This is a genomic window from Pseudocitrobacter sp. CD920760 (assembly GCF_057782505.1).
On record NZ_CM173490.1, the window covers coordinates 1900591 to 2013823 of the forward strand.

General features: G+C 52.3%; 118 protein-coding genes, 2 tRNA genes and 3 pseudogenes (1 of these 123 cut by a window edge). 87 read left to right on the forward strand and 36 right to left on the reverse strand.

Annotation, left to right across the window (positions count from 1 at the left end; all coding sequences use genetic code 11):
* Positions 1 to 129: 129 nt before the first annotated feature.
* The 9 genes from AC1MKH_RS08625 to AC1MKH_RS08665 form a co-directional block, all read right to left on the reverse strand.
* Positions 130 to 270: a hypothetical protein gene (locus tag AC1MKH_RS08625; RefSeq protein WP_327621794.1), complete on the reverse strand. Its 141-nt coding sequence runs from the start codon at positions 268 to 270 to the stop codon at positions 130 to 132.
* Positions 270 to 1022 carry a DUF551 domain-containing protein gene (locus tag AC1MKH_RS08630; RefSeq protein ID WP_327621793.1) on the reverse strand — a complete coding sequence of 251 codons (753 nt, stop codon included), beginning with the start codon at positions 1020 to 1022 and terminating at the stop codon, positions 270 to 272. The genes AC1MKH_RS08625 and AC1MKH_RS08630 overlap by 1 nt, the downstream gene beginning before the upstream one ends.
* Before the next feature lie 281 nt (positions 1023 to 1303).
* The gene (locus AC1MKH_RS08635) at positions 1304 to 1609 is read right to left on the reverse strand and encodes a hypothetical protein (RefSeq protein ID WP_327621791.1); all 306 of its coding nucleotides are present in this window, start codon (positions 1607 to 1609) and stop codon (positions 1304 to 1306) included.
* A complete protein-coding gene (locus AC1MKH_RS08640) occupies positions 1602 to 2237 on the reverse strand; it encodes an ead/Ea22-like family protein (RefSeq protein WP_327621790.1) in 636 nt (211 codons plus the stop codon). Before AC1MKH_RS08640 ends, AC1MKH_RS08635 begins: the two co-directional genes overlap by 8 nt.
* The gene (locus AC1MKH_RS08645) at positions 2234 to 2503 is read right to left on the reverse strand and encodes an antitoxin (RefSeq protein ID WP_327621789.1); all 270 of its coding nucleotides are present in this window, start codon (positions 2501 to 2503) and stop codon (positions 2234 to 2236) included. Before AC1MKH_RS08645 ends, AC1MKH_RS08640 begins: the two co-directional genes overlap by 4 nt.
* Complete coding sequence (locus AC1MKH_RS08650) at positions 2500 to 3186, reverse strand: hypothetical protein (RefSeq protein ID WP_327621788.1); 687 nt, start codon at positions 3184 to 3186, stop codon at positions 2500 to 2502. Before AC1MKH_RS08650 ends, AC1MKH_RS08645 begins: the two co-directional genes overlap by 4 nt.
* On the reverse strand, positions 3183 to 4007 hold the full coding sequence (locus AC1MKH_RS08655) for a ParB/RepB/Spo0J family partition protein (protein ID WP_327621787.1): 825 nt from the start codon (positions 4005 to 4007) through the stop codon (positions 3183 to 3185). The genes AC1MKH_RS08650 and AC1MKH_RS08655 overlap by 4 nt, the downstream gene beginning before the upstream one ends.
* The gene (locus AC1MKH_RS08660) at positions 4007 to 4303 is read right to left on the reverse strand and encodes a hypothetical protein (RefSeq protein ID WP_327621786.1); all 297 of its coding nucleotides are present in this window, start codon (positions 4301 to 4303) and stop codon (positions 4007 to 4009) included. The genes AC1MKH_RS08655 and AC1MKH_RS08660 overlap by 1 nt, the downstream gene beginning before the upstream one ends.
* A gap of 319 nt (positions 4304 to 4622) precedes the next feature.
* Positions 4623 to 4698, reverse strand: a tRNA-Arg gene (locus tag AC1MKH_RS08665).
* Between the two features lie 261 nt (positions 4699 to 4959).
* Between AC1MKH_RS08665 and AC1MKH_RS08670 the strand changes: the two genes are divergently transcribed.
* Positions 4960 to 5841, forward strand: a complete 882-nt coding sequence (locus AC1MKH_RS08670) for a BRCT domain-containing protein (RefSeq protein ID WP_276224637.1) — start codon at positions 4960 to 4962, stop codon at positions 5839 to 5841.
* On the opposite strand, the gene AC1MKH_RS08675 is transcribed toward AC1MKH_RS08670, so the two are convergent.
* Positions 5833 to 6519 (reverse strand): XRE family transcriptional regulator, encoded by a 687-nt coding sequence (locus AC1MKH_RS08675; RefSeq protein ID WP_276224640.1) that lies wholly within the window; start codon positions 6517 to 6519, stop codon positions 5833 to 5835. The two genes, AC1MKH_RS08670 and AC1MKH_RS08675, sit on opposite strands and share 9 nt — an antisense overlap.
* Before the next feature lie 135 nt (positions 6520 to 6654).
* Here AC1MKH_RS08675 and AC1MKH_RS08680 point away from each other — a divergent pair, with 135 nt between their 5' ends.
* The 39 genes and pseudogenes from AC1MKH_RS08680 to AC1MKH_RS08870 all read left to right on the forward strand — a co-directional run bounded on the left by AC1MKH_RS08680 (position 6655) and on the right by AC1MKH_RS08870 (position 34122).
* The gene (locus AC1MKH_RS08680) at positions 6655 to 6897 is read left to right on the forward strand and encodes a transcriptional regulator (RefSeq protein WP_276224642.1); all 243 of its coding nucleotides are present in this window, start codon (positions 6655 to 6657) and stop codon (positions 6895 to 6897) included.
* 25 nt (positions 6898 to 6922) lie between these two features.
* Positions 6923 to 7393, forward strand: coding sequence for a YmfL family putative regulatory protein (locus tag AC1MKH_RS08685; protein WP_137496056.1), 471 nt, complete (start codon positions 6923 to 6925; stop codon positions 7391 to 7393).
* Positions 7394 to 7633: 240 nt separating this feature from the next.
* Positions 7634 to 7813 (forward strand): DUF4222 domain-containing protein, encoded by a 180-nt coding sequence (locus tag AC1MKH_RS08690; protein WP_276224645.1) that lies wholly within the window; start codon positions 7634 to 7636, stop codon positions 7811 to 7813.
* Entirely contained in the window at positions 7803 to 8726 is a 924-nt protein-coding gene (locus AC1MKH_RS08695) for a conserved phage C-terminal domain-containing protein (RefSeq protein WP_276224648.1), read from the forward strand. The genes AC1MKH_RS08690 and AC1MKH_RS08695 overlap by 11 nt, the downstream gene beginning before the upstream one ends.
* Complete coding sequence (locus AC1MKH_RS08700; protein WP_276224650.1) at positions 8723 to 9205, forward strand: PerC family transcriptional regulator; 483 nt, start codon at positions 8723 to 8725, stop codon at positions 9203 to 9205. The genes AC1MKH_RS08695 and AC1MKH_RS08700 overlap by 4 nt, the downstream gene beginning before the upstream one ends.
* Positions 9202 to 9870, forward strand: coding sequence for an MT-A70 family methyltransferase (locus AC1MKH_RS08705; protein ID WP_276224652.1), 669 nt, complete (start codon positions 9202 to 9204; stop codon positions 9868 to 9870). Before AC1MKH_RS08700 ends, AC1MKH_RS08705 begins: the two co-directional genes overlap by 4 nt.
* Positions 9857 to 10075 (forward strand): hypothetical protein, encoded by a 219-nt coding sequence (locus tag AC1MKH_RS08710; protein ID WP_276224654.1) that lies wholly within the window; start codon positions 9857 to 9859, stop codon positions 10073 to 10075. Before AC1MKH_RS08705 ends, AC1MKH_RS08710 begins: the two co-directional genes overlap by 14 nt.
* Position 10076: 1 nt before the next feature.
* On the forward strand, positions 10077 to 10397 hold the full coding sequence (locus AC1MKH_RS08715; RefSeq protein ID WP_276224656.1) for a LexA family protein: 321 nt from the start codon (positions 10077 to 10079) through the stop codon (positions 10395 to 10397).
* Positions 10394 to 10792: a RusA family crossover junction endodeoxyribonuclease gene (locus tag AC1MKH_RS08720; protein WP_248884274.1), complete on the forward strand. Its 399-nt coding sequence runs from the start codon at positions 10394 to 10396 to the stop codon at positions 10790 to 10792. The genes AC1MKH_RS08715 and AC1MKH_RS08720 overlap by 4 nt, the downstream gene beginning before the upstream one ends.
* A gap of 76 nt (positions 10793 to 10868) precedes the next feature.
* Positions 10869 to 11669, forward strand: a complete 801-nt coding sequence (locus AC1MKH_RS08725) for a KilA-N domain-containing protein (RefSeq protein ID WP_276224658.1) — start codon at positions 10869 to 10871, stop codon at positions 11667 to 11669.
* Between the two features lie 7 nt (positions 11670 to 11676).
* Complete coding sequence (locus AC1MKH_RS08730) at positions 11677 to 12666, forward strand: DUF968 domain-containing protein (RefSeq protein ID WP_327621785.1); 990 nt, start codon at positions 11677 to 11679, stop codon at positions 12664 to 12666.
* Positions 12667 to 12678: 12 nt separating this feature from the next.
* The gene (locus AC1MKH_RS08735) at positions 12679 to 13512 is read left to right on the forward strand and encodes an antitermination protein (RefSeq protein WP_327621784.1); all 834 of its coding nucleotides are present in this window, start codon (positions 12679 to 12681) and stop codon (positions 13510 to 13512) included.
* A 206-nt stretch (positions 13513 to 13718) separates the two neighbouring features.
* Positions 13719 to 14114 carry a phage holin family protein gene (locus AC1MKH_RS08740; protein WP_327621783.1) on the forward strand — a complete coding sequence of 132 codons (396 nt, stop codon included), beginning with the start codon at positions 13719 to 13721 and terminating at the stop codon, positions 14112 to 14114.
* Entirely contained in the window at positions 14101 to 14382 is a 282-nt protein-coding gene (locus tag AC1MKH_RS08745) for a phage holin family protein (RefSeq protein ID WP_040080225.1), read from the forward strand. Before AC1MKH_RS08740 ends, AC1MKH_RS08745 begins: the two co-directional genes overlap by 14 nt.
* Entirely contained in the window at positions 14382 to 14993 is a 612-nt protein-coding gene (locus AC1MKH_RS08750) for a glycoside hydrolase family 19 protein (RefSeq protein ID WP_327621782.1), read from the forward strand. Before AC1MKH_RS08745 ends, AC1MKH_RS08750 begins: the two co-directional genes overlap by 1 nt.
* Positions 14990 to 15268, forward strand: coding sequence for a hypothetical protein (locus AC1MKH_RS08755; protein ID WP_327621781.1), 279 nt, complete (start codon positions 14990 to 14992; stop codon positions 15266 to 15268). The genes AC1MKH_RS08750 and AC1MKH_RS08755 overlap by 4 nt, the downstream gene beginning before the upstream one ends.
* Positions 15219 to 15410, forward strand: a complete 192-nt coding sequence (locus AC1MKH_RS08760) for a hypothetical protein (RefSeq protein ID WP_327621780.1) — start codon at positions 15219 to 15221, stop codon at positions 15408 to 15410. Before AC1MKH_RS08755 ends, AC1MKH_RS08760 begins: the two co-directional genes overlap by 50 nt.
* 168 nt (positions 15411 to 15578) lie before the next feature.
* Complete coding sequence (locus AC1MKH_RS08765) at positions 15579 to 16100, forward strand: KilA-N domain-containing protein (protein WP_327621779.1); 522 nt, start codon at positions 15579 to 15581, stop codon at positions 16098 to 16100.
* Positions 16101 to 16372: 272 nt separating this feature from the next.
* Complete coding sequence (locus tag AC1MKH_RS08770; protein ID WP_327621778.1) at positions 16373 to 17443, forward strand: hypothetical protein; 1071 nt, start codon at positions 16373 to 16375, stop codon at positions 17441 to 17443.
* A gap of 178 nt (positions 17444 to 17621) precedes the next feature.
* Entirely contained in the window at positions 17622 to 18110 is a 489-nt protein-coding gene (locus AC1MKH_RS08775; protein WP_113858075.1) for a DUF1441 family protein, read from the forward strand.
* Positions 18110 to 20218 carry a phage terminase large subunit family protein gene (locus AC1MKH_RS08780; RefSeq protein WP_327621777.1) on the forward strand — a complete coding sequence of 703 codons (2109 nt, stop codon included), beginning with the start codon at positions 18110 to 18112 and terminating at the stop codon, positions 20216 to 20218. Before AC1MKH_RS08775 ends, AC1MKH_RS08780 begins: the two co-directional genes overlap by 1 nt.
* Positions 20215 to 20430, forward strand: a complete 216-nt coding sequence (locus tag AC1MKH_RS08785; RefSeq protein WP_001704123.1) for a DUF6148 family protein — start codon at positions 20215 to 20217, stop codon at positions 20428 to 20430. Before AC1MKH_RS08780 ends, AC1MKH_RS08785 begins: the two co-directional genes overlap by 4 nt.
* Positions 20427 to 21926 (forward strand): phage portal protein, encoded by a 1500-nt coding sequence (locus tag AC1MKH_RS08790; protein WP_045347928.1) that lies wholly within the window; start codon positions 20427 to 20429, stop codon positions 21924 to 21926. Before AC1MKH_RS08785 ends, AC1MKH_RS08790 begins: the two co-directional genes overlap by 4 nt.
* Positions 21853 to 23886 (forward strand): ClpP-like prohead protease/major capsid protein fusion protein, encoded by a 2034-nt coding sequence (locus AC1MKH_RS08795; RefSeq protein WP_346429873.1) that lies wholly within the window; start codon positions 21853 to 21855, stop codon positions 23884 to 23886. Before AC1MKH_RS08790 ends, AC1MKH_RS08795 begins: the two co-directional genes overlap by 74 nt.
* An 82-nt stretch (positions 23887 to 23968) precedes the next feature.
* Positions 23969 to 24295, forward strand: a complete 327-nt coding sequence (locus AC1MKH_RS08800) for a DUF2190 family protein (RefSeq protein ID WP_048965324.1) — start codon at positions 23969 to 23971, stop codon at positions 24293 to 24295.
* Positions 24296 to 24320: 25 nt separating this feature from the next.
* Positions 24321 to 24563, forward strand: coding sequence for a DNA breaking-rejoining protein (locus tag AC1MKH_RS08805; protein WP_230852446.1), 243 nt, complete (start codon positions 24321 to 24323; stop codon positions 24561 to 24563).
* A 9-nt stretch (positions 24564 to 24572) separates the two neighbouring features.
* Positions 24573 to 25151, forward strand: coding sequence for a phage tail protein (locus tag AC1MKH_RS08810; RefSeq protein WP_276224669.1), 579 nt, complete (start codon positions 24573 to 24575; stop codon positions 25149 to 25151).
* The gene (locus tag AC1MKH_RS08815) at positions 25148 to 25549 is read left to right on the forward strand and encodes a phage minor tail U family protein (protein ID WP_001704117.1); all 402 of its coding nucleotides are present in this window, start codon (positions 25148 to 25150) and stop codon (positions 25547 to 25549) included. Before AC1MKH_RS08810 ends, AC1MKH_RS08815 begins: the two co-directional genes overlap by 4 nt.
* A gap of 9 nt (positions 25550 to 25558) precedes the next feature.
* A complete protein-coding gene (locus AC1MKH_RS08820; RefSeq protein WP_001704116.1) occupies positions 25559 to 26302 on the forward strand; it encodes a phage tail protein in 744 nt (247 codons plus the stop codon).
* Positions 26303 to 26312: 10 nt separating this feature from the next.
* Entirely contained in the window at positions 26313 to 26744 is a 432-nt protein-coding gene (gpG, locus tag AC1MKH_RS08825) for a phage tail assembly chaperone G (RefSeq protein WP_113858058.1), read from the forward strand.
* Positions 26745 to 26752: 8 nt separating this feature from the next.
* Positions 26753 to 27058: pseudogene (locus AC1MKH_RS08830) on the forward strand (phage tail assembly protein T); the annotation flags it as partial.
* Positions 27051 to 30191: a phage tail tape measure protein gene (locus tag AC1MKH_RS08835; RefSeq protein WP_327621776.1), complete on the forward strand. Its 3141-nt coding sequence runs from the start codon at positions 27051 to 27053 to the stop codon at positions 30189 to 30191. The pseudogene AC1MKH_RS08830 and the gene AC1MKH_RS08835, both read left to right, overlap by 8 nt.
* Positions 30192 to 30194: 3 nt before the next feature.
* On the forward strand, positions 30195 to 30542 hold the full coding sequence (locus tag AC1MKH_RS08840; protein ID WP_276224672.1) for a phage tail protein: 348 nt from the start codon (positions 30195 to 30197) through the stop codon (positions 30540 to 30542).
* A complete protein-coding gene (locus AC1MKH_RS08845) occupies positions 30539 to 31294 on the forward strand; it encodes a phage minor tail protein L (RefSeq protein ID WP_276224673.1) in 756 nt (251 codons plus the stop codon). The genes AC1MKH_RS08840 and AC1MKH_RS08845 overlap by 4 nt, the downstream gene beginning before the upstream one ends.
* A gap of 1 nt (position 31295) precedes the next feature.
* Positions 31296 to 32006 carry a C40 family peptidase gene (locus AC1MKH_RS08850; protein ID WP_276224674.1) on the forward strand — a complete coding sequence of 237 codons (711 nt, stop codon included), beginning with the start codon at positions 31296 to 31298 and terminating at the stop codon, positions 32004 to 32006.
* A gap of 165 nt (positions 32007 to 32171) precedes the next feature.
* Positions 32172 to 32681, forward strand: a complete 510-nt coding sequence (locus tag AC1MKH_RS08855) for a KilA-N domain-containing protein (RefSeq protein WP_008323346.1) — start codon at positions 32172 to 32174, stop codon at positions 32679 to 32681.
* A gap of 88 nt (positions 32682 to 32769) precedes the next feature.
* Positions 32770 to 33183, forward strand: coding sequence for a hypothetical protein (locus AC1MKH_RS08860; RefSeq protein WP_024262609.1), 414 nt, complete (start codon positions 32770 to 32772; stop codon positions 33181 to 33183).
* A 58-nt stretch (positions 33184 to 33241) separates the two neighbouring features.
* On the forward strand, positions 33242 to 33832 hold the full coding sequence (locus AC1MKH_RS08865) for a tail assembly protein (RefSeq protein WP_202823034.1): 591 nt from the start codon (positions 33242 to 33244) through the stop codon (positions 33830 to 33832).
* A gap of 32 nt (positions 33833 to 33864) precedes the next feature.
* Positions 33865 to 34122 (forward strand): hypothetical protein, encoded by a 258-nt coding sequence (locus tag AC1MKH_RS08870; RefSeq protein ID WP_327621775.1) that lies wholly within the window; start codon positions 33865 to 33867, stop codon positions 34120 to 34122.
* A gap of 13 nt (positions 34123 to 34135) precedes the next feature.
* Here AC1MKH_RS08870 and AC1MKH_RS08875 read toward each other — a convergent pair whose 3' ends face one another.
* Entirely contained in the window at positions 34136 to 34363 is a 228-nt protein-coding gene (locus tag AC1MKH_RS08875) for a hypothetical protein (RefSeq protein WP_327621774.1), read from the reverse strand.
* 166 nt (positions 34364 to 34529) lie between these two features.
* Between AC1MKH_RS08875 and AC1MKH_RS08880 the strand changes: the two genes are divergently transcribed.
* The 6 genes and pseudogenes from AC1MKH_RS08880 (at position 34530) to yccX (ending at position 41523) form a co-directional block, all read left to right on the forward strand.
* Complete coding sequence (locus AC1MKH_RS08880; protein ID WP_327621773.1) at positions 34530 to 37970, forward strand: TipJ family phage tail tip protein; 3441 nt, start codon at positions 34530 to 34532, stop codon at positions 37968 to 37970.
* A gap of 10 nt (positions 37971 to 37980) precedes the next feature.
* Positions 37981 to 38280 carry a hypothetical protein gene (locus tag AC1MKH_RS08885; protein WP_147251875.1) on the forward strand — a complete coding sequence of 100 codons (300 nt, stop codon included), beginning with the start codon at positions 37981 to 37983 and terminating at the stop codon, positions 38278 to 38280.
* Positions 38277 to 38918, forward strand: a complete 642-nt coding sequence (locus tag AC1MKH_RS08890; protein ID WP_327621772.1) for a hypothetical protein — start codon at positions 38277 to 38279, stop codon at positions 38916 to 38918. Before AC1MKH_RS08885 ends, AC1MKH_RS08890 begins: the two co-directional genes overlap by 4 nt.
* A gap of 72 nt (positions 38919 to 38990) precedes the next feature.
* Positions 38991 to 40268: a phage tail fiber protein gene (locus tag AC1MKH_RS08895; RefSeq protein ID WP_488452000.1), complete on the forward strand. Its 1278-nt coding sequence runs from the start codon at positions 38991 to 38993 to the stop codon at positions 40266 to 40268.
* A gap of 472 nt (positions 40269 to 40740) precedes the next feature.
* Positions 40741 to 40821: pseudogene (locus tag AC1MKH_RS08900) on the forward strand (HumD family translesion DNA polymerase); the annotation flags it as partial.
* Positions 40822 to 41241: 420 nt separating this feature from the next.
* Positions 41242 to 41523, forward strand: a complete 282-nt coding sequence (yccX, locus tag AC1MKH_RS08905) for an acylphosphatase (protein WP_276220347.1) — start codon at positions 41242 to 41244, stop codon at positions 41521 to 41523.
* On the opposite strand, the gene tusE is transcribed toward yccX, so the two are convergent.
* Together tusE and yccA are read right to left on the reverse strand one after the other, a co-directional pair.
* The gene (gene tusE / locus AC1MKH_RS08910) at positions 41520 to 41849 is read right to left on the reverse strand and encodes a sulfurtransferase TusE (protein WP_015965040.1); all 330 of its coding nucleotides are present in this window, start codon (positions 41847 to 41849) and stop codon (positions 41520 to 41522) included. The two genes, yccX and tusE, sit on opposite strands and share 4 nt — an antisense overlap.
* 86 nt (positions 41850 to 41935) lie before the next feature.
* Positions 41936 to 42595: an FtsH protease modulator YccA gene (gene yccA, locus AC1MKH_RS08915; protein WP_015965039.1), complete on the reverse strand. Its 660-nt coding sequence runs from the start codon at positions 42593 to 42595 to the stop codon at positions 41936 to 41938.
* Between the two features lie 237 nt (positions 42596 to 42832).
* Here yccA and AC1MKH_RS08920 point away from each other — a divergent pair, with 237 nt between their 5' ends.
* Positions 42833 to 44419 (forward strand): ABC transporter substrate-binding protein, encoded by a 1587-nt coding sequence (locus AC1MKH_RS08920; RefSeq protein ID WP_442961904.1) that lies wholly within the window; start codon positions 42833 to 42835, stop codon positions 44417 to 44419.
* Positions 44420 to 44563: 144 nt separating this feature from the next.
* Positions 44564 to 44651, forward strand: a tRNA-Ser gene (locus AC1MKH_RS08925).
* Positions 44652 to 44793: 142 nt separating this feature from the next.
* On the opposite strand, the pseudogene AC1MKH_RS08930 reads toward AC1MKH_RS08925, so the two are convergent.
* Positions 44794 to 44940: pseudogene (locus AC1MKH_RS08930) on the reverse strand (DUF4942 domain-containing protein); the annotation flags it as partial.
* Between the two features lie 205 nt (positions 44941 to 45145).
* Between AC1MKH_RS08930 and AC1MKH_RS08935 the strand changes: the two are divergent.
* The gene (locus tag AC1MKH_RS08935; RefSeq protein WP_276220345.1) at positions 45146 to 45445 is read left to right on the forward strand and encodes a DUF2502 domain-containing protein; all 300 of its coding nucleotides are present in this window, start codon (positions 45146 to 45148) and stop codon (positions 45443 to 45445) included.
* 477 nt (positions 45446 to 45922) lie between these two features.
* On the opposite strand, the gene AC1MKH_RS08940 is transcribed toward AC1MKH_RS08935, so the two are convergent.
* From AC1MKH_RS08940 to dhaK, 4 genes are all read right to left on the reverse strand, one after another.
* Complete coding sequence (locus AC1MKH_RS08940) at positions 45923 to 47581, reverse strand: glycerone kinase (protein ID WP_276220344.1); 1659 nt, start codon at positions 47579 to 47581, stop codon at positions 45923 to 45925.
* A 76-nt stretch (positions 47582 to 47657) separates the two neighbouring features.
* On the reverse strand, positions 47658 to 49085 hold the full coding sequence (gene dhaM / locus AC1MKH_RS08945) for a dihydroxyacetone kinase phosphoryl donor subunit DhaM (protein WP_276220343.1): 1428 nt from the start codon (positions 49083 to 49085) through the stop codon (positions 47658 to 47660).
* A 16-nt stretch (positions 49086 to 49101) separates the two neighbouring features.
* Positions 49102 to 49734, reverse strand: coding sequence for a dihydroxyacetone kinase subunit DhaL (gene dhaL / locus AC1MKH_RS08950; protein ID WP_276220342.1), 633 nt, complete (start codon positions 49732 to 49734; stop codon positions 49102 to 49104).
* 11 nt (positions 49735 to 49745) lie between these two features.
* Entirely contained in the window at positions 49746 to 50816 is a 1071-nt protein-coding gene (gene dhaK / locus AC1MKH_RS08955) for a dihydroxyacetone kinase subunit DhaK (RefSeq protein ID WP_276220341.1), read from the reverse strand.
* Between the two features lie 596 nt (positions 50817 to 51412).
* On the opposite strand from dhaK, the gene AC1MKH_RS08960 reads away from it, so the two are divergent.
* Positions 51413 to 52513 (forward strand): glycerol dehydrogenase, encoded by a 1101-nt coding sequence (locus AC1MKH_RS08960; protein ID WP_049273380.1) that lies wholly within the window; start codon positions 51413 to 51415, stop codon positions 52511 to 52513.
* A gap of 139 nt (positions 52514 to 52652) precedes the next feature.
* A complete protein-coding gene (gene dhaR, locus AC1MKH_RS08965; RefSeq protein WP_276220340.1) occupies positions 52653 to 54578 on the forward strand; it encodes a dihydroxyacetone kinase operon transcriptional regulator DhaR in 1926 nt (641 codons plus the stop codon).
* Here the strand turns inward: dhaR and AC1MKH_RS08970 are convergent.
* The 4 genes from AC1MKH_RS08970 to AC1MKH_RS08985 all read right to left on the reverse strand — a co-directional run bounded on the left by AC1MKH_RS08970 (position 54556) and on the right by AC1MKH_RS08985 (position 57170).
* On the reverse strand, positions 54556 to 55104 hold the full coding sequence (locus AC1MKH_RS08970) for a cob(I)yrinic acid a,c-diamide adenosyltransferase (RefSeq protein ID WP_276220339.1): 549 nt from the start codon (positions 55102 to 55104) through the stop codon (positions 54556 to 54558). The two genes, dhaR and AC1MKH_RS08970, sit on opposite strands and share 23 nt — an antisense overlap.
* Before the next feature lies 1 nt (position 55105).
* Positions 55106 to 55471, reverse strand: a complete 366-nt coding sequence (locus AC1MKH_RS08975) for a glycerol dehydratase reactivase beta/small subunit family protein (RefSeq protein WP_276220338.1) — start codon at positions 55469 to 55471, stop codon at positions 55106 to 55108.
* 69 nt (positions 55472 to 55540) lie between these two features.
* On the reverse strand, positions 55541 to 56704 hold the full coding sequence (gene dhaT / locus AC1MKH_RS08980) for a 1,3-propanediol dehydrogenase (RefSeq protein ID WP_004098891.1): 1164 nt from the start codon (positions 56702 to 56704) through the stop codon (positions 55541 to 55543).
* Between the two features lie 37 nt (positions 56705 to 56741).
* Positions 56742 to 57170, reverse strand: coding sequence for a GlcG/HbpS family heme-binding protein (locus AC1MKH_RS08985; RefSeq protein ID WP_276220337.1), 429 nt, complete (start codon positions 57168 to 57170; stop codon positions 56742 to 56744).
* A gap of 393 nt (positions 57171 to 57563) precedes the next feature.
* On the opposite strand from AC1MKH_RS08985, the gene AC1MKH_RS08990 reads away from it, so the two are divergent.
* From AC1MKH_RS08990 to AC1MKH_RS09090, 21 genes are all read left to right on the forward strand, one after another.
* Positions 57564 to 59231, forward strand: a complete 1668-nt coding sequence (locus AC1MKH_RS08990; RefSeq protein ID WP_276220336.1) for a propanediol/glycerol family dehydratase large subunit — start codon at positions 57564 to 57566, stop codon at positions 59229 to 59231.
* Between the two features lie 13 nt (positions 59232 to 59244).
* A complete protein-coding gene (locus AC1MKH_RS08995; RefSeq protein WP_004098897.1) occupies positions 59245 to 59835 on the forward strand; it encodes a propanediol/glycerol family dehydratase medium subunit in 591 nt (196 codons plus the stop codon).
* Positions 59832 to 60263 (forward strand): diol dehydratase small subunit, encoded by a 432-nt coding sequence (locus tag AC1MKH_RS09000; protein WP_442961901.1) that lies wholly within the window; start codon positions 59832 to 59834, stop codon positions 60261 to 60263. The genes AC1MKH_RS08995 and AC1MKH_RS09000 overlap by 4 nt, the downstream gene beginning before the upstream one ends.
* Positions 60264 to 60275: 12 nt before the next feature.
* Entirely contained in the window at positions 60276 to 62123 is a 1848-nt protein-coding gene (locus AC1MKH_RS09005) for a diol dehydratase reactivase subunit alpha (protein ID WP_276220335.1), read from the forward strand.
* Positions 62124 to 62549: 426 nt separating this feature from the next.
* Positions 62550 to 65786 (forward strand): peroxidase family protein, encoded by a 3237-nt coding sequence (locus tag AC1MKH_RS09010; protein ID WP_276220334.1) that lies wholly within the window; start codon positions 62550 to 62552, stop codon positions 65784 to 65786.
* A gap of 289 nt (positions 65787 to 66075) precedes the next feature.
* Positions 66076 to 67053 (forward strand): DUF1852 domain-containing protein, encoded by a 978-nt coding sequence (locus tag AC1MKH_RS09015; RefSeq protein WP_276220333.1) that lies wholly within the window; start codon positions 66076 to 66078, stop codon positions 67051 to 67053.
* A gap of 27 nt (positions 67054 to 67080) precedes the next feature.
* Positions 67081 to 68112, forward strand: a complete 1032-nt coding sequence (locus AC1MKH_RS09020) for a methionine synthase (RefSeq protein WP_327621848.1) — start codon at positions 67081 to 67083, stop codon at positions 68110 to 68112.
* Positions 68113 to 68670: 558 nt separating this feature from the next.
* Positions 68671 to 69084, forward strand: a complete 414-nt coding sequence (locus AC1MKH_RS09025) for a DoxX family protein (protein ID WP_015965035.1) — start codon at positions 68671 to 68673, stop codon at positions 69082 to 69084.
* A gap of 181 nt (positions 69085 to 69265) precedes the next feature.
* Positions 69266 to 70003 carry a gluconate 2-dehydrogenase subunit 3 family protein gene (locus AC1MKH_RS09030; RefSeq protein WP_276220331.1) on the forward strand — a complete coding sequence of 246 codons (738 nt, stop codon included), beginning with the start codon at positions 69266 to 69268 and terminating at the stop codon, positions 70001 to 70003.
* A 2-nt stretch (positions 70004 to 70005) separates the two neighbouring features.
* Positions 70006 to 71790, forward strand: coding sequence for a GMC family oxidoreductase (locus tag AC1MKH_RS09035; protein ID WP_276220330.1), 1785 nt, complete (start codon positions 70006 to 70008; stop codon positions 71788 to 71790).
* An 11-nt stretch (positions 71791 to 71801) separates the two neighbouring features.
* The gene (locus tag AC1MKH_RS09040; RefSeq protein WP_276220329.1) at positions 71802 to 73130 is read left to right on the forward strand and encodes a c-type cytochrome; all 1329 of its coding nucleotides are present in this window, start codon (positions 71802 to 71804) and stop codon (positions 73128 to 73130) included.
* Positions 73131 to 73171: 41 nt separating this feature from the next.
* The gene (gene ccmA, locus AC1MKH_RS09045) at positions 73172 to 73795 is read left to right on the forward strand and encodes a cytochrome c biogenesis heme-transporting ATPase CcmA (protein WP_276220328.1); all 624 of its coding nucleotides are present in this window, start codon (positions 73172 to 73174) and stop codon (positions 73793 to 73795) included.
* On the forward strand, positions 73792 to 74448 hold the full coding sequence (ccmB, locus tag AC1MKH_RS09050; RefSeq protein WP_231827785.1) for a heme exporter protein CcmB: 657 nt from the start codon (positions 73792 to 73794) through the stop codon (positions 74446 to 74448). Before ccmA ends, ccmB begins: the two co-directional genes overlap by 4 nt.
* A 31-nt stretch (positions 74449 to 74479) precedes the next feature.
* Complete coding sequence (locus tag AC1MKH_RS09055) at positions 74480 to 75217, forward strand: heme ABC transporter permease (protein WP_276220327.1); 738 nt, start codon at positions 74480 to 74482, stop codon at positions 75215 to 75217.
* Positions 75214 to 75447 (forward strand): heme exporter protein CcmD, encoded by a 234-nt coding sequence (ccmD, locus tag AC1MKH_RS09060; protein ID WP_276220326.1) that lies wholly within the window; start codon positions 75214 to 75216, stop codon positions 75445 to 75447. The genes AC1MKH_RS09055 and ccmD overlap by 4 nt, the downstream gene beginning before the upstream one ends.
* Positions 75431 to 75898, forward strand: coding sequence for a cytochrome c maturation protein CcmE (gene ccmE / locus AC1MKH_RS09065; protein WP_276220325.1), 468 nt, complete (start codon positions 75431 to 75433; stop codon positions 75896 to 75898). The genes ccmD and ccmE overlap by 17 nt, the downstream gene beginning before the upstream one ends.
* Entirely contained in the window at positions 75895 to 77856 is a 1962-nt protein-coding gene (locus AC1MKH_RS09070; protein WP_276220324.1) for a heme lyase CcmF/NrfE family subunit, read from the forward strand. The genes ccmE and AC1MKH_RS09070 overlap by 4 nt, the downstream gene beginning before the upstream one ends.
* The gene (locus AC1MKH_RS09075) at positions 77846 to 78403 is read left to right on the forward strand and encodes a DsbE family thiol:disulfide interchange protein (protein WP_276220323.1); all 558 of its coding nucleotides are present in this window, start codon (positions 77846 to 77848) and stop codon (positions 78401 to 78403) included. Before AC1MKH_RS09070 ends, AC1MKH_RS09075 begins: the two co-directional genes overlap by 11 nt.
* On the forward strand, positions 78400 to 78858 hold the full coding sequence (locus tag AC1MKH_RS09080; protein ID WP_276220322.1) for a cytochrome c-type biogenesis protein: 459 nt from the start codon (positions 78400 to 78402) through the stop codon (positions 78856 to 78858). The genes AC1MKH_RS09075 and AC1MKH_RS09080 overlap by 4 nt, the downstream gene beginning before the upstream one ends.
* Positions 78855 to 79658: a c-type cytochrome biogenesis protein CcmI gene (ccmI, locus tag AC1MKH_RS09085; RefSeq protein WP_276220321.1), complete on the forward strand. Its 804-nt coding sequence runs from the start codon at positions 78855 to 78857 to the stop codon at positions 79656 to 79658. The genes AC1MKH_RS09080 and ccmI overlap by 4 nt, the downstream gene beginning before the upstream one ends.
* An 84-nt stretch (positions 79659 to 79742) precedes the next feature.
* A complete protein-coding gene (locus tag AC1MKH_RS09090; RefSeq protein ID WP_276220320.1) occupies positions 79743 to 80651 on the forward strand; it encodes a LysR family transcriptional regulator in 909 nt (302 codons plus the stop codon).
* 21 nt (positions 80652 to 80672) lie between these two features.
* Here AC1MKH_RS09090 and AC1MKH_RS09095 read toward each other — a convergent pair whose 3' ends face one another.
* Together AC1MKH_RS09095 and AC1MKH_RS09100 are read right to left on the reverse strand one after the other, a co-directional pair.
* Positions 80673 to 81827, reverse strand: coding sequence for an MFS transporter (locus AC1MKH_RS09095; RefSeq protein ID WP_276220319.1), 1155 nt, complete (start codon positions 81825 to 81827; stop codon positions 80673 to 80675).
* Positions 81828 to 81907: 80 nt separating this feature from the next.
* Complete coding sequence (locus AC1MKH_RS09100; RefSeq protein WP_276220318.1) at positions 81908 to 82510, reverse strand: TetR/AcrR family transcriptional regulator; 603 nt, start codon at positions 82508 to 82510, stop codon at positions 81908 to 81910.
* 349 nt (positions 82511 to 82859) lie between these two features.
* Here AC1MKH_RS09100 and uraH point away from each other — a divergent pair, with 349 nt between their 5' ends.
* The gene (gene uraH, locus AC1MKH_RS09105; protein ID WP_276220317.1) at positions 82860 to 83261 is read left to right on the forward strand and encodes a hydroxyisourate hydrolase; all 402 of its coding nucleotides are present in this window, start codon (positions 82860 to 82862) and stop codon (positions 83259 to 83261) included.
* A gap of 139 nt (positions 83262 to 83400) precedes the next feature.
* On the opposite strand, the gene AC1MKH_RS09110 is transcribed toward uraH, so the two are convergent.
* Positions 83401 to 84189, reverse strand: a complete 789-nt coding sequence (locus AC1MKH_RS09110) for an AraC family transcriptional regulator (RefSeq protein WP_276220316.1) — start codon at positions 84187 to 84189, stop codon at positions 83401 to 83403.
* 116 nt (positions 84190 to 84305) lie between these two features.
* Here AC1MKH_RS09110 and AC1MKH_RS09115 point away from each other — a divergent pair, with 116 nt between their 5' ends.
* On the forward strand, positions 84306 to 85337 hold the full coding sequence (locus AC1MKH_RS09115) for an HlyD family secretion protein (RefSeq protein WP_276220358.1): 1032 nt from the start codon (positions 84306 to 84308) through the stop codon (positions 85335 to 85337).
* Positions 85337 to 86854 (forward strand): DHA2 family efflux MFS transporter permease subunit, encoded by a 1518-nt coding sequence (locus AC1MKH_RS09120; RefSeq protein ID WP_202212812.1) that lies wholly within the window; start codon positions 85337 to 85339, stop codon positions 86852 to 86854. Before AC1MKH_RS09115 ends, AC1MKH_RS09120 begins: the two co-directional genes overlap by 1 nt.
* Before the next feature lie 234 nt (positions 86855 to 87088).
* Here the strand turns inward: AC1MKH_RS09120 and AC1MKH_RS09125 are convergent, their stop codons facing one another.
* Complete coding sequence (locus tag AC1MKH_RS09125) at positions 87089 to 88198, reverse strand: AI-2E family transporter (protein WP_276220315.1); 1110 nt, start codon at positions 88196 to 88198, stop codon at positions 87089 to 87091.
* Positions 88199 to 88364: 166 nt separating this feature from the next.
* On the opposite strand from AC1MKH_RS09125, the gene AC1MKH_RS09130 reads away from it, so the two are divergent.
* Positions 88365 to 89273 (forward strand): LysR family transcriptional regulator, encoded by a 909-nt coding sequence (locus AC1MKH_RS09130; protein WP_276220314.1) that lies wholly within the window; start codon positions 88365 to 88367, stop codon positions 89271 to 89273.
* Between the two features lie 5 nt (positions 89274 to 89278).
* Here AC1MKH_RS09130 and csiR read toward each other — a convergent pair whose 3' ends face one another.
* The 8 genes from csiR to AC1MKH_RS09170 form a co-directional block, all read right to left on the reverse strand.
* Positions 89279 to 89956: a DNA-binding transcriptional regulator CsiR gene (csiR, locus tag AC1MKH_RS09135; protein WP_276220313.1), complete on the reverse strand. Its 678-nt coding sequence runs from the start codon at positions 89954 to 89956 to the stop codon at positions 89279 to 89281.
* A gap of 46 nt (positions 89957 to 90002) precedes the next feature.
* Positions 90003 to 91403 (reverse strand): GABA permease, encoded by a 1401-nt coding sequence (gene gabP, locus AC1MKH_RS09140; RefSeq protein ID WP_276220312.1) that lies wholly within the window; start codon positions 91401 to 91403, stop codon positions 90003 to 90005.
* A gap of 237 nt (positions 91404 to 91640) precedes the next feature.
* The gene (gene gabT, locus AC1MKH_RS09145; protein WP_276220311.1) at positions 91641 to 92921 is read right to left on the reverse strand and encodes a 4-aminobutyrate--2-oxoglutarate transaminase; all 1281 of its coding nucleotides are present in this window, start codon (positions 92919 to 92921) and stop codon (positions 91641 to 91643) included.
* Between the two features lie 13 nt (positions 92922 to 92934).
* Positions 92935 to 94383 (reverse strand): NADP-dependent succinate-semialdehyde dehydrogenase, encoded by a 1449-nt coding sequence (gene gabD, locus AC1MKH_RS09150; protein WP_088128690.1) that lies wholly within the window; start codon positions 94381 to 94383, stop codon positions 92935 to 92937.
* Between the two features lie 22 nt (positions 94384 to 94405).
* Positions 94406 to 95674: an L-2-hydroxyglutarate oxidase gene (gene lhgO / locus AC1MKH_RS09155; RefSeq protein ID WP_276220310.1), complete on the reverse strand. Its 1269-nt coding sequence runs from the start codon at positions 95672 to 95674 to the stop codon at positions 94406 to 94408.
* Between the two features lie 19 nt (positions 95675 to 95693).
* Positions 95694 to 96671, reverse strand: a complete 978-nt coding sequence (gene glaH, locus AC1MKH_RS09160; RefSeq protein WP_089574310.1) for a glutarate dioxygenase GlaH — start codon at positions 96669 to 96671, stop codon at positions 95694 to 95696.
* 205 nt (positions 96672 to 96876) lie between these two features.
* Complete coding sequence (locus AC1MKH_RS09165) at positions 96877 to 97623, reverse strand: SAM-dependent methyltransferase (RefSeq protein WP_276220309.1); 747 nt, start codon at positions 97621 to 97623, stop codon at positions 96877 to 96879.
* 15 nt (positions 97624 to 97638) lie between these two features.
* Positions 97639 to 97896: a YjhX family toxin gene (locus tag AC1MKH_RS09170; RefSeq protein ID WP_276220308.1), complete on the reverse strand. Its 258-nt coding sequence runs from the start codon at positions 97894 to 97896 to the stop codon at positions 97639 to 97641.
* A gap of 1026 nt (positions 97897 to 98922) precedes the next feature.
* Here AC1MKH_RS09170 and AC1MKH_RS09175 point away from each other — a divergent pair.
* From AC1MKH_RS09175 to AC1MKH_RS09195, 5 genes are all read left to right on the forward strand, one after another.
* A complete protein-coding gene (locus AC1MKH_RS09175) occupies positions 98923 to 99213 on the forward strand; it encodes a hypothetical protein (protein ID WP_276220307.1) in 291 nt (96 codons plus the stop codon).
* A gap of 56 nt (positions 99214 to 99269) precedes the next feature.
* Complete coding sequence (locus AC1MKH_RS09180) at positions 99270 to 99602, forward strand: hypothetical protein (protein ID WP_144052250.1); 333 nt, start codon at positions 99270 to 99272, stop codon at positions 99600 to 99602.
* Between the two features lie 929 nt (positions 99603 to 100531).
* Positions 100532 to 104509: an autotransporter outer membrane beta-barrel domain-containing protein gene (locus AC1MKH_RS09185; protein WP_276220306.1), complete on the forward strand. Its 3978-nt coding sequence runs from the start codon at positions 100532 to 100534 to the stop codon at positions 104507 to 104509.
* A gap of 167 nt (positions 104510 to 104676) precedes the next feature.
* Entirely contained in the window at positions 104677 to 105354 is a 678-nt protein-coding gene (locus AC1MKH_RS09190; protein WP_276220305.1) for a hypothetical protein, read from the forward strand.
* A gap of 22 nt (positions 105355 to 105376) precedes the next feature.
* Positions 105377 to 106678, forward strand: coding sequence for an HNH endonuclease signature motif containing protein (locus AC1MKH_RS09195; RefSeq protein WP_276220304.1), 1302 nt, complete (start codon positions 105377 to 105379; stop codon positions 106676 to 106678).
* Between the two features lie 165 nt (positions 106679 to 106843).
* Here AC1MKH_RS09195 and AC1MKH_RS09200 read toward each other — a convergent pair whose 3' ends face one another.
* Entirely contained in the window at positions 106844 to 107758 is a 915-nt protein-coding gene (locus AC1MKH_RS09200) for a LysR family transcriptional regulator (protein WP_327621849.1), read from the reverse strand.
* A 100-nt stretch (positions 107759 to 107858) separates the two neighbouring features.
* Between AC1MKH_RS09200 and AC1MKH_RS09205 the strand changes: the two genes are divergently transcribed.
* Positions 107859 to 108773, forward strand: a complete 915-nt coding sequence (locus AC1MKH_RS09205; RefSeq protein ID WP_276220302.1) for a DMT family transporter — start codon at positions 107859 to 107861, stop codon at positions 108771 to 108773.
* A gap of 150 nt (positions 108774 to 108923) precedes the next feature.
* On the opposite strand, the gene AC1MKH_RS09210 is transcribed toward AC1MKH_RS09205, so the two are convergent.
* The gene (locus AC1MKH_RS09210) at positions 108924 to 109406 is read right to left on the reverse strand and encodes a glutathione peroxidase (RefSeq protein WP_276220301.1); all 483 of its coding nucleotides are present in this window, start codon (positions 109404 to 109406) and stop codon (positions 108924 to 108926) included.
* A gap of 214 nt (positions 109407 to 109620) precedes the next feature.
* Between AC1MKH_RS09210 and AC1MKH_RS09215 the strand changes: the two genes are divergently transcribed.
* The 5 genes from AC1MKH_RS09215 to brnQ form a co-directional block, all read left to right on the forward strand.
* Positions 109621 to 110319 (forward strand): RluA family pseudouridine synthase, encoded by a 699-nt coding sequence (locus tag AC1MKH_RS09215; RefSeq protein WP_276220300.1) that lies wholly within the window; start codon positions 109621 to 109623, stop codon positions 110317 to 110319.
* Positions 110320 to 110431: 112 nt separating this feature from the next.
* Complete coding sequence (locus AC1MKH_RS09220; RefSeq protein WP_276220299.1) at positions 110432 to 110809, forward strand: RidA family protein; 378 nt, start codon at positions 110432 to 110434, stop codon at positions 110807 to 110809.
* Entirely contained in the window at positions 110794 to 111435 is a 642-nt protein-coding gene (locus AC1MKH_RS09225) for a helix-turn-helix transcriptional regulator (RefSeq protein WP_276220298.1), read from the forward strand. The genes AC1MKH_RS09220 and AC1MKH_RS09225 overlap by 16 nt, the downstream gene beginning before the upstream one ends.
* Positions 111422 to 112228: a PhzF family phenazine biosynthesis protein gene (locus AC1MKH_RS09230; RefSeq protein ID WP_276220357.1), complete on the forward strand. Its 807-nt coding sequence runs from the start codon at positions 111422 to 111424 to the stop codon at positions 112226 to 112228. Before AC1MKH_RS09225 ends, AC1MKH_RS09230 begins: the two co-directional genes overlap by 14 nt.
* A gap of 145 nt (positions 112229 to 112373) precedes the next feature.
* Positions 112374 to 113233, forward strand: the 5' portion of a protein-coding gene (brnQ, locus tag AC1MKH_RS09235; RefSeq protein ID WP_276220297.1) for a branched-chain amino acid transport system II carrier protein. Its footprint extends 304 nt past the window's final position; 860 of the gene's 1164 nt are visible here — the first part of the coding sequence; its start codon is at positions 112374 to 112376; the stop codon falls past the right edge of the window.

Genomic DNA, 113233 nt, shown 5'->3' on the forward strand with positions numbered 1-113233 from the left:
ACATCAGCTTTAAGGCGGCGCGTACGCCGCTGTTTTAGTTTGCTCACCATATGCCATAACCTGTCATCGAAATTAACTGGCACACAGCGAACATCACTACAGTGATGACAACCACTTTTACTGGAGGCATCACTCATCCTCCTCTTCGCTTTCTTCCAGCGCATCACGGAACGCCACAGCAATGACCTTGCCGCCAAACACTTCCATGCGGGCATGTACTGGAGGCTCTTTGTCATCTTCGAACTCAACGACGAATGTCATTTTAGACATCAATTCCCCTCCTGCTGCGGTGCTGCTGGCAGCGGCATCCAGTGGGTTGGCTTGCAGTAGCAATCAAAGCCGTGTCCGTGTGCTGACCCGCCAACGTACGTTGCCATCTTGATTAATGGATCATTACTTTCCGGCGCGTCTGGACGGTACGCCAACACTTGTTCCCCTGCGGAAGGCATCCGCTCACTGCACTTAACCCAACCATCCGGAATCACCGGAGAGTTGCGCCGGAATGCCAGCAGTTCTCGATAAGCATTCGACTGAGGGTTATTGCCGTGGGCCATCATTTCAAGGTCATCGTTGGTGAATGAGTTTGGCGGCAACTTGTAAGCAGTCCTTACAAGTTCGACCATATCGCGCTCATTCTCGGAATGGTTGAGCATGGCGGCGCGGCAGTCTGCAATTCCCTGTTTAGCTTTGTGCCATGCTTCATGGTCACGGTCTGAAATCCGCAGAACTTCTTCCATTGCTGCTAGAATTCCGTCCGGCACTACTGGCGGTGCGGCGTAGAGTGAAATCAGGTCTGGCGCAGGATTTCTCCACATCCATTCTCTCCGAGCATCTCCAGCCAGAAAGTTTCGGAGTGCCTGCGGGTCTGCATACGCTACAGGCTCGGCGTCCATTGCCGCCCTCGCGATATTCGCTATCTCCAAATCCATCAGCGCAACGCTGCACTCAGGGTGCTTAAGTGCAGTTTCTTTCTGCGTTTCAATACGCGCAATTAACTGCTCTTTTGTGGTTGGGGTTGTCATAAACCGCGCTCCTTTCTCGTTAGCGCTCCAACTGCCGCGGAAACCCCGTCAGGTGTCAAATTAACGCTGTAATAAAGACCATCAAACTTCTGGCATGAGCGGTTACACCAATCCACAAGACCTTCGCGAAACAGAACTGGGAGAGATGGGCTGTTAACACGATGAGAGCCTTTATCCTGCTCGCCTTTATCCATATCACCTCGCATGAAATATCTGGTGCCGTTGTTCATCCGACGCAACGTATAGACTTGCGCATCTGTTAATCGGAGTTGTCTGCTCATCTATTCACCCTCCACGGCTACGCCAACGAGAGCGGTTACTTCCCCTTGCTGACGGTTGGAACGGCACACCAGCGCCCAAAAATTCATATCGCAAATCAGTGCTACGCGCATTTCCGCCGTAAAGCGACAGCCGAGCTTGTTTGACTTGCCGACTGAGCGCCGACGCTTTCGCGTTAACTTGCGTACGTGCGCCGCATTAACCTCAACCTGGCGCTGCCTTGAGGCGTAAACACCCTTTGCGGGTATTTTCCTCGCCTGCTGCTGGTAGGCAGTTAACAGGTCATGTACATCTGATGATTTAGCCATTGTTTTTCTCCTTCTGGCTATACGCCGCCATGCATTGTTCGAAACCAGCCTGATTATCCGTTTGACCAAGACTGAAACCATGCTGAAGACCATGACGGAAGGCGTTATCCTGCAATTTGTCAGCGGTTTCGAGCTTCGCCTCCAGATGCTCGATGTACAGCTTTAACACCTCAGCGCGATGCTTGCCCCACGGTTTAACCACATCAAAACGCTTATCCGTCTGCACCCATTCGGTTTTATCGAGCCATTCAGTGAATGCGACTTTGAATTGTTCCAGTTCTGCGATGCGCTTCTCTGCTTCCCGCAATCTGTCATGCAGGCTGTTGCTTTCCCGACATAGCCGAGCTTTGATTTGAACGTCCTGAGCAATCTGCTTATCTCTGGCTTCCAGCGCCTCTACCAGCGCCAGCACGTTAGCGGGGTTAGCCAGGGCGATGAATATTCCGTTTAATTCAGTCTGTTTTTGAGTGAAATCACCACTATCCATATAAGTGATCGAACCTTGAGAATCATCACTTCCATAATCGTATTCAATGCTGGTATTGCTCGGAAGATATACCCACTCTCCTGGAGTCGCTTTCAGCGCCGCAGCTTTCATACGCTGCGCCAGTTCTGTTGTCATGCTCATGCTGCATCCTCCAGACCAATTAGCTCGGCAATCTGCGCCAGCGTGCCTTCGCTTTCGACAACCGGCTTATCCATCCAGTCAAACGAAATCAGTTTGTTGCCCTCGATAACTCCGATGTTGAAATCGTCGCTTTCACGCAACTTAAATCCGTGTTTAATAGCCAGATCGCGCTTATCAAATTTGACGCAGTCAGAGGTGTATTCAATTCCTCCACCAGTTTCGTTGCACCACAGGTACTGCAGAATAACTATGTATGACTTGCTCATTCTGCTTTCCCCTCGCGCAGTTGCTCGATGGCTTCAGCCAATTTCCCCTGGATCACTTCAAGGCCTGCGACACTGCTGCTGGTGATGACAAACACTGAATCAACCTCTTCCGCCGTTTTGCTTTTGGTCCACTCATAATGAGTTCCCACACCACCAGTTTTCTCTCGAACCGGCGCGAAATTGATCCCTGCGTCACCGTTTTCGAATGTGACCGAGCCAACCATCACATCACCGTTACCGAAATGGGCATGGATGCTGCCGTGCTGGAATGAGAATCCGCGTTTGTCTGCAAACTTCTCAACACCCCGCACTTCCGCCTCACGCAGGATGCTGTCTGTTGCCGGGGTTTCGATGTTCGCCATCACCAACGGAATACCGCGCCACTTCTTCGCTTCTGCCGGGTCAGTGATAACTTCATCGCTCGTTCGGACATACCAGGCTTTAGGCTCTTGCTGCTTAAGTGCCACATTCTCAGCCACCAGTTGCTTCAAATGGTCCTGCAAATCGACGCCATCAGGACAGTTCGTCACTTCACGCACTTTCTCAAGCGTTGAGTGTGCTGCTGTTAGTTCTCCAGCCTGTCCGAGTTTGCGCACCAGATATTCAGCGGTGGTCTCGTTTACCCTCATGTCACCTGGCAAGCATTTGCCGCGCAGGAAACCTTCCATCTCAAATACGTTCATGCTGCTTTGCTCCTGTTGGCTGAGATAGCTTTCTGTTCGTCGATAATTGACAGCGCTTCTGCCAGCGCAAGGCCATCAAGTTTCATAACGCCTTCATCGTCGATGTCAGCAAGGGCCATAAGCTCAACCAGGCGACGTGCTTTCTTCACGCTTATCTCAGGTGCGATAACGCTGCGGGTTACCTTTTTCTTACCTGCGGCAGCGGCAACAGCCTTGTCTTGCTCCAGAACCTTTCCGGCGTTCTCGCCATGCTCTTTTACGCGGTCAACAGCAACATCAACGGAAACTTCGCCAGCCTTCACTACCTGTTTTACGTCGTAGTTAGCAGAACTGAGCGTCAGCAGCTTCTCTACTGTCGGAATGGATTTATTAACCAGCTTTGCGATTTCGCTGGTGGTCTGGTTAAAAGCCGTGGCCAGTTCCTGAACAACAGCAGCTTGTTCAATAGGAGAGAGCGGTAACTGGTTATTACTGGTCATGATGCGCGCCAGGCGCTGCATATCATCACCAGAGAACTGCATGATATGAATACGGTCAACTGGTTTTCCGGCGGCGCCACAGCGCTCATAGCAACGACGACGGCGGTGTCCTTCAACAACCCATACACCGCCTTCATCACGTGCGATGACTTCAATTGGCGGTACCGGGCCACCATTCATCAGGTAGGTAAACAGCTCATCGTCAGCCTGGCGGGTGCGTTCATCATCCTCGCGCTTGTTAAAACCTTCACGAACATGGATATCAGCCAGGCTAATGAACATCCCGCTATCAGAGCGGCGAATAACGCCGGACTTAATCATTTGCTTTATTGAGTTGGCCATCACGCAGCTTCCCCGCAGACCATGTTTTTAACCCAAACCTGCACATCAATTTCGTCAGGGCTGAAGGTGATTTCGCGAATCTTCTCGATGGTGTTCAGCGCTGCGGTGCGTTCTTCGCATGCCTGGCGAGTAGCAGCCATGGAAGCGCCGAGACGCGCGGCGTCATGGTTAATCAGTTTCGCTGTATCTTCTGGCAGGTATTTAGCGGCCTGGCGCATGGCATTAATCAGCTGATCGGTAGTGAGTCGAGCTGGTAACTCCTGCGCGGTTTTATTGTTGTTGAGCTGTGTTTTCACTGTTAGTTCTCCGTATATCTGCGCTCTGCACAACGCTGAATTTTGGTTGCACGAATCCCTCGCCAGAAGGCGAATAAAAATGGTGGTTTCGTTTCAGTAAATGCCCCGTCCTGAGGCACTTAATGAAGCGGGCGACTGCCATCGCCGGTCAGTTCTCCACACAGCTGGAAGCGCACTCATGAGTTTGAATTTAACGACACCGCCTGTTAAGAGAACGGTGAGTGCGCTTTCATGTTGTGTAAAAAGGGCGGTACCGGACTTCATGGGATGGTATTGGTACCGCCAAGACTACACACAGCTACATCTCTTCACTGAGATATGGTGAGGCATACAGGATTCGAACCTGTGACCTACGGCTTAGAAGGCCGCTGCTCTATCCACTGAGCTAATGCCACAACGGTAAGAGCATTTGTCGAGGACTCTTGCGAACCCGGAGACTCGATCACCTACAAATGCTCTTGCCTGTTGTGTCCTCGAAAAAGATGGCTGTCACAAAGTGAGGGAAGTGACAGCCATTACAGGATACCGAGGCTTCACTATCACCAACAACAACTTTAAGGTGTAATTTAGTTGTGATTTCACCATGTGTCAACAACTTTATGTGGTTTGATTGAGATGAATTTGAATGCAACGATGTGTAAAAAAAAGGAGGCTGTATGGAAGACAAGCTTTATGTTTTTAACTACACACAAAACAGAAATAAATTATTTGCTAATTTGATAAGCATCATTGATGGGATCCTTGCTGATGGCACTGTCCGTGATGAAGAGGTTCTTTATCTTGATACATGGCTTCTTGAAGCCAATCAAACGATAAGAAATGGAGTTATCAAAAGCTTGAGTTCGCGTGTCTCACAAATCCTTGCAGATGGGGTGATCACTGAGGACGAAAGAAATGAACTAAAGCAGCAACTAAATGCTATCCAGAACGAAATCTTGGATATTCCAGACGTCGATTTCTTTTCTACTGAATCAGATCTCCATCTTTTAAGTGGTCTTTGCAAAGGATTGATTTCGGATAGGACATTGTCAGAGGAAGAAATCAGGTATCTTGACTGGTGGCTTACCCAAAACGGGGCGCTCAAGAATAATTACCCAGGAAAAGATCTGTACGTCATGGTGAAGGATATCTTGAGTGATGGAGAAATAACTCTTGAAGAAAGCGACATGCTTCACAAGGCGCTTGTCGATTTCACCGGATGCGATCTAGAAAGCGGTGTAGTGGATGGCTTATCAACAAAACTTCCCATAAATTCCGATGTTGTTGTAGAAGTCAATGGAAGGACATTCTGTCTGACAGGAGTTTTTCTCGCGGGTAAGAGAAGCCAAGTAGAAGACTTAGTTAAGCGTAACGGCGGGGTAATCTCAAAGGGTGTAACTAAAAAAGTAGACTACTTAGTTATTGGGACCCTCTCCTCCAGAGACTGGAAGTTTTCCAGCCACGGAAGAAAAATAGAAAAAGCAGTATCTTACAGAGAAGAAGAGTCAGTTGATTTGAGTATCGTTTCTGAGGATATGCTGTTTAACGCATTACCATGATCTGGACGACCAAAATACCCTACCAATAACGTGTATACGCGCTTTGCGTTCATTAAAGTTGAGTACTTCATCAGGGTACTCTTCTTTATTGAAACTTCGTAACATCAAGCCCCCATCAGGCTGATTGATTAGAACCTTGACTCTTAGTAGAACCCCATCACGAAGAGCGTATAAGTCTCCATCACGAATGGGTTTCGACTGAGACATGTCAACTGCAACATGATCGCCATTATTCAAAACAGGAAGCAAACTATTACCCCAGATTTTGACTATTCTGGCATTTGACGGGCTCACTCCAGCCTTCCTCAAATCAGCTCTTCTTAGAGGAAACGAATCAACTATAGACTCCACAATTTCAGCCTCGCATCCATTACCCGCTGATAGTTCAATGTCGAGCACAGGTATGTCGGCAAAAATCATGGGATCTAACTTTGCCTCTTCGAGTTCTTCGACGACATAGTTAGAAATTGAACCATTTTCTTCAACGCCTAGTTGTAACCATTTTTGTGAAACCCCAAGAACATTAGCTATTTCTTTGATTTTCCTTGGCTGTAGAGTTTCACCGTTCTCAATCTTGGCAACAGATTGTTGTGACAAACCTATCATCTCAGCCAATTGAGCTTGGCTGAAGCCTTTCTTTTCGCGAGCGATTTTTAACCTTTCTGCAAGAGTATCCACAACTTCCCCCTCTAATTAAGACGAGATTACAACTTTATGTTTTAGCTTTCCAACACCTAAAAGTTGTTGTATAAGTTGTAATAGTTGTATAATTCGACTTGTCACAACTTTATCAATTTACATAGGAGAATAATCATGACACCTGAGCAGTTGGCTCTTTCAGAAGCCATCAATGCTGCTGGCGGGCAATCAGAGTTAGCCAGGAAGCTCTCGTTAACTTCTGGCAAACAGATTAAACAACAGCAGGTATGGAACTGGTTGCATCGCGAGAAGCGGCCTCCGATCAAACAGTCTCAATTCATTGAGACTGTTACGGGAGTAGCGAAGGAGAAACTTCGTCCTGATGTTTTCCAAAAGTCTACAGATACAGCAGCTTAAACATAACTACCAAAGGAAAAACAAGATGGTAGAGCAGACCCTGAAAGAAGTAGTGAAAGCGATGTGCAAAGCATATCCCGGTGGCCGTGAGGCTATGGCTGGTGCATTGGGCATGTCAGTAACTCAGTTCAATAACAACCTGTATGAGAAAAACGGCTGTCGTTTCTTTGAGGTAACAGAGCTGGAAGCGATGGAAGACATTTCCAACACATCGCTGGTGGCTGATTACTTCGCTAAGCGTCGTGGTGCTTTGCTGGTGGACAGGCCACTTCTGGAAGATCTGGACCGCGTTGATTTATTCAGTCGAGCAATGCGCACATCTGCGGCGCGTGGGCAGGTTGACCAAATCATTGAGCAGGCTCTGGAAGATGGGGTCATCGAGCAGCATGAAGCAGAAGAAATTATGGAACATCACCGCCGCCATCTGGCAGCGCGTGAGGAAGAGATTCAGGCAATCATCACTCTTTTCGGACGTAAGAAAAGCCAAAAAAAGTGACGCCAGCGAGTGTGCAGCTCCTGGCGTCGTGGCGTGTCGTTATCAAGTGGAGAACTAACGCATGAACAGTGTAAACCGATTCAGACCAGTTAAGCAATTCAGATGCCCACCGCTGGTGGGGCGTGATGCCCCGTTCGGCTATGTGGGAATAGTACGTTCGGCGGACGGAAGCCACAACTACCAGTGTGGTTCAGAGATGGTAGAGGCGTTTGCTCAGATGAATGAGAAGGGGCGTGAAGAGTGGCTGAAGTTGACCGGCGATTCAGAGACCACCGTGGAATCGAAGTCAGGGTTATCCGTTGGGAGCCCGAGACTGGACGCGTTATATACCTTCGCCAAGGGTACGATCATGAGTGCTTCAGCCCTCTTGAACAATTCCAGCGTAAGTTTACAGAGTTAAGGGACGATCATGAGCAGTAAATTACATGGGCTGGTATGGGAATGTGACATTCAGCCAATATCAAGAAAGGCAGTGATCGCCCGTCTCGCTGATTTCAGTAGTGATGAAGGGTATTGCTGGCCAGCCGTGGACACCATCCGTCGTCAAGTAGGGGCAAAGAGTAAAAATACGGTTACTACAGCCATTAAAGAGCTCGAAAAAGAAGGATGGATCACCGTCATGCCCCGCAAAGCTGGTGGACGAGATTTATCAAATGGATATCAGTTGAATGTTGAGAAAATTGAATCGGAAGCAAATCTTTGCCGTCAACTAACAAAGCAAGCTAGAGAATCAAGAAGTTTAAAATTTAACCCCTCAAATATTAACCCCTCAAAATCTGACGACTCAAAATCTGAGGAGTCAAAAAAAGTAATTTTAGGGGGTCAAAATTTGGAAGGGGAGGGGTCAACGGTTGACCCCGATCCGTCATTAAAACCAACTACTGATCCATCAGTTAAAAATAAAACCCCTTGTCCGGTTCCTTCGAAACCTGACGACGCCGATTCTGATCCTGCTGTTCAGGTTCTTGACCATTTCAACCAGGTCACCGGGTCCGATTACGGGCGTGGTGGTCGTAACAAAACCACGCTGGGGTATATCAGTGGTCGTCTCGCTGAAGATTACACCGCCGAGGATTTAAAACTGGTGGTGGATTATCTCAACGCCAAGTGGGCCGATGATTCGAAGATGAGTGACTACCTGCGCCCTAAAACGCTTTTCGGCGCTGAGAACTGCGCGGAGTACTTCGAGAAGGCCAAGAAGTGGCGCAAGAGCGGTAGCCCGAAATGTGTCAACGGGCGCTGGGTCAAAGAGTCTGATCCGGTCCCTGTTACTCGCGAATCCTACGATAACGTTGATTACGCACTGCCTGAGAACGCGGGGTTCCGTCAATGAATATCAAAAATAAAATCCTGACATTCCTGTCTGACCATGAATACGCCATCACAGCAGAAATCGCTGAGTGTTACCCAGAGTGCCGAGCCACATCCGTGCAGCGTGAAGCACTGAAGTTGCACGCCGATGGGATACTTGGTCGATTCAAGCATGAAGATCACGGTGTATATGCCTACTACCTGATTGAAAAGGGCGCGCCATCCTGCGCCGCCCCTGTAATTTATATCTCGTCTCTGGTCAGTGAGGATGAAGCTGCAACGCTCGCCGAACAGGCCGAAGAACTCCAACAGGCAGGTAAATACCAACGTGCCGCGACGTTGTGGCTGAAAGCATTCGATACCAGCTCTGATGAAAATGCCAGGAAGAGTTTCCTGAAAAAGCGTCAACAGTGTCTTGCTTCATCAAGATATCTTCGCGCCACACAAAAAGGTTCTGAGGAATGGTTTCTGGCAGGGCGTTTTGCTGGAGGTGCTCTGTGAACTACGAACTTATTTACGCCGATCCGCCCTGGTTATACGACAACACAGCCAGCAACGGTGCAGCAGAAAACCACTATGGAACGATGAAGCTCATCGACATTAAACGCCTTCCAGTGTGGGAGCTTTCTGCTGAAAACGCGGTGTTGGCCATGTGGTACACCGGGACGCATACCCGCGAGGCAATAGAGCTGGCCGAAGCATTGGGATTCAAGGTCCGCACGATGAAGGGCTTCACCTGGGTCAAGTTCAATCCGCTCGCGGAGAGTCACATCAATAAAGCGCTGCAGGCTGGTGGTGTGGAGGACTTTTACGATTTCCTCGACCTGTTGAACGTCCAGACCAGGATGAACGGCGGCAACCACACCCGAGCCAATACAGAAGACCTGTTGATCGCCACAAAGGGGAAGGGGTTAGCGCGGCAGAACGCCGGGATTAAGCAAGTTGTTTACAGCCCACTCGGTGTACATAGCCAAAAGCCCTGGGAAGTGCGCCACCGCTTAGAGCTTCTTTACGGTGATGTATCGCGCATTGAGTTATTCAGTCGCCATGGTGTGCCTGGCTGGGACCACTGGGGCAATGAAGCGGCAAACCCTTCGGTGTTTATGGCTCCTGGGTATGTCTGTCCGGTTGATATGCAGGATGAGGTGGCCAATGCCGGGTATTGAAGAACGCAACCTCCTGAAGAACATCGCCCGGAAGGTGAATGATGAAATCAGGGCAGAGCGGAAAGCCAGGCCTGAGGAAAGCCCTGATTCTATATCGAGAAGGATCATGAACCGAGAAATGCCGATGGTTAAGTTGATGGGTTTTACGCCGTCTCACCTCTTCTTTGAGATCGGTGTGCTCAATGGCAAATGTAAGGAGCGGTGAGATGGAACAGTTAACAACGCGTCAGGAAGAGGTGCTTGGGCTCATCGAAAACTACCAGCAGCGCATGGGGTTTCCGCCAACCGTCTATGAGCTGGCGAATCTGATGGGCTGTACATCCGGCAATGCGGCGGCGATTCACATCAAGGCTCTGGAGAAGAAGGGCTATATCTCTGTTGCTCGCGGCGCAGCCAGGGGGATCACCATTCTGCGGGAGAGTCAGGAATCTGATGCTGTAAGTATCGTTCGGGCTCTGCTGGTGGGCGATGCTGACGCGCGTCAGAAAGCAGTCTCCTGGCTGGAATCAAAAGGGGTAACGATTTGAAACTGACACTCCCGTTTCCACCAACGGTTAATTCCTACTACCGCGCCCCTGATAAGGGCGCTTTGAAGGGTAAGCACCTGATCAGCGAGTCAGGACGTAAATTCAAGAAGAACGTCTACGCCGCAGTTGTGACGCAGTATGGTGGTATACCAAAGCCGGTAACTGTTGACGTTGAGGTGAACATTACGCTTTACCCGCCAGACAGACGCCGCCGTGACCTGGACAACTACAACAAAGCGCTCTTTGACGCGCTGACGAACGCCAGAGTATGGGCTGATGATAGCCAGGTTAAGCGCATGCAAATTGAATGGGGGCATGTGGTGAAGCAGGGGAAGGTTGATATGACCATCTCAAAATATCAACGGGATGGAGACTGTTGCCATGCTTCCTCCTAAGAATGAGTGTATTGTAAACAAGTGCCAGCGAACCGGGAGTGCAGTCCCGCTCGCATTACAACAAGTGGAGAAACATATGAATCAGTTATTCGTAATTGACGGCGTTTCCGTACGTCGTGATTTTGATGGTCGTTACTGTCTGAATGATTTACATCGTGCGGCGGTTGCCTCCGGCGCTAATGAGCGCACCAAGGAACCAGGTAAGTTTCTTTCCAGCGTTCAAACAATCGAACTAATTCACGAACTGGAAACTACCCAAAATCTGGGTATTAAACCGGTAAATACTGTTGAAGGGCGCAGCGGAGGGACGTATGTATGCAAAGAGTTAGTCTATGCATATGCCATGTGGATCAGCCCGAAATTCAATCTTAAAGTCATCAGAACATTCGACGCAGTACAGACCCCCACATCCAATACACCTACATCAGATAAAATTCAGGCTGGTGTGATCCTTCTTGAATCGGCTGCTAAAATGCTGAACCTCTCAAACTCTTCAAGGCTCGGTGCGTATCAGAAGCTTCAGCAGGTCGCCGGACTTCCTGATCTGATGCCGCACTATGCTATTGATGCCCCTGCTGGTGCGCCAGACGGTTCAAGCCGTCCAACTCAATCACTTAGCGCTTTACTCAAAGCCAACAATCTTCGCATTACGGCTAATCAGGTTTACCACATGATGTCCAGACAGGGCATCGTTGAGCATAAAGAGCGGCGCAGCCGTTCCGGTGTTAATGGCGTGAAGAAGTTCTGGTCTCTCACTGCCAAGGGTTGCCTGTACGGGAAGAACATCACCAGCCCGGCAAACCCACGCGAAACACAGCCGCATTTCTTCGAATCGAAGTTTGCGGAGTTGATGAAAATTATCGATCTCGTTGGCTGAGGTGTAAGTGAGAGCGCTGTTAACGCCGGAAGTTGCTAATGGGCTGGGGATCGTATTGTTCCGTCCCGGCCCTGACCTGATGTACCTGTTCAAGCGTGGACGCGTACTGATTGAAGAAGAGCCGGAGAACTACGCCACCTATCCCACAGGCGCAATCCCTCCGGCATCTCAACCACTGGCAGAAGAGCCAATGATGAAGGCCGTGTTTGAGAATAAGAAGGTGATAGCGCGTGCTGGTGGGCTTGTCTCACTGGACAGGTGGTTAGAGAATTCATTCGTCTGTCAGTGGCCCCACAACGACTATCACAGCCCGCATTTCACGCTGTTTCGCCACCAGCCAGGCTCAATCAGATTGTGCTGGGCATGTGATAACCAATTACGTGATCAGACCACGGAAAGACTGGCAGGCATAGCGCGTGAAAACCTGGTATCCTGGATTTTATCTGTAGTACTTCGTGAGCTGGGTTTCAGTGATGACCACCAGCTTACTCTGCCTGAATTCTGCTGGTGGATGGTTCGAAGTGGCCTGGCTGATGTCATCCCTGAAGGGATAGCTACCAAAGCCATGGGAATGAAGCCAGAAGAGCATCAGTCAGTGATGCGGGAGAGTGACATTGTTCCGCGTCCGGCAGCGACGGAAGTATTGCAGGAAAGGGCGAAAAAGGTACTGACGATAAAGGTTGATGACGAATCGCCGGAATCTTTCATGCTCAGACCTAAGCGCCGTCGCTGGGAAAATGAGAAATACACGCGCTGGGTTAAAGCACAGCCGTGCGCCTGCTGTAACAAGCAGGCAGATGACCCCCATCACCTGATAGGCCACGGTCAGGGTGGAATGGGTACAAAAGCGCATGATCTCTTTGTGTTGCCGTTGTGCAGGCTGCATCACCGGGAGCTTCATGATGACACCGTGGCATTTGAGAAGAAATACGGCTCACAACTGGAGCTGATGTTTCGTTTTATCGATCGTGCGCTGGCAACCGGCGTACTGGCGTAAGTGGAGAACGCTATGAACCTTGAAGCCCTACCAAAATTTTATGCACCAAAATCGCCAAAGTTGAGTGATGACGCGCCAGCAACCAGTAATGATGCATTGTCTGTTACTGATGTGATGGCTGCGCAGGGGATGACACAAAACCGTGCCTCTTTTGGTTTTTCTGCGTTCCTGGGTAAGTTAGGGATCAGCATCACGGAAAAAGAAAAGGCTATCGCGCTTCTTTCTGATTATGCTCTGTCTCGCTGCGACAGAGTCCCGGCGCTTCGAAAATTGAGCGCTGAAATCAAGCCAAAAGTAATTCGCATTCTCGCTGTTTATGCATTCGAGGATTATTCTCGAAGTGCAAGCACCACACGAACCTGTGACTGCTGTAATGGTGAAGGGTTTATTGATGCCGAAGTCTTCAGCATGAAAACCCACACACCAGGCAAGAATAAAGAATTTGTCAAAATGTCACTGCATATGGGCGTAAAAGATATCAAGCCATCAGCATATGAGGTGCGCAGACAAGTGAGAGAAATAAACCGCGTTCTCTGCCATCAGTGCAAAGGGAAGAAAGTGGTTAGTTCCTCATGCAACGATTGTCATGGTCGCGGCAAGGCCGTAAACCGTGAATTAACGGCAAAGCAGGGAGTACCGGTATTCACCGACTGTAAACGCTGCGGTGGTAATGGCTATGCAAGAATGCCGTCAACGGAAGCACTGGAAGCAATACGCCTTCTTACTGATGCCATTTCTCTCGATACATGGAAAAAGTCTGTGAAGAAGTTCTATGACGATCTCATTGAAAAGTTCGAAGTAGAAGAAGCATGGGCTGAAGAGCAATTGCGGCGGGTAACAAAATAAAAACCAGTTAAATTCAGATGGGATATTTACTTTTCCCGAATCTGTGTTAATTTGTATCTAACGATGGGCTTTGTATGTCCACGGTTAGAAAGAATATTTAAAAACCTCGCTTCGGCGGGGTTTTCGCGTTTTTAGGGCTGCCAATTGGTGGCCCTTTTTTATTTCCCCTCGTTCTGAGAGGACTCACGGCAATAAGAGGGGGCTAAATGTCCGATCCTGTTTCTGGCACTACGGTTGCCGCTGGTGGCCTTATGGGAGCCAGTGTTTTTGGTATCGCAACCGGTATTGATTATGGCGTGGTGTTTGGCGCTTTCGCAGGTGCTGTGTTCTACGTAGCGACAGCAGCAAACATCAGCAGGTTGAAGTTGGTTGGATATTTCGTGACGTCGTTTATTGTCGGCGTTCTCGGCGCGGGGCTTGTCGGTTCATACCTTGCCAAATGGACTGGTTACAGAGACAGGCCACTTGATGCCCTCGGCGCGGTGGCAGTAGCTGCGTTAGCCATCAAACTTCTTACCTTCATCAACAGTCAGGATTTGGGAAGCCTGTTCAGTATGCTTTCGCGATTACGTGGAGGAGGGACCAGCAATGGTAACAAGTGACCCTTCAGCGATGATTAATGCGGGTATTTGCGCGGTCATCGTAATTGCTCTGATGTTTTACCAGCGTGGCGGTGCCAGACATCGCCCGATAGTTTCTCTTCTCGCTTATTTCACGGTGCTGGTTTATGCCAGCATCCCGTTCCGCTATCTGTTCGGCCTCTACCAGGAATCACACTGGCTGGTGGTCATCGTTAACATCCTGATATGCGCCGCCGTGCTTTGGGCTCGGGGAAACGTGGCGCGTCTTATTGATGCTCTGAGGCACTAATGAACCAATCACAATTTCAAAAGGCGGCTGTTATTAGCGCCGGGTTAGCTGCGCGCTGGTTTCAGCCGATTACGGATGCAATGAAAGAGTTCGGCATCACTGAGCCAAAAGATAAGGCGATGTTCATTGCTCAGGTAGGGCATGAATCAGCGGGATTCTCTGCGCTGGTGGAGAACTTCAACTACACGCCTGCTGCATTACTAACGACGTTTGGACGTCGGATAACGAACTACCAGGCATCAATGCTTGGACGTGCCAACGGTAAGCCAGCAAGTCAGGAAGCTATCGCAAACCTGGTATACAGCAACCGCCTCGGAAACAAAGCTGCTGGTGATGGCTGGAAATACCGTGGACGCGGATTAATTCAGATTACCGGTCTCACCAATTACCGTGATTGCGGCAATGGTCTGAAGCTTGACCTGGTTACTAACCCTGAACTGCTGGAGAAAGACATCAATGCTGCGCGTTCTGCTGCATGGTTCTACGCCTCCAAAGGTTGTCTGAAGTACACCGATGACCTGGTACGCATCACTCAGATTATCAATGGCGGTCAGAACGGCATTAACGACAGACGCGTGCGTTATTACAAAGCGAAAGCGGTGATTGCATGAGCATTGTAGAAATCATCATTGGTGTTATTGGCGCTATCTGTGTTGCTGCTGCTGGTGGCTTTGGTATTGGCCATATTCGCGGAACCAGCAAAGCAGAAGCGAAAGCCGAAAAACAACGCACTGAAGAAAACGCAGCGGAGAAGGTTGCAGTGGCAGAACGTCAGGCAGAAGTCACCAGAGAGGCCAGTAATGTACAGCAGAGTGTTAACCATATGCCTGATGACGATGTTGATCGCGAGCTGCGCGAAAACTTCACCCGCCCCGGTGGTGGTTGATACGGGGTGTTTGTGGACCCGGATTATCTATCTGACCGACAACGATATCGCCGTGCTGGATAAGCAGACGAAGCGCGACATCCTGGCGCATAACAAAGCGTGGCAGGCGAACTGCCAGAAAGAAACCACAGCCTCGCAATAGCGGGGCTTTTTTGTAACTGCATTTCACCGCGCACCGCAATGCGCAACTAACCACACCGAATCCGAACCCTTTGATATGAGCCTTCGAAGAAGTCAGTTAGTGCTGGCGAGCCTTCGGTGGGCTGATTTCTATTGCGGCGAAGGTTCATTTCAAAGTAAGGCAAACGCTATGAATATCGTTCCACTGAATTACAAAGGTGAAGCAGTACGCTTTAACACGGATGGCTGGATTAATGTCACTGGTGTGGCTGAGCGATTTGGCAAGCGTATCGATAACTGGATGCGCCTGGCGGAAACCCTCGAATACATCCGAGCGTTGGATGAAGCGCTGAGCGGCGAAGAATCGCAGATTTTACATCCCTCACAATCGAGGTATGTAAGAACCAGTAAGGCACGAAAAGACAGGGGTGGCGGTACTTGGCTGCATCCCAAGCTATCGGTTGCCTTTGCTCGTTGGTGCGATGCCCGATTTGCTGTGTGGTGCGACCTACATATTGATAGTCTGCTTCGTGGTGAACTGACTGAGCAGCAGAAGTTTGAGCAGGCCTGTCATATTCGCGATGAACGAAAATCAAAAGCTAGTAACGGTGCGCGAGAAATGGCTCGCTGGCGATGGGATAAGCCAGCTATTGAGGCAAATGTTGAGTTCTGGCGCGATCAACTCCAGTTGACACTTGATATTGCCATCTAAGCACTGTGCTTGATTGCACGGCGAGAGCCGCTTTCACAACGGCTCTTCATTACAAAGCGTCTCGACGGGGCGCTTGATAATGGTTATCCCCTACAACGGATAAGACAACGCTTATCCCTTACAAGGTATAAAACGGCCTCGCACCCGCGGGGCTTTTTAATGCGCATCGCACGCGCACATCAAAGAAAGTCTTTCAGCTGTGAGCCTGGGCAAACCGTTAACTTTCGGCGGCTTTGCCGTGCGACAGGCTCACGCCTAAAAGGAAATAAATAATGGCTAATAAAACTGTTACGTTGTCCGGCGCGGCGACAGATGTTCTGTATGCGCTTTTCTTCCGTGGCGCATTACAAAGCGGCGACCTGCCATCAAAATCAGGTGCTGCAGAGCTTCGAACCTTGGGGTTCGCTGAAACACGCGAGACTGTGACGGAATATCAAAAGGAAAATTACTTTACCTTCCTGACGACTGAAGGGCAGGGGTTTGCTATTAAGCACCTTGTCGAAACTCGATTTGGGTTGCCAGTGGATACGCAGCAGTATTGTGGGTCGCTCACTATTGGTATTGAACTGGATACCACTAATGTGCAAAAGGTTCTGGACGAAATTGACGAACAAATTTGTAAAAGTGATGCGTTCAAAAAATTAACGGATGGATTAGCTATTCAGAAGTACGGAGCGTTTATTGTTAATAACGGACAGGTATTTATCAACGATGCTTTTATTGATAAGGCCGCAGCATCTGCTGACTACAGCATGAAGGTGGGCGTGAACCACAATTCCAAGGGGTATGTTGCCGGCATGGCTCTCAATGTTGAAGAAGAACATTTAACTGAGCGCGAAAAGGTTCATGCGGTCGTATCTAAATACCTCATGGGCGAAGCCACGGAATACACCGATGAACTGGTGGATGAATTGATGAGCCTGTGTCGTTCAGTTATCAGTATTCAGCATGAAGGCAAACCATCCTCTGTAGAGTTCAAAGCGGACCGATTCGCAATCCATGAGAATGCTCAATCAATTATTGATAATGCAATCGCGAACCATAAAACGAATGCACAAGTGGATAGTCGCGATAATTCTCATGTTATGGACCTTGGGCATTGCGTTGGTAATACAGTCACAGCATGGCGCTTAAGCGGCCAGATGCACGAAGCCATTATTAACGCTGTAGCTGAAAGCGATTTGTTTAAATCCCTTGTGAGTAGTGTTGATTCGCAAGCTGCTTCAATTGTTGGCCTGCAGCAGGCTATTCAGAATGAGGTAAACGATGCTATCCGAAACGCGCTGAAGCCAGGCGGGGCAGTTTGGTGTCAGATTGATAACAGCCACCATAAACACAAATGATACCCATTATCATGTTTAATGGGTCCTCCCAGCGGGGTGGCCTGCCACGGGGCGGCTGGCTCGCGGGAAACGGCTAGTTTTTCGGATCCAATGTCATCATCATCATGTGCGCAGGTTATTGATCTCGTTAGAGGTGATTTTGCGTAGATGTCGAATCGTTTAAAAAGTATTCATCATCATGGACCAGGAAATTGCCGCTTTAAAACTGAACATCAACCAGCTGGCGGGGATTACAGGCGTACACCGTCAGACGGTCGCCGCCAGGCTAAAAAATATCGAACCAGCGCAAGGCAGCAACAGCAAATTAAAGCTTTATCTGGTCACCGATATTCTGGCCGAGCTGATGATCCCCACCGTGTCAGCCAACATTGACGATATGCCACCATCCGACAGGCTTTCGCACTGGAAAGCAGAAAACGAGCGGATTAAGTTCGAACAGGACACCGGCCAGCTTATTCCGGCAGATGAGGTGGCGCGTGAATTCTCATTGATGGCGAAAGCCGTCGTCATGGTGCTTGAAACTCTCCCCGATGTACTCGAGCGTGACTGTGCTTTAACGCCTGCAGCTGTTTCTCGTGTGCAAAGCGTTATCGATGATCTACGCGACCAGATGGCGGAGAGAGTACAGGATGCTGAAACAGAGGAGGTAGAGCCAGAGGAGGACTGATGGCAAAGCGGGCATCAGCCAGGGGCATCCGCCGCGATGTTTCCGGTATATTACGAGCACCGCGTCGTATGCCGGTGGCAGATGCGGTCGGCAATTACATGCGCGTACCGATGGGGGCAGGAAACTCCGTTCCGTGGGATCCGGATCTGGCACCCTATGTGATTGAGCCAATGAACTGCCTGGCATCGCGTGAATACGATGCGGTGGTGTTTGTGGGCCCAGCGCGAACGGGTAAAACCATCGGGCTGATTGACGGCTGGATTGTTTATAACGTTGTCTGCGATCCGGCAGATATGCTTGTGATTCAGGTATCTGAGGAAAAAGCGCGCGAGCATTCCAAAAAACGCCTGGACCGTACTTTCCGCTGTAGCCCTGAAGTTAAAACCCGGCTAAGCCCAAGGCGTAATGATAACAACGTCTACGACCGAACATTTCGCGCCGGCAACTATCTGAAGCTGGGCTGGCCATCCGTCAATATCATGTCCTCCTCGGACTATAAGAGTGTGGCGCTGACGGATTATGACCGCTTTCCGGAAGATATCGACGGGGAGGGGGATGCCTTTTCACTGGCATCGAAGCGTACCACGACATTCATGTCCTCCGGGATGACGCTGGTTGAGAGCTCGCCCGGTAGAGATATCAGAGACACAAAATGGCGGCGCTCCACGCCCCATGAAGCCCCTCCGACCACCGGGATTTTATCACTCTATAACCGTGGTGACCGCCGTCGTCTCTACTGGCCATGCCCGCATTGCGGAGAATATTTCCAGCCGGAAATGGACAATATGAGCGGATACCGCGACAGCAGCGATCCTGTGCTTGCCAGCGAAGCGGCGTTTCTTCAGTGCCCTGCCTGTAAAGGCAGGATCACGCCGGATATGAAACGTGCGCTTAACATGAAATGTGTCTGGCTCCGGGACGGGCAAACCATCGACAGTAAAGGCCAGGTAAGCGGTGATGGCCGTCGTTCCCGTATTGCCTCCTTCTGGATGGAAGGCCCGGCAGCTGCTTACCAGACCTGGGCGCAACTTATTTATAAGTTTCTGACCGCCGAGCAGGAATATGAATCCACGCGCAGCGAAGAAACCCTGAAGACGGTGATCAACACCGACTTCGGCAGGCCCTATTTGCCGCGGGCCAGCATGGAGCAGCGTAAAAGTGAATTGCTTGAGCAGCGTGCCGAAGAAGTCCCAAAACGCTCGGTACCGGACGGCGTGCAGTTTCTCACTGCGACCGTGGACGTGCAGGCCGGGCGCAACCGGCGCTTTGTTGTGCAGATTACGGGTTATGGAAGTATGGGTGAGCGCTGGATAGTTGACCGTTACAACATCCGGCATTCGCTGCGCTGCGACGGCAACGGGGAAAGCATTCAGGTGGACCCGGCGAGCTATCCGGAGGACTGGGATCTTTTACTCTCCGACGTCTTTGAAAAAACGTGGCCACTCGCAACTGACCCGTCAAAGGGCATGCGGCTAATGTCGATGGCCGTGGACTCAGGGGGCGAAGATGGCGTGACGGATAATGCCTACAAGTTCTGGCGCAGATGTCGCCGTGAGGGGCTGGGTAAGCGTATCTATCTCTTCAAGGGGGACAGCGTCAGGCGCAGCAAACTTATCCAGCGAACGTTTCCCGACAACACGGGCAGATCAACGCGCCGCGCACAGGCGACGGGGGATGTGCCTCTTTATCTTCTCCAGACCGATGCCCTTAAAGACCGGGTGAATAATGCGCTGTGGCGTGATTCACCCGGCCCAGGCTATGTGCATTTCCCCGCCTGGCTGGGCAACTGGTTCTATGACGAACTGACATATGAGGAACGCTCAAATGAAGGGAAATGGAGTAAGCCTGGCCGGGGCGCAAACGAAGCATTTGACCTGCTCGTTTATGCCGACGCGCTCGCCATCCTTAGTGGTTACGAAAAAATCAAATGGCCGTCAGCTCCTGAGTGGGCACGGCGGGAAACGTGGATCGAGGACACGCAGACGGAAGCTGGCGAAATGCCATCCCCGCCGCCTGCGCCGAAATCTAAATCAAAATCAAAACCAAAACGTGAGAAGCCCGTAACCGAGCAGGCTAATCCGTGGTCTTCGTCAGGAGGTTGGGTGTGAATCCAGCAGATATTCAAAACATGATCGACCGCTACGCTGCAGCCGAGCTGTCTGTTCTGGAGGGGAAATCAATCACTTTCAACGGGCAGCAGATGACGCTCGAAAACCTGTCGGAAATCAGAAAAGGCCGTCAGGAATGGGAGCGACGACTGGCAACGCTCAATAACAAACGCCGCGGGCGACCCGGCTACAGGCTGGCGAGGTTTGGATGAGTTTTTTAGATGATGCGATTGGCCTGTTTTCACCAGGCTGGAAAGCCTCACGCCTGCGTGCCCGCGCGGTTATTAAGGCGTATGAGGCGGTAAAGCAAACGCGTACCCACAAAGCCCAGAAGGAAAATCGTTCAGCCGATCAGCTCAGCCAGATGGGGGCGGTTTCACTGAGGCAGCAGGCTCGCTGGCTTGATAACAACCACGATCTGGTGATTGGCGTTTTCGACAAGCTGGAAGAAAGGGTGGTGGGTGCGAAGGGCATCATAGTTGAACCGCATCCGATGCTGAGCAACGGGAAGATCGCAAAAAAGCTGGCTACTGATATCCGCAGAAAATGGGGCGAATGGTCCGTAAGACCCGATGTCACAACCCAGTTCACCCGTCCAATGCTGGAGCGGCTGATGCTGCGAACGTGGCTCCGGGACGGTGAGGTATTTGCTCAGCTGGTTCGCGGTACCGGAAATGGTCTTCAGCCCGTTGCTGGCGTGCCGTTCTGGCTGGAAGCGCTGGAGCCGGACTTTGTGCCGATGAACAGCGATGCAGCCACCCAGCTCAATCAGGGCGTTTTTGTCGATAATTGGGGACGCCCGAAAAAATATCAGGTCTATAAAAGCCTGCCAGTATCCGGGCGTCAGTTCGATACCAAAGAGATAGATGCAGAAAACATGCTTCATCTCAAATTCACACGACGCTTGCACCAGACCCGCGGAACGTCTCTTTTGTCAGGTGTTCTGATGCGTCTGAGCGCGCTGAAAGAGTATGAGGACTCGGAGCTTACCGCTGCCAGAATTGCTGCCGCACTCGGCATGTATATCAAAAAAGGCGACGGGCAGAGCTTTGAGTCTGATTCCAGCAGTGATGACCGCGAGCTGATGATTCAGCCCGGTATGCTCTATGACGAGCTGCAGGCCGGGGAAGAAATCGGGATGATTAAATCCGATCGTCCGAACCCTAACCTCGAGTCGTTTCGTAACGGACAGCTGCGTGCCGTGTCAGCCGGCAGTCGCCTCAGCTTTTCCAGCACATCCAGAAACTACAACGGAACGTACAGTGCACAGCGGCAGGAGCTTGTCGAGTCAACCGACGGGTATCTGATTCTTCAGGACTGGTTCATCGGTTCAGTGACCCGGCCCATGTATCGGGCCTGGCTGAAGATGGCTATTGCTGCCGGAGAAATCAAGCTGCCGAGAGGCATCGATATGGACTCGCTTTATAACGCGGTTTATTCGGGGCCCGTTATGCCGTGGATTGATCCCGTTAAAGAAGCGAATGCCTGGAAAACGCAGATCCGCGGCGGTGCTGCTACTGAATCCGACTGGATACGTGCCAGCGGTCGCAACCCGGATGATGTTAAGTCACGCCGTAAAGCGGAGGTTGACGAGAACCGTGAACAGGGCCTGGTGTTTGACACCGACCCCGCCAATGATAAAGGAGGCACCAGTGCCGAAGCCAAAGAACCGGGCGCGCCACCGTCCGAAAGCCAGCGCAAAAAATAATTCGTGGTTCCGCATGCAGGCCAGCAATAACAGCGAGGCCGACATTTTTATTTATGACGAAATCGGGTACTGGGGCGTAACGGCGAAACAGTTCGTCAATGATCTCCGGGCACTTGGGGACGTCACCCACATCAACCTTTATATCAACTCGCCCGGAGGTGATGTCTTCGACGGTATTGCTATTTATAACGCGTTGAAGCACCACGGGGCGGCTATTACCGTGCACATCGACGGTCTGGCGGCATCCATGGCCTCGGTGATTGCGATGGTAGGCAATCCGGTCATCATGCCTGAAAACACGATGATGATGATCCATAAGCCCTGGGGGTTTGCTGGTGGTGACGCGAGCGATATGCGCGACTATGCGGATCTTCTCGACAAGGTTGAATCCGTTCTTATCCCGGCTTATGCGCAGAAAACCGGAAAATCCACCGAAGAAATTGCGGCAATGCTGGAGGACGAAACCTGGATGGATGGCAGAGAGTGCCTTGAACTGGGTTTTGCCGACCAGGTGACAACATCCCTTCAGGCTATGGCCTGTATTCATTCAAAACGTATTGAGGAATTTGAAAAAATGCCAAAAAGCATTCGCAACATGATCACCCCGCCGCGCAACACAACCCAGCGTGACCCGGTTAATACCCAGCCTCAGGCACCGCAGGCAAAAACAGACCCGGCACCGGATGAAAATGCGATCCGCGCGCAGGTGTTAGCTGAGCAGAAAGCCCGTGTTAACGCTATCGGCGATCTCTTTGCCATGTTCGGCAATAAGCACATGGAACTGCAGAATCAGTGTGTGGCCGATCCTGATTGTTCCGTCGATAATGCGAAAGATTTGCTGCTGGCAGAACTCGGTAAAACTGCCACTCCGTCCAATAAAACTACCCAGCCTCATATTCATGCGAGCAACGGTAACTTCGTCGCGGATGGTATTCGCCAGGCACTGATGGCGCGTGCCGGGTTCGAAGGTCAGGAGCGGGATAACGTTTATAACGGTATGACGCTGCGCGAGTATGCGCGTATGGCACTGACAGAAAAAGGTATCGGTGTGGCCAGCTACAACCCGATGCAGATGGTTGGCCTGGCGCTGACCCACAGCACCTCTGACTTTGGCAACATTCTGCTTGATGTTGCGAACAAAGCGCTGATTCAGGGCTGGGACGAGGCGCAGGAAACCTTCGAGCAGTGGACCAAAAAAGGCCAGCTGTCGGACTTCAAAACGGCTCATCGTGTCGGTATGGGTGGTTTCCCTTCTTTGCGAAAAGTTCGCGAAGGGGCTGAGTACAAGTACATCACGACCAGTGACAAAGGCGAAACCATCGCGCTTGCCACATATGGTGAAATCTTCTCAGTAACCCGCCAGGCGATCATTAACGACGATCTGAACCAGCTTACCGACGTACCGATGAAGATGGGGCGCGCGGCGAAAGCAACGATTGGCGATCTGGTTTACGCCATTCTGACCAAAAACCCGAAACTCTCAGACGGAAAGGCGCTGTTCCATGCCGATCACAAGAACCTGAGCTCGGGCGCAATTTCTGTGGCCAGCCTGGACGAATCGCGCAAGCTGATGCGTCTGCAGAAGGAGGGGGAGCGAACCCTGAATATCCGTCCGGCCTACATGCTGGTGCCCGTCGCCCTGGAAACTCTGGCAAATCAGACCATCAAGTCGGCCAGTGTTAAAGGTGCAGACATCAATGCCGGGATCGTTAACCCTATCCAGAACTTTGCAGAAGTCATTGCCGAACCGCGCCTGGATGAAGCTGATGCGAAAGCCTGGTATCTGGCTGCCGCGAAGGGCACCGACACTATTGAGGTCGCTTATCTCAATGGCGTCGACACGCCGTACATCGATCAGCAGGAAGGCTTCACCACTGATGGTATCGCCACGAAAGTGCGTATTGATGCCGGTGTTGCACCGCTGGACTATCGCGGCATGACCAAATCCTCTGGTCAGTAAAAATCAGTCCTGACAAACAGACGCCCGTAAGGGCTTTTTTTATACCTGAAACCAGCCCCGCAAGGGGCTGAATGGAGAAATTATGGCTAAGAACTATGCGCAGGACGGAAAAACGATCCCTCTGGTAAACGGTGGTGCAACCGATGTTCACAGCGGCGACCCGGTTGTTGTTGGAAAACTGGTCGCGGTGGCAATTACTGATATTCCGGCTGGAGATACCGGGGATGGTTTTACTGAGGGTGTATTCCTCCTGCCAAAAGTTTCCGCAGATGCGGTTACTGCCGGGGCGCAGGTATATATCAAGGACGGCAAAATCACGATCGAAGAAACGGACGCAGTTGCCGCGGGCATCGCCTGGGAAGATGCGGGGGCAAGCACCACCGTTGTTGAAGTTAAGATCAATGCCTAACCCCTTTGACCGGATGGCGGCGCGCATGGACGCGGCCACCATAAAAAAGATGGGAAAGACAGCGATCATAAATGGCAGCAGCTATGACGTTGTTCCCGCCGAGCAGCTCGAGGAAATGGGGCCATTGTCGGGAACAGGTACTTCGCTGGTGGTTTTCTCAGAGCTTTACCAGCCACGCCGTAACGACAGTGTCGACTACGACGGGAAGAACCTGACCGTTACACGCTATGACATGTTCAACGGAAAACCCCGCATCCATCTCGAATGAGGAGGCGCTATGTCTGTGAAAGGACTGGAAAGGGCTATTCAGAACCTGAACATCCTCAGCCGGTTAATCGTTCCTGAGGCAACCGCAAAAGCACTAAACCGGGTGGCCAGCAGAACGATAAGCCAGGGGAGCAAAGCTGTAGCGAAAGAAGCAACAGTTGATGATAACCGGAAAAAGGGGCTTCCGGTTCGTCTGCTCCGCCAGCGTTCCCGTCTGCGCAAGGCCCGTCACGATCGCCCGGTCGCGTCGATAAAAATCAACCGCGGTAATCTTCCTGCGATAAAGCTCGGCACGGCACGCGTCCGGCTCTCGCGTAAAAAAGGGGCCAGAAACGGAGCGGGCAGCGTCCTTAAAATCGGGCCCTATACCTTTCGTAACGCTTTTATCCAACAGCTCTCGAACGGGCGCTGGCAGGTCATGCGGCGCGTAGGTCAGGCCCGTTATCCGATTGATGTGGTCAAAGTTCCTCTTGAGACACCGCTCACCGTGGCCTTCACCGCTATTTCAAAGCGCCTCATTGAAAGCGATATGCCCAAAGAACTTTCCGCAGCCCTGAAAAACCAACTGAGGATCCACCTGAAGCGATGAACAGACACAGCGCAATTCGTGCAGCCATTCTGGCAAAACTGAAAGCCGAGATCACCGACACGGTCACCTGGTTTGACGGGCGCCCTGTTTTTCTTGAAGAGCAGGATCTCCCTGCCGTGGCTGTATACCTTTCTGACGCGGAGTACACCGGCGATTCGCTTGATGAAGATTCGTGGCAGGCGGTTGTTCACATCGAGGTATTTCTTAAAGCCTCCAGCCCCGACAGCGCGCTTGATTCCTGGATGGAAGAGAAAGTGTATCCGGCAATGGCCTTCATCCCCGGTCTGACCGAACTGGTCGAGACGTTCACCCCGCAGGGTTATGACTATCAGCGGGATGATGAAATGGCCACCTGGGGTTCGGTCGATTTCACGTACTTAATCACCTATTCAATTTAAGAGGTACTTATGCCTACTCCAAACCCGCTGGCCCCCGTGAAAGGTGCCGGTACCACTCTCTGGCTTTACACCGGAACGGGCAACGCTTTCGCTAACCCACTCTCGGATATCGACTGGAACCGCCTGGCGAAAATTAAAGAGCTGACGCCGGGCGAAATGACCGCCGAATCGTATGACGACACTTACCTCGACGACGAGGATGCCGACTGGAACGCGACGGCCCAGGGGGCAAAATCTGCTGGCGATACCTCGTTCACCCTCGCCTGGAAGCCGGGCGAAGAAGGCCAAAAAGACCTTGTCGCATGGTTTATTGATGGCTCAGTACGCTATTACAAAATCAAATACCCGAACGGTACCGTCGACGTTTTCCGCGGCTGGTGCAGCAGCCTGGGTAAAGCCATTCCGGCAAAAGAGGTCATTACCCGTACAGCGAAGATCACCAATACCGGCAAGCCGGAACTGGCAGAAGAAAGCGGGACCCCGAATATCCCCGTGACCGGCGTTACGCTCGATAAAGCCACGGCAAGCGTGGCCGTCGGCGCAACCACAACGCTCAATGTGACGGTGAACCCTGCCAGCGCCTCAGACACCTCGTTCCGTGTGGCAACCTCAGACGGGGCAAAAGCAACTGTCACCGTTAGCGGCAACGCGATCACCGTCACCGGCGTAGCAGCAGGCACCGCTGACGTTATTGTTATGACCAGCGACGGTAATTTCGTTGCGGTCTGCAAAGTCACCGTAACTGCAGCATAAGGAAGGACGCATGTTTCTGAAAAAAAAGAAGTTCAACTGGGAAACAGAATCCCTGACCATCTTTGAGCTGTCAGCGCTTCAGCGTATTGAATACATCACATTTATGGCCGCTGAGGAAAAGGCCGTGAGTACTGACAGCGACGGCATCAGCGATCAGGAAATGACGGCCCGGCTGGTCGGCTCGAATATTCGTAGCGGTGCACGCTTAATCGCAATGTCTTTGTGGCATAACGATCCGGCCGGTACGGACGTCGAAACACTGTATCAGCAGGTCCTGAACGGCTGGCCGCCGGTAGCAATCGGTAAAGCCGAAATGGAGATAAAGCTGCTCTCCGGCATGCTTGCTCCGCTTGAGGATGACAATGCTGTCGATCCTGATGCCTCCGCGGAGGCCCAAAGCGCAGAACCCGTTACGGCGGAAAAGCCCTTACCAGCGAGCTAACGTTTGTCCTGAATCTGGCGCGCGAGTTCGGACGACCCGACTGGCGCGCCATGCTGGCTGGAATGACTTCCAGTGAGCTGGGCGACTGGCACCAGTTCTACCGGGAGCATTATTTTCAGGACGCGCAGCTCGATGCGCATTTTTCCGAGCTGCTTTATTCCATTTCTACTCTTTTCTTCCGCGACCCGGAGCTTACCCCCGCACATTTCAGCCTTCTTTCTGCTTCCGAGATCGTTATCAGCGATGACGAGCCGGATGATGATGCGCTGATGACTGCAGCTGAGGGGATCACAGGAGGTATCCGTTATGGCCCAGCAGATTAGCGATCTGGTTATCAACCTGGATGTCGACAGCGCCACATTTAGTGAGCAGGTTGCTCGCATAAAGGGCCAGCTAAACGGGATGGCTGAGGACTCTGACAAAGCCCAGACGCGAATGCAGCGCGCCTCCGAGCGGCAGGCGGCTGCGTTTAAAACCGTTAGTGACGCTGGCGCGGCGGCTGCCGCAGACATGAAAGCCCGTCAGTCAGCCGCAGCGGAAGGGTTGACCAAAGACTGGCAGAGCGTTTCTAAGTCCGTTGATGAAACTCATCGCCGCGTTACCGAGCTTAATCAGCGTATGCGTGAGAACGACGGACAGGCCGCAGCGCTTGCCCGTCGACAGGATGAACTTGCGGCATCATTTTTCCGCCAGATTGATGGCGTTCGTCAGCTCAGTGGTGAAACACAGTCGCTTGCGAATGTGCAGGCGCGTTTTCGCGCGGCAAGGGCACAGGGCAACATCACACAACAGGATTATCTCGCCCTAATTTCTCGTACAGTAGCCAGACAAAAAGAGCTGCAGGTTGTGGAGGAGAAGTCGTCTGCCGCGCGAACCCGCTTTTTGCAGCAACTGAAGCAACAGGTAGTCGAACAAAAACTTTCCGGTACAGAACTTCTGCGCATGAAAGCGGCACAGGTTGGTGCCAGTGATGCGGCTGAGGTTTATATCCGCAAACTCGAAGCTGCCAAAGTCGCCACACACGGACTCGGTCTGCAAAGTGCCGCCGCGAGGCAGGAGCTTGGGATACTCATCGGCGAAGTGATGCGCGGTAATTTCGGTGCGCTACGCGGTTCCGGAATCACTCTGGCTAACCGGGCAGGATGGATTGACCAGCTTTTGTCACTGCGTGGTCTGGGTATCGCCGGCATGGTTGGTGGAATTGCCACAGCGGTTTATGGTCTTGGTAAAGCCTGGTATGACGGCAGTAAAGAGTCAGAGGAATTTAACAGGCAACTGATCCTGACCGGAAATTACGCAGGGAAAACATCAGGGCAGCTTCAGGCGCTGGCCCGCTCGCTGGCCGGTAATGGCATTACGCAGCATGCCGCTGCAGGCGTGCTGGCGCAGGTCGTTGGAAGCGGTGCGTTCAGCGGTAATGACGTCAGCATGGTCAGTAATGTTGCAGCAAGACTGCAGCAGGCTACCGGGCAGGCCGTCGATGAAACCATAAATCAGTTTAAACGTCTTAAGGATGATCCGGTTAACGCGGTCGCGACGCTCAACGATTCTCTTCACTTTTTGACGGCCACCCAGTATGAACAGATAGCTTCTGCCCAGGCGCTGGGAGATTCGCAGAAGGCTGCCGAGCTGGCGATGCGGGCATATTCTGATGCCGTTATCCAGCGCGCCGGGGCGGTTGAAGACAACCTCGGCTCCCTTGAAAAAGCCTGGAACTGGGTGAAGAATGCTGCCTCAGGCGCGTGGGATGCGATGCTCGGGGTAGGGCGTAATCCTGACACAGCGATGAAGCGGCAGGATTCTTTTGCTGAGTGGCAGGCTGCAGAGAAAGAGTACCGCGCGCTCTCCAGCAATCTAAAGGTCGACCCGGATTATGCCGGTAACAACGCTCTGCAGAAAGCTGATGCGGAAAGGCTGAGAAATGCTCGCCAGCAGGTGGAGCTGAAAAAGCAGGCTTACGATCTCGCCGATCAGCAATATGCCCAGGAAGGGCTGGCAGCCGCGCGGGAGAAAATGCGGACGGATCAGCAGGACCAGGCTATTCGTAGTCAGCAGCAGTTTAACCAGCTTGTAGAGTCTGGCACGACGGCGGCAGAAAAACGGGCTTCAGCAGAGAAAAAACTCAATCAGCTTATTGAGAAAAATCGCCAGGATGCGAAAGACGGTATCGCCACTCTCTGGACTGATAAGGACATTGCCGCAGCCCGCGCCGGGATTGAAAAGCAGTGGAAGGATCCCAAAACGCCGAAAGGCAAAAGCTATTCAACACCAGCCGGGGACAAAGCCGAGGAGAAGGCGCAGGCTGAACTTCTCACCCTTCAGGCCCAGCTTAAAACGCTCGAGCAACATACCAGCGTAAACGACGTCATAAGCAAACAGCGTCAGGATCTCTGGCAGACTGAAAATCAGTTCACCGTTCTGCAGGAGGCTGCTGGTCGTCGCCAGCTTACGGCGCAGGAAAAATCCCTGCTGGCGCACAAGGAAGAAACGCTCGAGTACAAGCGGCAACTGGCCGATCTGGGCGATAAGATTGCCAGCCAGCAGAAACTTAACCAACTTTCCGATCAGGCTGAGAAATTTGAGCAGCAGCAAAAAGCTGCGAGGGCCGGATTGCAGGCTCAGTCTGAGGGTGTCTCTACACGTGAGGCCGGGCGGCAATCTACGCTGCAACGTCTCAGCGAGAGCTATTCGTATAATCCTCAGGCTCAGCAGAAAGTTCTGGAAGAGCAGAGAGCGACATTTGCGGCTGAGGATGCTTTGCGAGAAAACTGGCTGGCCGGTGCGAAACAAGGGTGGGCTGAATATCAGGATTCGGCGACAAACGTCTTCAGCTCCGTTCAGCAGATTTCGCAGGCAACGTTCAGCGGGCTGGCGGGCCAGCTTACCAGCCTGACTACAACCGGGAAGGCGAGCTTCCGGGACTTCACCAGCTCTATCCTTAAAATGATTGTGTCCGTTATCAACCAGCTGCTGGTGGCTTACGCCATCCAGAGCGCAATGGGCTGGGTGAGCGGTGGGGCGAAAACTTCCTCTGCAGGTCAGTCATTCTCTGTCCCGTCATTCCGGCCACAGGGTTTTGACGTAGGTGGATATACCGGGCACGGCGGCAAATATGAGCCTGCAGGCGTGGTTCATCGCGGGGAGTTCGTCTTCACCAAAGAGTCAACCAGTCGTATCGGCGTGGCCAATCTTTATCGACTCATGCGCGGGTATGCGTCGGGGGGGCTGGTCGGCGGCGGGAGCGCAGCCGGAGCTGGCATGGGTGGCGTAAGTGTTTATGCCCCTGTTTCAGTTACAACCGGGCAATCCGGCGACCAGAAGCAGCAACAAAATAGTGTCGCGCTCGAACAGGCTTACCAGAAGGTGATTGATCGCTCGGTGCGAGATGGCATCGCCCGTGAGATACGGCCTGGCGGGATTATCTGGAATGCTAATAAACAGAGGTAACTGATGGCCATAGAGCATTTTAGCTGGCGGATTCAGGCTGCCAGTCAGCCGACACTCAGCAGCAAAGACACAGTGAGAACGGCACAGTTTGGCGATGGGTATAAACAGGTGAGCGGGTCGGGTCTTAACGATGAGGTACTGAATTATGCCTTCTCTTTTACCGGCGATCCGGTGACGGCCAGGGAGATTCACGCTTTTCTCCGTAGGCATAAGACCAAATCATTCACCTTCACGCCTCATGGAGGTGATTTGGCGCTCTGGCGTGTTGAGGCAGACAGCCTCCAACGAGTCACCCTGAATAAAAAAGTGGAGACCGTTACAGCAACTTTCGAACAGGCATTCAAACCATGAGCTTAAACGCAGATTATCAGAAACTTGAGCCGGGCAGCGTTGTCCGGCTTTTTGATGTCGATGGCACCGCATTTGGTGTTAGCGATGTGCTTCGTTTCCATGCGCATAATATTGCTCATACGCCGGAGGAAATCGCCGAAGCAGGCGGGGATGAGGAAAAGCTCCCGGCAAAATCTATCTGGTGGCAGGGAGAAGAATATAAGGCCTGGCCTTGTCAGATTGAGGGGATCGAGGCATCTACCAGTGGGAGCAGCGCGCAACCCAAATTATCGGTTGCTAACCTCGACAGCTCCATTACAGCGCTATGCCTGGCGTATGACGACCTTCTGCAGGCTAAGGTTACGATTCACGATACGCTGGCGCAGTACCTTGACGCTAAAAACTTCGCTGGCGGCAATACGACGGCTGACCCGACGCAGGAAAAGTTGAAAGTTTTCTACATCGATGCAAAGAGTAGCGAAACTAACGAGGTGGTTGAGTTCACGCTGTCCAGCCCGATGGACCTGCAGGGGCTGATGATACCGACGCGACAGCTTCATTCCCTGTGTACCTGGTGCATCCGGAATAAATATCGTACCGGCGACGGCTGCGACTATGCCGGAACCCGCTATTTCGACAAAAACAACAACCCGGTGAGCGATCCGTCTCTGGATGAATGCAACGGTACGTTGGCGGCATGTGAGCTACGTTTTGGCAAAGGTAATGAGTTATCGCATGGCGGATTCGTTGGAACGTCGTTGATCAGGAGCTGATATGCGTCAGAAAACCATCGGTGCGATTATGGCGCATGCTGCAGCTGAATATCCTCGTGAGTGTTGCGGCGTGGTGGCGCAAAAGAGCCGGGTAGAGAAATATTTTCCATGTCGTAACCTCGCTACCGAGCCGACAGAACATTTTCACCTGTCGCCAGAAGACTATGCCGCTGCTGAGGACTGGGGTACGGTGATCGCCATCGTTCACAGTCACCCTGACGCCACGACACAACCGAGCGAACTGGATAAAGCGCAATGCGATGCAACGCTTTTACCCTGGCATATTGTGAGCTGGCCGGAGGGGGATTTACGCACCATCCAGCCGCGTGGGGAACTGCCGCTGCTGGAGCGTCCGTTTGTGCTTGGTCACTTCGACTGCTGGGGGCTGGTAATGAGTTATTTCCGGCAAACTCACGGCATTGAATTGCACGATTATCGTGTGGATTATCCCTGGTGGGAAAACGACTATCCGGACAACTTCTATCAGGATTGCTGGTATGAGTGCGGATTCCGTGAATTCGACGGGCCACCGAAACCAGGCGATATGGTAATCATGCAGGTCCAGGCTGAAAAGTGGAACCACGCGGGAATTTTGCTGGAGGGCAATATGCTGCTGCATCACCTGTACGGACACCTAAGCCAGCGCGTGCCGTATGGTGGCTACTGGCAGGAAAGGACGATGAAGATCGTCAGATATAAAACGCTTCTATAGCCCACTCAGGTGGGTTTTTTTAAACCCCGCATTTCACCGCGCACCGCACGCGCAATTCAAACCAAGAACCTTTCAGGATGCACCTTGAGGAACCGGCTGGCTGTCGGAGCCTTCTTGGGGCCGTTTTCCTGTGCGACAAGGTTCATCACTAAAAGGTAATCCGATATGCAATATCCAACCGTATCTGTAAACGGCGTATCAGTTCGTGTCGATAACGAAGGACGTTATAATCTTAATGATCTCCACGCCGCAGCGGTGGCTGAAGGCAAAGCCACTGAATCACAGCGACCAGGTGAGTTTCTCAAAACCAAGCAAGTAAGGCGATTTGTTCAAGCCTTGAGCGATGCGAAGAAAATCGCATCGGTTATGACAATTAAGGGGGGACCATTTCAGGGCTCCTGGGGGCTTGAACTTATCGCTATACGCTATGCAGCCTGGCTCAATCCGCTTTTTGAAATCAAAGTCTATGAGACATTTCAAATGCTAATGCGTCGCGGGTTCGATGCCATGTCTCGCTTGAATAAAATCGACCATGTGATTAACACCGAAACCAAAGCGATCAGCCAGTGCGCCAGCCAGATGGCCAAGTGGGGTGTTGGTGGCCGCAAGCGGCTTCTACACACAGCACGGGAGCGTGTAGCTGATGAAGTACAGATGTATCTCCCCGGTATTTAAAGGGCGCGTGAACCAAGATAACATTCGGTTTTGCTACCGCTCGATCCCTGCTACTCTTTTGGCAAAATTGACCAAAGGGGATAGGGATATGAAAAGAATTTTAGTTTTTACCTCCATCTTAATGGTTGCCGGTTGTGCAACTAAGCCGGTAACAAATGAACAAGCACAGGATGTTCCTGCAAAACAGGTTATCAGCAATACACTGCTAGTTAAAAAAGAAGGGACTGGCAAGGTAATAATCAAACGAGACTCTGGTTTTATGGGCAGCGCCTGCATGACCCGAGTTTATGTTGATGGCAAGGAGGTCGCAGACTTAGACACAGCTCAAAAGGTAACGGTCTATCCCAAAATTGGAGATCATATCTTTAGCGCTTGGCCCAAAGGTATGTGTGGCGGAGGCATGAGCGAACAGTCGGGTAAGGTGACAGATACTGGGGTATTGATGTTTAGAGTTGGTTACGGAACCAACGGTGATTTTGGTATCTACCCTACAGCATTTTGAATGCAGCAATTATATATAACCTCGCTCAGGCGGGGTTTTTTATTATTAAGAGGTTTATATGTCTGAAGTAATGACTCGAATTGAGCTCGGCGGCGAACCCGGTAAAATATTTGGTAAAACTCATTGGCGACTTATCAGTAAAGTTTCTGAAGCAGGTGTAGCACTCGCAAAAACAATCACCGGGTTTGAAAGTTATATGGTAAACAGCAAGCGCCGCGGACTAACCTTTGCCATTTTTAAAGGAAAGAAAAACATAGGAGTTGATGACCTAGGTTTTCCGGTAACTGGTGAAGTGGTCAGGATTGTACCGGTTATCATCGGAAGCAAAAAGGCTGGTTTACTTCAGACAATATTGGGTGCTGTTATTGTTGCAGTAGGTGCCATTGCTACATTTGGTTTTGCCCAGGCTTGGGGTGTAAATGTAATGATGGCTGGTGGAGCTATGATGGCGGGTGGCGTCGTCCAGATGTTATCTCCTCAGCCAACCGGATTAGCCAGCAAACAAAGTGCAGATAACCGCGCATCCTACGCATTCGGTGGTGTAACAAACACCGCGGCGCAAGGGTACCCGGTGCCGCTCCTTTACGGCAAGCGCCGTATCGGCGGGGCGATTATTTCAGCGGGTATCTACGTCGAAGATCAACAATAAATCATTAATTAGCCGAAAGGCAGGAGAGCGTTATGGAAATGACTGTAGGATTCCCTGAAATGGGTTCACGATTTGAATATGTAAGCTTCGTTCCTGATTTAGAAATTAAAACGATTAAAACTGTTACAACCAAAATTACAGTTTGCAAGCTGGAACAAATCAATGCGCCCCATGAGTTGGTGTTTATCTATCAGGAGGATTTCAATCCAAGTAGCTCTTTTGCCGAAGTTGAAGCACGCGCTAAAGAATATGCCATTAATGCAATTGCCGGATTAAAAACCCCGGCTTAACCGGGGCAAAGCATTACTTGATGCGATGGTAAATATTATCAGCCTTGGCATACAATTTGGATACCGCCTCGGCTCGGCCTTGCTCTTGCATCGTCATTTTTGATGTATCTTCACCGTATGCCTTATTCATATACTGAGTCACGCGCTGGCGGAAAGCTCCAGCATCACCAGACTCGACAGTGGCGACGGCTAATAAAAACGCCAACGCTTCATCCTGTTGGTCTTCTTTGTTAAAGCTCATTATAAACTCCTGTTATACCGAGGTCATCAGCCGCACCGTCGGTAATTAGTGCGCCAGTGACCACCACTGGCGGGCTGAGCTTACACATTAACCAGGGATTTCTGTTATCAACAGCCTGATATTTAAACAGTAGCCGCCTTCGGGTGGCTTTTTTTATGGACGCAATATGGCAACTGCAACCGCGATTAAAGGCCGCAAAAGCGGTAGTTCAAAGACACGCACTCCAACTGAACAGCCAGATGATCTGCAATCTGTAGCGAAGGCCAAAATCCTCGTTGCGCTTGGGGAAGGGGAGTTTGCAGGGCAGCTAACCGGCAAAGATATCTACCTGGACGGAACGGCCCTGGAGAATGCCGATGGTTCCCAAAACTTCAGCGGGGTAACGTGGGAATTTCGCGCGGGAACTCAGGCACAAAAATATATTCAGGGTATTCCCGGTACCGAAAACGAAATCAGCGTGGGAACTGAGGTATCAAGCGCTACAGCCTGGACGCGCACGTTTACCAATACGCAGCTTTCAGCAGTTCGCCTGCGTCTGAAATGGCCCTCGCTTTTCAAACAGGAAGACGACGGCGATCTGGTGGGTTACTCGGTCAATTATGCGATTGACCTGCAGACGGACGGCGGCACATGGCAGACGGTACTCAATACCAGCGTGACAGGCAAAACGACGTCTGGTTATGAGCGCAGCCACCGTATCGATTTACCGCAGGCTGGCAGCACCTGGACAATACGCCTGCGTAAGATTACCTCTGACGCCAACAGCGCGAAGATCGGCGACACGATGACGCTGCAGAGCTTCACCGAGGTGATCGACGCCAAACTACGTTACCCGAACACCGCGCTGCTCTACATCGAATTCGACTCAAGCCAGTTCAACGGCTCTATTCCCCAAATTTCATGCGAACCGCGCGGCCGCGTTATCCGCGTTCCAGATACCTACGACCCTGAAACCCGCACTTATAGCGGTACATGGACCGGTGCGTTTAAATGGGCATGGACGGATAACCCTGCGTGGATTTTTTACGATCTGGTTGTTTCTGACCGGTTCGGCCTTGGGCACCGTTTGACCGCTGCGAATATTGATAAATGGACGCTTTATCAGGTTGCCCAGTATTGTGATCAGATGGTACCAGACGGCAAAGGCGGAAGTGGTACCGAACCACGTTATACCTGCAATGTGTACATTCAGGACCGGAACGATGCCTACACAGTCCTGCGTGATTTTGCTGCTATCTTCCGTGGCATGACCTACTGGGGCGGGGATCAGATTGTGGCCCTGGCTGACATGCCGCGCGATGTTGATTACAGCTACACGCGCGCTAACGTTGTTGGCGGTCGATTCACATATTCGAGCAGCACCACGAAAAGCCGCTACACCACAGCGCTGGTTTCATGGTCCGATCCCGGAAACGCCTACGCAGACGCGATGGAGCCGGTATTCGAGCAGGCGCTGGTTGCGCGGTACGGCTTCAATCAACTGGAAATGACAGCCATCGGCTGCACCAGGCAGTCAGAAGCGAACCGAAAGGGGCGCTGGGGTATTCTCACCAACAACAAGGATCGCGTTGTTTCGTTTGATGTCGGGCTGGACGGAAACATTCCGCAGCCGGGCTACATCATCGCCGTGGCAGACGAGCTGCTTTCCGGAAAGGTTATGGGCGGACGTATCAGCGCTGTTAACGGTCGCGTTATCAAGCTTGACCGCGTGGCAGATGCAGCAGCTGGTGATCGCCTTATTCTCAACCTGCCTTCCGGAGCGTCGCAGAGCAGGACCATTCAGGCCGTGAACGGGGAATCAGCCACAGTCACCACGGCATACAGTGAGACGCCACAGGCCGAAGCTGTTTGGGTGGTTGAATCTGACGAGCTTTACGCGCAGCAGTATCGTGTTGTCAGCGTTTCCGATAACGATGATGGCACTTTCTCGATTACCGGCGCATGGCACGACCCGGATAAATATGCCCGTATCGATACAGGCGCCATCATTGACCAGCGGCCGGTGAGCGTGATCCCGCCGGGCAATCAGTCGCAGCCTGCCAACATCGTTATCAGTTCGTTTTCAGTTGTTCAGCAGAACATCAGCATCGAAACGATGCGCGTCAGCTGGGACCAGGCGCAGAACGCTATCGCCTATGAAGCGCAATGGCGCCGCAACGACGGGAACTGGGTTAACGTGCCGCGTAGCTCCACCACGTCATTCGACGTCCCGGGGATTTATGCCGGACGCTACCTGGTGCGCGTACGCGCTATCAATGCCGCAGAAATATCGTCCGGATGGGGCTATTCGGAAGAGAAAACGCTGACGGGTAAAGTGGGCAATCCACCGAAGCCAGTTGGCTTCACCGCTTCTGAAAACGTGGTATTCGGTATTGAGTTGAACTGGGGATTCCCGGAGAACACCGACGACACGCTGAAGACGGAAATTCAGTACAGCCTGACCGGAACAGAAGACGATGCGATGCTTCTGGCCGACGTACCTTACCCGCAGCGCAAGTATCAGCAGATGGGCCTGAAGGCGGGGCAAATATTCTGGTACCGCGCTCAGCTGGTGGACAGAACAGGCAATGAGTCTGGCTTTACGGATTTTGTCCGCGGGCAGTCGAGCATCGATGTTTCGGATATCACGGATTCCATCCTGGAGGATATGAAAGACTCCGAGGTGTTTAAGGACCTGGTTGAGAATGCCGTCGACACCAGTGAGAAAGTTGCTGGCATGGCTGATGATATTAAACAGGCAGTCGATGACCTTGAGCAACAGGCCAAAGAGATTCAGGAGAACGCTGACGGGCTGGCGCAAGCCGCAGTTAAAATCGATGAAATCGCGCTAAGTATGGACGGCGTGGCCGGGCAGATGAAGAACTCCGCCATCGCGATTATACAGGGAAACCTGGCGCAGGTCGCCACGCGGAAAACGCTCTCAGCCACGGTTGCCGGAAACAGCGCGCAACTGGACCGCATCGATCAGGTTATCGTCGATGAGAAGCAGGCCACAGCTGAATCGCTGCTGAGCCTGGAGACGGATGTCGCTGGTAACAAAGCTTCCATTAACAGCCTGAGCCAGACGGTGTCGAATTACCAGCAGGCGACGGCGACACAAATCAACGACATCACCGCAACGGTGGAAGGGCATACCTCATCCATTACGACAAACGCTAATGCGATTGCTGATGTGAACGGCAAAATGTCTGCGATGTATTCAATCAAAGTTGGTCTGGCCAGTAACGGACAATACTACGCGGCGGGTATGGGGATAGGCGTTGAGAATACGCCCAGCGGCATGCAGTCGCAGGTGATATTCCTGGCGGACCGCTTTGCCGTGACAACGGCTGTCGGCGGCGTGACGACGCTACCGTTCGTTATTCAGAATGGACAGACGATTATCCGGGATACGGTAATCGGTGATGGAACTATCAGCAACGCCAAAATCGGTAACTACATTCAGTCCAATAACTATGTCGCGAACAGCACCGGCTGGCACATCAATAAAGCCGGAACATTTTATATAAATGGCAGCGCGGGAACCGGTCGGATGGTTATCAGTAATACATTGATTCAGATTTACGATAACAACAACGTTCTGCGCGTTCGTATGGGCTTATGGTAAGGAGTTGATTATGCCTCAAGGGGTACAATGCTGGGATGCATCAGGCAATCTTGTCGCTGACATTGGTGATTATAATTGTCGTTATGTGGGCTCTCTGGTTATTTCAGTCCCTGCAAGTGCGACGGTCGTTACCACAAGTTATGCAGGTGCAACAGCAGCTGGTTACTTTGCGGTGCCAGTATCGGTATCAGCGGGCCGTGAAATTGGTTATTACTACTGTCGGGCATACGATGGAGGAATAAGAACATTTATTCTTTTAAAATATGCTTATGCTCATACAGTGACTGTTAATGTGTACGCATTCATATGAGTGGATTCCAGTCCTTCAATACAGTAGGCGCGAAGGTGGTCGACTCTGACTTTTACGGTACTTATTATCGTGATTCAAAAGTTTACTCGACCATTTCCGATACTGGCTATTTCGAAATTTCAACGCCACTTGGAAACGGTACGGATATGGGGTTTGCAATAAATCCCTTTCCTTACAATAACGATTTGCAGTGGTTCAAGTTCAATAACAATGCGAAGGTTATCTTCGGTTACCCCTACATGACGGCTAATGCGGGAACAATGGCTCGTACTGGCTATGATGTCACAACCACAAGTGGCTATGTCGATGTGTTCAACGCGCAGGGAAAACTTGTATGGTCAGCCGTGACAGCAGCAAAAATACCACGCGTGACAGGCTTTTTTGAAATACCTGCAAATTATGATTTAGACAATAAAGCCTATTCACAGAGCATTGGCACAAACACCTGGTTACTGGCCAGCGATTGTCCGGGGAATCTCAATACTGACGGTACTGTTTCCGGATATTCAGGTTTGTTTTTTAAATTCTCGGGAGGCACGCTGCAGGTTGTCTGGATAAATCGAAATCAGGTGTCGTGGGCAAATACCTTAAAGCCATACGGACTGAAAATCCCATTCGCTATTCTACCGAATCTTTAACGATATAGTCGGTTCATACATTTATTAAACTTCAAACCCGCTCCGGCGGGTTTTTTTATGCCTGGAGTAAATATGATTTATAACACCGGAACCATCAGCATCAACGGGAATACCGCAACCGGCACCGGGACGAACTGGACAGCACCCGCCAGCCAGGTTCGCGTGAGCCAGACCATTATTGTGCTCTCTAACCCGGTTCAGATGTTCCAGATTACAGCTATCAACAGCGGCACATCGTTAACCGTTACCCCAGCTGCGTCACCGGCACTGAGCGGACAGAAGTACGGCATCCTCGTTACCGACAGTCTCTCAGTCGATGGCCTGGCGCAGAGTATGTCGCAGTTCATTAACGAGTACGACGAGAATATCGGAGCATGGGAGACGTTCGCCAGCACCTCAGCGAACCAACTGGTCACTGTGACAATCAACGGCACCAGCCTCAGCATTCCAGCCATCGGCGGCCTCGCCCGGAAAGGGGCAAACAGCGATATCACAGAGCTGAAAGGGTTAACTACAGCACTGAGTATTGCCCAGGGGGGAACCGGCGCAAAGACAGCCGCAGATGCTCGCACAAACCTCAGTTTAGGAAGTAGCTCTACTGCTGACACCCAAACCAGTTCGACAGATACATCATCGGGGCGGGTATTGAAAGTCGGCGCATTTGGATTGGGTGCTAATACCATAACTCCACCTGCTGATACCTATACTGGATTTTTCAGTCAGGGAATTGGCGGGAATACTAACCCTGATTCTGTTTACGGCTATGCACATCTTGTAATGTCAGTATCCGGAACATACCGAACGAGAATGGCTCAAACTTATTTTGGAACACCAAGATTATGGTTACAGAATATCGACGGCTCCACATATTCTACGTGGGCACAGGTATACACAACCGCAAATACCACGAAAGCCTCCGATGGAACGCTGAAAGCGGCGTCTCCGATAGTACAAATATTTGCTGATGGCTCATATGAATTAAATGATGAATCTGAAGGGTGTGCTGTAACCAGAATAGGATTAGGTGAATACCTTATTGAGGGCTGCACTGGCCTTAATGTTGATGCCTCCTGGGGCGGCATAGATGGCGGTTTTGATATCCCTACTGACCGCAACAAGCAGCCGCTGATTTGGCTTGATTATGAAGTTAATGCGGACGGTTCCATTTTGGTTAGAACTTATCATCGCACATATCCAACCGCCCCAGTATTCGCCAGAAATGAACGAGACGGAATCGAAGAGGGGGAGCCGGTAGATATCCCTGCCGATCAGTTCGTTTCCGTGCGCGTAGAAATGCCGGCTGACTCTGTTTACAGCCGGAGCTTGCATGAGCGCGGGAATGAGAGCTAATCATGATTTTGTCCATTTTTTTTTGATAAGCTTGGTGCAAATCAGCCAGAAAAAAAAGTACACAACATGAGCCAGTTAACGTTACATGAATTCGCATCGATAAATTGTAAACTGAAAGATATCAGCGACACATGGTCAGATTTATGGGTTCTTCTGCATATCTTACCGGTCGGCATTGGTAGGGTGGTCAGTCTGCGTTACGGTAACCTTATAGGTGACTCCCTTGTCGTGGAGGCGAACGGAAGATTTGAAGAGAAAATCCTATCTGTACCAGCCGTTGTTCGCCACATTGTACAGAGGCGCAGGGACAAATATCCCCACGATGTTTACGTTTTTCAGAGTCACTCCAACCGGGTCAAATTTCAGCAAAGGCCAGTAACAGTTATTGCATTCAACCAGGCATTGAAGATTGCCTCCAAAGGAGTGACGGATAAGGTGGTGAGCAGCAAAAGTGCTCGATGGTAGTTCGCCATCAAGAGGTGTTTTCGGGGTGATCACGTACATCATCAATGATGCACGTTCTGGTGAGTTCGATGACAACCCAGTGGTCTAATCTGACGGACTAAATTAACGTATAGGCTTCCCGTATAAGGTCCGTAACTGCAGGAAAAAACAGCTAAAAAAGACACAAAACAATGAAATTCCTTGGGGCATGGGTGGGACATTTGAGGGCGGTTTTTGGCTGTTTTGGGGCATTTAGGGTCATATGAACTTAACCGAATTTCATACGGGTTATACTTACAACATATTGAATTAGCTAAAGAAAACACATGCTCTTGGGCGTTCTTCAGTGTTCTTCAAAAATTGAGGCGTATATAGATAATTATTCTGGCTATTCGATGGGAAGGGCTGCATTTTCCCGACTTCGCCGTCCAATTGCAATGAACATGGCAATATTGCGGCCCCGCGTTCGGTAAAACGTCTGGAAAATGTCATACTTAACGGAACTTCAGGGATTGCGACGGGAGGCAAAATGGCATCAGTGTGCACCATTGCGTGGGTCTATGGCCTGGTTCAGGGCGTAGGGTTTCGCTACAGCACTCAGCGAGAAGCGCTACGGTTAGGGCTTAAGGGCTATGCCCGTAATATGGACGACGGCAGCGTGGAAGTGGTTGCCTGCGGCGAACAGGTGCAGGTGGAAACGTTGCTGGCGTGGCTAAAAGCCGGAGGCCCACGCAGCGCCAGAGTTGACCGGGTTCTGGCCGAACCGCATCAACCCCAGAAAGCGTGGGATGGCTTCAGCATTCGCTATTAAATGCATTTTACCGGTTTAGGCAGGCCGGCAATTTTCGTCGCCTGCTTAGCCGGGCCTTTCGGGAATAAACGATAAAGGTAGCGGCTGTTGCCTTTCTCTTCGCCAAACTTATTGGCCATCGCCTTCACCAGCATGCGGATAGCGGGGGAGGTGTTAAACTCCAGATAAAACTCGCGGACAAAACGCACCACTTCCCAGTGCTCCGGGCTCAGTTCAATGCCTTCATTCGCGGCAATGGCAACCGCCATGCCTTCGCTCCACAGGGTGGAGTCTTTCAGATAACCGTCGTTATCGGTCTCAATTTCTTTGTCTTCGTAGATCAACATAATTTTTCACACGTCATACAAACGGTGGGCAGTGTAGCAAAAAAAAAGACCCCGCATAAGCGAGGCCTTGTGGCGTTTAGTCTGCGTTAATCGCGGCTGGCGAAGCCCAGAATGCTCAGCAGACTGATAAAGATGTTGTACAGCGACACATACAGGCTCACGGTTGCGCGGATGTAGTTGGTTTCTCCGCCGTGAATGATGTTGCTGGTTTCATACAGAATCGCGCCTGAAGAGATCAGAATGAACACTGCGCTGATCGCCAGATGCAGAGCCGGCAGTTGCAGGAAGATGTTCGCCACCATACCGATCAGCACTACCACAATGCCTGCCATCAGCATACCGCCGAGGAAGGACATGTCTTTGCGGGTGGTCAGCACGTAGGCCGAGCAGCAGAAGAACACCAGTGCGGTACCGCCCAGCGCCATACCAATCACGTCGCCCATACCGGCAGAAAGGTAGGCGTTGAGGATTGGCCCCAGGATATAACCGAGGAAGCCGGTGAAGGCGAACGCGGAGATAATCCCGGTCGGTTTGTTCGCGGTTTTATAGGTCAGGAACATCAGGCCGTACATGCCGACCAGCGTCAGAATCAATCCCGGAGACGGCAGCATCAGCACGGTGCTTGCGGTTGCGGTGATCGCCGAAAACGCCAGCGTCAGGCTCAGCAGGAAATAGGTATTACGCAGAACTTTATGCGTGCTCAGCAGGGACGAGCGGTCACGCGATGAGGTAATTATGCGATCCATGATTCACTCTCTTTATGATGGATATTAATAGTGAAACAGCATAAGAAATGTCCTGCATATCCCCTAATCCTTTTACCCATCTTTACTCAGCGCAAAGAGCGAGATCAACCTCTTATAGGTGACTGAAAACCATTGCCTTATTTTGATACCAGCGCTAAGAGTGAAGAGGGTGTCTCGACAATTAAAATAAAGGCAAGGGAAATGAAACCACATCATCACAACCGTATTACCGCCATCATGCTGGTAACAGGGCTGGCGTTCTTCACTACCGCTGTCAGTGCGGCGAACGTACCGGAAGGCACGGTACTTGCGGATAAACAGGAACTGGTCAGAAACAACGGCAGCGAGCCCGCCTCGCTGGACCCGCATAAAGTGGAAAGCGACGTTGAATTTAATATCATCAGCGATATGTTCGACGGGCTGGTGGCGGTGAAGCCTGATGGCACGATTGAACCCCGGCTGGCGGCATCGTGGGAAAACAAAGGTAACTGGATATTCCATCTGCGCGAGGGCATTACGTGGTCCGACGGTACACCGATTACCGCGCAGGATGTCGTCTGGAGCTGGCAGCGGCTGGTTGACCCGAAAACGGCGTCACCTTACGCCAGCTATCTGGGAAATATGAATATCGTCAATGCTGCTGATATCGCCGAAGGGAAAAAAGCGCCAGATACGTTGGGCGTTAAGGCGCTTGATGATAAAACGCTGGAAATTACGCTCACTCAGCCTACCGCAGCTTTTTTACCGATGCTGGCGCACCCGTCGCTGGTGGCGCTGGATAAGGTGCTGGTTACCCGATTTGCCGAGAAATGGACTAAGCCTGAACACTTTGTCAGCAGCGGGCCCTATACGTTGTCTCAATGGGTGGTGAATGAGCGCATTGTCGGCAAACGCAATCCACGCTACTGGGATGACGCCCACACGGTGATCAATCAGGTCACTTATCTGCCCATCTCATCGGAAGCCGCGGATGTGAACCGCTATCGGGCGGGAGAAATCGACATTACCTCAACGGTGCCGATTAACCAGTTTGCGCTGCTGAAGAAAACGATGCCGGAGCAGCTCGATGTCTCTCCCCATCTGGCGACCTATTACTACGAACTCAACACCACCCGCCCACCTTTCAACGACGCCCGCGTGCGCCGCGCGCTGAATATGGCGCTGGATAAAGACATCATTGCCGGGAAAGTATTGGGGCAGGGGCAACGCCCGGCCTGGCTGGTGAGTCAGCCGGAGATAGGCGGTATCACGCTAAAAAATCCTGACTACGCCAGCTGGCCGCGCGAGAAGCGGATTGCCGAAGCTAAAAAGTTGCTCGCGGAAGCCGGTTTTGGCGACGACCACCCGCTGAGCTTTAATCTGCTCTATAACACCTCTGAGTCGCATCAACGTATTGCTATTGCCGCCGCATCGATGTGGAAGAAAAATCTTGGTGTTGAGGCCAAACTGCAAAACCAGGAGTGGAAAACCATGCTCGACGCGAAACGCACGGGAAATTTTGACGCCGTGCGCTACGCCTGGATTGCCGATTATGACGATGCCACCACCTTCCTCAACAACTTCCGCACCGGCGACAGCAGTAATACCAGCCGCTATAGCAACCCGGCCTACGATGCGGCGTTGCTGAATGCGGCTAAAGCCCCTGATATCGCCGCGCGCGGACGTTATTATCAGCAGGCAGAAGATCTGTTAGCGCAGGATGTGCCCTCTATTCCGGTATACCACTATGTACGTTCGCACCTGGTGAAACCGTGGGTGGGTGGTTTTACGCCCGACAGACTGGGTTATTACTTCACAAAAGATATGTACATCAAGAAGCATTAATCAAAATGAGCGCGCTGTAAGTGCCGAAAAACTCGCCATTTTGTTGTAATTTCAGACGAATAACACGTTTTTGACTGTTTTTCAGGCAAACGATCAAAATGGGGCTTTACAGGTCGGGGCGGGATGTTTATAGTGCGCCTCATTGGAAGCGTGGCCGAGCGGTTGAAGGCACCGGTCTTGAAAACCGGCGACCCGAAAGGGTTCTAGAGTTCGAATCTCTACGCTTCCGCCAAATATGAAACCCCAGACAAGAAATTGTCTGGGGTTTTTGCTTTTCTGTCGGTTTCCAGTATGCCATTTCCGTCAGGCTCGCGTTGGTGAGTTCAAGAATACATCGGACAGATTCGTGACTAGCATCTGTTTTATCTTGCAGCCTAAGTTCCAGGATAATGTCGGGCGATGATGTCATTCAGCTTTTCGACCCGCTCAGGTCGCTTGAATACGGTGTGTGCGACTCCCTTCTGAAAGTACGTGATCACAAACATCTCATCCTCATAGTGATTACTGCGCCTGTTTTCATGAAAATATTTCACCAGCCCTGCACGATGATCTTAAATGCTTTATCTCAGGACGAAAAATGTGGCCTTAGCAAAGAGCAGTACCGAATTTAATCATACCGGTGCTATTAAGGGATAAGAAAAGGTAAAAGCAGAATTAGCCTGGGTCACAGGTAACAGGGATGTGATAAATTGTATCAATTAATATGCACTTGTTAAGGAGAGGCAAATGCGAAAGATACTATTACTGGCCGCTGTGCTGTTGGCGTCACAGCCACTGATGACTCAGGCGGAAGAGATAACGTTATTACCTTCAATTAAACTACAAATTGGCGATCGCGATTCATATGGTCATTACTGGGATGGTAACCACTGGCAAAACCGGGATTACTGGGATCGCCATTATGAATGGCACGATAAGCACTGGCGTAAAAAAGCGAAGAAACAGCGCAAAGCTTATGAGAAAGGCTATAAAGACGGCCAAAAGGCCTATAAGCATGACCAGAAGAAACATCATCACCATAACTGAGTAGGGAAAAAGGCCTGTTTCAGGCCTTATCTTTTGATAAATAAAGCTATCCAGAATTGTTGCAGTATATCTCCCTGATCTTATGGATAAATACAAACAATTATATTCATTGAGTTGATTTTACTTAAGTGCAATTCCCCTCTTTATCACGTGTCTTTTATTAAGATGATATTGATTATCAGGGAATTGATGGATGGTGTTTTCTCCACGGCAAGCGGCTGTCGCACTTGTTCTATGCGGTATTTCCTTTTCAGGCATGGCGGCCCTTAACTGCCTCGATCACCCGTCTTCCCTGTTCCACGCTGACAATGACTGGTGTGTCGGTGCCGGGCTCCGCGCTGATGCCTGTGGCGCGAAGAGGGATGCGCACCGGGATGAATTGCTGGCAGGTTTACGCTGGAAAAGAGGGCAATTGCCCCCTTCATGTCTATTTCAATCAGTCACCTGCGACTTTCTGCCCGTCCCCGAGGTCTTTGATTACGCGCTTGTGCGTTGTGCCAGTGCGTTGAAGACCATGGCGATAGCATGCGCACCTGGATCCATATTCCCCGCCAGGCTGTCGCTGTTGAGATACGAGGCCCGGCCTGCATTGGCTTTGGTTGCGTGGCTGGTGGCATCGGCCCCGGCTTGAGCCGCCCGATAAGCCGCATCCAGATCCCCCGGATGTTGCGCCAGTGCCTCCAGCGCCGGTTGCAGCGCGTCAATCAGCGTGCGATCCCCCAGATCTGCGCCGCCATAAAACTTCATCTGACCGAGCCCGGCCTGTAACGCGGCAACGACTGATTTACCTTCATGAATAGCCTGACCCGCCGCCGTAAAGAAGATGGACATCAGCACACCGCTGGAGCCGCCCATCACCACCGTTAAGCGTTCGCCGATCAGTGCACACAGGGTGTCGAGTTGAGCCAGCGGCAGTTGATGATGGTGCAACAAGCGGGCGATTTCACGCGCGCCGGCAGCAAAAGTGGAGCCGGTATCACCATCGCCCACTTTGGCGTCCAGGGCATTGAGTTCGCTTTCCAGCCCTGAGAGCGTTGCGGTAACCGTTTCAACGTAGTGCCCAACCCGCCCATTTTCGGAAGGCGTAAAGTCGACCCGGGCGCTGCGGATATCGCAGGGCATGTTTTGCTGTGGGCGAAGGCGTACTGGCGGCAGCCAGCCTGCGGTTTTCACCTCTGCCAGCAGTGCTTTTTCAATGCCATCTTCCATGACCATCGCGGTAATCGAAAAACCTTTCATATCGAGGGCGCTGACGAGTGGCGCCGGCCCGATGAGCCAATCAGTACGTGTAGCCAGAGGGCTGGCGGTCAGTTCGCGAGTGAGAATCGCCATTTCGGTAACCGACACGCCGCCCAGGTTATTCAGCATGAGCATCAGGCGGCCCGTATCCGGTAATGCGGCGGTGATTTTTTCAACCATCAGACGCACAATGTCGGCACTGTTCTGTGTATCGACCACAACGGCCCCAGGCTCGCCGTGGATCCCCATCCCCAGTTCCGCCTGGCCCGGATGGTGGCGCACGTTATCCTGCGGATCGGCAGGCAGATGGCAGCTTGAGAGTGCAACGCCGATACTGAATACCCGGTTCATCGCCATACGAGCTTCGCGGGCGACCGTGTCCAGGTTACTGCCGGTTTCGGCAAAATACCCGGCAACTTTGTGGATCAGGACAGTGCCAGCAATCCCGCGCGGGTGTTTGTTATCCGGCAGAGAGATGTCATCGCCCACAATTACCATTTCCACTTTGTAGCCCATGCGGCGGGCTTTCTCAGCGGCGAGGCCAAAGTTCAGCCGGTCTCCGGTGTAGTTTTTCACGATAAGCAGGCAGCCCGCATCGCCCGTGACTGCCTGAATAGCGGTAAGCACTGCATCAACGCTGGGAGAGGCGAAGAGATCGCCGCACACCGCCGCCGTGAGCATGCCTTTCCCGACGAAACCGACATGGGCCGGTTCATGCCCTGCGCCACCACCGGAAATGACGGCGACACTGGATTTATCCAGATCGCGGCGCACCACAATGCGGACAGCAGGGTCGCAGTCCAGTCGGGCAAGGTTGTTCCAGGGGCTGGAGATTACCGTCCCTTCAATAGCGTCATTAACGAGGTTTTCGCGTTGATTGTAGAAAAATTGCGACATAACAGTTTCCTGAGCTTAGGGTGTGACACGTCTGCACAGTGAACTGCGCAGCGCGTGTCAGAGAGTGAACGGGTCGTTACTGTCTGGTATTCAGACGGTTTAACGTGAGTGGGTCGCCGTTGTGCAGGCTATCAAAGGCGGTACCCTGCTGGCACAGCCAGGGAATACCGCCCTGACGGGCAATAATCGCGCCGTGGGCTAATGGGCTGCCGTGCCGCAGGCAGATAGCGGCGGTGTGGCTGGCGTCGAGTTGCAACACAACGGACGGGTAGATGTCATCGGCAATCAGAATGGTGCGATGCAGCAGAACAGGGGCGTTGTCGGTCACATCCGTCAGATGCCCCAGCGTGCGATGCATAATGTCTTCGACGTCGATATAGCGCGCCTGAAGATAGGCATCATCAAGCTCACGATACTGCTGGCTGAGGGCCATCATGGTCTCTTGCCAGGCACGCTCGGCGCTGCATTTCCGCTGACGCAGCGTCTCGCTGGCGCTGTTCAGCAGGTCGGGATCGTCAAGCAGGGTATGCTGGCCCGAGAAGATGGCGGCAATGTCGTCCGAATATTTTTCAGCTGCCAGGCGGGTTAAGTCGGTGAGATCGTCCAGGGTATGACTTACCGCTATTTTCAGACGACGAAACTCCTCTTCCTGCGTACCGCCTGCAAGATCATCGAAGTGATGATTAATGGGGTGGTAATGCAGCACCTGTCCACTCACCGTTGTCAGCGCGGGTTGTGCGTTATCAACCTCAGCGTCTGCCTGGCAATGTTCGCCAAAATTGTCGGCGGCCAGCGCCTGAAATGCGATCAAGGCGTCTGCGGCCTGCGGCCCTTTGGCTACCAGCCGAACCCGATCGTGGCAGCGAACTTTTAACAGTGCAATTTGATTGATGCTGTCAGGTTTGACGCATTTGCCCTCTTTTTCCAGCAGTAGCACCGCATCAAACCCGGAAAGCCCCTCAACCAGCCGGGCGGCAGGGCGAACGTGCAGGCCGTTAGGGTTGTTAATCTCCACCGTAACGGACTCGGCCTGCGCATCGCAAGCATCGATTTCTGCGGACGAAAGGCTATTACGGGACTCTTCCAGCGCGGGGAAACCGAGCTGAACACGCTTTGCCTGCAACGCACTTTGCGCGTCTTCGATAACCTTGTTGATGCTCGCACCGCTGGCGGCGCTGACCGTGGCGGCCAGCGCGCCCTCGACCAGCGGGGCCGGGCATAAATGCACGCGTGCGGCCACCTCCGGTTCCAGCAGGTCGAGCGCGGTTTCGGCACTCAACAGTGCGCTACCCATATCCATTAACACCAGAATCGCGTCCGTATCCGCCACGGAGAGGATTGCGTCCATCACCTTAATCGGATCGGTGCCGATAGGATTGGTTGGGTCGTCAATGCCTGCGGCGATAGCCAGCTTACAGCTATCACCCCTTAACATCTGGCGAGCCAGTTCCCCGACGCCCTGGCCCAGTTGGGCACTGTGCGAGACAATTACCAGGTTTACCATCGCCTTATCCTCTGTATTACGCGTTAGCCGCAGCAGCCAGCATTTGCACCATAAACAGCGCTGATGTGGCGCCCGGATCCTGATGACCAATACTGCGTTCCCCCAGGTAGCTGGCACGTCCTTTACGCGCCTGCATGGTAATGGTGGATTGCGCGGCCTGTTCTGCCACCTCGCAGGCCGCTTCCAGCGCGGCGGTCATTGATAGATGGTTTTCGCTGGCGTGACGCAGTGAATCCGCCACCGGGAGCCAGACGTCACACATGGTTTTATCACCTCGTTCGGCTTTCCCCCGGCTCACCACACCGTCAGTACCTTCGCGGATCATCAAATAGAGCTCCTCAACGCTGAGGTTCTGACGAGCCTGGGTGACCTGGGCTGCGCGGATAAAAAAGGTTCCGAACAGCGGGCCACTGGCTCCCCCCACGTTGGAAAGCAGCACCATGCCTGTATTCTTCAGAATAAAGCCAATGTCTTTGTCGGCAATGGACGGTAATTTTTCTACCACCTTGCTGAACCCGCGGTGCATATTCAGGCCGTGATCGGCGTCGCCGATTTCGCGGTCGAGGCCGGTAAGAAAATCGCTCTGGGTGGTGAAAATTTCGCCACAGCGATACAGCCAGTCTACAATGTTATTTCTGTTCAGTGACATCGCAGATCTCCTTAATGACCCCAGTTGAAGGCAGGGGTGTGAACGGGGGCATCCCAAAGAGCGAGCGTTTCGGCATCGGCTTTCAGCAACGTAATAGAAAAACCGGACATATCCAGCGAGGTACACCAGGAACCGACCAGACTGCGGGCAAGAGTGATTCCGGCGTCATCGCACAGTGTTTCCAGGCGGTTATAGACGCCGTAGAGTTCGGAAAGCGGGGTTGCACCAAGGTTGTTGACCAGCGCAATCACCTGATCTCCCTGTTGCAGCGCCTGTTTGGTATGGGTAACTTCCTGCCAGCTGCCTTTTACCGGGTCCCACTGGCGTAACGTACGGCTGTAATTGCCGTTCTCCAGCAGGGTGGTAAACATGGCGTCAACGGTGTCGTTCAGCGAGGTGAAGGGGCGGCGGTCGATGCCTGGTTCGCCGTGTATGCCCACGCCAAACTCCATTTCGTTATCATTGAGTTCAAACGATGGTTTTCCGGCGGCGGGGACGGTACATGCGCCAAGTGCAATGCCGATAGAGTGACCCTGATTGTTCAGCCTGCGGCCCAGGCTGGCACAGGCTTCAAGGCTGTCACCACGTTCTGCGGCTGCGCCCACCAGTTTTTCGATAAGCACCGTGTTCGCCACGCCGCGCCGGCCGGCAGTATAGAGGCTGTCTTTGACGGCGACATCATCATCGACCACCACCGTGGTGACTTTTACGCCGCTCTCGTGGAGTAGCTCGGTGGCGGTTTCAAAGTTCAGCACATCGCCGGTGTAGTTTTTGATGATCAGCAGCACGCCTTCGCCACCGTCGATATGCATCGCGCATTCAAACATTTTATCCGGGGTCGGAGAGGTGAAAATTTCTCCCGGGCAGGCACCACTCAGCATCCCCATACCAATAAACCCGCAGTGCATTGGCTCATGGCCGCTTCCGCCGCCGGAAAGCAGGGCCACTTTACCCGCGACGGGCGCATCTGCCCGGGTAACATAGACCGGGTCCTGGTGTAGTTTCAGTTCAGGGTGCGCTTTCGCCATCCCGGCAAGTTGTTCAGTCAGTACATCTTCCACACGGTTAATCAGTTTTTTCATTATGCATACTCCGCTGGAGGTTATTGGGCCACCTGGTCAGTGAGCCCGTTGTAGGGTTTCGGCTGCGGTATTGGCGTTTCCAGTATCCTGGCCGATGAATTGATTCTCCCCTGGCGGGTAAAAAAGAAAATCCCTGTTGATTTTGGTTTCAAGTCGGAACGGAAATAGGTGAAAACGTTCCATATTGGAACGGTATTAATGGGTTGTCGCTAAAAGTGAGAAGCCGGACAATATTTCAAGGCGTGTTTCGGTATTCGTCGGAGACGATGAGCGCCGCAGAGACTATTTTTTTTTGCCCATTAGGGTCAAAATGGCGGTGATACAGAATTTTTTGTCGTTGAATTGTGTGATAGCGATCCAGACCTTGATCTCAATCCTGATGTTTTGTCGTGGTTAATGTTCCATTCTGAAACGTTATTTTCTGAATAGCGTTCCGATGTGGAACCAAACAGTGAAGCATTTTTTTGTTCTGCGCCCGCTCTACAGTGAGTGCTACCGCGTCGGTCGTGCTCAATCTCCCGTTGGAAACGCGATAAACAGGAGCGAGCGTCACCCGGCGTCATCATGGAAACGAGTTCAATGTGAGGGTGTAGAGAATGCTACAAGTTATTCAGTCTCCGGCAAAATATCTTCAGGGTCCAGATGCTGCAGCGTTGTTCGGTGAGTATGCCAAAAACCTGGCGGACAGTTTTTTTGTGATTGCCGATGATTTCGTCATGAAACTGGCGGGTGACAAGGTACTGAATGGTCTGCATGAAAACGGCATAAGCTGCCATGCAGAACGCTTTAACGGCGAATGCAGCCATGCGGAAATCAATCGCCTTGGCGCGATTTTGCAGCAGAAAGGGTGCAAAGGCGTGGTGGGTATTGGCGGCGGGAAAACGCTCGATACAGCAAAAGCCATTGGCTATTACCATAAACTGCCGGTTGTGGTTATCCCGACCATCGCCTCTACGGATGCGCCGACCAGCGCGCTGTCGGTTATTTATACCGAAGCCGGGGAATTTGAAGAGTATCTGATCTACCCGAAAAACCCCGATATGGTGGTGATGGACACGGCGATTATTGCCAAAGCCCCCGTACGGTTACTGGTTTCGGGTATGGGTGATGCACTCTCAACCTGGTTTGAAGCGAAAGCCTGCTACGACGCACGTGCGGTCAGTATGGCGGGGGGGCAGTCAACGGCTGCCGCATTGAGTCTTGCACGCTTGTGTTACGACACCTTGCTGGCGGAAGGTGAAAAAGCACGCCTGGCGGCCGAAGCGGGTGTTGTTACCGTTGCGCTGGAACGCATCGTTGAAGCCAACACCTATCTGAGCGGCATTGGTTTCGAAAGCAGTGGCCTGGCAGCGGCTCACGCCATTCACAATGGCTTCACCATTCTGGAAGAGTGTCACCATCTGTATCACGGTGAGAAAGTGGCTTTCGGTACTCTGGCCCAACTGGTGCTGCAAAACAGCCCAATGGAAGAAATCGAGACGGTACTGCGTTTCTGCCAGAAAGTGGGCTTACCGATGACGCTGGCGCAGATGGGCGTGAAAGAAGGCATTGAGGAGAAAATCCTTGCCGTGGCTAAAGCGACCTGCGCGGAAGGGGAAACCATCCACAATATGCCGTTCCCGGTGAGCCCGGAAAGCGTTTACGGCGCGATCCTGACGGCCGATCGTCTGGGCGCACAATGGTTGGCTACTGAGTAATGATTACCGCTGGTCGCTAATCCGGCCAGCGTTCCACCTGCGTTGTGGATCTCCCCTGGCGTTGCCGTTACCGGTGCCGGGGGTTGTTGTTTTTATGGACCGGCCTTTTCAGGCAGGCAGAGAAGAGAGTAATAAGGCTATGACCACGCAGAATGAGCACGTCGAACAGGCCCTGACGTCATTTATTGACCAGTCCTGGCACCGCTGCGGCAAGATGATGAAGCGCGAATTCTGGAGTACGCCGCATCAGGCTCAGGGGCTGACGTTCCAGTCTATCTGCCGTCGTAAGACTGCGCTGTTGACCATCGGCCAGGCGGCGCTGGAGGATGCCTGGGAGTATATGGACGGTCGCCCGTGCGCCCTGTTTATTCTGGATGAGTCTGCCTGTGTTTTGAACCGCTGCGGCCACCCGGATACCCTGGAGGCGCTGGATTCTCTGGGGTTCATGGCCGGTAGTTACTGCGCGGAAAGTATTATTGGTACCTGTTCTCTCTCTCTGGCGTCAATGATCGGGCAGCCGGTAAAAACCCTTGGCGATCAACATTTTAAACAGGCCTTATTCCCCTGGGCATTCTGCTCTACGCCCATTTTTGATAACAATGGGCGTTTATTTGGCTCGATTGCCCTGTGTTGTCTGGCTGAGGACTCGGGCGTGGCAGATCTCTCTTTGACCCTGGCGATGGCCAGAGAAGTGGGGAATTCGTTGCTGACGGATAGCTTACTGGCGGAGTCTAACCGCCATCTCAATCAGATGTACGGCCTGCTCGAGAGCATGGATGACGGTGTGATGGCCTGGAATGAGCAGGGCATATTACAGTTTCTTAATCCCCAGGCGGCGCGGTTATTACACCTCGATGCGCAGGCGTGTCAGGGGAAAAATATTAACGATCTGGTCACGCTGCCCGCCTTGCTTCGGCGGGCCACCAAACAGGCGCGATCCCTCAGCCACGCCGAAGTCACGTTCGAAAGTCAGCACCAGTTTGTCGATGCGGTCATCACGCTAAAACCGATTGTCGAAGCGCAGGGAACCAGTTTCATTCTGCTGCTCCATCCGGTTGAACAAATGCGCCAGTTAATGACCAGCCAACTGGGTAAGGTGAGCCATACGTTTTCGCAGATGTCGGCGGACGATCCGGAAACCCGGCGGTTGATTCATTTTGGTCGTCAGGCCGCGCGGGGCAATTTCCCGGTACTCATGTGCGGGGAAGAGGGAGTTGGTAAAGAGTTAATCGCGCAGGCAATTCATAACGAAAGCGAACGGGCGGCGGGCCCGTTTATTGCCGTTAACTGCCAGTTGTATGCCGATAATGCCCTTGGCGTGGATTTCATGGGCAGTTCGGCAACGGAAGAAGAGAATGGGCGTCTGAGTCGCCTTGAGCTGGCGTCCGGTGGCACACTTTTTCTGGAGAAGATCGAATATCTGGCCCCGGAGCTACAGTCCATTTTACTTCAGGTGATCAAGCAGGGTGTGGTGACGCGTCTGGATGCGCGCCGGTTGATTCCGGTGGACGTTAAAGTGATTGCCACCACGACGATGGATCTCGGCAATCTGGTGGAACAAAACCGCTTTAGCCGTCAGCTTTATTACGCTTTACACTCGTTTGAAATCAGCATTCCACCGCTGCGTGAACGGCGGAACAGTATCCCGTCGCTGGTGCATAGCCGCTTGCGCACGCTGGAGCGGCGTTTCTCATCCCGACTGAAAGTTGACGACGATGCGCTGGCGCATCTGGTGGCCTATTCGTGGCCGGGAAATGATTTTGAGCTGAACAGCATCGTGGAGAATATTGCTATCAGCAGCGAGCACGGGCACATCCGGTTAAGCAATCTGCCAGGGTGGCTATTCAGCGAACACCCCGGTGTGGCGGGAAACAGTACATTAATGCCCGCCAGTATGAGCATTTCGGCAATAGAGAAAGAAGCGATTATTCACGCCGCCAGAGTGACCAGTGGGCGCGTACAGGAGATGTCACGGTTGCTGAATATTGGCCGCACCACCCTGTGGCGTAAAATGAAGCAGTTTGATATTGATGTCACTCAGTTCAAGCATCGACATCAGGATTAAGGTTCTCCTCTGGCTGGCACTCCGCCACGCGCGCCATCGCAAACAACGCATCAGACAGACGGTTGATGTAACTTTTTAACGATTCGCGCAGGGGCACAGTTCTGTCCATTGCCACCAGAATCCTTTCAAGCTGTCGGGCCTGCGTGCGCGCCACATGCAGGTAAGCCGAAGCCAGGTTCTTGCCGGGGATGACGAACGCTTTTAGTGGGCCCGTTGCGGTCATATTTCGGTCGATCTCTTGTTCCAGTCGGTTAATATCCGCCTGATCGATAACGCGGCTGAGACGAGTAATCCCCCGTTCATCGCAGGCCAGTTCAGCGCCCACCACAAACAACTCCTCCTGAATGCGGTGCAGCCCGGCACGCAGGTCAGGATCGTCGCTGGCAGCATGACAGACGCCCAGCAGAGAAATTAGCGTATCCACACTGCCGTAGGCTTCCACTCTGATATCGTCTTTATTGATTCGGCTACCGCCAAACAGCGCCGTCGTGCCTTTATCACCGGTTCGGGTATAGATGCGATACATGTTATAGCGCCTCGCTAAAGGGGATGACTTTCACCAACTGGCCCGCATTCGCGCCGAGATTACGTAAACGGGCGTAGCCACTGTCAGGAGGGCAGTGACGCAGGGGGCGATCGGCAGGGTACTGGGCATGTGTCAGTACGGTATCGCCGCTGGCGGAAACGCCGATCCCGGTGCGGAGCGCGGAGTGCTGCGCGGCCTGATGGGCAAGCGCCAGTGCGTTATCGATGTCAGCACAGGGGATGGTTCGGCAAGGTACACCCTGTTCCTCAAGACCGAGGCTTATCTGACGCAGCCTTTCGCTGTCGTGCAGGCCTGGATGGTAAAACAGATGCACTGCGGGTGAGCCGGGAATACCAGGGTTTTGCATACGCGTTCTCCACGTCAGTTAAATCACAAAAGCGGGCACAGAGGCCCGCGAATGGTTTGGTGACGTGTTTCAGAACGCCTGACGGAAAATCTCAACAATCTCTTTCTCATTCCCTTTACGCGGGTTAGAGAACGCGTTGCCGTCTTTAAGCGCCATTTCCGCCATATACGGGAAGTCAGCCTCTTTTACGCCAAGTTCATTCAGGTGCTGAGGGATGCCCACGTCTTTGGACAAACGGGCAATGGCGTTAATCGCGCACTCAGCGGCATCCATCGTGGAGAGCCCGGTGGTATTTTCGCCCATAAAGGTGGCGATATCGGCAAATTTTTCCGGGTTGGCAATCAGGTTGTAGCGGCAGACGTGCGGTAACAGCACGGCGTTTGCCACACCGTGAGCCATGTCGTACAGGCCGCCAAGTTGGTGAGCCATCGCATGGACATAACCGAGGTTAGCATTGTTAAACGCCATCCCGGCAAGCAGTGACGCGCAGGCCATATTTTCACGCGCTTTGATGTTGGTGCCCAGCGCCACGGCCTGACGAAGGTTAGTCGCAATCAGTTTAATAGCCTGGATAGCAGACGCATCCGTCACCGGGTTGGCATCTTTGGAGATATAGGCTTCCACGGCATGAGTCAGCGCATCCATCCCGGTTGCGGCGGTCAAACCGGCAGGTTTGCCAACCATCAACAGCGGGTCATTGATGGAAACAGAAGGCAGGTTACGCCAGCTCACAATAACGAATTTCACTTTGGTTTTGGTATTCGTCAGTACGCAGTGACGGGTGACCTCGCTGGCGGTGCCGGCGGTGGTGTTGACGGCAATAATCGGTGGCAGCGCATGGGTCAGGGTTTCGATACCCGCATAGCTATAAAGGTCGCCTGGGTGGGTCGCGGCGATACCGATACCTTTCCCGCAGTCATGAGGACTGCCGCCGCCCACGGTGATTATCATGTCGCAATGCTCTTTCTGGAAGACCGCCAGACCATCGCGCACGTTGGTGTCTTTCGGGTTCGGTTCGACACCATCAAAAATTACCACGTCAATACCGGCTTCGCGCAGATGTTTTACGGTCTGATCGACTGCGCCGTCTTTAATGGCGCGCAGGCCTTTATCGGTCACCAGCAGGGCTTTTTTCCCGCCCAACAGTTTGCAGCGTTCGCCCACAACAGACACCGCGCCCGGGCCGAAGAAGTTCACATTTGGAACAAGAAAATCATACATACGATCGCTCATAATAAGCCTCAGAAAATTGAGTTAGAAATAAAGTTGATTAATGCTTGTCGAAATAGTCGAGCGCTGACCTGGCTATTTCCATATCCTGTTCAACCGTGCCACCACTGACGCCGATTGCGCCAATAACCTGATTGTTTTCAATAATGGGGAAACCACCGCCAAAAATAACAATTCGCTGCTGATTGGTAAGCTGCAAACCATAGAGTGACTGGCCCGGTTGAACGCCTGCGGTGATTTCATGCGTCGGTTGTTGCAGACAGCAGGCTGACCACGCCTTGTTCAGCGAAATATCGCAACTGGTGACAAAGGCCGCATCCATTCGCTGCATTAACAGCGGGTTTGCGCCGCTGTCGACGATGGAGATGACCACCGGAACATTGATTTCACTGGCTTTACTCTCAGCGGCTGCCGTCATTGCTTTTGCCATGGCAAGGCTGACGGTGGCACGGGGAAGGCTTTTATTCATACGTACTCCTGAAATCATCCGCAGAGTGTTAATGGGAGTGGTGTTAATTTAATAAATATTTAAATGCTGGATAATTAATGGACGAAAACTACATTAATCCTTTGGTGTTATTTTTGCTTTTAATGAACGTAAGTCAACAGGGCGAAATGAGCAGGTTGTTTTATAGGTAAGGCTTTTTTAGCGCTATTTTGATTTGACGTCGGTCGTGTATCACATTTATTTGTGAGGCTGTTTTAATGCGTTCCACTGTGAAACGGATTAACGAAAAGATGTCCCAAAATGAAACCAAATTTATTTAATTTTTTTATTGCGCTGCGCCCTTTAAGTTGCCGGTAATTCTCACCCGGAGAGCACTACCGGGCACAATTTTTTAATCTTATGAGCCAGAGCAAAATGAGACGATCAAAACGATTCGAAGTCCTCGAAAAGCGGCCAGTTAACCAGGATGGCCTGATTGGTGAATGGCCTGAAGAAGGGCTGATTGCAATGGGTAGCCCCTGGGACCCGCCATCTTCCGTGAAAGTCGAAAACGGGCGCATTGTTGAACTGGACGGCAAAGCCCGGGCCGATTTCGACATGATTGATCGGTTTATTGCCGATTACGCCATCAACATTGAACAGACAGAACGCGCAATGGCCCTGGATGCGTTGACGATTTCACGCATGCTGGTGGATATCAACGTCGGGCGGGCAGAAATCATTAACATCACCACCGCCATTACCCCGGCGAAAGCGGTGGAAGTGATGGCCCACATGAACGTGGTGGAAATGATGATGGCGTTGCAGAAAATGCGCGCGCGGCGTACGCCTTCCAATCAGTGCCATGTGACCAATCTTAAAGACAACCCGGTGCAAATTGCGGCGGATGCCGCCGAAGCGGGGATCCGCGGATTCTCCGAACAGGAAACCACCGTCGGCATTGCCCGCTATGCGCCGTTTAATGCCCTGGCGTTGCTGGTGGGCTCGCAATCTGGCCGCCCTGGCGTATTAACCCAGTGCTCAGTGGAAGAAGCCACCGAACTGGAGTTAGGGATGCGCGGGTTTACCAGCTATGCGGAGACGGTCTCCGTGTACGGTACTGAAGCGGTGTTCACCGATGGCGATGATACACCGTGGTCGAAAGCCTTTCTGGCGTCTGCCTACGCGTCTCGCGGGCTGAAAATGCGCTATACGTCTGGCACAGGATCGGAAGCGTTGATGGGATATTCCGAAAGCAAATCGATGCTTTACCTGGAGTCGCGCTGCATCTTTATCACCAAAGGTGCCGGGGTGCAGGGGCTGCAAAATGGCGCGGTAAGCTGCATTGGCATGACCGGGGCGGTGCCTTCTGGTATTCGTGCGGTGCTGGCGGAAAACCTGATTGCCTCCATGCTCGACCTGGAAGTGGCCTCCGCCAATGACCAGACGTTCTCCCACTCTGATATTCGCCGCACGGCACGCACGCTGATGCAGATGCTGCCGGGGACGGACTTTATCTTCTCAGGCTATAGCGCCGTACCGAACTACGACAACATGTTTGCCGGGTCGAATTTCGACGCGGAAGACTTTGATGATTACAACATTCTGCAACGTGACCTGATGGTCGATGGCGGTCTGCGTCCGGTATCGGAAGAAGAGACTATCGCCATCCGCAATAAAGCGGCCCGCGCGGTACAGGCCGTATTCCGTGAACTGGGGCTGCCTGCGGTGACCGATGAAGAAGTGACGGCGGCGACCTATGCGCACGGCAGTAAAGACATGCCGCCGCGTAATGTGGTGGACGATCTGAGTGCGGTGGAAGAGATGATGAAGCGCAATATCACCGGGCTGGATATTGTTAAGGCCCTGAGCGTTAACGGATTTGATGATGTGGCCGACAATATTCTCAATATGCTGCGCCAGCGTGTGACCGGGGATTATCTGCAAACCTCCGCGATCCTCGACCGTGATTTTGACGTGGTCAGCGCCGTAAACGATGTCAACGATTACCAGGGGCCGGGTACGGGCTATCGAATTTCCCCGGAACGCTGGGAAGAGATCAAAAACATTGCCACGGTTATCCAGCCTGACAGCATCGAGTAAGGGGAACTGCATCATGGAAACGAAACAGAAAAAGAGCCCGGTTTTTACCCTGACGCTGGTTGAAAACGGCGTTGCCGGTGCGGGTGAACGTGCCGATGAAGTCGTCATTGGCGTTGGCCCGGCATTTGATAAATTTCAGCATCAAACCCTCATTGATATGCCGCATAAAGCAATTATCAAAGAGCTGGTGGCGGGCGTTGAGGAAGAGGGGCTGCATGCCAGAGTGGTCAGGATCCTGCGCACCTCGGATGTCTCTTTTATGTCCTGGGATGCGGCAAATCTCAGCGGCTCGGGGATTGGCATCGGTATCCAGTCTAAAGGGACAACGGTTATCCACCAACGCGATCTGTTGCCGCTCAGTAACCTGGAGCTGTTCTCTCAGGCTCCGCTGTTAACGCTCGAAACCTATCGTCAGATTGGCAAAAACGCCGCGCGCTATGCCCGTAAAGAATCGCCCTCGCCGGTGCCGGTGGTGAATGACCAGATGGTGCGTCCGAAATTTATGGCGAAGGCGGCGTTGTTCCACATCAAAGAGACAAAACATGTGGTACCGGATGCCAAACCCGTTGCGCTGAATATTGAAATTATCCGGGAGGAAAAATGACCACCAAAACCACAATGACGGCCGCAGATTACCCGCTGGCAACCCGCTGCCCGGAGCGTATCCAGACGCCGACCGGAAAACCGCTTACCGATATCACGCTTGAAAATGTTCTCGCCGGAAAGATAGGCCCACAGGATGTGCGTATCTCACGAGAAACTCTGGAGTATCAGGCGCAAATCGCAGAACAGATGCAGCGCCATGCTATCGCCCGCAACCTGCGTCGCGCCGGGGAGTTAATTGCCATTCCTGATAGCCGGATCCTCGAAATCTATAATGCGCTGCGCCCCTATCGTTCTTCCACCGAGGAGCTGCTGGCGATTGCCGATGAACTGGAAAACCAGTATCAGGCGACGATTAACGCCGCGTTTATTCGCGAATCGGCAGAAGTCTATCGCCAGCGCGATAAGCTGCGTAAAAAAGAAGCATAAGGGCGAGCTGATATGGCATTGATTGCGGGGATTGATATTGGCAACGCCACGACAGAGGTCGCCCTGGCCGAGTCCACCAGCCAGGGGCTGCGGTTTCTTACCAGCGGAATTGTGCCGACGACCGGAACGAAAGGGACGCGGGACAACATCAGCGGGGTGATTGGCTCACTCATGCAGGCGCTGGATAAAGCCGGGCGCAGTCAGCAGGATGTGGCGCTCATTTGCCTGAATGAGGCCGCGCCGGTCATTGGCGATGTGGCGATGGAGACCATTACTGAAACCATTATCACCGAATCGACGATGATTGGTCATAACCCCCAGACGCCGGGCGGTGAGGGACTGGGCGTTGGGACCACGATCCGTCTGGAAAATCTGGACGCGCTGACGCCCGAAGAATACAGCAGCGGATGGATACCGCTGGTGGACCATCAGGTCGATTTTATGGATGCCGCCTGGCAACTGAATGAGGCGCTCACGCGGGGCATCAACGTGGTGGCGGTTATCCTCCAGCAGGATGACGGCGTGCTGATCAATAATCGCCTGCAGCGTACCTTGCCGATTGTTGACGAAGTGACGCTTATCGACCAGGTACCCGAAGGCGTGCTGGCGGCGGTAGAAGTGGCGGCGACCGGTCAGGTGATTTCGCTGTTGTCTAATCCCTATGGCATCGCCACCTGGTTTGCGCTCACCCCGGAAGAGACACGGATGATTGTGCCCGTGGCGAGAGCGCTTATCGGCAACCGTTCGGCGGTGGTGCTGAAAACGCCGAAAGGCGATGTGAAATCGCGGGTGATCCCGGCGGGGCATATCACCGTGCGTGGGGAAAAACGTACCGTCCAGGCGGATGTGGCACGTGGAGCCGAGTCGATTATGCGCGCGGTCGCCGGGTGTGCCCCAATTTGCGATATTCGCGGTGAACCCGGCACCCACGCTGGCGGGATGCTGGAACGGGTGCGCCAGGTGATGGCTTCCCTGAGCGGTCACGGTGCTCATGAGGTCTTTATTCAGGATTTACTTGCCGTGGACACATTCATTCCCTGCAAGGTTCAGGGCGGGCTGGCGGATGAGTTCTCGATGGAAAATGCCGTGGGCATTGCGGCTATGGTGAAATCTGACCGACTGCAAATGGAGGTCATTGCGCGCGAACTCAGCCAACGTTTAAACACCCGTGTGGAAGTGGGCGGCGTGGAGGCCAATATGGCGATTGCCGGGGCGCTCACCACACCGGGGAGCGACACACCGCTGGCTATCCTGGATTTAGGCGCGGGTTCCACGGATGCCGCCACCATCAATGGAGCAGGGCAGATAAAATCGGTGCATCTGGCGGGGGCGGGCAATATGGTCAGCCTGCTTATCAAAACCGAGCTTGGATTAAGCGATTTGACGCTGGCGGAGGAGATTAAGAAATACCCGCTCGCCAAAGTTGAAAGCCTGTTCAGTATTCGCCATGAAAATGGGGCGGTGGAGTTTTTCCGCGAACCGCTCAGCCCGGCCGTGTTCGCTAAAGTGGTGTATATCAAAAACGGCACCCTGATCCCGATTGATAATCACACTTCGCTGGAAAAAATCCGTCTGGTGCGCCGACAGGCAAAAGAAAAAGTTTTTGTGACCAACTGCTTGCGGGCTCTGCGGCAGGTCTCGCCGGGGGGCGAAATCCGTGACATGGCTTTTGTGGTGCTGGTAGGCGGATCATCGATGGACTTCGAAATCCCGCAAATGATCACCGATGCGTTATCCCATTATGGTGTGGTCGCCGGGCAGGGCAACATTCGCGGAACGGAAGGCCCGCGTAATGCGGTGGCAACCGGACTCGTGTATCGCTGCGATACAGATAATGACCGGGTTTGCGATGACAGATAAATATAAGTTAGTCGCGGTATGTTAATGAAACGGTACTAATAACGTATTATTTTCAGGGTTTACTTATAAACTTTTATATTATTGATTTTATCGTGATGCTATTAATAATTAATTTTCTCTTTATGCTGAGTTTAATAATTGACGGTTATTATCTTTTTGGCTTTATTCAATGTGAGGGAAGCGCGCGTCTGAAGCCTGCTATTATGTTAGCAGACTAAGTCATCGCGATTTTCCGGTGGGGGCTGAGCATATATCCATCTTATGGTCGCTTTTTGAAGTGAAGGGGGAATCGAGAACGTTTGCCCCCGGGGTACGGAGCTGCTCTGTCTACTCGTTCAGTTAGCTATTCCAGGCGCGTAATTCGAGTGCCTCGTACCGGCTTCGCCTTTTCGTGCCTGTTCATAGTCATTATTGAGAGAAATGAAAATGAACGATGTAAAAAAGCCTGACCTGAAATATATACTCAAGCAAATCCCTGCAACACAAACGGATGACGACGGTGGCAACCTGAATATGTTATCCAACCGTCTGATGCCGTTCGGTATACCTGCGTTCGATGTCAGCTTTAGCTACCTGGTCACAGGGCAAGTCAAGTTTGCTACCGTCGATCTCTCCTTCCTGCGCGTTTTTGATTCCTCGTTTCAGGGGGGATTCGCAGGGAGTAAGTCGGTTATCGATCCGCCGTCAGGAACGAGCAATAACAAGACCGCCAGTATCTTACCCGCAGCTGATGTGAACAACGTTACCGATCCCATTCTCTTAGCCAGCAAGAAAGCGTCGTCGGATGACGATGATAAAGACAATGATGATGATGATGATGATGATGTCGGCGGCGACGGCGCTTTCCCGCTCAACGCCAGTGACATCGCCAACCTGAAGAATCTTGTCAACGGGCTTGAAGGCGGTGAAGACAACGATGCGCTCGGGATCCGCGACCTCGAAGGCACCGGCAATAACCGTGCTCATCTTGACTATGGTTCCGCCGATCAACCGTTCATACGGCTCACCGAGGCGCACTACGGTGCTTACAATGAGATGACGCACAACCGCGACATCAACCCTCTGTTCTCCGGGCTGGATCCGCGTGCCATCAGTAATATCCTTGGCGCACAGGAAGCCAACCTTTCCGGCAACGCCGCCGGGGTGAACAGCTTGTTCACGGCCTTCGGTCAGTACTTCGATCACGGTCTCGATTTTCTCGGTAAGGGAGGTAATGGAACAATCCAGATTGGCGCTCCGGGCTCGTTTCCAAACCCCGCAGACCTGACTCGCGGCACCGTTGACAGTATTGATGCCAATGGTATTCCGCAGCATCTCAATAAAACATCGCCATTCGCTGACCAGAACCAAACGTATGGCTCGAACGAACTTGTCGGCCAGTTCCTGCGTGAAGGCGACGGACTGGGCGGGTTTTCGGGCAAGCTGCTGGAGGGCGGAGTGGATCCCTCCAATCCGGATTTCACGCTGCTGCCTACGCTCAGGGAACTGATCCTGCATCACTGGAACAACAACACGCAGTTCACCGACCACTCACTGCCGGGCGACCACAGCGTGTCCTTCCAGGAGTATTTCGCTGGGCTTGTTGACAGCAATGGCGTCATCAACCAAGCGATGCTCCCTGCCATGACCTCTAATTTCATGGGAAGTGGCTTTGCGCTGCTGCTCGACACCAACCCCTTTATTAACCTGCTCGACCACTACGTGGCGGGTGATGGACGAGCGAACGAGAATATTGCACTCACCGCTATTCATAACATCTGGGAGCGGAATCACAACTTCCATGTCAACGGGTTGCTCGACGCCGGATTTGAAGGAACCGCTGAAGAGCTTTTCCAGGCAGCCAAGATAATCAACGAGGCTGAATATCAGCGCGTGATTTACACCGACTTTGCCGACAAGTTGCTGGGTGGGATGAGAGGTACGGGCGATCACGGCTTCGCCGGGTACAATCCGGAGGTTGATGCACGCGTCTCGCACGAGTTCGCGACGGCCGCTTACCGGTTTGGTCATTCGCTGATAGGGCAGACGCTAACGGTGCTTGACGCTCAGGGCAATGCAACGCAGGTCCCGCTGTTCGACGCATTCCTCAACCCGACCAACGATACGAGTGCGTTCACCTTCCCTAAAGCGCAATTACCCTACTCTCCACAGCCGGGCTATGAGCAACTGGGCGCTGCCGGGATCATTGCCGGTGGGGTTGTCCAGCAGGCGGAAGAAGTTGACGTCAATATCGTCGATGCTGTGCGAAACGACCTCGTTCGTATGAGTGCTGACGTGTTTGCCTTCGACGTCGCCCGCGAGTGGGACGTCGGTCTGGGGTCGATGAACCAGAGCCGGGCCGATCTGATGGCCTCTCAGGATCCGTATGTGAAGGAGGCGGTCAGCTTTGCCGGCTCCCTCACACCTTACAGTTCGTGGGAGGATTTCCAGGCGCGGAACAATCTCAGCGACACCATCATTGGGCAATTCCGGCAGGCCTACCCCGACCTCGTGCTGGAGGAGTCTCAGATTGCAGGCTTCCTGGCGGCGAACCCTGGCTATAAATTTGTTAACGGAAACACGGTCAAAGGCATCGACAGAGTTGATCTGTTCGTTGGCGGGCTCGCCGAGAAGCACATCAATGGCGGCGTGGTTGGCCAGACTTTCTGGGCCATCATCCACGAGCAACTTGACCGAATTCAGGAAGGTGATCGACTGTATTATCTCGACCGCGTGGAGCATCTGGATCTCTACGAGGCCATCGAGGAGCAAGGCTTTGCCGGGATTGTGGCACGCAATACGGGCCTGACTAATCTTCCTGAGAATATCTTCGGGACCAGTCAGCTCGATAATCCGCCGGTTGTTGTCGGTCACAACCTCGTCCTCAACGGTGGAAATGGCATTGATGTTCTCAATGGTGGGCTCGGCGATGATGTCCTCAATGGCGGTGGCGGCAACGACACGCTCAACGGTGGGGCTGGTAACGACACACTCAACGGCGGCACTGGCGCTGATGTGATGAAGGGTGGTCTCGGAAATGACACTTATATCGTTGATAAAAATGGTGATATTGTCACGGAGGATCGTAATAGCGGGACGGATGTTGTTCAGACTACCCTCCAAAATTACACCTTAACCAATAACGTTGAGACTCTGGTATTCAGTGGGACTGGCGCTTTCACCGGCAGAGGGAATGCCCTTGCCAATACCCTCACCGGTGGCAGCGGTAATGATGTTTTATATGGAATGGATGGCAACGACACCCTCAATGGTGGGGCAGGAAATGACACCCTGGAGGGAGGAGACGGTGCCGATATTCTCAAGGGCGGGGCTGGTAACGACAACCTAACAGGCGGTGCGGGTAACGATAGACTCGAGGGTGGCCAGGGCGCTGATATCATGACCGGTGGTGCCGGAGATGACACCTTTGTCTTTAGCAAAGGCTTTGGCCGAGACCGTATTACCAGCGGTTTCGATAGTAATCCCAGCGGTGGACAGGACCACCTCGATCTGAGCTTATTAGGCATTGGAGTGGTGAATTTTGCCAGCAGCGTCACTATTGCCGGGGGAGCGGGTAACAGCACCGTTATTACCCTCGGCTATCCGATTGATGGCAATGTTATTACTTTAGAAAACGTAAACGTGAAAAGCGTTGATGTTAATGATTTTATTTTGATCGGATAAAGGAAGGTCTCCTGGGCCTGGCCAAATACACAACCCCGGACAATAAATTGTCCGGGGTTGTGCTTCTCGACACTCTTCAATGCTTACGCCCTGCATTGACCCAAACGCCAACATGAACATCGCTCATGTTGCATTGAAATTAACTCGCTTTCTCTCCCCCGGCGGCTCTGTCATTAATATCACCATAACTTACTGACAACATGAGTGCCGCAGCGCCAACAAGCCGGTTACATCTGGCTGGCGAAGCTGATGCGCGGTTTCATGTCTGAACCCAGGGTGCCAGAAGACGATGAATAACGAATTTACTTTTACCATCAAGCGCAGTCGTTTTGATGAGAATTATAACCCTTCAGAAAACACGCGTATTACCACTAACTTTGCGAATCTGGCGCGTGGGGAAAATCGTCAGCAGAACTTACGCAACACCTTAAAGATGATCGATAACCGATTTAACTCGCTGGCCTATTGGGATAACCCGAAGGGCAATCGTTATTCGGTCGAGCTGGAAATTATCTCCGTAGACATGAGCATCAAAGGCCAGAGCGGCGTCTTCCCGGTGATCGAAATATTACAAACCGCGATTCTCGACAAGAAGGTGGGTGAACGTATCAACGGTATTGTGGGGAATAATTTCTCATCCTACGTGCGTGATTATGACTTCAGCGTATTGCTGTTAGAGCATAATAAAAACACCACCCAATTCAGTATTCCGGGGAATTTCGGTGAGCTGCACGGGAATATCTTCAGGCATTTTATCCACTCCCATGTTTACAGCGATAACTTCAAAAAATCGCCGGTTATCTGTCTTAGCGTGTCGAGCAAAGACACCTATCAACAAACCGGGAATCAACATCCAGTGCTCGGCTATGAATACCAGCAGGAAGGCACCTCGTTAACGGAGAAATACTTCAATAAGATGGGGTTACAGGTACGCTATTTTATGCCGAAAGGCAGCGTGGCACCGCTCGCCTTTTATTTCACCGGCGATTTACTGAGCGATTATACCGATCTTGAATTGATCGGCACGATTAGCACGATGGAGACATTCCAGAAGATCTATCGTCCGGAAATTTATAACGCGAATTCACCTGCCGGGTTGCACTATCAACCGGATCTCAATCATGACGATCACTCGTTAACGAAAATTGTCTATGACCGCGAAGAACGCAGCCAGCTGGCGATTGAACAAGGGAAGTTCACTGAGCAACACTTTATTAAACCCTACCAGCATATTCTTGAGCAATGGTCCGCTCACTACGCGCTTTGATTAATTGAAAAGATAAGGTCACCTGTTATGAAAACATTGCTCCCAACCTCGACTGCTGGCAGTTTACCGAAACCGTTATGGCTTGCTCAACCTGAGACGCTCTGGTCGCCGTGGAAATTGCAAAATGAGGAATTAGTTGCAGGCAAGCAAGATGCTTTACGTTTATCACTGGACGATCAATTACGTGCGGGTATTGATATTGTCAGTGATGGCGAGCAAACGCGTCAGCATTTTGTGACCACGTTTATTGAACACCTCAACGGCGTGGATTTTGAAAAACGCGAGGTGGTTAAAATCCGCAATCGCTATGACGCCAGTGTTCCCACTGTTGTCGGTGCCGTTGAACGTCAAAAACCGGTGTTTGTCGATGATGCCCGCTATCTGCGCCAGCTTACGAAACAACCCATTAAATGGGCGCTGCCTGGGCCGATGACTATGATCGATACGCTGTATGACGCGCATTATAAAAGCCGTGAGAAGCTGGCCTGGGAATTTGCCAAAATCCTCAATCAGGAAGCCAAAGAGTTAGAAGCGGCGGGCGTCGATATTATCCAGTTTGATGAACCAGCCTTTAACGTGTTTTTTGATGAAGTGAATGACTGGGGCATCGCCGCACTGGAAAGGGCCGTTGAAGGGCTGAAATGCGAAACGGCGGTGCACATCTGCTACGGATACGGCATCAAAGCCAACACCGACTGGAAAAAGACGCTGGGATCTGAGTGGCGGCAATATGAAGAAGCGTTCCCGAAACTGCAACAATCGACTATCGATATCATCTCGCTGGAATGCCACAACTCGCGCGTACCGATGGATTTGCTGGAGCTGATTCGCGGTAAAAAAGTGATGGTCGGCGCTATCGATGTGGCGACCTCTGCCATTGAGACGGCGGAAGAGGTAGCCAGTACCCTACGCAAAGCGCTTCAGTTTGTTGATGCTGATAAGCTGTATCCTTCGACTAATTGTGGAATGGCGCCTTTGGCCCGTCAGGTGGCGGCAGGTAAACTCAATGCGTTGAGCGCAGGTGCGGAAATTATTCGACGAGAGTTGCTGGCGAAATAGTGTTATCGCTTTCGATGCTAAAGATGTAATGCGGTCATGCTGAAATAACCGAATGCGGTATTTTGGCCTCGCGACTTAATCAAGATGAGTGCTAAGATGACAGGCTTAGCACTCAACGCAATTACCTGCAATTTACAAATAGTAATGAATTAATTGTTATTAATAGCCAATACCTTTGCTGTTATCCCTTCAACGTTTCCCCGTTCCACTTCGTTTTATCCGTATAGCGTGATAATGATAAATAGGTGAAACTTTTTAGCTATGTTATCAATGGCGAAAAAAATACGCCCTCCGTAAAGGCAAATTTCTAAATAGCACTTTTTGCATGTTGAAACGTTAAGGCAATCCGGGGTTCGTCAACTAAACTGAGACACTGAGTATCCTGATTTGATGTTGTAAGGTTATTCTGAAGGAATAGAATGCGCATGTAAAAAGTAGTGTTATCTCATCGCCGATATCGCTTTTTACAGGGAATGGCCTTCAGACGCATCTGGAACGCCATCACTCAATGTCGTAAAAGAGTGTTTTGTAATTTATTGTTTCATCTAGGGAAATATCATGCAGTACTTATCGCTGGACAAATATAAAAATGGTTTCTTGTTGGTTGCCCGTATTTTACTGGCAATCCTGTTTGTGTTATTTGGCTGGCAGAAAATGATGGGGTTTGAAGGCACTGTGGGCTATATGGCGTCAGTTGGCGCACCGCTGCCGCAGCTTTCCGCGATTATTGCTGTTATTGTTGAGCTGGTGTTCGGCTTACTGATTGTTGCCGGTTATTTCACCCGCCCGCTGGCGTTGCTTCTGGCAGTCTATACCGTGGCAACGGCAATTATCGGCCACCCTTACTGGAGCATGACCGGAATGGACCAGTACATGGCAATGACCAATTTCTTTAAAAACGTCAGTATCTGCGGTGGGTTCTTGCTGCTGGCTTTCACCGGCCCGGGTAGCTATTCACTCGATCGTAAATAACACTTAGCATTAATGGTCTATCATTGATGCAATAATAATACCTACAGGCCCATGAGAGGCTGAAAGGTTAATGACTCATATTGCCATTCGAACGATTTTGTTGGAATGGTAATATTCTTTTATTGGCTAGGTATTTTCTTATTCGGTAGCGTGTGCAAATTAATTGAAGGGATGTGTGACAATGTCGAGCGAGAAAACGAACAGTTCGAGACGTGACTTTCTGGTCAAGTCGATGACGTTAATTCCTGCGGTAGTGGTGGGCGGCAGCAGTGTTGGTGCCCTGGGGATGGTTGAAAACGCCGTCGCCGCAGAAAGTAAGCCTCACTCAGCGCCCGATCAGGGTGAGTGGACACCACGGTTTTTTAACAGTGATGAGTGGGCGTTTGTAAAAGCCGCTGTCGCGCGGCTTATTCCTGCGGATGAGCGGGGCCCTGGCGCGCTGGAAGCAGGCGTACCTGAGTTCATCGATCGTCAGATGAATACGCCATATGCCACCGGTTCCATCTGGTACATGCAGGGACCATTTAACCCGGATGTGCCGAAAGAGATGGGTTATCAACTTCCGCTGGTACCAAAGCAAATCTATAACCTGGGCATTGTCGAAGCGAATGACTGGTGTCGCCAGCAGTATGGCAAACCGTTTGCTGAACTGGATAGTGCAAAGCAGGATGCCGCCCTGAGCCAATTTGAATCGGGCGCTGCCAGCTTTAAACAGCTTCCCGCCTCTCTGTTCTTCTCCTACTTACTCCAGAACACCCGCGAAGGATTCTTCAGCGACCCGATTCATGGCGGTAACAAAGGCATGGTGGGCTGGACGCTGATTAATTTTCCTGGCGCGCGCGCCGACTTTATGGACTGGGTTGAACGGGGCGAGCGTTACCCCTTCCCGCCGGTATCAATTAATGGGGAGAGGGCATAACGATGGCTACAGTAATGAAAAAAACCGACGCGGTGATCGTCGGATTCGGTTGGGTTGGCGCGATTATGGCCAAAGAACTGACCGAAGCCGGGCTGAATGTGGTGGCGCTGGAGCGCGGCCCGATGCGCGATACGTGGCCGGATGGCGCATATCCGCAGGTTATTGATGAACTGACCTACAACATTCGCCGCAAGCTGTTCCAGGATCTCTCAAAAAGCACCGTCACGATTCGTCACAACACCAGCCAGACCGCCGTGCCTTATCGCCAGCTTGCCGCATTTCTGCCAGGCACCGGCGTGGGTGGCGCAGGGCTACACTGGTCAGGTGTTCACTTCCGTGCAGACCCGATCGAATTACGCATGCGCAGCCACTATGAAGAGCGCTACGGTAAGAATTTCATTCCGCAGGACATGATCATTCAGGATTTCGGCGTCACCTACGACGAGCTTGAACCCTTCTTCGACAAAGCCGAAAAAGTCTTCGGGACATCGGGAACGGCGTGGACGGTGAAAGGCAAAGTGGTTGGCAAAGATCGCGGCGGCAACCCGTTTGCGCCGGATCGTTCAGACGATTTCCCGCTGCCAGCCCAGAAAAATACCTGGTCTGCACAGTTGTTCGAAAAAGCCGGGCGTGAAGTGGGCTACCACCCGTACAACCTGCCGTCGGCGAATACTTCAGATTCTTACACTAACCCCTACGGCGCGCAGATGGGGCCGTGCAACTTCTGCGGATTCTGTAGCGGTTATGCTTGCTACATGTATTCCAAAGCCTCGCCAAACGTGAACATTTTGCCTGCGCTGCGGATGGAAAAACGCTTTGAACTGCGGACCAACTCAAACGTACTTAAAGTTAATCTGACCGATGATAAAACCCGCGCGACGGGCGTGACCTATGTCGATGCGCAGGGGCGTGAAGTTGAGCAGCCTGCCGATCTGGTGATCGTGGGTGCGTTCCAGTTCCACAACGTCCACCTGATGCTGCTGTCGGGTATCGGCAAGCCTTATAACCCTGAAACCGGGGAAGGCGTGGTAGGGCGTAACTTCGCTTACCAGAACATGACGACGATTAAAGCGATCTTTGATAAAGACACTTACACCAACCCGTTTATCGGGGCAGGTGGTAACGGCGTCGGTATCGATGACTTTAACGCCGATAACTTTGATCACAGTGAAGTCGGGTTTGTTGGCGGCTCACCGTTCTGGGTAAACCAGGCCGGTACCAAACCGATTTCCGGCCTGCCTGTGCCTCCGGGAACCCCGGCATGGGGAAGCAAATGGAAAGCGGCGGTAGCTGATACCTATACGCACCATCTGTCGATGGATGCCCACGGCGCGCACCAGTCCTATCGCCAGAACTATCTTGACCTCGATCCTAATTACAAAAACATCTACGGCCAGCCGCTGCTGCGTATGACGTTTGACTGGCAGGAAAACGACATCAAGATGGCGCAGTTCATGTTCGACAAGATGGCGCCTATCGCCAAAGCGATGAACCCGAAATACATGCTCGGTAGCCCGAAAAATGCCAACAGCCATTTCGATACGACCAGCTATCAGACCACCCACATGAACGGCGGGGCGGTGATGGGTGAAGACCCGAAAACCAGCGCGGTGAACCGCTATCTGCAAAGCTGGGATGTGCACAATGTGTTCGTCATTGGCGCATCGGCCTTCCCGCAGGGGCTGGGTTATAACCCGACAGGGACGGTTGCCGCGCTGGCGTATTGGTCAGCAAAAGCGATCCGTGAACAGTATCTGAGAAATCCAGGCCCACTGGTACAGGCATAAGGAAGGCAACGATGAAAATTCAACTGTTATCGGCGCTGGTGCTGGGCGCGCTGAGCTTCGCAAGCTTCGCGCAGGATGCGTCAACCGACAGCAATCTCATTCGTCAGGGGGAATACCTGGCGCGGGCGGGCGACTGTGTGGCTTGCCATACCAACGGTAAAGACGGGAAACCGTTCGCCGGCGGTCTGCCGATGGAAACACCGATCGGCACCATTTATTCGACCAACATTACGCCGGACAAAAAGAACGGCATCGGCGATTACACCTTCGAAGAGTTTGACGATGCGGTTCGCAAAGGGGTCCGCAAAGATGGCTCAACGCTGTATCCGGCGATGCCATTCCCGTCGTTTGCCCGCGTGAGCGAAGCGGATATGCGCGCGATGTACGCCTACTTTATGCATGGCGTGGAACCGCAGGCCGAGCCAAATCGCGACTCCGATATCCCGTGGCCGCTCTCCATGCGCTGGCCACTCTCCATCTGGCGTCTGATGTTTGCGCCAACGCCGAAAGACTTCGTCATCAATCCAAACGCCGATCCGGTGCTGGAACGCGGTCGTTATCTGGTTGAAGGGCTGGGGCACTGTGGCGCATGTCATACGCCGCGTAGCCTGACCATGCAGGAAAAAGCCCTGAGCGAAAAAGACGGCGATAACTATCTTTCCGGCAGCAACAGCCCGATTGATGGTTGGGTGGCGTCCAGCCTGCGCGGTGAAAATCGCGATGGACTGGGCACCTGGAGCGAAGCGGAACTGGCGGAATTCCTGAAAACCGGGCGTAACGACAAATCCGTGGTCTTCGGCGGCATGAGCGATGTGGTTGAACACAGCCTGCAATATCTCTCTGACGATGACATTACGGCGATTTCCCGCTACCTCAAATCGCTGCCGCCGCGCGACGGCAAGCAAACGCCTGCGCCTGTTGAAGACAGCGTGGCGAAAGATTTGTGGAAAGGGAACGACAGCAAGCCTGGTGCGTCGCTGTATGTGGATAACTGCGCAGCCTGTCACCGTACCGATGGCGTAGGTTACAAACGTGCATTCCCGTCGCTGAAAGGCAACCCGGTGGTGCAGACGGAAGATGCCACTTCGCTGATTCACATCATCCTCACCGGTAGCACGACGCCGGCGGTGAAAGGAGCGGTTTCCAACCTGACCATGCCGTCATTCGGCTGGCGTCTGGACGATCAACAGGTAGCGGACGTGACCAACTTTATCCGCACCAGTTGGGGCAACAACGCGCTTCCGGTTAGTGCATCGGATGTGGCGAAGGTGCGTAAATCGCTTTCTCACGATGAAAAAGCGATGGGCAACGCCGATATCTCCAAACTACCAACGCCGTAATGGACAAACGGGGAGCCTCGCTCCCCGTTAAAGGGTTTTTCATGCTGCACGCAAATCAACTGACCTGCGTCTACGAGGAACGGGTGCTATTTGAGTCGCTGTCTTTCACGGTAGAGTCCGGGGAAGTGGTGCAAATAGCGGGCGCGAACGGCTCAGGTAAAACCTCTCTGCTACGCCTGTTAGCCGGACTGACTCAGCCCGAAAACGGTGATGTGTTCTGGGGCGGTGAACGGCTTTCGCGCGCGCGTGACACGTTTCATCAACAGCTGTTGTGGATTGGGCACAAACCGGGCGTCAAAACCTCGCTCACTGCCGAAGAGAATCTGCGCCTCTTTTATCCGCGCTCGACGCTTGCGGCGCGGGAAACGGCGCTGGCGGCGATAGGACTGGCAGGATTCGAAGACTTGCCGCTGTTTCAGCTCTCGGCCGGGCAGCAACGACGCAGCGCGCTGGCACGGCTGTGGTTAAGCGATGCCGCGTTATGGATCCTCGATGAACCGCTGGCGGCACTTGATGTGTCAGCGATTGAGATACTGACCCGTCGGCTGGAAAAACACGTGCACAGGGGCGGCAGCGTGGTGCTGACCACCCATCAGCCGCTGCGTTCGCTCAACTGCCCGTTACGCGTCTTAACGTTATCCGGCGGGGAGGCGTACGTTTCATGATCCGCACGATTTTTCTCTGCGAGCTGCGCTTGGCCTGGCGGCGAGGCGCGGACATCCTTAACCCGCTGTGGTTTTTCCTGATTGTCATCACGCTCTTTCCCTTTAGTGTTGGGCCGGAAAGCGCCCTGCTGGCGCAAATCGCGCCGGGCGTTATTTGGGTCGCGGCGTTGCTGGCCGCGCTGCTGGTGATGGACCGCTTATTTCGCGATGACCTGCTGGATGGTTCGCTGGAGCAGCAACTCTTGCTGCCGACGCCGCTCCCGGGCGTGGTGATGGCGAAAGTGCTGGCGCACTGGATGATGACCGGGCTGCCGCTGCTGCTGGTTTCACCGCTGGCGGCGCTGCTGCTGGGTATGAACGCACACAGCGCAGGCGTGCTGTTTCTGACGTTACTGCTGGGTACGCCCACGCTGAGTTTTATTGGTTCGGTCGGCGCGGCGCTCACGGTGGGTTTGAAACGCGGTGGCGTTCTGCTCAGTTTACTGGTGCTGCCGCTCTCTGTTCCGATGCTGATTTTTGCTTCCGCCGCCTGCGAAGCGGCCGCTGCGGGTCTACCCGTTGATGGCTATCTCGCGGTGCTGGGCGCTTTTCTGGCGGGGAGCGCGACACTATGTCCGTTCGCCACCGCTGCCGCATTGCGGCTTTCCGTTTAACGGGCCTGTTTTCACCAGGAAGGGCAATTTTATGTGGAAATTATTACATCAACTGGCGATACCGGAGCGGTTATACACGCTCTGCGGCCGCTGGCTTCCGTGGCTGGCAATGCTCAGCGCGTTGTTGCTGATTGTCGGGCTAGGGTGGGGGTTCATCTACGCGCCAGCCGATTATCAACAGGGTGAAAGCTACCGCATTATGTACGTGCACGTACCGGCGGCGATGTGGTCGATGGGGATCTACGCCATGATGGCGCTTGCGGCGTTCATCGGCCTGGTCTGGCAGATGAAAATGGCTGACTTAACGCTTATTGCGCTGGCACCGGTTGGCGCAGGTTATACGCTAATCGCTCTGGTGACGGGCGCAGCCTGGGGCAAACCGATGTGGGGCACCTGGTGGATCTGGGATGCGCGTCTGACGTCTGAACTGGTGCTGCTGTTTCTTTACGCCGGGATAATCGCATTGTGGAACGCCTTCGATGACCGACGCCTGGCCGGACGCGCGGCGGGGATCCTGGCGCTGGTTGGCGTCGTTAATTTGCCAATCATTCATTACTCGGTTTTATGGTGGAACACCCTGCACCAGGGTTCAACCAATATGCAGCAGACGATTGACGTCAGTATGCGCATGCCGCTGCGGTATTGTATCCTCGGTTTTCTCTGCCTGTTTATCACCTTAACGCTGCTGCGTCTGCGCAACCTGATCCTCTGGCAGGAGCGTCGTCGTCCATGGGTGGCGACGCTCACAAGCAAAGGAGACGCGCAATGACGCCTGCATTCTCATCATTCGCCGATTTTCTGGCCATGGGCGGCTACGCCTTTTATGTCTGGCTTTCGCTGGCAACGACGCTGATTGTGCTGCTGGGGCTGGTGGGGTATTCGCTCTGGCAGCATCACGCATTATTGCAGGCTGTACGGCGTCAGCAGCGTCGCGAGCAACGGCTTCGCCACGCGCGTGAACACATGAATAAGGAGCAGGCCGATGCAGGCACGCCGTAAAACTCGCCTTTATCTGGTACTGGCCGTGCTGGCAGGGCTCGGGCTGGCGGTGACCCTGGTGCTGTACGCTCTGAGCACCAACATTGACCTGTTCTATACGCCGGGAGAAATCCTCAACGGCAAAAATGAAACGCAGGAAAAGCCGCATATCGGCCAGCGCTTGCGCGTAGGGGGGTATGTTGAGCCGGGTAGCATCAAACGTGATGATAAAACGCTGGATGTCACCTTCCGCCTGTACGACGCGCGCGGCGCGGTCTCAGTCAGCTACAAGGGCATTTTGCCGGACCTGTTCCGTGAAGGGCAGGGGGCGGTTGCGCAGGGTGTTCTCGACGGTGAACGGCATATTACCGCACAGCAGGTGTTAGCGAAGCACGATGAAAACTACACGCCGCCGGAAATTCATAACGCCATGACCACCGCGCCAACCGCGCAAAAGGATACTCGCCAATGATGCCGGAACTGGGCAACTTTTTACTCTGTCTGGCATTAGGGCTTGCGCTACTGCTGGCGATTTACCCGCTATGGGGCGCCTATCGCCAGAGCCGTTGGCTGATGGCGCTGGCGCGTCCCTTAAGCTGGGGGCTGTTTTTCGCGATTCTTGCCGCATTTCTGGTGCTGGTGCACGCCTTCGTGGTCAACGATTTCACGGTGCGCTACGTCGCGGACAACTCTAACGTTGCGCTGCCCGTCTGGTATCGCGTCGCAGCCACCTGGGGCGCGCACGAAGGTTCGCTGCTGCTGTGGGTGCTGTTGATGAGCGGCTGGACCTTCGCCGTTGCGCTGGGCAGCCGCCGGATGCCGCTGGACGCCGTCGCGCGCGTGCTGGCGGTGATGGGCATGGTCAGCGCCGGTTTCCTGCTGTTTATTCTGTTCACCTCTAACCCGTTTACCCGCGGGCTGCCTGAATATCCCATCGACGGGCGCGATCTGAATCCGTTGTTGCAGGATATCGGCATGATCTTCCACCCGCCGTTGCTCTATATGGGCTACGTTGGTTTCTCGGTGGCGTTTGCTTTTGCGATAGCTTCATTACTGGCCGGGCGACTCGATACCGCCTGGGCCCGCTGGTCGCGCCCGTGGACGCAGGCGGCATGGGTATTCTTAACGATGGGTATCGTGCTCGGGTCGGCATGGGCCTATTACGAGCTGGGCTGGGGCGGCTGGTGGTTCTGGGACCCGGTCGAAAACGCCTCGTTTATGCCGTGGCTGGTGGGGACCGCGCTCATGCATTCCCTGGCCGTAACCGAAAAACGCGGCAGTTTCCGTGCCTGGACGGTGCTGCTGGCGATCGGTGCTTTCTCATTGTGTCTGTTAGGCACCTTCCTGGTGCGCTCCGGCGTGCTGGTGTCGGTGCATGCCTTCGCCTCCGATCCGGCGCGCGGTATGTTTATTCTGGCGCTGCTGGTGTTGGTTATCGGCGGCTCGCTGCTGCTGTATGCCCTGAAAGGCGGCAGCGTGCGGGCGCGGGTCGAACACACATTATGGTCGCGGGAATCTTTCCTGCTGGGCAACAACATCTTGTTGATTGCCGCCATGCTGGTAGTGCTGCTGGGTACGCTTCTGCCGCTGGTGCATAAAGAGCTGGGGCTGGGCAGTATCTCTATCGGCGAGCCGTTCTTTAATACCCTGTTTACCGTGCTGATGGCACCGTTTGCGCTGTTGCTGGGGATCGGCCCGCTGGTGCGCTGGCGTCGCGATGATGCGAAGAAACAGATTAAGCGGCTGGTCATTTCGCTGCTGCTGACGCTGGTGTTGTCCATTGTTCTGCCGTGGTGGCTACAGGACCGCATCGCCGCAATGACGGTCATCGGTCTGATGATGGCACTGTGGGTCTTTATCTTCGTGCTGATTGAACTGCATGAACGCGCCACCCATCGCCACGGTTTCTGGCGCGGGTTGACGAAACTTTCTCGCAGCCAGTGGGGCATGGTGCTGGGGCATATTGGCGTGGCGGTGACCGTCACCGGTATCGCCTTTAGTCAAAGCTACAGCGTCGAGCGCGATGTGCGCATGAAGGCGGGCGACAGCATTGATATCCACCAGTATCACTTCGTCTTTAAAGGCGTGCGCGACATTGTCGGGCCGAACTGGTTTGGCGGGGAAGGGGTTATTGAGGTTACTCGCCATGGCCGTCCGGAAGCCACCTTGTATGCGGAAAAACGTTTTTACAGCGCCAGCCGCATGATGATGACCGAAGCCGCCATCGATGGCGGCCTGACGCGTGACCTGTACGCGGCGCTGGGTGAAGAGCTGGATGACGGCAGTTGGGCAGTTCGTCTCTATTACAAACCGTTTGTTCGCTGGATCTGGTACGGCGGTGTGCTGATGGCGCTGGGTGGGCTTTGCTGCATGCTCGATCCGCGCTACCGGATGCGTAAATCACGTCAGGAGGTCAGTCATGACGCGTAAAGCGCTTTTTCTACCCCTGGCGCTGTTTCTGGCGCTGGCCGTTGCATTGCTCTGGCAATTAATGCGTAACGCGGGCGGGGATGATCCGACGTCGCTTGAATCGGCGCTTATCGGCAAGCCGGTTCCCGCTTTTCGTCTTGAATCGCTGAGTAATCCCGGCGAGGTGTACGATCGTTCGGTGCTGGTCAGCGGGAAGCCGCTGCTGCTCAACGTCTGGGCCACCTGGTGCCCAACCTGCCGCGCGGAGCATCAGTTCCTCAATCAGCTCTCTGCGCAGGGCGTGAGAGTGGTGGGGATGAACTATAAAGACGATCGCCAGAAAGCGGTCGACTGGTTGAATCGCCTCGGTAACCCTTATTCTCTGAGCTTGTTTGACGGCAACGGTATGCTGGGGCTGGATCTCGGCGTCTACGGCGCGCCAGAGACATTTCTCATTGATGGGCAGGGCGTAATTCGCTGGCGTCATGCGGGCGCGCTGGACGATCGTGTCTGGCGGGAACAGCTGGCGCCACTCTGGCAGCAATACAATGAGGGGGCGTCATCATGAGGCGCTGGATACTCGGTATTGTCGCGCTGCTGCTGGCCTGCAATGCGCTGGCGGCCATCGACACCTGGCAGTTTAAAGATGACGTCCAGGAGCAGACGTTTCGCGAAATCACCTCTCAACTGCGCTGCCCGAAATGCCAGAACAACAGCGTCGCTGACTCCAATGCGATGATCGCCGCCGATATGCGGCTGAAGGTCTATGAACTGTTGCGCCAGGGGCAGAGTAAACAGCAGATTATTGATTACATGGTGGCGCGCTACGGTAATTTTGTTAGCTATGAACCGCCCGTCACGCCGGGGACGATTGCCCTGTGGCTGATCCCGGCGCTGTTTATTGTGGCGGGCGCGACGGTTGTGGTGACGCGCGCCCGGCGGCGCATGACGCAGAGCGATGCGCTCAGCGATGAAGAGCGCGAACGCCTGGCTGCCCTGTTAAACAAAGAGAAAGAGCTATGACCCTGTTTTTAATCGTCGCCGCGCTGCTGCTGGTAGGCGCACTCGCGCTGCTGTACTTTCCGTGGTCTTCGCGCGATGACGTCAATCACGACGCGCTGAACCGCGCGTTTTATCACTCGCGCCTGCGGGAAATTGAGCTGGAAGCGCCTCAGGAACGCGACGCAATGGTGGTGGAACTGCAACGTACGCTGCTGTCGGATATCCCGGAAACGGCCTCGCCGACAGCACGCCCTCAAAGCCGCTGGCTGCTGTTACCCGGCGCGCTGGCGCTGGTGGTTATCAGCCTCGGCGTGTTTCTGAAAACGACCGATATCGGTGAAGTGCTGTCGTTACGTCTGGCACAAAATGAACTTCGCGGCCTTGTGCAACGCGCGTTAAATCCTGCTGAGCGTCCATTGCGTACGGATGAAGTGGAACAACTGGGGCTCGGCTTGCGCAGCCATGTCCAGGCGGCGCCCGACGATCTGGATGCCTGGCGTTTGCTGGGGCGGGTAGGCATGGTGCTCAATAACGGCGACATGGCGATAGGCGCGTATGCCAGAGCCAGCCAGCTTGCGCCAGATAGCCCGGCCATCGCGCTGGATTACGCCGGAGCCTTATTGTGTACGGGTGATGAAAGCGCGAACCGACAAGGCGAAATGAAGCTGCATGAACTGCTGAAAAAATACCCCGATAGCGTACGCGCGGCAGCAATGAACAGCACTCAGCCGCCGCTCAATTTGTTGAACAATACCGGCATGCGCTGCGATGTGATGGTACACCGTTTCCTCGACATTCTGGCGCGGGGAGATAAATCGTAACAAACGTGCAGCCTGACGCGTTGGCGCTTACAATGAGTAGCGTTAATTGACGGATGTATTGTGCATCCCGTACCTGGTGGAATAATGCAGTTAGAAGATATCCGGATTTTTGTCACAATCGTGAATATGGGAAGCTTTACGGCAGCGGCGGAACATTTGCAGCTGTCGAAACAATATGTCAGCCGACGCATGGCGGCGCTGGAGAAAAAAGTCGCCGCTCGTTTACTGGTACGTAATACGCGAAAGCTGTCGGTAACCGACACCGGGCAAGTTTTTTTTCATCACGCACAGCGAATACTCGACGAAGTTCATGAAGCCGAACAGGTTATTTCCGCTCGTCAGCAAAAACTGACGGGGTCCTATCGTATCAGCCTGCCGATGATTTATGGCGTGCGCCGCCTCGCGCCGCTGGTGGTGGAATTTCAGGCTGCACATCCGGAATTAGCGATGCATATCGATATGAGCGATCATTATGTCGATGTGGTCGGCGAGGGCTATGATATGGTCCTGCGAATCGGCAACCTGATGGACTCCACGCTGATTGCCCGCTGTCTGGGAAAACTGGCCATGGTGCTCTGTGCCAGCCCGGACTACCTGAAGATTCACGGCACGCCACGATCGTGCGACGATTTAAGTCAGCACAATTGCTTACTATACGGGCGTGAAGGACAGCTGGGCTGGAAATTAAAATCGGACGGTGCGCTTAACACCTTCGCCGTAAAAGGCACGCTCAGCAGTAATCATGGTGAAGTGATTCGCGACGCCGCCGAGGCCGGTGCGGGTATCGCGCTATTGCCCGCCTTTATTGTGGAAGATGCGCTGCGTCAGGGCTCACTGGTGCAAATATTAGCGGAATGCTCACCCCCGCATCTGACACTTAGCGCGCTGTATCCCAAACATCGACAGAATAGCGCGGTGACACGCGTATTGCTCTCATTCCTGGCGGAAAGGGTGGCAGGGATAGTGGATGAAGATGCGGGTGATGAAATATAAATCGCGGTTTATGCGGCTATATTAGCTCCAGCCTTGTTTACTGCGACGGATATAAGGTAATACGGATAATAAAGCCAGAACCGCTAAGACCATTCCAATCCATAAAGCTGAACGTAAACCGAACCCTGATGAAATTGCCATTCCACCTAAATAAGAACCGCCACCTAATCCAATATTGATAACGGAAGTATGAACGGCATTGACCATTGGGCCTGGATGAGCCACGCTGACAATTCTTGCCATCATTGCCGGGTTCATTGGTACGCCTGATAAACCGATGAGTATGACAGCCAGAATAGCAATCGCCTGGTATTGAACAAAGAGTGCCATGCCGAGCAAAGAAATGCTTAATATTGTTAATCCGACAACCATAACCGCTAAACTATGGCGATAGGCAAGACGTCCCGTTACCATATTCCCGATAATATTGGCCAGCCCATAAAGCATCAGGATGAAGGGAACCGTCTGCATTGTAAATTCACTGACATCCGTCAGTACGGGAACAAAATAACTGAATGCTGCAAAACTTGCGCCCAAAATCAAACAGCTGGTAGCGCAGGCTTTCCAGTAGGCTTTGTTTTTAAATGCCTTTATCTCTTCAGCCATCTTGATAGCACAGCCGCCGCTCATATGTGGTAATAAACGCACTAATGCTAACAGGCATATGAAAACCAGGACCGCGACCAGCCCAAAACTCATTTTCCAGCCCCAGTGCTGGTCAATGATTGTTGCGATAGGTACCCCAAAGACATTAGATACCATAAAACCTGCTATGACTATTGACGCGGCGCGAGGGCGATTTTCTACAGAGACAAGGGCCATACTTGTCGCGAGCGAAAGACTTAAGCACCCTGCACACAAAATACCTGTCACGATTCGAATAGCAACTAACACATTGTAATCAGAGACAAAGACGCTTAATCCTTGAACGAGAACATATAGTCCTAATAACCATAATAATGTTGAGCGATAGGGGGCTTTAAACTTAAGAAAAGCGTAGGTTAATACCGGTCCACCTAACATTACACCGAATGCATAATATGAAATCAAATGCCCGACTTCGCCGACGGTAACACCAAATGCTTCAGATAGCGTGGTCATCATACCCGCCACCATCAATTCTGCCGTACCTAATGAAAAAATGGCTAACCCTAAAATATATACGACTAATGGCATGTTTTTTTATTTCTCCATTGTATTGGAATGATCGTTACAAAAATGAACGCTAGTAATTAATGAAATTTTATGCTTAGAATTTATAAATTGATTAACAGACCAGCGACGACATCTTCGAGGATTTTTCTATCAGAAATGTTTTTATTCAGTACACGTAAACCGTAATAGCCTGCCATAAAGCCTCTCGCCATTTCGACGGCTGATGCTTTATTGTTAAGCTCACCACTTTGTTGACCTTCGATAAATACCGCCACCAACGTTTTTTCTAAACGCTCACGATATTCATTATTCAGGCTGGCAACGGCTTCATCTTTACTGCCCATCTCCAGGGCTGAAAATAAGAGCATCGCATCATGCTGCTCTGGCTGAGAAAGATCTTCGGCAATGCCCCAGAGCAGGAGGGTATGCAAACGCTCTTTCACCGGACCTGATTGTGTGAGTATTGCTAACTGTGCGGACATAGTTTGTTCATGGCTGCGCAACAAAGCTTGCTCGTACAGGGCTTGTTTGCTTCCAAAGGCATTGTATAAGCTTCCTCGCCCTAATCCCGTACCATTGCATAAATCTTGCGCAGAGGTGCCTGCATAACCATTGGCGCTAAAAACAGCGACGGCAGCATCGATGACATCCTGATCTTCGAACTTTCGTGGACGACCTGGAAAGGTTGGTTTGTCAGCACTCATAGGGATGTGGGACTTAAAATGAGTAGAGGCGGCATAGTATTGATTATGGAACGATCAGTCAAATAATTTTCATAAAAAAATCAGCGGTGATGCGCAGACAGATTTTCATGTGAATTGCCATGCACCACGGCGTTAGTTTTTATGTGCAATGACCATTTAATTACTGTGGTAATTGCGGGGGTGTCACTACAACTTCCGCTCCTGAACAGAGCGGAGAAGCTCACCAGGCCAGGGGGCCGTCATGAGCAACTCTTCGTTGGCGATCTAAAGTTAACAAAATGTTTAATTTTTAAAGTAGACAAGAGCATCTATAGTTTTCAGACACTTTGAATGTCATGGAACAGAGTCAATGAAAAAAATAATCGTTGTTGCCTTATCCCTGGGTAGCTTGAGTGTATTAGCTGCCCCTGAAGGGACTCTCAGCGTTCATATTCTTAACCAGCAAACGGGTCTGCCGTCTTCTGGCGTGAAGGTTGTGCTGGATAAACAAGAGGGAGTGAACTGGAAGCATATTGCCGATGGAAAAACCGATGCAGGTGGCCGAATTAAATCACTTTATCCCGCAGACAGTGATATGACACCGGGGATTTACAGAGTAACCTTTGAAACAGGTGACTATTTTAAAAGCCAGAAAATGGAGACATTTTTCCCAGGTATTCCAGTGACGTTCAACGTTTCTAAAAATAATGAAAAACTTCATATCCCTCTTCTGTTGAGTCAATACGGCTATTCAACCTATCGCGGTAGCTGATTCGCTGAGTTTAAGGATAAATTCCGATGGATGCGGCAAGTGCTATCTCTGGATAGGGATAAGCCTTGCCGAAGACACGTAAAGGCCGCTATGTGCGAGGAGCGGACGTAGGATTTCTATAAAAACGTTATAACACCTCTTACTTTATCGAGGCGCTATATTTACTTGGTGAATAACCTGTCCTGCGTTTAAACATATTCCCGAATGATTCCGCTGAGGAATAGCCTAAATGGTGAGCTATTTTCGCGACAGAGCTTCCTTCTTCCAGTAATGAAATTGCGCTTATGACGTGCATCTGTTGGATCCAGTGTCGAAAAGTCAGGCCAGTTTCTTTCACGAAAAGACGCATAAGCGTGCGACTACTGACGCTGATTTTATCGGCCAGATTATCCAGTGAGGGAAGATATCCTGGATGGTTCATTAACTCTTCGCACAGCGACTGGAGCCGCATATCACGTGGCCAGGGAAGTTCCAGAGAGACTTTTCCACCGGCTTTTATTTCCTGCAAAATTAATGTCTCTAAGGCAGAAAAACGCTGCTGCTGTTCGCTGTCAGGACTATTTTGTTGCTGATGCGTCAGTTGGTTTATCGCAATCAGCAATTCCCTTAACAGCGGTGAAATCCCGGTCGTGAAACACCGATTTCCGACTATTTTGCTCTGTGCTTCATTGATCAGAATGGTTTTAAGCAACACGTTGCCTGTCGCGACAAATTTATGCGGCATCTGTGGCGGCAGCCAGAGTGCACAGCTGGCGTGGACCATCCAGACGCTACCACCCGCCCACACCCGCACGGCGCCTTCCGCAGGATAGAGCAGTTGGGCATAGATGTGCTTATGCCACGGTACTATCCCACCGTTCAGATGTTCAGAATCCAGTCCGATGATGTGATGTCCCGGCAGTGCTTCTGGCTGTAGTGTGATTGTCATTTTGGATGTGTTTATTGGCATTTATCATCATAAAAGACATGATAATTTTTCTGCCATGGATGTGCAACCTCATCAGGATGCACGGTATTAGACATTCTGAGCGACGGTCATTAATGATGATTTTTTTTAAAAGACACCTTACCCGCACAGTGGGAATAATTTGTCTGGTGGTTTGCGCGATTATTTACGGATGGTGGTTAATAAATGGTCGTTTTATACAATCCACGGATGATGCCTATGTAGGGGGGAATATTACCGTGGTCGCCAGTAAAGTCTCGGGTTATATCTCGCGGATTGAGGTTGGCGACAATCAACTAGTTAAAGCTGGCGAAATTATCCTTACTCTTGATGACAGGGATTATCGCGCCGCTGTTGCTCAATCTCAGGCGAAAGTATCGAGGAGCAAAGCCAATCTAGACAGTATTCGTGCCAGTATCACGATGCAACAATCGGTCATCGCGAGTGCCGGTGAAGCCTGGCAGGCGGAAAAATTCGATGCGCAAAAGAGTTCGAAAGACAGCCAGCGTTACGAACTGTTGGCAAAGTCAGCGGCCATTTCTCAACAAATCAAAGATAACGCACGGCTTGATTATCAACGAATGATAGCCAGAGAACGCAAAGCGGCGAATGATTACCAGACTGAGAAACAGCGTTTGACAATGTTATCTGCCGAACTGGAAGCCGCAAGGGCAAGCTACCGTGAGGCGAAGTCGGCACTCGACCGCGCGTTGCTCGATCTGGAGTACACCGTTGTCCGATCCCCTATAACGGGTACTGTTGCGAACCGTCGCGCCCGTGACGGTAGCTGGGTGGCGGGAGGCACGCAGTTAGCCTCCGTTGTACCGGTTAGCGGCCTATGGATAGATGCGAATTTTAAGGAGAGCCAGATTGCCGGGATGAAACCTGGGATGAAAGCGGAGATACGGGCAGATGTCCTACACGGCAAAGTTTTTCACGGATATGTCGAAAGTCTGGCACCGGCAACGGGATCGAGTTTTAGCCTGATCCCTGTAGAAAATGCCACCGGCAACTTTACTAAAATTGTGCAGCGCGTTCCGGTGCGGATTGCTATTGATAAAGTGGATGAACTGGCGCGCATCCTTCGCCCCGGACTTTCAGTGACCGTTAGCGTCAACGAACGACACTGATGGGGGCCGCTATGCGAAAACATATCGCCTTCGCCAGTATGTGTATTGGGCTGTTTATTGCCCAGCTTGATATTCAGATTGTCTCGGCCTCACTTAATGAAATCGGCGGTGGTCTCTCAGCAGGCAAAGATGAGATGGCATGGATTCAGACTAGCTATCTGATTGCGGAAATCATTATTATCCCTCTCTCTGGGTGGTTGTCGCGGGTATTTTCAACCCGCTGGCTTTTTACGCTTTCTGCCGGGGTTTTTACTGTTATGAGCGTTGCCTGCGCTCTGGCGTGGAATATACAGAGCATGATTGTATTCCGCGCTTTGCAGGGAGCCGCAGGAGCATCGATGATTCCGTTGGTCTTTACCACTGCTTTTATTTATTACCAGGGCAAAGAGTTGGGGTTAGCTGCCGCCGTTGTCAGCGCGCTGGCATCCTTATCTCCAACGCTTGGGCCAACCCTGGGAGGATGGATTACCGATAATCTTGAATGGCGTTGGCTTTTTTATATCAACATATTGCCGGGTCTTTATCTGGTGATGAGCATTCCTTTGCTGGTGGATATTGATAAACCTAACCTGTCACTCCTTAAAGGTGCAGATTATCTGGGCATTGCTTTACTTGCGCTTACGCTAGGATGCCTGGAGTACTCTCTTGAGGAAGGGGCCAGGTGGGGATGGTTTGACGACAGTACGATTATAGTGACATCAGGTCTAACGCTGGTGAGTGCGCTTTTATTTGCGACACGCACTCTGACAATATCGAATCCCATTATGGATCTTTATGCGTTCAGTGATAAAAACTTTTCGCTGGGCTGTTTTTTCTCTTTTGCTGGAGGTGTGGGGATATTCTCAACCGTTTACCTGACCCCGGTATTTTTGGGGCAGGTCAGAGGGTTTAGCGCGATGGATATTGGCCTGGCGGTATGCACAACCGGTATATTTCAAATTCTGTCAGTGCCTCTTTATTTATATTTGAGTAAAAGAATAAACCTGCAATGGTTACTGATGGCTGGACTGGGCGGATTTGCGTTTTCTATGTTTCTTTTCACCCCCATAACTCATCAATGGGGATGGCAAGAACTACTGCTACCACAGGCTATCAGGGGTGTTTCACAGCAATTTGCGATGGCGCCGATCGTCACATTAACCCTGGGCGGTATACCAAAAGAACGGCTGAAGCTGGCATCGGGAGTATTTAACCTGACGCGTAATCTTGGTGGCGCTATCGGAATTGCCCTGTGTGGGACGATTCTTAATAACCGGACTAATTTTCATTACCAAAGAATTGGGGAGAAGATTGTGTCCGTGCCACAAACTGTCAATGAATTCATTACCCGTTACACTGTAATTTTCATTCAGGGAGGAAGTGACGGTACCGCAGGGCCACTGGCAGCAACAAAATTACTGGGGCAGATGATGATGCAGGAAGCTCAAACAATGGCATTTTCTGATGCTTTTTTGCTGGTTAGTCTCCTCTTGTTTATGGCTTTCGCGCTGGTTCCTGCAATGGGTAGAAAACAGTAATGATGATTTGATGATTCGCTCGTCCTCAACTCACAGGTCACACTGGACGTCCGCTTCTGGCACTGAGCGGACATATCAAACCTTTCAATACCAGACCAGACTCGCTCGTTTCTCTAATCTATACCAGCATTTACGGCAAGTTGTCGCCGCGGGTTCTGCCATGTAGCGCAGGAAACGACCCGTTGTACGGTTAGCAATATCGGCGACCAACACCGCCGCCGATATCCGCCCCCATTACAAATCCGGCCCTTTTTTCCCTTCCTCAATAAATGCTTCATCAAGCTCTTCGGCATTACCTTCATGATCGCGGCCAGAGAAAAGATTCCAGCTGGCAAGGAACAGGGCGGCAATTAATGGGCCGATGACGAAACCATTAATCCCGTAAATTTCCATGCCACCAAGCGTGGTGATAAGAATCAGGTAATCGGGCATTTTGGTGTCTTTCCCGACCAGCAGTGGACGCAGAATATTGTCGACCAGACCGACGATAATCACAAAGAAGCCGATAATAAACAGGGCTTGCCACAGTTGGTGGGTAGCAAACAGGAAAATCGCCGCCGGCACCCAAACAATGGCTGACCCCACGGCAGGCACCAGCGACAGAAACGCCATCAGCGCGCCCCACAGAATACTGCCGTCGATGCCGACAATCGCGAAGGCGATACCGCCCAGTGCACCCTGAACAATGGCAACGACCGCCGTGCCTTTTACCGTGGCGCGCGTTACGCCAACAAATTTGGCGAACAGGTGCTGTTTCACAAAGTCGGAAAGCGGCAGTGAATCCAGAATCTGATTAACCAGATACGGCCCATCTTTGAGCAGGAAAAAGAGCAGATAGAGCATGATGCCGAAGCTAATGGCAAAGCCGAAAGTGCCTTTACCTATCAGGAAAGCGCTGCCCGCAAGATATTGCCCACCCTGCAACGCCACTTCCGAGAGTTTTTTCTGGATCTGCGCGGCATCATCCAGGTTGTGCTCCGTCAGGAATCCACGCGCCCAGTCGGGGAGGTGCGAGAATATCGCGGCTACCACCTCCGGGAACTGTGTATTGTTCTGCTGTAGCTTGGTGTAAACCACATTTAGTTCGAAGGCGAGCGATGAGAGAATAACCATCAACGGGATGAAAACAATTAGACAAATAATCGCCAGCGTAAGCAGTGAGGCTAACCCGTTACGATCGCCCATGGCATCGCGCAATTTGTTTTTCACCGGGTAGAAAATAACGGTTAATACCGCCGCCCATAGAATGGCGGAAAAGTACGGCGATAACACATCGAAGAAAGCCCAGGTGACCAGGGCCAGGATGAAAAGAAAGAAACCTTTAGTAAGTCCATTAAAACGCATTAGTAAATCCTGTAACTGAATGTCTGTATCGACTATAGAACTGTGTGGCGCATTTACCAACATTAAGATCAGTGGGGATTAATGTATTTAATAGCGCTAGAATGCTTAACTCTATGAAAATGATTCATCATTTCAGCACAAAGTTCAGGGACTATGAGACGCGCCCATGCTTAAAGAAAATTTCAATGAGCTTCAGCTCTTTCTCGCCGTCGCACGAGAGCGTAGCTTCACCAAAGCGGCGGGTAAGCTTGGTGTTTCGCAGTCGGCGCTCAGCCATGCAATGAAAGCGCTGGAGGCCCGGCTGAACATTCGCCTGTTAACGCGCACCACCCGCAGCGTAGCCCCAACGGAAGCCGGTGAGCGGATCATCGCCTGTCTGGAGCCCCGGCTTTCCGAGCTGGATGAAGAGCTGGAACAACTTGTACAACTGAACGGCGTTGCGGCGGGGAATATCCGTATCTCTGCGGGCGAACATTCGGCCAAATGTCTGGTGTGGCCAAAACTGAAACCGTTTTTACGTCAATACCCCGATATCAACGTTGAGCTGGTGGTGGATAACGGCTTCGTCAACATTGTGGAAGGGCGCTTCGATGCCGGTGTGCGTCTGGGCGAAAGTGTCGATAAAGATATGATCGCCGTGCGCATTGGTCCCGACGTGCGCCTGGTGGTTGCCGGTTCGCCGGACTATTTTGCGCAGCATGACATGCCGCAAACGCCGCACGATCTCCAGCATCATCGCTGCATCAATATGCGCTTGCCTACGGCGGGCGGGTTGTATCACTGGGAGTTCGAAAAAGCAGGGAAACAGCTAAAGGTGAGGGTCGACGGCCAGCTAACATTTAATACCATTGCCGAACGAATCGATGCTGCGGAGTCCGGATTTGGCCTGGCATTTATTCCTGAGGATAGCATCCGTCAGCAAATTGCCGACGGAAGGCTTGTGACAGTCTTGTCCGAGTGGAGTCCTGTTTTTTCAGGATATTATCTCTATTACCCGAGCAGAAAGCAGCATCTACCTGCATTTGCATTACTCATTGATGCGCTCAGATATTCCGACAATCTCGATGTCGTTTAAGCTCCCTAACGCGAACCGGCCATTGCCTGCTGAATCACCGGGATCGGCGTCAGCAAATGCTGACGCATTAATTCACTGGCGCGTGCCGCATCGCGCGCCAGTATTACCTCGGTCAATTGCTGATGCTGGTCATGTTTATCTTCCAGCATTTCGACGGACAGCACCGTTCTGCGCAGCCAGATAAAGCGATAGCGCGCGGCCAGGTCAAATAACCGTTCGCGCATTTGCAGCAGATAATGCGAACCACAGCCCGCGACAATCGCCGTATGGAACGCCTGATGGCGGCGATCCCACTCATCAAGCATATTTTCACTGGCGTCATTGGCTTCCAGCTTGCTGAGCATATGCGCGCGGGCAAGGATTTCGGCCTCCCAGGCGTCATCGCCGCGTTCGATGGCCAGGCGCACCAGCATGGCTTCCATGTTGGCGCGCGCATCGAAGATGTCGAGCAGCTCCTTTTCCGACATGGAAGCGACGTTGTATCCTTTCTGATTAACCACCGTCACCAGCCGCTCTGCCACCAGTTGGGAAAGCGCCTCGCGCAGTGGCCCTACGCCAAGGCCGTAGCGAGCGGTGAGCAGGCTCATGCGCAGTTTTTCATCGGGTTGATAAACGCCGCGAATAATATCGTTTTTCAGCCAGCGATAGCCATCAATGGCCGTTGGTTGAGGAATAGCGGTCATGGCCTTGCTCCTGTGTAGCAATCCCGGCTTGCGCCGGGATAACAATCTATCGGGTATTGTGTAGTGGCGTTTTTTGCCACAATACCAGTTTTTTCCAGCGCGCCATAATCGGCACGGTACAGATTATCCCTATCGCTAATAAGCCGGTGGATATCACTTCTAATTGTTGAGCCGGACGGAATAACATCACCACCAACACAAAGGTAATAAAGCCAATCACCAGCCAGGTAAGCCACGGATAAAGCCACATACGCAGGCGAATTTCGCCGCCTTCCGCCAGCAGGATTTTACGCATCCGCAACTGCGAAACGGCGATGACTAAATAAACCAGCAGGGCGATAGCGCCGGAGCTGTCTATCAGGAATTTAAACACTTTCGCAGGCGCGTAATAGTTGACCACCACCGTTAAAAACGCCGCACCGGTCGAGAGTAATACTGCCACATACGGGGTTTTGCTACGGTTGATTTTACCCATTACCGCAGGCGCATCCCCGCGACGGCTTAAGGAGTAGAGCATTCTTGACGCGGTATACAGCGCCGAGTTCAGGCAACTGGTTACCGACAGCAAAATAACGCAATCCATAATGAATTTCGCGTGCGGAATATTCAGCAACTCCAGCACAGAACGGTAGGAACCCACGGTTTTCAGTCCTGGCATATTCCACGGAATGAGAGCCACGACGACGAAAATAGAACACAAATAGAAAATAGAGATACGCCAGATAACCGAGTTAGTGGCGCGGACAATATGTTTATCCGGCGTGTCAGATTCTGCTGCTGCGATGGTAACAATTTCCGCGCCCATAAATGAGAACATGGTGATCAGCATCGCGCTTAGTACCGCCCCGAAGCCGTTCGGCATAAAGCCACCGCTATCCCATAATCTTGAGATCCCGCTCACGTCGGCATACGGGTAGAAACCACTAATCGCCGCTGCACCCAGCGCGATAAAGGCCAGGATGGCGATGACTTTGCACAGCGCCAGCCAGAACTCAAATTCACCGTAGTTTTTAACGCTTAATAAATTACTGCCGGTTAAGGCGAGGGTAATGACCAGGGAAAACAACCAGATGGGAATGCCGGGAACCCAGGAATGCAGGATCATGGCGGCAATGTTGGCTTCCAGCGGGATAACCAGTACCCAAAACCACCAGTACAGCCAGCCGATGGTATAGCCCGCCCAGCGGCCAATGGCTTTATCGGCATAGGTGGAGAAGGAGCCGGTGTCGGGCGTGGCAACCGCCATTTCCGCCAGCATTCGCATAATCATAACCACCAGTAACCCGGCGAAAAGATAGGCCAGTAATACCGCCGGGCCCGCTTCGGCGATGGCGACGCTTGAACCGACAAACAGACTTGCGCCGATAACACCGGCAATAGACAACATGGTGACGTGGCGTGATTTCAGCCCGCCGCCTAACTCATGTGGTTGCGATGATTGCCCCATCCTGAATCCTCTCGAAAGTGTGTCACTTGGGAGAGCGCCCCGACATTTCCCGCGTCGGGTCACGCGTTTAATTGTTATTGATTCTTTTTGCCGGAGAGCGGCTCCGCCTTATCCGGCCGACATAGATTTATTCCTGTTCACGTACTGATTGTCGGATGCGGCGTAAACGCCTTATCCGACCTGGATTCTCGTAGGCCGGACAAGACGCGTAAGCGTCGCCTCCGGCATGGTGCGGTGCTACTGCTTCGCCTCATCAAAACACTGGCTGATGATCTCCAGACCCTGACGGATCTGTGCGTCTTCAATGGTGAGCGGTACCAGGATGCGCAGCACGTTGTAATACGGGCCGCAGGAGAGAAGAATCAGGCCCTTGTCACGGGCGCGCGCCACGATGTCGGCGGTGAGTTTGGCGTTCGGTTTGCTGTGATCGCCATCTTCAAACAGCTCGATGGCGATCATCGCCCCCAGCCCGCGTACGTCGCCGATCTCAGTGTGTTTTTCGGCGATCGCCAGCAATCCGTCTTTCAGCTTCTGCCCCAGGTCGTTGGCTTTTTGCAGCAGATTTTCCTGCTCGAACACCTTCAACACTTCCAGCGCGGCCACGCAGGCAATCGGGTTACCCGCATAGGTGCCGCCCAGGCCGCCCGGTGCGACAGCGTCCATCACTTCAGCGCGCCCGGTGACGCCCGCCAGCGGGAAGCCGCCCGCGATGGATTTCGCAAAGGTGGTGAGATCCGGCGCCACGCCCATTTGCTCCATCGCAAACAGCGTGCCGGTACGCCCCGCGCCGCTCTGCACTTCATCGGCAATTAGCATGATCCCGTGTTCGTCACACAGCGCGCGTAAACGCTGCATAAAGGCTGGCGTTGCGGCGTAGAAACCGCCTTCGCCCTGAACCGGCTCAATCACGATGGCGGCGATATCTTCCGGCGCCGCATCATTTTTGAAGATTCGGTGGATACTGGCGATAGCGTCATCTTCACTGATGCCATGCAGCGGGCAAGGATAAAGCGCGCGATAAACATGGCCCGGCATCAGGCCCATGCCCGCAGAGTACGGATTCACCTTGCCGGTCAGCGCCAGCGTGTAATGCGTGCGCCCGTGATACGCGCCGCTAAAGGCGATGGTCCCGCTGCGTTTGGTGGCGGCGCGGGCGATTTTCACCGCGTTCTCCACCGCTTCAGAACCGGTCGTTACCAGCAGCGTTTTCTTGGCAAAATCGCCTGGCACCTTCTGATTCATAATCTCGCACAGCTCCAGATACGGCTCGTAGGCCAGCACCTGGAAGCAGGTGTGCGACAGTTTTTTCAACTGCGCTTCCACCGCCGCAACCACTTTCGGATGCAGGTGCCCGGTATTGAGCACCGCAATCCCGCCCGCAAAATCAAGATACTCACGGCCTTCAACGTCCCACACCCGGCAGTTTTCCGCGCGGTCAGCGAAAATCGGGTGAATTTGCCCAACGCCACGGGGAATCGCCTGACTGCGGCGCTGCATTAACTCTTTATTGCTGCTCATTCGCATTCTCCAGTTAAAGACCGATGCACATATATTTGATTTCTAAGTAATCTTCGATGCCATACTTCGAACCTTCACGACCCAGCCCCGAGGCTTTGATACCGCCGAACGGGGCCACTTCATTGGAAATAATGCCGGTATTGATGCCGACGATGCCGTACTCCAGCGCCTCGCCCACGCGGAAGACGCGGCTTAAATCACGGGCGTAGAAATAGGCGGCAAGGCCAAATTCGGTGTCATTGGCTTGCGCAATCACATCGGCTTCATCTTTAAAGCGGAACAGCGGGGCGAGAGGGCCGAACGTCTCTTCTTTCGACACTTTGGCGTTAGCCGGAACGTCCACCAGAATGGTCGGCTGGAAGAAGTTGCCACCGCGTTCGTGCGCTTTACCACCGCAAACCACGCGCGCGCCTTTCTCCAGCGCATCGGCAATATGCTCTTCCACTTTTGCTACCGCTTTTTCATCGATCAGCGGCCCGATGGTGACGCCTTTATCCAGTCCGTCGCCGATGTGCAGTTTACTCACCGCCTGCTGCAATTTTTCGGCAAAGCGGTCATACACGCCGTCCTGCACGTATAAACGGTTGGCGCAAACGCAGGTTTGCCCGGCGTTGCGGAATTTCGAGGCCAGCGCGCCTTCCACGGCTTTATCGAGATCGGCATCGTCAAAGACGATAAACGGCGCGTTGCCGCCGAGCTCCAGCGACACTTTTTTGATGTCTTTCGCGCACTGTTCCATTAACTGGCGGCCAATTTCGGTCGAGCCGGTAAACGACAGTTTGCGCACCAGCGGGTTGCTGGTCAGTTCATTACCGACCGCGCCTGCCGAACCGGTGACCACGTTAAACACGCCAGCCGGAATGCCCGCGCGAATCGCCAGTTCCGCCAGTGCCAGCGCAGAGAACGGCGTCTGACTGGCGGGCTTAAGTACCATGGTGCAGCCTGCCGCCAGCGCCGGACCGGCTTTACGGGTAATCATCGCCGCCGGGAAGTTCCACGGCGTGATGGCGGCGGTAACGCCAATCGGCTGCTTGATCACAATCAGGCGCTTATCGGCCTGATGACCGGGAATGGTGTCGCCATAAATGCGTTTGCCTTCTTCGGCAAACCACTCAATAAAGGAGGCGGCGTAGCTGATTTCGCCTTTCGCTTCAGCCAGCGGTTTGCCCTGTTCGAGGGTCATCAGACGCGCTAAATCGTCCTGATGCTCCATCATTAAATTGAACCAGTTGCGCAGAATGGTGGCGCGTTCTTTGGCGGTGAGCGCACGCCAGGCGGGCAGGGCGCGGTTGGCGGCGTCGATAGCGGCGCGGGTTTCATCAGCGCCCATTTTCGGCACGCTACCCAGCTTGTCGCCGTTCGCCGGATTGGTGACATCGATGACCTCGCCATTGTTGGCGTCCAGCCATTCCCCGTTAATCAACGCCTGCTGGCGGAATAAGTTACTGTCGTTAAGTTTCATCGCTACATCCTGTTTTCAAAGGTTATTGATTAAACGCGGCGTGTAAGGCATCCACACTACGTGCCGCTCGCAGCGTGCGTCCGGGGTTACTCTGGCTTGCCAACAGCGTTTGTACCTTGCTGACAATATGCGCACCAATAGGAATTGCTGATGTCGCTGCCGGGGAGGGCGCATTGCAGGTGTGGATCGTGCGCGGGGTGGTGACAAACAGAAAATCGTCAATCAGCTTGCCGTCCGGCGATACCGCCTGCGCCCGCACACCGGCAGGCCAGGGCTGGAGATCGCTTAACGAAAGCCGGGGACAATACTTTTGCACCAGCCGCAGATAGCCGCTTTTGCACAGCGAGTTTTTCATCTCGCCCAGTCCTGAGCGTAGATGGTTTTGCAGCACCCGGCGAATCCCCGACGAGCCCAAAATCTCCAGCGTGTCGCTAAATGAGAAGTCGCGCTTGCGATAGCCTTCGCGTTTGAACGCCAGCACCGCGTTTGGCCCGACGGTGACGCTGCCGTCGATCATGCGGGTGAGATGCACGCCCAAAAACGACATTGCCGGATCGGGAATGGGGTAAATCAGGTGGTTAACAATGTGGTTATGCTCCGGCGCAAGGCGGAAATACTCGCCGCGGAACGGGCAGATAATAAAGCCAGGTTCGAGGCCGAGCATTTTCACCAGCCGGTCAGCCATCAGCCCGGAACAGCTAATCAGCGTCGATGCTTCATATTCGCCGCCCTGGCGGGTACGTATCACCACGCCGTTTTTATGCTCATTAAGGCCGCTGACTTCGGCGTTATAGATAATCTCACCGCCTCTGGCCTGGAAGATTTTTGCCATCGCCGCCGTCACTTCGCGATAGCTGACAATGCCGCTGGACGGCACAAAAATACCGCCGAGCCCGGTGATATTCGGTTCGCGCTCGCGCAGTTCGTCGGCGTTTAACCACTCGCGCTCGATACCGTTCGCCGCCGTGCGTTCCCATAAGGCGCGCATCCTTTCCATTTCGAGATCGGACGTGGCAACCAGCATCTTGCCGCAGTTGTCGTAGCGAATGCCGTTTTGATCGCAAAAGGCTTTGGTGGCGCGGTTTCCCGCCAGGCAAAACTGCGCCTTCAGGCTGCCGGGCGTGTAATAGACCCCGGCATGGATCACGCCGCTGTTGTGGCCCGTCTGGTGACAGGCCGGGCCGGACTCTTTTTCCAGCAACGCAATGCGGGCGTCCGGATAGACATCAATCAGTTGCATGGCGGTCGACATGCCGATGATGCCGCCGCCAATAATCACAAAATCATACATCCGCTCAATTCCTTTGCGCTTACTGATGCGTCTGGTAGTGGTTAGTGGCGTAAGCGAAATAGCCACGCTGGCGCATCAGTTCGCGACGCAGATCCGGATGCGCGGTAAAGCGGTCGCGACCGTGCAGCCAGAACAGATTGTTAATCAAAAGGAATTTGCCAACGGGAACGGGCACAGAAAGAATGCCTTTGCTGGTTTCAATGGCATCGGAAAGCTCGCTCAACCACACGCCTTCTTCGAAGTCTTTCGGCTGGACGAACTGGTCGATATAACGCATCACCGGGCGACCCTGCTGATCGACGTCGAACACCGGATGGAATACATCTTTACTGACGTTTTTACTCGGCGGCGCGGCAAAGCGCATTGGGCGACGCGCCAGCGGGTGGCGGAAATAGTGGTCCAGATGTTCCCAGTCATCGAGATGCAGCAGCAGCGAATTTCCGCCCTGCATGTTTTGCTCGTCGATTTTCATCATCAGCACGTAATCGGTGATTTCTTCAACGTAGGTACCGTCGTTATGCAACTCCATCACACGGTGCGGCTGACGCAGATAGCTGTCTGAGTTATCGACATTTTTCACTACAAAACGCGCGTAATACTGACCGCTCATCGCATCGAAATTGGAACGTCCAATCAGATGCGCCACCGCCGTTGCCAGCTTCACCATCTCATCCGCTTGCTTCACATCATCGACACCCACCGCATTGATCAACAGCGCACCTTCAGCGCGGTTTAGCAATGTCTTCAACAGCAACGGTTGCAGCTGGTTCGCACAGAGATCGTCAAGAATTTTGCCTACCCGAAAACGCAGAAACGATTTGTACTCCAGCGCCTGCACGGGCCACTCGGCAACCTGCTCGAGGAACTGTTTGGTCGTCTGTTCGGTGAAGGTGAGTTCCAGCAGACGCGGGGATTGCGCCGACGGGGTGAGGGTGAATCCGCTATAGTCCTGGCCTGAATCGACAGCGTTGTTTTGTACGGCGGTCAGTGCATTCATCAGAAGCGATCCTCTTGAGGTTTCAGGGAGAGTGCGTGATGCTCATTTCGTAGCCATAAGTAAAAAATATCTACATTTTTAGAAAACGTGCACAAGAAGGTCGATTTGTTTCATTTTTGTGATCAAATGCGGCAGGAATTAAACATCTTATTTGTGTGGGTATGCGATGCCGGGTAACAGCGTTACCCGGCTTTTGGAGGAGGGATTATCTCGGCATCAGGGCAAACACGCCCCAACCGATGTATTCACGGGTGTAAGTGACATGCCGTTTCGGTGATGCGGTTAATATTGTGCGAACCTCCGGCGCGAACGGATCGTTTGGGTTGGCTTCCAGCCAGCGGCGTAGGGTGAGCCATTTTGCAGCTTCATAGCGGTCCCAGCCTTCCTGGTCGGCCAGCACCATCTCCACCACGTCATAGCCGCGCTCATCCAATAAACCGACCAGTTCGGGCAGTGCCAAAAAGTCCTCTGGCGCGTTTGCGCCGCACGCCTGCGCAACCGCGTCGGATTCAGGCATACGACGCCAGAAAGGTTCGCCGATAAGCATCATTCCGTCGGGTTTCAGGCTTTGACGCAGAAGGGTCAGCGTGCCTGCAAGGCCCCCGCCAATCCAGGTTGCACCGATGCAGGCCGCGATATCACAGCGTTCAGCAGCCACATAACCTGCGGCATCGCGATGGATAAAGCTCACGCGTTCGCTCACCTTCAGCTCCTGCGCACGTGCTTTAGCCTGCCCGGTGAACAACGGACTTAAATCAACGCCAGTGCCGGTTATCTGATGATCGCGCGCCCAGGTGCAGAGCATCTCACCGGAGCCGCTGCCGAGGTCAAGAATGTGCATCTCTGGCGTAAGCCTGAGTACGCGCCCCAGCGTGGCGTACTTTTCTGCCGTGAAGGGGTTATGAATGCGGTGCGCGCTTTCGCTAATCGTAAAAATACGTGGGATATCCATAGACTTGCTCCTTGCTTAACGGTTGTCCAGTTGGGCGCGGACGTTCTGCAACCCCGTGGTATTAATACGGTACGGTTGCCCGTTGACGGACTTAATCAGCTTTTTGGTTTTGAGTTTTTTGAAGACGGCGAGGTTACAGTCGCTGAGCAAAAGCCCTTCACGGCTATAGCATTCGACGGAGGTAACGCGGCCAGAGGAATCGCGAACGTGCGCAATTCGACCACCTTTGGCGAGAACGTGTAAGGTACGTTGTTCCTGACGGGATAAATTCATACTGGTGAACCTGTTAATCATCATGTGCAAAACGTGCAAACACACAGTGGTGTCCGCATTCGATTTCGGCGCATTGATAATCAGCCCGGCCTGAAAAGGTCGAGTCACTGATTATCAGATGATTACATTCTCCAGCATCAAAGCCTCGGTATGAGTTGAAAGGTATTTACAAGGTGAATGATAACACACGGTTTTAAGTGAGGAAGCGGAGTGCGCGAGTTTTGCTGCTGCGATCACATACGCGACGAAGCCAATGCCAGCAGTGAGTCATTCATGATTAGTAAACCGAATTGGCTTAATACTTTCAGGTGAAAGTGCATTTAAAGTACGCTTTAATGTTTGTTATCAGTTTTAATGTCCTCTCATCAATGATTAATCGCTCCACGGCCTGTCTTTCAGCACGTTATGTAGAGTGTTTAATATTTAATTTGTGTTCTTTGTTTATCATTTCTAATGAGAATGCTCAGTGCTATAATTGTTATGTTGTTTCCTACGTAAAATATATAAAAAGTAAGTTTTAACACTGTTTTGAAAAAATTGGCATAGCAGTTTGTAATAAGACTTTTGTCATTTTTATTTTTGGCTTGAGATAAATATTTTGATTTTTATCAATGTTGCCTTTCATTTTTATAAATCAGATACCCACTAAATTAGTTGCATATCACAAGTGTAACCTAACGTTATATATCAATTATCAATTAATAGTTTTCAAAGACATTATCAATTTTTAATGGTTTTACAATAAAAACCATTAAAAACAGTACGTTGTGTTTTATCGATTGCTAGTATTGATAAGATTCTCTGAATAATCTTTTTGCTTATGATCGGCCGTAACGATCATATCAAGAGTTATGATAGACAATAACTATCAAAAGATCTTTTCTCTTATTATAAAAACGATTGGAATAATCCTATGTTTTAAATAATTCTGAGCATGCATAGACATGGTGAATATATTTTTTTCAATGCTCTTTGTGGACGCTTTGCAGTACAGAGTAAGTTTGTTCCTGGTGAGTGAGGTTTATTATGGCTATGTATGAGCGGGAAACAGAAATCATCAGGCTTGCGCTCGTCAATCTATTGCGTGATGACGACCATGAAGCATTTTTTCTACATCTTGAGAGCATGTTTGAGCAATGTGACTTCCCAAAAACTGTTGAGATTATATTTCGTGATGCAATAGATAAATATCGCAAGTCGGGTCGTTTAGATCCCGAAGTTATGGATACTCTCTTGTTAGCGTATGAAAAGATAAGCGGCTATAAGTATGTAGAGAAATACATTAACGATAGAAATCAACTTATTAGGGCAAGATAGCAACATACTCTTATGCCTGCTGATTCGTTCATTGATTGCACGTCAGGGAGGTGTCGTTGACCGTCAGTATCATGGAATGCTTTCCCGAAAATGACGTTTATTTTTGTCTCGGCGTAACTGCACTTAAAGCAAAAATGGAGGAGAGTGGACACCCTTGTGATTATACGTTTATTCACCTTACGCGGCATACTTTAGCTCAGGTAATACAAAAACTGCCTGAGGTAGAAGGTAAAATCGTTATTGTCGCCAGCCCGCTTTTAGTCCCGGTGGCGATATGTTGGCAAGTAAAATCAAACAATATTACTGCCGTTTTAGATTCGACCAGTTCCGTACCTGGTATTATCCGTGCATTAACACAAAGGACCTATGCATTGTGGACGGATGATTAATTTTTTCTGCGGTAATGCGGCATTCAAAGGAATGACGGCGATGGGGGTCTGAAATTTCAGGGCTATTATCGCTCTGTCGCTTTGCAGGGATGTTGCTACTTTTAATTATTTTTCTCCTTGCGGCCACCGGCTGCGAGAGGACTGCTATTAAATTTTTAAACCATCACCATTAATAGTGAAGTAAGGGGAAACCCAAGGAGCCCTGTATGAAAATGACCCCGCTCAGGCAAAAAAAGATAGCGATATATATTTCTCTGGCATTGATGTCTACAGCGTTGCATCTACCTGAAGGACGTGCTGACATTCTAGAATATAATAATGTACTTTATTATAGTGGTTCTGGAAATCCAAATGGTGCACGCGACTATACCAATTATGAGGAAGTTCGTGTAACAACGGAGGCTGAGGGTACAGTTGCACCTTTGGCTGGATGGGCTATCTATCTTAATGATGGTTCCACCTATAAATTCAACGATCTTACAGTGAATACCTCAGGTACCGCTGCTGACGGGATTCATACCAAAGCGGGTGGTGGCTTTGTTGTCATACAGAATTATCATTCAGAAACAACGGGATCCAGTGCTGACGGTATCAACCTGGGCCGAGAACTCAACAGTGGGATAAATCTCGCTGAAGTAACGATTAATGGTGATGCTGAAATTATTGCGAGCGGAATGGGCATTCGCGCTAACTCTTCCTCAGAAAATGAAAATGCGAAAGCAACAATAACGATCAATGGAAATGCCGATATTACCACCACGACTAATGGTGGAGGTGACTCAGGTTATGCTGTGTTCGCGGGTCAAGATACTGGGGTAGCGGCCCTCTTCAAGACGGCGAAAGGAAAGGCAGAAATTTACCTTAATGGTGACAGTAAAATAACGACCACCGGAAATAACGCCCATGGCGTTTATGCCAGGGGGTTAGGTATGATTTCGCTGGGGAATGTTGACATTTCAACAACCGGCAATACCGCAAATGGTTTGTATGCCTCTTCAACGACGGCAAATAAATTAGCTGAGATTTATCTTTCCGGTGATGCCGATATCACTGTGGGGACCGGCTCTGCAATTTATGCAACAGGCGCATCAGCAATAATTAAATCTCATGACGTTAGCACTGGCAGCGATATCTCGGGTGTTTATAATATTAATGGTAATATTCTGAGCGCAAGCAAAGCGTTAGTTTCCCTTAACATGGCAAATGGCAGTCAATTCGTGGGGATTACGGATTCCAAACTCGGGGCTTCAACGGCGGGTACCCTCAACCTCTTCATTGATGGCGATAGCAGCGTCTGGGAAATGACCGGGAATTCAAACCTCACTTCGCTGACTCTCGATAACGGTAGTACGCTGCGCTATGGTGCGGTCGCTGATATCAATACCACTGATTTTGTGCTGGGAGCAGGCGGCGGCGCTGTCGATACCAATGGTTTCGATAACACCCTTGATGAGTTGATTACCGGCTCCGGTTCCCTGAGTAAAACTGGTGAAGGCACGTTGATTCTGACTGGCATCAACGAATACACCGGCGGAACAAAAGTGGAGAAGGGCACATTACAGCTCGATGCGACCACCACGACATCTCAGGTCAACCTGAGCTCTGGCGCGGCAAACATTGCGCTGGAAGCGACGCTTGCGGCACTCGCCGACGGCGAATTTACCTTTAACAACGTTCTGACCGGTGAGGGCACCTTAAGTGCATCGAATCAGGGCGAAGCTTTTCACTTATCTTCAGATGTCGGCTCTGACTTTAAAGGTACCGTCGCGCTGGCCAATAACACCTTCACGTTAACCGGCGACAACACTGCTGCCTTAACGCAGGCCACCCTGCAACTTGATACAGGCAATATCACTACCATTGGCGACGGCAGTGCGGCAGACAGTGATCAACGTATTGGTGGCCTGACTTTCAACGGTGGTATGGCTATTTTCAATGCTGATGCGCCTGCGGACAAAGTTGCCGTCAGCGTGATTACGGCGGATAACCTTGATATCTCTGGTACAGGTACGGTACAGGTTAATGTTCCGGCGGAGTTTAATAACACGCAACCGGTTCCAGATACTCGTCTGCCGCTGCTTGAACAGGACGATCAGGGTGCAGGCGTGAAATTAGTCAACGCTAATAGTGTGACCGGCACGGGCGGAAGCATTCATTTAGTGGATCAAAACGGCGATGCGATCTCTGACGCGCGTACGTTGGATCTCACGCAAAATGGTATCAAAGTCGCCGAAGGCACCTATGATTTTGGCCTTACCGCCGGGACCGCTTCCGACGGGTTATATGTCAACTATGGCCTGCAACAGGTCAATTTGCTGGCCAGCGGTGATGACGCATTGGTCCTGGCACCTGCCGCTGGGGCGACGGGCGCGGCGACCGATTTAGCCGCGAAGGTGATTGGTGTGGGCGACCTGGCGATTACCGCTGGTGCCGGGCAACAGGTATCACTTTCTAACGGCAGTAATAGCTACACTGGCGCAACGGATGTGCGTTCCGGCACGCTGGTGATGGCAAACAATAATGTGTTGGGGCAAACCTCTTCGCTAAATCTGGCTGCGGGTACCGCAGCAGATATGCAAGGTCATAGCCAGACTATCGGCGCGCTTAATACGGCTGCCGGAAGCCTGATGACTATCTCTGGATCATTGACTATCTCCGATAGCCAACGCACTGCGGGCGATACCTTTGGCGGCGCAATTGAAGCGGGAACGCTGGCAGGTGATGGCGCTCTGACCATCGACCCAAGTGTGGTTATTGTTAACGGCGATCAGACAGCTTACACGGGCGAGATTGCGCTTAATGGTGGTTCAGAACTCAAACTGAACACGGCAAGTGCTTTTAATCATGCCCAGAGCATCACCCTGACGGGCTCGGATGACACGCTCACCTTCGGATCACTTAGCCAGGATAATGCAGCATGGACCGCTTTACCGACAGGAACCGCGTCTGTCGCGATGGTGGGTGAAGGTAAAGTACAAACGCAGGCCGGCGCGGATATTACGTTATCAGGCAATAACAGTGCGTTTGCAGGGTTGTTCCAGATTGACAACGATGCGACGCTACAGGCTTCTCAGGCGCAGAATCTGGGCACCGCCAACATCATTGATGACGGCACGCTGATTTTCAACAACGGTCAGGACTGGACGTTAGCCAACACGGTGACCGGCAGCGGGCTGGCGGTGAAAAACGGTGCAGGAACCCTGAGCGTCGGTTCGTCCATGTCAGGCTTCAGCGGTACCACTCAGGTCGCTGCGGGCTCGCTGGTGGTCGGGGAAGAAGGCTCTGAGTCCTCTGAACTGGGCGGTGACGTTGACATTACAGATGGCGGAATTCTCTCCGGAACCGGCACCGTGGCTGGCGTGGTGAACAACGCAGGTATCATTGCTGCTTATAACGCCCTCACCAGCCTCACGGGCTACGGGAGTTCAACAAGTGCGACCCAACTTAACCTGGGGATGCTGAACAATACCGGCACCGTACAGCTGGCAGGTTCTACAGTTGGCAACATCCTTACTGTCAGTGGTAATTACACAGGTGACAACGGTACGTTAGTGATGAATACCGTTCTGGGTGATGATAACTCGCTGACTGATAAACTGGTTGTGATGGGAGACACAGCGGGTACCACGAATGTTGTGGTGAACAACGCGGGTGGCAGCGGTGCGAAAACGATTAACGGGATCGAAATTATCGACGTTGGTGGACGTTCCGACGGCGATTTTGTTCAGTCCGGGCGTATTGTTGCGGGTAGTTACGAATACTTCCTCGGGCGCGGTACAGGAGGAAATGCCACTAACTGGTACCTGACTAACACGCAGCCAACCGACCCGGTAGACCCGGTAGACCCAGTTGATCCCGTTGATCCGGTCGACCCAGTCGATCCAACTGACCCGGTAGACCCCGTTAATCCAACTGACCCGACAGGCCCATCAACATATCGTCCGGAAAGCGCTTCTTATATCGCTAACCTGGCGGCGGCAAATACGCTGTTTAACACCCGTCTGCACGATCGTTTAGGCGACACTCAGTACACGGATTTACTGACCGGTGAACAGAAAGTTACCAGTCTGTGGTTGCGTCAGGTTGGGGGACACAATCGCTTCGATACCGCGAAAGGGCAGCTTAAAACGCAGAGTAACCGCTATGTGGTGCAGCTTGGCGGAGACCTTGCGCAATGGAGTACTAACGGCCTGGATCGCTGGCATCTCGGGATGATGGCCGGGTATGGTAATAGTAAAAGCAATACTAAATCCAATGTGACGGGCTATCGTTCACATGGTCAGGTTACGGGTTATAGCGTGGGCTTTTACGGTACGTGGTACGCGAATGAAGCGGATAAAACGGGCACCTATCTGGACAGCTGGATCCTTTACAACTGGTTTGATAACAAAGTCTCGGGACAGGGCCTGGCGAGTGAGAAGTATGACTCTGACGGTATCACTGCCTCTGTTGAAGCCGGTTATAGCTTCCTGCTGGGGACGGATGATACTGGGCGTTCCAGCTACTGGCTGCAACCGAAAGCGCAACTGACCTGGATGGATGTGCAGGCGGATAACCATACGGAAGCAAACGGAACGCGAGTGAAGGATAAAAGCGACGGTAATCTGCAAACGCGGTTGGGCATGAGGGCTTACATTAAAGGCCACAATGCCATCGACGAAGGGAAAACGCGTGATTTCCAACCGTTCGTCGAAGCTAACTGGATCTACAACTCGCAGACCTATGGCGTCAAGATGAACGGTGTCACCAGTTACCAGGAAGGCGCACGTAACCTCGGTGAGCTGAAAGTTGGCGTGGAAGGGCAGTTGAATAAAAACCTGCAGGTTTGGGGGAACGTAGCACAGCAAGTGGGCGACAAAGGCTACAGTGATACGCAGGGAATGCTGGGCGTTAAATATGCATTCTGATAACAAGGCGTAGCAATAATAGCGGGCCGTTCTATCTGAGCGGCCCGTTTTTTATGGTTAAAGCGTGAAGATTTCACAGGTATTTTCTAATAAGGTAAAAAAGCTTTAAACCGCAACCCGCCGCGCTATGCTGCCTGAAGAGACTGCTATGATTCGAAAGGAAGCCGATGCAACCCCAGGCCTGGATTTTCTGTTTCGCCCCACTCATTTTTGCCCCAACGCTTTCTGCCGCTGAAACCACAGACTATTTCAAGCGTATAAGCTTTCACTCGCCCACCAATTCCGGTTTTCGCACCGCCAGTATTCTAAGCGCCGGGTTTACCGGGGCCACGGTCACCATGAGCAGCAATCACGAAGCGCTCAATCTGAATGATGTCGTCTTTAGCGTTGCCCATGACTGGCTCGACATTCGACCGCATCAGGAAGGGCGAGTAACGCTGGTGATGAAACGGCAGCCACAGGAACATGAACTTTCCAATACCTTGACGCTGCGTAACCGCAAGACGGGCAATACGCAGCACTATCCTTTCGTTGTGAATACCTGGCTCATCGGTGAGGGCACGGTTGATAATAATTTTTCTACCGCCCGCGAACGCTGTCAGCGAATGGGGGGGCGGTTGTTAACGACGCGCGAATTCCGTGAGGTGTCGAGGAAATGGTTTGGCTTGAGTCACGGTCAACTGAGCGAAAGGTATCCGCAAGCTCGTCTCTTCCACCCGCAGGCGCAGGCAGGCGGCAGTTTCTGGGTGCATGAAGCGAAAGCGTTACACCTGCATACGGGGATTAAAAGTCATCAGCGAGGGATTAGTACGATTTGTCGGTATAATTATGCTGGTGCGTTGTAGGTCTGGGCTGGAACTTTTGAGTATGGCAAAGAAATTTTTCAAAAATAATCGTATTACCAAATTAAGTGGCACTGGCAGTGTACGCATTACCAAACTGTTGAATGCCATCCTTCCTGCGGGGCCAAAGGTTGATCGCAGCGGCCTCATGTTAGAAATTAAGCGTCAACTTGCCGTTGGTAAAGATGAGGAATATATCCTCCGCAATGTTCCTAAATCCGTTGCTTATGCTCGCTATCTAAAGGCGCAAGCCTCCACCGAAAACTATCGAGAATTAACGCGGGAAACACTGGAGAAAGCGGAGGCCAAACGACAGCAGGTTGAGGTCCACCAACATGAAAATGAGCAACTGGAACAGGAACGGCGTTTCCAGATTGTTGAATGCCATAAAGATGAAGCTCTGCGCCTTGCCAGTGGCGGGGTGATTGAAAAGGGTGTGCCGTATTCGAAACAGCTTCACGAATGGGTGAGTGGCCTTCGGAATCAAGGTCTTCCAGTACAGGAAATCATCGCGGCTATTCTCTCCTCATCCATTTTTGAAAAGTACTGCTTCCGGCGTGATGCTGTCGGGAAAATCCAAAAGGGGAAAAAAGCCGCTACTAAGGCTGAGGACTTGCAGCGTTTGGAGGATCTACATAAAGCGTCACGCCTTCGCCGTGAAGAAGAAGAGCGGAAGGCTAATAAAAAACGCATCAATGATGAAGCCAGCCGTGAAGATATCCACGAAAAATTGCGCCAGATTCTACCGACGCATCTGCTGCTCGAATTCCGTTTACAGTTCCGCGGCACCGCTGAAACTATGCTCGAAAGCGCCCGTGATTTTATGGCTGCACGTGTGCATAAACAGGTACAGCCAGCACCAGTCAGTCAGCCTATCGAACCGATAGATATGCAACAACCGGTAGCACCCATTGCAGAACTTCCTGTGAAGCCTAAACGAGAAGGCAATAAAGTGGAGATCATCACTCGTCCTGATCAGGTGGAATTCACCGAGACAGTACGTCTGAACTGTTTTAATTGTTGCGTGATTTCCGGTGTTCGCACACGCCAGCGCACGGAAGCGGCCCATCTTGTGGAGCACTGCAATGACGGTATCGACCATTACACTAACGGGCTGCTTATGCGCGTTGACCTGCATCGCTTGTTTGATGCGGGCCTGATGGCGATTAACCCAGAGACATTGACCGTTCACTTTGACGCGGCAGTGTTGGCAGACGATCCCGACCTGGCGCAATTTGAAGGTAAGCTCATTGCTGATACCCAGCGTCCGATTAACCCGGCTTACCTGCTAGCCCGCTGGGCGGAATTCAGTCAGAATGCAGCGTGAAGGGGCTGGCAATGACGAACACTCTTGTTTTTAAGCTGTTAGAGGTTGATAGGCTGCTTTGAGCGAGGAGCGGAAGTTGACACTAATCTGCCAACTTAAAAGATAGCTACAGCTGCGGTAGCTATTCATTCTTTAGTTTCCCTGAACCGATTTTTGACAACGCACTTAGCTCTTACCCTCAAGTCTCACAATCAGCGTACGTAGAAAATCCCTTAATCTCTGAGCCGGAACTGACAACTGTTGTCCGGCGTTGGTGACCACGCCGACGTCCATGTAGGTGATGCAGTCCTCAATCGTCCGGCGAATGACACGCTGACCGTTTAGCGACCAGGGGCGGTAGACCAGGTCGGATAAGATGGTTATACCGTTGCCCTGGGCAACGAGGCTGCGAACAGCTTCAAAGGAGTTACTGCGGAAGTGGATGCTGGGTTGATAGCCAGCGTGCTGCCAGACTTGGGTGATCACCGTGGGATATTGGTCGGTTTCGAGCATCAAAAAGGGCAGCTTCTCGATATCCCGTAGTCTGATAACAGACTGACTCAGCAAAGCATGTCCCGGGGCGATCCACAACTGGCGCAGCGATCGAAGAATGGTTTCGACCACAAGGTTGCTATCGCGCTCAATATTTGAAGTGAGCAGTAGACAAAAATCAACCTGCTGCTGGCGCAGAGCGGTCAGCAGCTCAGGTGCCGTGGTCTCGAAATAGTCGATTTCCAGTAAGGGAAAACGGTTTTCAATGTCACTAAGCATTTCCGGTAGTAGGTATGCCGAGAGCGTCTGAGCTATCCCTATCCGCACTTTTCCGGCAGTCGTTTCCGGTTGGCGATGCAGATCCTCCAGGGCGATGTGGCTGTTGCTTATGATCGTGCGGGCATGTGTCAGAAAGCGCTCCCCTGCCAAAGTGAGCCGGATCCCTTTGGGCTGACGCAGAAAGAGCTGTGCATTAAGTGCTTCTTCCAGATTACGCAATGCAACCGTCATGGAGGACTGTGAAACGTGACAACGACTGGCGGCTTTAGACACTTGCAATGTTTCTGCTAAAGCAATGTAAAATTCAAGTTGCCGTAGGGTAAACTTCATAGTTTAAAACGATACCATCTGAGCAAAACTTTATATTAGCATCTCCATTTCCTTCGAGGTATTGTTCCGGGAACAAAATTGTATTATTGAGAGTGTGGTTATGCCTTATTTATTGCTTACTCTCGCCGCGTGTTTTTGGGGCGGGAATTATGTTGTAGGACATCTGTTAGTCACTCTTGTAGACCCTATTTTATTATCCTCAGCTCGCTGGATATTCACTGCTGTGTTGCTGGCAGCGCTCTATCACAGGCAGATTCGTGGGCAATGGAACGCTATGCAGCGTTCTTTTCACATAATCACTTTCCTGGCTTTGTTTGGGCAAGTATTATTTCCTCTAACCCTGTACGTTGGTTTGCAATATACCTCGTCGCTTAATGCTGCCATTTATTTGTCTACGACTCCGGCATTGGTTTTATTGATCAATAAAACCATTTTCAAAGAAAAAATAACAGCTCAGAATATCGCTGGGGTTATTATCAGTTCTTTCGGTGTGGTCTGGTTGGTGATGCAGGGGGATTTATGGCACCTGGATACCCTAAAGCATCTCAATCGTGGCGATCTGTGGACGATGGGCTCGGCAGCAAGTTGGGCGGTATATTGCGCATTTCTACGCCTTAAACCTCGTGAAGTAGGGGGGAATGCGTTTGTGACAGTTAGCGCGACGATAGGTGCTGTAGTGCTCCTTCCAATATTGATATTCTCTATGGCAAAAAATGGCATTCCGCCGCTTGCCGAATTTAGTCACAGCGGTTTGGTTATTGGTCTGCTGTACCTGATTATTTTTCCGTCGTGGCTCTCGTATTTGTTGTGGAATAAAGGTATTCAGTCGATTGGCGCGACGCGTGGAGAAGTGTTTTCCCATTTTATCCCGTTGAGCGGTGGTTTATTCAGCGTGATGTTTCTCAGTGAACCATTACATTTATATCATCTGGTTAGCGCGCTACTGATTATCTGCGGTATTGCACTTTGCTCAGGCAAATCAGCGAAAAGAGCATTCAACGCTATCGTGTCATAAACAAAACGCACTGTGACAAAAGTCACTTCCGCTTCTGGCACGAAGCGGACATTCCCAAATTCCTCACTATCCGCAATCAGCAAGCAGCCAACTTAACCTCTCACGTACAGAGCGAGTTCTAACTCGATGTATGAAACGCTACCGACGACCTCAGATCTTAAGCGCAGCAACGATCGCATCCTCCATTTTCTCTGGCGTGGTGAAAGGCGCAAAACGCTTAATTGGCTTGCCATCGCGCCCTATCAGGAATTTCGTGAAGTTCCACTTGATTCGTCCGCCGAGAACACCGGGTAATTCAGCTTTCAGGTAACGGAATATCGGATGTGCAGCGCTGCCGTTGACGTCCACTTTTTCGAACATCGGGAAGCTTACGCCGTAATTAATGTGACAGGTCTGCGCGATGTCATCGGCATTGCCGGGTTCCTGTTTACCGAACTGGTTGCAGGGGAAACCCAGCACAACGAAACCCTGAGCGGCATATTTCTTATAAAGTGCTTCAAGGCCTGCGTATTGTGGTGTGAAGCCACAATGGCTGGCGGTATTCACTACCAGGACCAGTTGACCGAGGTAGTCGGCCATTGCGATGTTTTGCCCCTGCAGACTGGTGGCGGTGAGTTGGTGAAAATCGGGCATCTTGATATCCTCAGCGCAGAATCCGTCTGGCAAAGACATGGCTATTTAGTATGGCGCAAGTGTGTGAATCATTTTTACAGAGTCTAAAAACATCGTCCACCGTTCATCAGTTCAGGGCGCGTGGTTACGTCATCCCACCCAAACAGCCACAGGCATTCGCTCCTCACCTTAAATTCCGCTATCATCTCCACCCATTTCCATGCCAGGCCGCGTCATGTCTACCCTTATCGACACTTTTATTGCTCCTCCATGCCATGACGATGTAGAGATTCTCTATCAGGATGAACATCTGCTTCTGATCAACAAACCCTCCGGTCTGCTCAGTCTCTCAGGCAAAAACCCGCAAAATAGAGATTCGGTGCATTACCGTCTGGTGCAGCAGTTTCCGGGTTGTACGCTGGTCCATCGTCTCGATTTCGGCACTTCCGGATTAATGCTCGTGGCACGCGACAAAGCTATCAATGCGGCACTGTGTCAGCAGTTCAGCCAGCGTACGGTGAGCAAGGTTTACACAGCGCTGCTTTGCGGGCATCTGCAAGATGATGAAGGCGTGATTGATGCTGCTATTGCCAAAGATCCCGCGCTGTTTCCTCTGATGTCGATCAACGCCTGCGAGGGCAAGCCCGCACGTTCTCGATATCGGGTGCTTGAGCGTATTTATCACACGCCGGGAGAGGGCGCGGCGCTACCCGTGACCCGCGTCGAGCTTATCCCGGAGACGGGGCGTACTCATCAGTTACGTATTCATTGCCAGCATTTGGGGTATCCCATTTTAGGCTGCGATCTTTACGGCGGGCAGCTTCTGCCGGGCACGGAAACGGTGTCCCGATTAATGCTCCATGCGAGTGAATTGCACTTTATTCACCCCGTTAGCCAGAAGCCAACCCATGCCTGCAACCCCAGCGCGTTCTAGGCCGGGCAGAGGGGGATGTATAAATTCAACATTTGTTTATTTTTATAGAAGTGTTTAATTTTTAAATCGCGATGCTATGATGTGCCCATACATCAGCTATGGGCATTGCATTATGACGCTTCAACGATACCCCTCCAGCAAGCCGTTTCCGTTCTCGGATATGGTGAAAGCCAACGGTTTTCTCTTCCTTTCGGGCCAGGTCTCCATGACGCAAAACGGTGAGCCTTTACCGGGTTCGGTCACCGAACAAACCCTGCGTATTATGGATTCCATTGAACAGACGCTGGCACTCGCGGGGGCGACGTTAAACGATATTGCGCGTGTACAGGTATGGCTCAGCGATATGGCGCATTTTGCCGAATTTAATGCCGCATATCGCAGCCATTTCCCGGACGGATTCCCTGCGCGTTCTGTTGTGACCAGCCGCCTCGCATTTGGGCTGGATGTTGAAATTGAAGTACAGGCGATTGAACCATGTCTAACCTCCTGAATATTCTGATGGCGTCAATGGATGCCATGCGCACCACGCTTGCGGCGAATACGGAAGCCGTCTTACACGATCTGACACAGCCTGAGTGCTCTGTTATCAGCATCGTCAATGGTCATGTGAGTGGCCGAGAGCCGGGCGATCCTTTGCTCTCCGGGCCCAATGATGATGTGGGCTTTTTGGGGCTGCTGGAGCCGGCTCAGCGTGTGCCTTCCCGCGTGTTCAATAATTACAAAACCACCACCTCCTCAGGCAAAGTGCTGAACAGCGCTTCGACGATTTACTACAGCGAGGATGGCGTTCCGTTGGTCGCTTTTTGCATCAATGTGGATCTGGATGTTGTGAATAGCCTGAAGCGCACGCTGGACTCGTTGTTGCCGACAGTGGCAGAGCAGGAAGCAGAGGATATGAGCGACAAAATTCCCGCGCAGTCCTTTGATGAAGTCATTGCCAGGTTTCGCCAGACGGGGTCAGAAAACAAAATTCAGTTTCGCAAACGCGTGGTCGCGGAATTGCAAAAAATGGGCTTCTTTAAGGTTAAAGGCAGCGTGGGGCATATCGCGCATGCGCTGGGCGTTTCGCGTTACACCATCTATAACTATCTGGAAAAAAATGATGAAAAACAATAATACACACAACATCCCATTTTATCAGGTTGATGCATTTACCGCCGAACCCTTCGGCGGTAACCCGGCGGGCGTGTGTCCGCTGAAGGAATGGTTGAGCGACGACACGCTACAGGCCATTGCCCGTGAAAATAACCTGTCGGAGACGGCGTTCTTTGTGCCGACGGAAGATGGCTTTCACCTGCGCTGGTGTACGCCTGCGGTAGAAGTGGATCTTTGCGGTCATGCGACGCTCGCCGCGTCCTGGGTGCTGTTTAATAAGCTGGGCTATTCCGGTAAAACGATTCGCTTCCAGACACGCAGCGGCGAGCTTAGCGTCTCCCGGCACGGTGATGAATACTGTATGGATTTCCCGGCGCAAAAGGCACAAGCCATTGATATCCCGGCAGGATTACTGGAAGCGCTCGGCATTACCCACGGCGTCGTTGGCGTCTGGAAAGCGGCTGATTTAATCGTGCTGGTCGATGACAAAACGATGATTGACGGCCTGTCGCCAGACTTTAACGCGCTCAATGTTTTTGATACGCGCGGCGTGATCGTCACCGCTGCCGACGATAAATTTGATTTTGTCTCGCGCTGGTTTGGCCCGCAGGTTGGCGTCAATGAAGACCCGGTAACGGGCTCCGCGCATACCTTCCTCGCGCCGTTCTGGGCGGAGCGCCTGGGCAAAAATACGTTATCTGCCCAGCAGGGTGGGGCGCGGAAAGGCACGCTGCGCTGTGTCGTCCGTGAGGATGACCGCGTTGAACTGTACGGCGCGGCACGCATGATGATTGAAGGAACCTTCAGCCTGTGATGAAGCATAAAGAGCCTCGCTATGTGGTCGCGCTTGGCACGGCCATCATTGTGCTTTTGTACGTTGTCTATGTCTGGGGAAGTTTGAGCCAGTTCTGATCTCGGGTGGCGCATCACGTCGCCACTCTCTTTTAAGAGTTTCTTTCATGTCGGATACGAAACACCTCTCCTTCGCGGATACGCTCGCGTTAGGCGGGATGACCCTTGCGTTATTTTTGGGGGCCGGGAATATTATTTTCCCGCCGCTGGTGGGTATGCAGGCGGGCGCGAACTCCGTCACCGCGGGCGCCGGCTTTATTATTACTGCCGTGCTGTTTCCTGCGCTGGCCATTATTTCTCTGGCGATCAATAAAGGGGATATTAACGAACTGACGCGTCCATTGGGGCAGGCCGTGAGTATTGCTTTTATCAGCGTTTGTTTCCTGACGCTCGGCGTTTTATTTGGTACACCGCGTACGGCCACCATTAGCTATGAAGCGATAACCAACGGTGCGCAGAGTACGTTGACGCAAAAAACGGTATTCTCTTTTGCGTTCTTCGCCCTGGCAGGCGCGGTACTGGCAAAATCGGGCAAGTTGCTGGAAATTGTCGGCTTCTTCCTCTCGCCGGTGAAAATTGGCGCACTGATTTTCATTGGCGTCACGGCCTGGATTTACCCTACCGGCGCGCTGACCTCTGCGGTTGACGCGTTTGATACGCATCCGTTTGGTACCGGGTTCATCAATGGCTATCAGACGCTGGATGTCATTAGCGCGTTATGCTTTGGGGCGATCATCACGCACACGCTTTATCAGCGCGGCATCGTGAATGCCAAAGGTATTCTGCGTTATTCCAGTCGCGCGGCGCTGATTGCCGCCGCCGGGCTGGTGCTTATTTACGTCTGTTATATTTCTATGGGCGCGCATACGCTGGAACATTCCGCCAGTAACGGGATGCAAATTATGAGCGCCTATGTGGAGACCGTCTTTGGCGTATATGGTCGCGCGTTGCTTGCGGCAATTATTAC

Bases quoted from the DNA above. Each gene is read 5' to 3' on its own strand.
- AC1MKH_RS08775 (WP_113858075.1), top strand. From the start codon at position 17,622: ATGGACCAGGAAATTGCCGCTTTAAAACTGAACATCAACCAGCTGGCG.
- ccmI (WP_276220321.1), top strand. From the start codon at position 78,855: ATGACCCTGTTTTTAATCGTCGCCGCGCTGCTGCTGGTAGGCGCACTC.
- csiR (WP_276220313.1), bottom strand. From the start codon at position 89,956: ATGACCGCTATTCCTCAACCAACGGCCATTGATGGCTATCGCTGGCTG.
- AC1MKH_RS08630 (WP_327621793.1), bottom strand. From the start codon at position 1,022: ATGACAACCCCAACCACAAAAGAGCAGTTAATTGCGCGTATTGAAACG.
- AC1MKH_RS09015 (WP_276220333.1), top strand. From the start codon at position 66,076: ATGAATAACGAATTTACTTTTACCATCAAGCGCAGTCGTTTTGATGAG.
- yccA (WP_015965039.1), bottom strand. From the start codon at position 42,595: ATGGATCGCATAATTACCTCATCGCGTGACCGCTCGTCCCTGCTGAGC.
- AC1MKH_RS09100 (WP_276220318.1), bottom strand. From the start codon at position 82,510: ATGAGTGCTGACAAACCAACCTTTCCAGGTCGTCCACGAAAGTTCGAA.
- AC1MKH_RS08875 (WP_327621774.1), bottom strand. From the start codon at position 34,363: ATGAGCTTTAACAAAGAAGACCAACAGGATGAAGCGTTGGCGTTTTTA.
- AC1MKH_RS08750 (WP_327621782.1), top strand. From the start codon at position 14,382: ATGAACCAATCACAATTTCAAAAGGCGGCTGTTATTAGCGCCGGGTTA.
- AC1MKH_RS09075 (WP_276220323.1), top strand. From the start codon at position 77,846: ATGACGCGTAAAGCGCTTTTTCTACCCCTGGCGCTGTTTCTGGCGCTG.
- AC1MKH_RS08855 (WP_008323346.1), top strand. From the start codon at position 32,172: ATGCAATATCCAACCGTATCTGTAAACGGCGTATCAGTTCGTGTCGAT.
- AC1MKH_RS09170 (WP_276220308.1), bottom strand. From the start codon at position 97,896: ATGAATTTATCCCGTCAGGAACAACGTACCTTACACGTTCTCGCCAAA.
- dhaK (WP_276220341.1), bottom strand. From the start codon at position 50,816: ATGAAAAAACTGATTAACCGTGTGGAAGATGTACTGACTGAACAACTT.
- AC1MKH_RS09090 (WP_276220320.1), top strand. From the start codon at position 79,743: ATGCAGTTAGAAGATATCCGGATTTTTGTCACAATCGTGAATATGGGA.
- AC1MKH_RS08700 (WP_276224650.1), top strand. From the start codon at position 8,723: ATGAATATCAAAAATAAAATCCTGACATTCCTGTCTGACCATGAATAC.
- AC1MKH_RS08985 (WP_276220337.1), bottom strand. From the start codon at position 57,170: ATGAATAAAAGCCTTCCCCGTGCCACCGTCAGCCTTGCCATGGCAAAA.
- AC1MKH_RS08940 (WP_276220344.1), bottom strand. From the start codon at position 47,581: ATGTCGCAATTTTTCTACAATCAACGCGAAAACCTCGTTAATGACGCT.
- AC1MKH_RS08880 (WP_327621773.1), top strand. From the start codon at position 34,530: ATGGCAACTGCAACCGCGATTAAAGGCCGCAAAAGCGGTAGTTCAAAG.
- AC1MKH_RS09125 (WP_276220315.1), bottom strand. From the start codon at position 88,198: ATGCGTTTTAATGGACTTACTAAAGGTTTCTTTCTTTTCATCCTGGCC.
- AC1MKH_RS09230 (WP_276220357.1), top strand. From the start codon at position 111,422: ATGAAAAACAATAATACACACAACATCCCATTTTATCAGGTTGATGCA.
- AC1MKH_RS09120 (WP_202212812.1), top strand. From the start codon at position 85,337: ATGGGGGCCGCTATGCGAAAACATATCGCCTTCGCCAGTATGTGTATT.
- AC1MKH_RS09225 (WP_276220298.1), top strand. From the start codon at position 110,794: ATGTCTAACCTCCTGAATATTCTGATGGCGTCAATGGATGCCATGCGC.
- AC1MKH_RS08850 (WP_276224674.1), top strand. From the start codon at position 31,296: ATGCGTCAGAAAACCATCGGTGCGATTATGGCGCATGCTGCAGCTGAA.
- AC1MKH_RS08845 (WP_276224673.1), top strand. From the start codon at position 30,539: ATGAGCTTAAACGCAGATTATCAGAAACTTGAGCCGGGCAGCGTTGTC.
- dhaM (WP_276220343.1), bottom strand. From the start codon at position 49,085: ATGGTAAACCTGGTAATTGTCTCGCACAGTGCCCAACTGGGCCAGGGC.
- AC1MKH_RS08810 (WP_276224669.1), top strand. From the start codon at position 24,573: ATGTCTGTGAAAGGACTGGAAAGGGCTATTCAGAACCTGAACATCCTC.
- AC1MKH_RS08710 (WP_276224654.1), top strand. From the start codon at position 9,857: ATGCCGGGTATTGAAGAACGCAACCTCCTGAAGAACATCGCCCGGAAG.
- AC1MKH_RS08975 (WP_276220338.1), bottom strand. From the start codon at position 55,471: ATGCAAAACCCTGGTATTCCCGGCTCACCCGCAGTGCATCTGTTTTAC.
- dhaT (WP_004098891.1), bottom strand. From the start codon at position 56,704: ATGAGCGATCGTATGTATGATTTTCTTGTTCCAAATGTGAACTTCTTC.
- ccmD (WP_276220326.1), top strand. From the start codon at position 75,214: ATGACGCCTGCATTCTCATCATTCGCCGATTTTCTGGCCATGGGCGGC.
- AC1MKH_RS08625 (WP_327621794.1), bottom strand. From the start codon at position 270: ATGTCTAAAATGACATTCGTCGTTGAGTTCGAAGATGACAAAGAGCCT.
- AC1MKH_RS09035 (WP_276220330.1), top strand. From the start codon at position 70,006: ATGGCTACAGTAATGAAAAAAACCGACGCGGTGATCGTCGGATTCGGT.
- gabP (WP_276220312.1), bottom strand. From the start codon at position 91,403: ATGGGGCAATCATCGCAACCACATGAGTTAGGCGGCGGGCTGAAATCA.
- AC1MKH_RS09110 (WP_276220316.1), bottom strand. From the start codon at position 84,189: ATGACAATCACACTACAGCCAGAAGCACTGCCGGGACATCACATCATC.
- AC1MKH_RS08840 (WP_276224672.1), top strand. From the start codon at position 30,195: ATGGCCATAGAGCATTTTAGCTGGCGGATTCAGGCTGCCAGTCAGCCG.
- AC1MKH_RS08820 (WP_001704116.1), top strand. From the start codon at position 25,559: ATGCCTACTCCAAACCCGCTGGCCCCCGTGAAAGGTGCCGGTACCACT.
- dhaL (WP_276220342.1), bottom strand. From the start codon at position 49,734: ATGTCACTGAACAGAAATAACATTGTAGACTGGCTGTATCGCTGTGGC.
- AC1MKH_RS08935 (WP_276220345.1), top strand. From the start codon at position 45,146: ATGCGAAAGATACTATTACTGGCCGCTGTGCTGTTGGCGTCACAGCCA.
- AC1MKH_RS08865 (WP_202823034.1), top strand. From the start codon at position 33,242: ATGTCTGAAGTAATGACTCGAATTGAGCTCGGCGGCGAACCCGGTAAA.
- ccmE (WP_276220325.1), top strand. From the start codon at position 75,431: ATGCAGGCACGCCGTAAAACTCGCCTTTATCTGGTACTGGCCGTGCTG.
- AC1MKH_RS09215 (WP_276220300.1), top strand. From the start codon at position 109,621: ATGTCTACCCTTATCGACACTTTTATTGCTCCTCCATGCCATGACGAT.
- AC1MKH_RS08815 (WP_001704117.1), top strand. From the start codon at position 25,148: ATGAACAGACACAGCGCAATTCGTGCAGCCATTCTGGCAAAACTGAAA.
- AC1MKH_RS09055 (WP_276220327.1), top strand. From the start codon at position 74,480: ATGTGGAAATTATTACATCAACTGGCGATACCGGAGCGGTTATACACG.
- AC1MKH_RS09025 (WP_015965035.1), top strand. From the start codon at position 68,671: ATGCAGTACTTATCGCTGGACAAATATAAAAATGGTTTCTTGTTGGTT.
- AC1MKH_RS09030 (WP_276220331.1), top strand. From the start codon at position 69,266: ATGTCGAGCGAGAAAACGAACAGTTCGAGACGTGACTTTCTGGTCAAG.
- AC1MKH_RS09000 (WP_442961901.1), top strand. From the start codon at position 59,832: ATGACCACCAAAACCACAATGACGGCCGCAGATTACCCGCTGGCAACC.
- glaH (WP_089574310.1), bottom strand. From the start codon at position 96,671: ATGAATGCACTGACCGCCGTACAAAACAACGCTGTCGATTCAGGCCAG.
- tusE (WP_015965040.1), bottom strand. From the start codon at position 41,849: ATGTTGATCTACGAAGACAAAGAAATTGAGACCGATAACGACGGTTAT.
- AC1MKH_RS08835 (WP_327621776.1), top strand. From the start codon at position 27,051: ATGGCCCAGCAGATTAGCGATCTGGTTATCAACCTGGATGTCGACAGC.
- dhaR (WP_276220340.1), top strand. From the start codon at position 52,653: ATGACCACGCAGAATGAGCACGTCGAACAGGCCCTGACGTCATTTATT.
- AC1MKH_RS08735 (WP_327621784.1), top strand. From the start codon at position 12,679: ATGAACCTTGAAGCCCTACCAAAATTTTATGCACCAAAATCGCCAAAG.
- AC1MKH_RS08920 (WP_442961904.1), top strand. From the start codon at position 42,833: ATGCTGGTAACAGGGCTGGCGTTCTTCACTACCGCTGTCAGTGCGGCG.
- AC1MKH_RS08870 (WP_327621775.1), top strand. From the start codon at position 33,865: ATGGAAATGACTGTAGGATTCCCTGAAATGGGTTCACGATTTGAATAT.
- AC1MKH_RS09020 (WP_327621848.1), top strand. From the start codon at position 67,081: ATGAAAACATTGCTCCCAACCTCGACTGCTGGCAGTTTACCGAAACCG.
- AC1MKH_RS09005 (WP_276220335.1), top strand. From the start codon at position 60,276: ATGGCATTGATTGCGGGGATTGATATTGGCAACGCCACGACAGAGGTC.
- AC1MKH_RS08890 (WP_327621772.1), top strand. From the start codon at position 38,277: ATGAGTGGATTCCAGTCCTTCAATACAGTAGGCGCGAAGGTGGTCGAC.
- AC1MKH_RS09095 (WP_276220319.1), bottom strand. From the start codon at position 81,827: ATGCCATTAGTCGTATATATTTTAGGGTTAGCCATTTTTTCATTAGGT.
- AC1MKH_RS08780 (WP_327621777.1), top strand. From the start codon at position 18,110: ATGGCAAAGCGGGCATCAGCCAGGGGCATCCGCCGCGATGTTTCCGGT.
- AC1MKH_RS09080 (WP_276220322.1), top strand. From the start codon at position 78,400: ATGAGGCGCTGGATACTCGGTATTGTCGCGCTGCTGCTGGCCTGCAAT.
- uraH (WP_276220317.1), top strand. From the start codon at position 82,860: ATGAAAAAAATAATCGTTGTTGCCTTATCCCTGGGTAGCTTGAGTGTA.
- AC1MKH_RS08805 (WP_230852446.1), top strand. From the start codon at position 24,321: ATGGACGCGGCCACCATAAAAAAGATGGGAAAGACAGCGATCATAAAT.
- ccmA (WP_276220328.1), top strand. From the start codon at position 73,172: ATGCTGCACGCAAATCAACTGACCTGCGTCTACGAGGAACGGGTGCTA.
- AC1MKH_RS09165 (WP_276220309.1), bottom strand. From the start codon at position 97,623: ATGGATATCCCACGTATTTTTACGATTAGCGAAAGCGCGCACCGCATT.
- AC1MKH_RS08645 (WP_327621789.1), bottom strand. From the start codon at position 2,503: ATGAGCAAGTCATACATAGTTATTCTGCAGTACCTGTGGTGCAACGAA.
- AC1MKH_RS09205 (WP_276220302.1), top strand. From the start codon at position 107,859: ATGCCTTATTTATTGCTTACTCTCGCCGCGTGTTTTTGGGGCGGGAAT.
- AC1MKH_RS08755 (WP_327621781.1), top strand. From the start codon at position 14,990: ATGAGCATTGTAGAAATCATCATTGGTGTTATTGGCGCTATCTGTGTT.
- AC1MKH_RS08995 (WP_004098897.1), top strand. From the start codon at position 59,245: ATGGAAACGAAACAGAAAAAGAGCCCGGTTTTTACCCTGACGCTGGTT.
- AC1MKH_RS08960 (WP_049273380.1), top strand. From the start codon at position 51,413: ATGCTACAAGTTATTCAGTCTCCGGCAAAATATCTTCAGGGTCCAGAT.
- AC1MKH_RS09195 (WP_276220304.1), top strand. From the start codon at position 105,377: ATGGCAAAGAAATTTTTCAAAAATAATCGTATTACCAAATTAAGTGGC.
- AC1MKH_RS08740 (WP_327621783.1), top strand. From the start codon at position 13,719: ATGTCCGATCCTGTTTCTGGCACTACGGTTGCCGCTGGTGGCCTTATG.
- AC1MKH_RS09010 (WP_276220334.1), top strand. From the start codon at position 62,550: ATGAACGATGTAAAAAAGCCTGACCTGAAATATATACTCAAGCAAATC.
- AC1MKH_RS08635 (WP_327621791.1), bottom strand. From the start codon at position 1,609: ATGGCTAAATCATCAGATGTACATGACCTGTTAACTGCCTACCAGCAG.
- AC1MKH_RS09115 (WP_276220358.1), top strand. From the start codon at position 84,306: ATGATTTTTTTTAAAAGACACCTTACCCGCACAGTGGGAATAATTTGT.
- AC1MKH_RS09175 (WP_276220307.1), top strand. From the start codon at position 98,923: ATGGCTATGTATGAGCGGGAAACAGAAATCATCAGGCTTGCGCTCGTC.
- AC1MKH_RS08680 (WP_276224642.1), top strand. From the start codon at position 6,655: ATGACACCTGAGCAGTTGGCTCTTTCAGAAGCCATCAATGCTGCTGGC.
- gabT (WP_276220311.1), bottom strand. From the start codon at position 92,921: ATGAGCAGCAATAAAGAGTTAATGCAGCGCCGCAGTCAGGCGATTCCC.
- lhgO (WP_276220310.1), bottom strand. From the start codon at position 95,674: ATGTATGATTTTGTGATTATTGGCGGCGGCATCATCGGCATGTCGACC.
- AC1MKH_RS08885 (WP_147251875.1), top strand. From the start codon at position 37,981: ATGCCTCAAGGGGTACAATGCTGGGATGCATCAGGCAATCTTGTCGCT.
- AC1MKH_RS08795 (WP_346429873.1), top strand. From the start codon at position 21,853: ATGATAAAGGAGGCACCAGTGCCGAAGCCAAAGAACCGGGCGCGCCAC.
- AC1MKH_RS08655 (WP_327621787.1), bottom strand. From the start codon at position 4,007: ATGGCCAACTCAATAAAGCAAATGATTAAGTCCGGCGTTATTCGCCGC.
- AC1MKH_RS08760 (WP_327621780.1), top strand. From the start codon at position 15,219: ATGTTGATCGCGAGCTGCGCGAAAACTTCACCCGCCCCGGTGGTGGTT.
- AC1MKH_RS09190 (WP_276220305.1), top strand. From the start codon at position 104,677: ATGCAACCCCAGGCCTGGATTTTCTGTTTCGCCCCACTCATTTTTGCC.
- yccX (WP_276220347.1), top strand. From the start codon at position 41,242: ATGGCATCAGTGTGCACCATTGCGTGGGTCTATGGCCTGGTTCAGGGC.
- AC1MKH_RS09130 (WP_276220314.1), top strand. From the start codon at position 88,365: ATGCTTAAAGAAAATTTCAATGAGCTTCAGCTCTTTCTCGCCGTCGCA.
- AC1MKH_RS08745 (WP_040080225.1), top strand. From the start codon at position 14,101: ATGGTAACAAGTGACCCTTCAGCGATGATTAATGCGGGTATTTGCGCG.
- AC1MKH_RS08790 (WP_045347928.1), top strand. From the start codon at position 20,427: ATGAGTTTTTTAGATGATGCGATTGGCCTGTTTTCACCAGGCTGGAAA.
- AC1MKH_RS09070 (WP_276220324.1), top strand. From the start codon at position 75,895: ATGATGCCGGAACTGGGCAACTTTTTACTCTGTCTGGCATTAGGGCTT.
- AC1MKH_RS08685 (WP_137496056.1), top strand. From the start codon at position 6,923: ATGGTAGAGCAGACCCTGAAAGAAGTAGTGAAAGCGATGTGCAAAGCA.
- AC1MKH_RS09200 (WP_327621849.1), bottom strand. From the start codon at position 107,758: ATGAAGTTTACCCTACGGCAACTTGAATTTTACATTGCTTTAGCAGAA.
- AC1MKH_RS08695 (WP_276224648.1), top strand. From the start codon at position 7,803: ATGAGCAGTAAATTACATGGGCTGGTATGGGAATGTGACATTCAGCCA.
- AC1MKH_RS08770 (WP_327621778.1), top strand. From the start codon at position 16,373: ATGGCTAATAAAACTGTTACGTTGTCCGGCGCGGCGACAGATGTTCTG.
- AC1MKH_RS08640 (WP_327621790.1), bottom strand. From the start codon at position 2,237: ATGAGCATGACAACAGAACTGGCGCAGCGTATGAAAGCTGCGGCGCTG.
- AC1MKH_RS09210 (WP_276220301.1), bottom strand. From the start codon at position 109,406: ATGCCCGATTTTCACCAACTCACCGCCACCAGTCTGCAGGGGCAAAAC.
- AC1MKH_RS09185 (WP_276220306.1), top strand. From the start codon at position 100,532: ATGATTTCGCTGGGGAATGTTGACATTTCAACAACCGGCAATACCGCA.
- AC1MKH_RS09040 (WP_276220329.1), top strand. From the start codon at position 71,802: ATGAAAATTCAACTGTTATCGGCGCTGGTGCTGGGCGCGCTGAGCTTC.
- AC1MKH_RS08650 (WP_327621788.1), bottom strand. From the start codon at position 3,186: ATGAACGTATTTGAGATGGAAGGTTTCCTGCGCGGCAAATGCTTGCCA.
- AC1MKH_RS08970 (WP_276220339.1), bottom strand. From the start codon at position 55,104: ATGTATCGCATCTATACCCGAACCGGTGATAAAGGCACGACGGCGCTG.
- gpG (WP_113858058.1), top strand. From the start codon at position 26,313: ATGTTTCTGAAAAAAAAGAAGTTCAACTGGGAAACAGAATCCCTGACC.
- AC1MKH_RS08765 (WP_327621779.1), top strand. From the start codon at position 15,579: ATGAATATCGTTCCACTGAATTACAAAGGTGAAGCAGTACGCTTTAAC.
- AC1MKH_RS08670 (WP_276224637.1), top strand. From the start codon at position 4,960: ATGGAAGACAAGCTTTATGTTTTTAACTACACACAAAACAGAAATAAA.
- gabD (WP_088128690.1), bottom strand. From the start codon at position 94,383: ATGAAACTTAACGACAGTAACTTATTCCGCCAGCAGGCGTTGATTAAC.
- AC1MKH_RS09220 (WP_276220299.1), top strand. From the start codon at position 110,432: ATGACGCTTCAACGATACCCCTCCAGCAAGCCGTTTCCGTTCTCGGAT.
- AC1MKH_RS08860 (WP_024262609.1), top strand. From the start codon at position 32,770: ATGAAAAGAATTTTAGTTTTTACCTCCATCTTAATGGTTGCCGGTTGT.
- ccmB (WP_231827785.1), top strand. From the start codon at position 73,792: ATGATCCGCACGATTTTTCTCTGCGAGCTGCGCTTGGCCTGGCGGCGA.
- AC1MKH_RS08990 (WP_276220336.1), top strand. From the start codon at position 57,564: ATGAGACGATCAAAACGATTCGAAGTCCTCGAAAAGCGGCCAGTTAAC.
- AC1MKH_RS08715 (WP_276224656.1), top strand. From the start codon at position 10,077: ATGGAACAGTTAACAACGCGTCAGGAAGAGGTGCTTGGGCTCATCGAA.
- AC1MKH_RS08725 (WP_276224658.1), top strand. From the start codon at position 10,869: ATGAATCAGTTATTCGTAATTGACGGCGTTTCCGTACGTCGTGATTTT.
- AC1MKH_RS08895 (WP_488452000.1), top strand. From the start codon at position 38,991: ATGATTTATAACACCGGAACCATCAGCATCAACGGGAATACCGCAACC.
- AC1MKH_RS08800 (WP_048965324.1), top strand. From the start codon at position 23,969: ATGGCTAAGAACTATGCGCAGGACGGAAAAACGATCCCTCTGGTAAAC.